Origin of the sequence: Chryseobacterium gallinarum (assembly GCF_001021975.1) — a bacterium.
Classification (GTDB): domain Bacteria; phylum Bacteroidota; class Bacteroidia; order Flavobacteriales; family Weeksellaceae; genus Chryseobacterium; species Chryseobacterium gallinarum.
On sequence record NZ_CP009928.1, the window covers coordinates 3,744,115 to 3,859,457 of the forward strand.

Here is a 115,343-nt window from a genome sequence, read left to right on the forward strand (position 1 = left end):
TTTGCAGCATCTTCATTTCTCTTAAAAATCATTTCAAAAAAGGCTCTCATCATTATTAACATTTTAAGGGTTATACATTAATTAAATTAATAGAATAATCAGCATCCTTCATCACGGTAAAAAGAATATTATATTCTCTTACTGGGCTAAGGTCGTGATAGCTGGGCTATTTATTCAAATATATATCATACCAGGTCAGAAAACCCGGGATATTTTAACAATCTTTTGAATCATTGCTCATGATTCGAGGGTGAAAGATACCAGTAGATACGGGGCATAAAACTGCAATGAAAAACCAACGTACAGTTGACCAATCACGTTCCCGTATCTTATACGGCATCGTAGAAAAAAAAGGATTCATATACTGGTATATGAACATGAATCAGTGGAAAACTGAAAATCCACAGAAAACCTCTTTTCTCATCCTTAGTGCTTTTTTATAATTTTTTCTCGAAAAATTATATGCCAATATCATGCCAAAGTGAAATTTTCACGATTAACACTTTGTTTTACGAGATTGATAAGTCTGGTATTGAAGGGCATTTCTCTTTATTATTTCCTTAAACAAGGAAATAATATTTATGAATCAATTAGGTTTGGCTAAAGCCGATATATGCCTAACCATTAAAAAGCGGACAAAGTCTGTTCCTAATGAATAATTAATATATTGGAGAAAGCATTTGTAGTATTAGAGTTTTAAAAAATACCAAATTGCACTAAAATAAAGGATGAATGTCACTAATATAAATTTGCATGGATCTCTGGATATGATAAGTCCATAAAAATCCGTGATTTATCAGGTTTTTATGGACTTGTTATGTAATCTGGCGTGTATGGTTTTACCAGTTTTTATCAATCATATAGATCATCTGTGTCATTGCAACGGCTCCCAGCAGCAGTTCTCTCCGGTTTACTTTTTCAAAGGTATCTTCTTCCGTGTGGTGGATGTCGAAGTAACGCTGGGAATCAGGCATTAGCTCTGCGGCAGGAATGCCCATATCATGAAGCGGATAGAGGTCTGTTCCTGAGAATTTTTCTTCAAAATTATAAACTCCGTAAGGAAGGAATAGTTTTGACCAGCCTTGAATCTGCTTTCTTTTGGTATCGTCCATGTCTAAAGCAATTCCTCTTGGTGCAAAGCCTCCGGCATCAGATTCTATGGCAAAAAGGTGCTTTTCATTTTTTTCTTTTACTGTTTTTCCGTACTGAACTCCGCCTTTTACGCCGTTTTCTTCATTAGCAAAACATACGACCCTGATGGTATGGTTGTTCTGGAGTCCTAATTTTTTAAAGGTTCTCAATACTTCAATACTTTGAGCAATTCCTGCCCCGTCATCATGGGCCCCTTCTCCTACATCCCAGGAATCAAGGTGGCCGCCTACCACAATTACGCTCTGGTCTTTTTTACCGGTAATTTCACCAATAACGGAATGGGAGAGTTTTTCTCCTTTCATCCCGCAATTTGAATTAAGTTTTGCAGTAATTTTCTGGTTTTTCAGAAGGACTTCCAACTCATCAGCTGTACTGCTTCCGATGGCTACGGCAGGTACTTTTACGACGTTGTCTTCATATCTCATTGCCCCGGTGTGTGGAACATCATCAAAAGCTGACGAAAGTGAACGGATAATAGCAAATTTTCCGCCTTTTTTGGCCGTTAATGAAGCTGCTGTTGTTCTGTATTTGGCAGCATCACTATATCCTTTAAAAGTTTCTATGAATGATTGTTTGAATGCATAATTAAAAAACAGGATTTTGTCCTTTACCTGTTCCGGAGAGAGTTTTTCATATTCTTCCATAGATTTTACCATGATGATTTCCCCTGATACGTCTTTGCCACCCGTTCCTTCGGAGTTTCCAAGAGAGAGCATTTTAAGGCTTTTCCAGCTTCCGTTGGAAGTTTTAATGTGTAAGGATTCTTTTCCTCTTACCCAAACCGGAATCATGACTTCCTGAAGCCATACTTTATCTGCTCCGGCATCACGGAGTTTTTGTTCTGCCCATTTTACAGATTTCTCATAGGCTTCAGATCCGCTTAAACGGTGGCCGATATTTTTAGTGAGTTCGCGCAGATCGTTGTAGCCTTTTCCGTTATTTAAGACTTCAAGGGAGATTTTGCTGAATTGTACTGAATCTTCTTTGGTCTGGCCAAAAGCTGCCATTCCAAAAAGCAATAATGAGGTTCCTAGTATCTTTTTCATTGTTACCAATTTTTATCGATCATATAAATAAGTTGTGTCATCACTGTTGCGCCAAGCAGCAGTTCTCTTCGGTTGACTTTTTCAAAGGTATCTTCTGCTGTATGGTGGATGTCAAAATAACGTTGTGGTTCCGGAACGAGTTCTGCAGTGGGTACACCCATATCATGAAGCGGAGCAATGTCTGATCCGGAATATTTACCCTCGAAGTTGTAGACTCCATAAGGTAAAAAGAGCTTTCCCCAGCTTTGGATCTGTTTTCTTTTAGAATCTTCCATTTCCAGTGATATTCCTCTGGGAGAAAAACCTCCGGCATCAGATTCTATAGCGAAAAGGTGTTTTTCATTTTTCTCTTTAACGGTTTTTCCATATTGCTTTCCTCCCTTTGTGCCGTTTTCTTCATTGGCAAAGCAAACTGCCCTGATGGTATGGTTATTTTGAAGTCCTAATTTTTTAAAGGTTCTCAGTACTTCAATACTCTGAACAATTCCTGCTCCGTCATCATGGGCCCCTTCTCCTACATCCCAGGAATCAAGGTGGCCACCTACCACAATTACGCTCTGGTCTTTTTTACCGGTAATTTCTCCGATGACGGAGTGGGAGAGCTTTTCACCTTTCATCCCGCAGTTGGAATTGAGCTTTGCAGTGACTTTCTGGTTTTTCAATAGAGCTTCCAGCTCATCTGCAGTCGTATTTCCAATAGTAACTGCAGGAATTTTGACCGTATTCTCCTCGTATCGCATATTTCCTGTATGCGGAACATCGTCAAACGCTGAAGAAAGCGATCTTATGATAGCAAATTTTCCGCCTTTTCCTGCTGTTAAAGCAGCAGCAGTCCTTCTGTACGGACCTGATTCCCTATAGGAAATAAAAGTCTGTACATGCCCCTGATTGAAAGGATAATTAAAAAATACAATTTTATCTTTTACCTGTTCCGGGGAAAGTTTATCATATTCTTCTATGGATTTTACCATAATGATTTCCCCTGATACGTCTTTACCACCTGTCCCTTCGGAGTTTCCAAGAGAGAGCATTTTAAGGCTTTTCCAGCCTCCGTTGGAAGTTTTGATGTGTAAGGACTCTTTTCCTCTTACCCAAACCGGAATCATGACTTCCTGAAGCCAGACTTTATCTGCTCCGGCATCGCGGAGTTTTTGTTCTGCCCATTTTACGGATCTTTCATAAGCTTCAGATCCGCTTAAACGGTGGCCGATATTTTTAGTGAGTTCGCGCAGATCGTTGTAGCCTTTTCCATAATTCAGAATTTCCGTAGAGATTCTGTTGAATTGTAAGGAATCTTCTTTGGACTGACCGGATAAGAAAGTCGCTCCTAAAATTAATAATGACAGGTTGGCTATTCTTTTCATATTACCAGTTTTTATCAACCATAAAAATTAATTGAGTCATCGCCACTGCGCCCAGCAAAAGCTCTCTTTTATTCACTTTATCGAAAGTATCCTGTTCGGAGTGATGGTAATCAAAGTATCTTTGGGTATCTACAACGAGTTCTGCCAGAGGAATATCCAGTTTTTTTAAAGGAGATATGTCCTGGATTGCATTGGTTTGGTCGAAATCATAAACGCCATAAGGACGAAAATATTCTTTCCAGGGCTCAATCAATCTTCTTCTCTGAGGGGGCATATCCAAAGAAAAACCTCGTGGAGAATAACCTCCTGCATCTGTACCTAAGGCAAATACATGTTTTTCTTCTTTCTTTTTCACATAAGCAGCGTACATCTCGCGGCCCTGTCCTCCGTTTTCACTGTTGGCATACAGGACCACCCGGATGGTGTGATTATTTTCATATCCAATTGCTTTCAAAGTTCTTAAAACTTCGATGCATTGCACCACTCCTGTTCCGTCATCAATAGCACCTTCACCAATATCCCATGAATCAAGCTGGGCTCCTAAAACAATCACTTTTGAATCTTTTTTGCCCTGGATTTCAGCAATAATATTGGGATTTGTGGTATCGTTTTTTGATTCCGCAGTCATGTTGATTTTAGCCGTAACTTTTTGTTTTTTTAGTAATTTTTCCAATTCATCTGCAGATCTTACTCCTATTGATAAAGCCGGAATTTTAACTTTATCATCTGGTTCGTAGTAGATCATTTTGGCATGAGGAACATCGTCATTTGCTGTTGTTAATGATCTTATGATTAATGCTTTTGCACCAGTTTTAGCAATAACAGAGGCAGAAATTAATTTTGATTTGGCAGCCAGCAGATAGGAATCACTCGTATTGATAATTTTCGGATCCATAGGAACATTTACGAAAACAATTTTGTCTTTTAACTGGCCTATTGACATGGCGTTAAGCTCGGTAGTGGAGTTAATTAAAACGATTTCACCTATCAGGTCTTTTCCGCCGGTTCCTTCAGAGTTCCCGAAAGAAAGCATCCTGATATTTTTCCAATCCCCATTTCCTGCTTTTATCTGTAGGGATTCTTTTCCTCTGATCCATACGGGTGCTTTGGCTTCTTGCCTCCAGATCATATCAATACCAATTTCCCTGAACTTTTTTTCAGACCATTCTACTGCTTTTGCATAACCGGGGGTTGCACTGAAACGGGCCCCGATACCTTTTGTAAGTTCTCCGAGGTTGTCATATGCTTTACCATTGGTCATAATCTCATCTGAGATTCTTTCAAATTCTTTGTGGTAGTTTAATTTTACAGGAATTGCTGCTTTTCCGGCAGGCTTTTTCTGAGGTTTTTTTTGAGAAAATAAAAATCCACTCAAAAAGAGTGGAAGTATAATGAATATTTTTTTCATTTTTTATTTACCTTTCTTTTTCCGGGGATAAAAGTAGGGAAAAAATAGGAATTTATTAAGGTTTCATGTCATACATTAACAAAGCTGTAACCAGTTTTGGTTCAATAAATGTACATTTTGGGGGCATGCTCAATTTTAAGTCTGAAATTTTAATCATATCATTAAAACTTACAGGGTAAATTCCGAAGCCGACCTTACCTTCGCCGCTGTCTACTTTTTCTTTTAAAATATTGATTCCGTTAATATTGGAAGTTCCTTTTACATAAGAAATTTGTTCAGAACTGTCAGGGTCTTCGATTTTCAAAATGTTTTTAAAAATATATTTATCTACCAGATGGTGATCCAGATTGTCCAGTGACATTTCTTTTGAGCGTAAATCATGTTTTACGTGAAGAGAGTAGAATTTGTTTCCCATATACATTGAAATATGGAATTTCTGCGAAGGAAAATAGGGAGTTTCTCCTTTCTCATGAATAAGAAAATACTGTTCAAGTTCTTTCAGGAATTGTTCGTTGGAAAGCCCGTTCAGATCATGCAGAAGCCTGTTGTAGTCATGAATTTTAATAGACTGGTTGGAAACAATGAAACTGTACACAAAATTGTAAAGCTCAGTCCCGTTATGTCTTTTGTTTTTTTCTTTCTGGCGCTTAGCGTTCAGTGCGGTAGAACCAATTCTGTGGTGTCCGTCGGCAATATAAAAAGAGTCGATCTGATCAATCACTTCTTTGAACTGCTGAAGTTTCAGACGATTGTCTATTCTCCAGATTTTATGTCTGATCCCGATAGAATCTACATGATTAAAAATTGGAACATTCTTTTCCTCATGGTTCATCAGCAGCTCAATTTTTGAGTTGGCAGGGTAGGTAAGTAATACAGGTTCGGCCTGCAGATTTACTTTTTCAAGGTAATGAGCAAGCTTTTCTTTTTTCTGAGGAATGGTACTTTCATGTCTTTTGATTTTTCCATTCCAGAAATCTTCAATGCTGGCTAAACCCAGTAGTCCTCTGAATACCTGTTTGTTGGGATAGATCTGCTCATATAGATAATAAGCTGAATTGTCCTGAACCAATTTTTTGTCTTCCAGAAGTTCTTCAAATGTAGAACGTATTTTTCTCAGATTCCGGTCAATATCTTTAGATTTACTTACAACATAGGGTTTTATCATATTGATGTAAGTATTTTCGACTTGAGCTTTCTCTGCGATCTCTTCCTGGGTGAAATTATCCAGAGGATGGGTAGGGAAAGTACTCTCGAAGTCTCTATGAGGTCTTATTCCACGGAAAGGTTTAAAAACAGGCATATTTATCTTATAGTTTCTTTTTGTAGCTTAATAATTTGTTCTGCAAGTTCGACACCGATTTTCTCTTGCGCATCTACCGTATTTCCTCCTATGTGAGGAGAAAGGGATAATGCAGGGTTCATTAATAATGGCAGCTCCGGATTGGGCTCATTCTCAAAAACATCCAATGCAGCCCCCGCCACTTTTCCTGACTCAATAAAATCAACCAGGGTCACTTCATTGATCACTCCGCCTCTTGCAGTATTTACAATATAGACTCCGTCTTTCATTTTTTCAAATTGTGGAGTATCTATAATATATTCGGTTGTTTTAGGAGTATTAATGCTGATGAAATCTGCTTCTTTAAGGAATGCATCCATATCATTGGTGGAAGTAATTTCAAAGCTGACCGACTGCCCGTCAAAGAAATTCAGGGTAAGAACTTCCGTTTTGGGGCTTCTTGTCAGAACAGTAACTTTCATCCCTAATGCAATTCCTATCTTCACTACTTCCTGGCCAATACTTCCAAAACCGATTACTCCTAATGTTTTACCTGAAAGTTCGTAAGCATTGCTGAATGACTTTTTCATTGCATTGAAGTGAGTTTCTCCCTCCAACGGCATCAATCTGTTCGATTCGTGAAGGAATCTGGCCAATGATAAAAAATGTCCGAATACAAGCTCTGCCACTGATTTTGAAGATGCAGTAGGAGTGTTGATTACTTTAATCCCTTTGTTTTTTGCATATTCAACATCAATATTATCCATGCCGATACCGCCTCTGCCGATAATTTTAAGGCCGGGACATGCATCGATCAGATTTTGTCTTACTTTAGTTGCACTTCTTACAAGAAGAACATCCACATTATTGTCATTTATAAAATTAATAACGTGATCCTGGGCGACTCTATTGTCCAGGATTTCGATTCCGGCTTCTTTTAAAGCCTGTTCTCCTGCTCTCGAAATTCCATCGTTTGCTAAAACTTTCATGTGTTATTTTATTACAGATGTTAGATTTAAGATGTCATAAATCAGACTTTGAGGGTCTGTTGTCTGTATCTGTTTCTGGTATCTTTTTATTTTTTCGATCGCCTAATATAAACTATTTTATCGACTTCATTACATCCACTAAAACCTGTACACTCTCGATAGGTAAAGCGTTGTACAGACTTGCACGGTATCCGCCTAAGCTTCTATGTCCGTTTAATCCGCTGATCCCTGCAGCTTTCCACGCATTATCGAACTCTTCTTTCCTGGTTTCGTCTGTGATTTTGAAAGAAACGTTCATCAGGGAACGGTCTTCTTTTACGCAGAATGTTTCAAATAGGGGATTACGGTCTATTTCATCATATAAAAGTTTTGCTTTTGCTTCATTTCTCTGTTCAGCAGCAGCTATTCCCCCGTTTTTTTCAAGATACTGAAGTGTCAGTAATGATGCGTATACCGGAAATACGGGTGGGGTGTTGTACATAGACTCCTTTGCAATATGCTGGGAATAATCCAGCATAGACAGCATATTTTCTCTACCTGTTTTTCCAAGGATTTCTTTTTTTATCACTACCAAAGTAACTCCCGCAGGTCCCATATTTTTTTGAGCACCGGCGTAGATCAGGTCGAATTTAGAAAAATCAAGTTGTCTGGAGAAAATATCGGAACTCATATCACATACCATCAAGGTGTCTACCTCAGGGAAAGTTTTCATTTGAGTTCCATAGATCGTATTGTTAGAGGTACAATGGAAATAATCATATTCTGATCCTACCGTATAATTTTTAGGAATGAAAGAGTAGTTTTCTTCTTTTGAAGACCCTACAACATCTACAGTTCCTAATTTTTTAGCTTCTTTAATGGCACCGGCTGCCCAGGTTCCTGTATCAAGGTAAGCCGCTTTACCGCCAACTTTCATAAGGTTGTAAGGAACCATTGCAAATTGCATACTGGCACCGCTTCCCAAATAAAGTACTTCGTAATCATCCCCAAGATTCATCAGCCTTTTCACAATGGCACGCGCTTCGTCCATTACCGCAACAAAATCCTTACTTCTATGAGAGATTTCCAGGAGTGATAATCCGATTCCGTTAAAATCTAAAATCGCCTGCGCTGATTTTTCAAACACCTCTTGTGGTAAAATACATGGTCCCGCGCTAAAGTTGTGCTTTTTGTTCATATCTTTATTTTTTGGTTGCTTCCGGAATTTTTCAATTCTTTTAGCTTTATTTGATTTTTTACTAGATTTATTAAGTTTTTGGGTAAAAAAAGCCGCCTCACACATCATGAGACGGAGATTTTTTATTCGCCGTGTAAGAAAGCTTTTTTATCAAGCAGAGCTTCTTCAGACTCTACATGGTCTTCATCAGGAATACAGCAGTCTACCGGACATACAGCAGCACATTGTGGCTCTTCGTGGAATCCTTTACATTCTGTACATTTATCTGTTACGATGAAATAAACGTCATCACTTACTGGCTCCTGTGGTGCGTCCGCATCTACAGTAAGTCCTGAAGGCAGTGTTACCGTACCTTTAAGGGCAGTCCCTTCTGAAGCTTTCCAATCTACTGCTCCTTCATATATTGCATTATTCGGACATTCCGGTTCACAAGCCCCACAATTAATGCATTCATCAGTTATTTTAATAGCCATCGCTAATTTTTTTTAAATTTGCACAAAATTACAAAATATTCCCCAATTTTAAAGTAATTATGAATATCGAAAATCAAGTTTTAGGACTTATTAAATTAAGCAGTTATATAAAAGCGTTTTTAGCTAAGAAACCGGAGAGTTATAATGAGGATGATGTTAATATTGAATTATTGTTAAAGAAGTCTGAAATAGAGAATCCGTGGTTTACGGTTGATAATCAGAAATTTGCTTTACAACAGTGGGCAGATCTTCTTACTGAAGAAAATATCAAAAATTGGCTTGAAAATTATACAATCTCTAAAATATCCAAGAGAATAGGATTGATTTTAGCTGGCAATATCCCTTTGGTGGGCTTTCATGATGTAATTTCAGTAGTTGTAAGCAATCATATTCCGGTGATTAAACTTTCTTCCAAAGATAAATACCTGATTCCTTTTTTATTAAATAAATGGAACGGGTTTTCAGAGAACCGGATAAAATTTGAATTTGTAGAAAAGCTAGAGAATTTTGATGCGGTAATTGCCACAGGAAGTAATAATACAGCCAGGTATCTTGAATATTATTTTAAAAATCATTTAAATATTATTCGTAAAAACAGAACTTCTATTGCTGTTTTGAAAGGTGATGAAACAGATGAGGAACTTCAGCTTCTTGCTCATGACATTTTCCAATATTTTGGATTAGGCTGCAGAAATGTCACCAGAATCTTTATTCCAAAAGACTTTTTGATTGACAGGTTGTTTGAAAATTTCCTCGGTTTCAAGGATATTATCAATCATCATAAGTATGCTAACAATTATGACTACAACAGGGCGATTTATCTTTTGAATCAGGAAAAGTTCTGGGATAATAATTTTGTAATGCTGAAAGAAGATGACAAACTCTTCAGTCCACTTTCTGTAATTAATTTCAGCAGATATGAATCTCTGGATGATGTCCGGAATTTTATTGAAGAAAATGAAGAAAATATCCAGTGTGTGGTAGCTAAGAGTGTGTTAGGACTGAACTCCATTTCATTCGGGGAAGCACAAAATCCGGGGCTTGATACGTATGCAGATAATGTGGATACGATGAAATTTTTGGAACTGGTTTGATTTTCGTATCTTCCATGACCTATTTCACCAAATAAAAAATAATTAAATGAAAAAAATATTTTTAGGTCTGGCGATTATTGGCGCACAGTTGATGTTTGCTCAGAAAGTTATGGGACTGAAGGTTGAGAACAGTCAAAAGAAAGAACAGCCGGCTACCATAAGTAAGGATAAAGTCAATGTTTGTAATGAAAATTTCCAGAGGTTTATCAAAGCTCTTCAATCTTCGGATTATAAAGCTGCACAAGAAGTTCTTTCTGATAAGGTAAAAGAAATTGTTACAGAAGATATCCTTAAAAAAGTGAAGGATGGCATTGATGTCAATAAAAAACTTGAAATTTTAAAAGTAGGGTATCACGTAACGATGGATGGTATCAGTCATCCCAATATTAAATATAAATATGAGGGAGATTCATCGTCAAAAGAAGTGATAAGTGCCGTATTTGAAGATGATGGTAAAATTTTAGGTGTATTGCCTACGAATAAAGATAAATAAATTTAATTTTGATTTTATAAAAAATAGTAACTATGATGACAGATGTTTTAGTCGCTCATTCTTCAGAAGCGGAGAAGGCGAATTTTTACAAGAAGACGTATTTGCATGTTGCCTTATCAATCCTGGCTTTTATTGGTGTTGAAACTATTTTGCTGAAAACAGTACCGGTAGAAGTTATAGCGATGATGTTTGGGCAAAGATATACGTGGCTATTGATTATTGGAGTGTTTTGGTTAGCTTCTGTTTTAGCTTCCAAATGGTCACTTTCACAAAGTAAATCTACCCAGTATTTAGGTTTAGGATTTTATATCCTGCTGGAGGCTGTTATCTTCATGCCTTTGCTTTTCATTGCAACCAATATGACGGGTGGAGCTAATGTAATTTTCCAGGCTGCAACTCTTACTATTGCGATGTTTGCTGGTATTTCTGCAGTTGCATTTTCTTCTAAAAGAGATTTTTCTTTTTTAAGAAATATCATTGTAATCGGAGGATTTATTTCCATCGGACTGATTGTAGCGGGCATGATCTTTGGTTTTAACCTTGGGTTATGGTTTTCGGTAGGAATGGTAATCCTGGCTTCAGCTACCATTTTATATCAAACAAGCAAATTAAAAGATGCTTTCGGAACCAACCAGTATGTAGGTGCCGCTTTACAGCTTTTTGCTTCTATTATGCTTTTATTCTGGTATATCCTGAGTATTCTGATGAGCAGAAGGAGTTAATGGGAAGATCTTATTAATTTTAAATAGAATCCTGGTGAGTTTTCATCAGGATTTTTTATTTCGGAATCTGATTTTTTGGGAAGTTTTTTTAGATAATAGAGTTAAACACACATGGCGGCAATAGATATTCCTCCTTCGTCGGAATGGCAGTATATTGCAATAAGTGCTTTAACCACAAATGGGATCTTGAATATAAAAATTCTGTTCATTATTGATTAGCGTCAAAATTATTGAGATCGTTTTCACGCAAAGTTTAAAAAAAATAATGTTCTATTTCAAGCAGGAAAAGAAGACAGCATAGCTGCTGACTAAGCGCATGCAAAGTGTTCGCTTCATCTGAATCGATTAAAAATCGATTCATTTCTTAGCTTACTTAAAATAAAGAGTAGTCAAAAGATCTTTGCATGAATTTTAAAAATTAAATAGATCTAAATATTATATGCCCCCCCCCCAACTTTTGCGCTTGATCCCACAAATGGCACTATTGGTACAGTTGATATTTGTACAAGAATATTAGTAGGGTTGGAGTTTAATGTAAGCTGTGAACCAAAAAATCCTGATGATATTTTCACCGGGATTTTAATTGGATTCTTTAAGGAGTTCATGCAACATCTGCTTCATATGACCTGTTCAGCCCTTTGAAGTAAGTTTACAATTGAATAAAATAATTCTTAAAGAATAGAAAAGTATAGTAATGAGGAAAACCTCAGGTATTGTGTTTTTACAATCTTTTAAGTAGAAATATAATAATGCTATTTATCAATAGAACCCAAAACCTTTTGGGCAAAAGAGTTTAAAGCATCTTTTTCGCTCATTCCGTTCTGTACATTGGCATGAACTTCCAAAGCCCCGCAAATGTTGGTAATAAGCTCTCCTGCAACATTAAGATCCTCTTCGCTTGTTCCTCTGAACTCACAGAAGCTTTCCAGGACTTCTAATGTTTTTTCAAGGTTTTCAGGAGTCTGATTCTGATAAAACTGTCTGATTACTGGTAACTTCATTATACTAATTCGTTAAAAAGGTTAATTAAACTTTCTGCCTGGTTAGATTGAACCTGATTTACCAATTCTCCGTTTTTAAAGATGGCGAAAGTAGGCAGGTTATCTACTTTTGCTAATTTTCTGCTTTCAGGAAGCTTTTCAGCATCTACATATAAAAATGGAATAGATTCATTTTCAGATGCTAATTTTTTGAACTTCGGCTTCATGATCCTGCAGTTTCCGCACCATGTTGCCCCATACTGAACAACTACTTTTTCGTTGTCGTTAACTATGTTTTGTAATGTATCTTCGGTTAATTCTGTGTACATAAGTTTATTTTTGGAAAAAATAAACAATGTAACAATCTAAAAAATTACCAATCTAGTAAAATTATTGTACTGTTAGATTGTTACATTGTTATATTACAATATTAATTTTTTGCTAAGTATTCTGCTGTAGAAGTTCTGTCTGCTTTCATTGCTTCTTTTCCTTCTTCCCAGTTTGCCGGACATACTTCACCGTGTTTTTGAACGTGTGTGTAAGCGTCAATTAATCTTAAGAATTCTTTTACATTTCTACCCAGTGGCATATCGTTTACCGCTTCGTGGAAAATTTTTCCGGTTTCGTCGATAAGGTAAGTCGCTCTGTAAGTTACGTTAGAACCTGTGAAAATTTCATTTCCATCTTCATCATATTCGAAATCCTGATCTACGATTCCTAATGTGTTAGCCAATTGTCTGTGTGTATCAGCTAAAAGCGGATAAGTAACTCCTTCAATACCTCCGTTATCTTTTGGAGTGTTTAACCATGCAAAGTGTACTTCGTTGGTATCACAAGATGCACCGATTACTTTAGTGTTTCTTTTTTCGAATTCACCTAAAGCTTCCTGGAAAGCGTGAAGCTCTGTAGGGCATACAAAAGTGAAATCTTTAGGATACCAGAATAAAAGAACTTTTTGCTGGTTGTTTACTGCTTCATCAAGGATGTTGATTCTAAGATCGTCACCCATTTCAGACATTGCGTCAATCGTTAAATTCGGGAATTTTTTTCCTACTAAAGACATAATTTTCTTGTTTTTATATTTAAATTTCTGTTGCAAATATATAAAAGACTTGTCTATCGAACAAACAAATGTCGATAAATAAAATCTATAATTGTTTTTAAGGTGTTTTAATTGAAAAAGCCCTGAATTCAGGACTTTTTTGTTTATTTTTTTAGTTAAATTTCTCTAACAACTCTTTGATCCGTCTCATGGCTTCTCTGAGATCTTCTTCTGAAGCAGCATAAGAAAACCGGATACATTCGGGACTTCCGAAAGAGAGCCCGCCCACGCATCCTACATGTGCATTTTCAAGAAGGAACATAGCAAAATCGTCCGAATCCTTAATTTCGGTTCCGTTCAGATTTTTACCGATATAGTGTGAAATATCCGGGAAGAAATAAAACGCTGCTTTTGGCAACAACACTTTGAATCCCGGGATTTCTTTGATCAGTTCATAAACCAGGTCTCTTCTTTTCTTGAAGGCATCAATCATGTACCTGTATTCTGAAGGGTCTGTTTTTAAAGCAACAATGGATGCCCTTTGGGCAACAGTATTGGCACCGCTTGTCATCTGTCCCTGTACTTTTTCACAGGCTTTAGCCAGCCATTCCGGGCATGCGGAGTATCCGATTCTCCAGCCGGTCATTGCAAATGCTTTAGACATTCCGTTAATAACGGCTGTTTGCTCGTATACTTCCGGAAACTGGGCAATAGAGGTTGTTTTTGTTTCATAATTGATGTACTCATAGATCTCATCAGAAATTATCGTAACATGAGGATATTTAGCAATAACCTGAGCAAGAGATTTTAGTTCATCATAGGTGTAATATCCGCCGGAAGGATTACATGGAGAACTGAAAAGGATAGCTTTGGTTTTCTCTGTAATGGCTTCTTCCAGTTGTTCTGCTGTCACTTTGAAATCCGTAACATAGGATGTCGGAAGCATTACAGAAGTTCCGCCCATCATTTTTACCATCTCATCATAGCTCACCCAGTAAGGAGCGGGAAGAAGAACTTCATCACCATCATTAATGATCGCTGCCAGAACATTTAAAATAGCTTGCTTGGCACCATTGGAAACACAGATTTGAGTAGGTTTGTACTCCAGTTTATTATCTCTTTTTAATTTATAGGCAATAGCTTCACGCAATTCCAGGAATCCGGGAACAGGAGAGTAGTGGCTGTAGTTTTGATTGATGGCATCGAACGCAGCCTGTTTGATATTATCCGGAACATCAAAATCCGGTTCACCAAGAGTTAAGCTGATTACATCTATTCCGTTCGCTTTCATTTCCCTGGCTTTGTTAGACATTACAAAAGTCTGTGAGTATCCTAGTCTTTTTACTCTATCTGAAAGTTTATCCATGTATTTTTTGAATTTTAACAAATATAAATAAAAAGGTTTTTTAAAAGGAATAAAAAAGATAGCCGGTTTAAAGATTTTTATCAGGTCTGGACACGATTTTTACATTCATAAAGTGGATACTTTTACAGCAAACTTTAATGGAGTTATTGTCCAGCAGCGTTTTATGTAAAAAAGATTAAAGGATCTCAATTAGTGAATCTGTGTTTGCAATTCATTCCTTTAAAATTTGAATAAAGCTAATAAAAACTTATTTTTGCGGATTATAATAATTCACATGTCTACATCGTTACTATTAAAATACTTTCCGGATCTAACAGAAACGCAGCTGGAACAGTTTGCACAATTGGAAAAACTGTACAATGAATGGAATGAAAAGATTAATGTGATTTCCAGAAAAGATATGGAGTCGCTGTATGAAAAACATATCCTGCACTCGCTGGGAATAGCCAAAGTAATGGAGTTTGCTCCGGGAACGAAAGTTCTTGATATCGGGACCGGCGGTGGTTTTCCGGGTATTCCTCTGGCAATTTTATTTCCCGGATCAGAATTCACTTTAATTGATTCCATCGGGAAGAAAATAAACGTAGTGAATGCTGTAGCAGAAGGTGTCGGATTAAAAAATGTAACGGCCATTCACGGAAGGGCTGAGAAATTAAAAGATAAATTTCATTTTGTAGTCAGCAGGGCAGTTACCCAGATGCCTGAGTTTTTAAGATGGCTGAAAGGAAAGTTTGAAAAAGAGCAGTTCAATCAGAAGCATAATGGTGTTTTATATCTAAAAGGAGGAGATCTCGCAGAGGAACTGGCAGGAATTAAATGCGAAATTTTCAATCTTAAAAATTATTTTGAAGAAGAATTCTTTGATACAAAAAAAGTGGTTTATTTGTCAAAAGGTAATTTTAGTTCCTGATTTGACAACAATAAGGAATGATTTTTGCTAACTATTTATTGATAATCGGGAAATTAAAAAGTTATGAAAAAACTTTTAAACATTGGGTTTTTGGTGATTTTATCGGGTCTGTTTCTGGTCTCGTGTAATGATGATGAAGACTACCAGACCATAGAATCCATTGGCAAGATTAAAATAGACAGTGTAAAAGTCATGAATGATACGATGGATGTGTTTACCATTCAGAGTATTAAAACCTATTCTACTTATCCGTCTCATTGTGAAGGTTTCTACGGATACGATTATATCTATAATGCCAACCTTGAAAGAACCGTTACTTCTTACAAATACATTACGAACGGCCCTTGTGCACAAGGCAGCTATGTGGGAGCCAGCCAAATCAACTTCAGTCCGCAGAAGAAGGGAACCTATATCTTTAAATTCTGGAACGGTGGAAATAACTGGATTACCAAAACAATTGTGGTGCAATAATGAAGTTAGGCTGGATGTTTTGTTTTTTGACTGTGAGTATCCTGTATGGTCAGAAAATAATCTGGAAAGAAGAGCAGAAACTTGTCTGGGATAATTTCAGGAGTCCTGTTAAAAGCAAAAGTAATCCGGATGTTGCAGCATATACAAACTGTGGCTGGGAATATTCTGTAGTGAAATCTACCAATCCAAAGTCTCCCGTAAGTATTGAAATAAAGGCTGTTTTTCATGAAGATAAATCCTGGAAGGATGTAAACAAAATCAATGATTATATTTTACTGCATGAGCAGAAGCATTTTGATATAGCGGAGATGTTTGTAAGGAAATTCAGAAAAACTATTGCAGAGAAAATTAAAACTTCCGGGGATTATGACAGGTTTTTTAAAACAGTGTATAATGAGATGTCAGCCAGCTATAAAAACTTTCAGGTCTCTTATGATAAAGAAACCCGCCATGGGATGAATAAAGAGAAACAGGAAGAATACAATACGATAATTTCTCAAGAATTAGAAAATTTAAAAAGCTATAAAGCCCCTTGAAATTCCTCAATAAAATCATTCATGAACTGTTGGCGCAAAACCCGGATCTTTCTGCGTTCAATATCATTCTGCCCGGGAAGCGTCCCATTGTGTTTATCCGTCAGATTCTGGAGGAAAATAATTACTCCGGTTTCCTGCCTAATTTTTTCACAATAGAGGAATTAATTAATACGATTGCAGATAAGCAGCCTATTCAGGGAATACCACTCTGGCTTTTTTCTTATGATGTATTCCGGAGTCTGAACTTTACACCTTACGAAGATTTTGCAGAATTTTTAAAATGGTTTCCGACCTTGCAGAAAGATTGGGATGATATTCTGAAATTTTCAGACAGTGATCAGGCAGTACTGCAATATATGTTTGATGAGGAAAGGATTAAGGAATGGGCCCAGGACCTAGGGGATGACGAAGGTGTTCCCAGAAAAAAGTTCCTTAATTTCTGGCGGAATATGAATGTCTTTCTTCCGGAGTTGAAAGAGAAATTAAAAGAAAGGAACTGGGCTACCTCAGGAATGATTCATGAAACGGCAAAAGCCGAAATTGAAAGTTTTGCGAAAAGTACTTCAGAACATTTTGTTTTTTGTGGGTTTAACGCCTTTACTCCGGTTGAAGAAAAACTCGTCAGGAGCCTGTTGAAACAAGATAAGGCCCAGTGTTTTTTTCAGGCAGACCGTTATTACTTTGATGATGAAAGACAGGAAGCCGGGAAATTTCTCAGAAATCATAAAATGTGGAAAGAATTTGATGAGCACCGGGCTTTTCAATGGATTGAAGATGATTTCAGCCAACCTAAAAAAATCAAGGTTTATGAGGTTTCAGGAAATGTAACCCAAACAAAAGTACTGCCGGAGATTTTTAAGGAAATCAATAATAAAACCTATTCCAATACAGCGGTAGTGTTGCTTGATGAAAATCTTTTGCCTGCGAGCCTGGATGTGATGCACGGGATTGAAAGCCTGAATATTACCATGGGATTTCCTTTGAAAAACTTGTCCTTTTCCAATGCAGTAAAACGTCTTTTTTACCTGCAAAAGCAATTGGAGAAGAATAAATCGTCTTACTATTACAGGGATATTTTCCCGATTCTGGAAGAATTACCCAAATCTGCCGAAGATGAACTCATCATTAATGATTTTAAAGCAAAGATTGAAGAAAGAAATATTGTCTATATTTCCGGAAAGCTTTTGCATGAACTTCTGGGCAGATTATCGTATTTCGGACTTCTTCAGAAAGCGGAGGGTACCCATTCTTATCTCGATAAGCTGATTGCATTTTGCCAACAGGTTAAATGGCTGGAAATAGATGACATTCAGTACGAAAATGTTTCTCATTTTGAAAATGCGTTCAGGATTATCAAGAACCAGCTGACTCCCTATAATATTGAGATCAAAATGGAAACACTGGAAATTCTGATTAATCAGCATATTAATTCCGAAAGTATAGATTTCCAGGGAGAACCATTACGGGGGCTACAGATTATGGGGCTGCTGGAGACACGTCTCCTGAATTTTGAGAACGTCATTATGCTTTCGGTGAATGAAGGGAAACTGCCCCTTGGGAACTCACAGAATACCTATATTCCTTTTGATATCCGTAAGGTTTTTGATCTTCATACATTTCTGGAAAACGACAGCATTTATGCATATCACTTTTACAGGCTTATTCAGGATGCCAGAAATGTTCATTTACTGTACAATGCTTTAAGTTCCGGTGTGAATACTGGAGAAAAAAGCAGGTTTATTACCCAGATTGAAATGGAAAGTGCTCATGAGATTGAGCATTTGATTATTGAAAATTCTTCAGATCCCATTACTACAAAACCTATTGAAATTGCTAAAACGGGAATTGTAATGGAACGCCTCCAGAAATGGAAAGAGAAAGTATCTGCTTCACACCTTACCAGTTATCTTTATAATCCCATCGATTTTTATCTTTCCAAGATTTTAAACACTTCGGAAACCGATGAGATTGAGGAAGAATTATCAGTGAAAAATTATGGAAATCTGGTTCATTACTCACTTCAAGAAGTATATGAAGTTTTAAAAGGTAAGTTATTAAAAGAAAGTGATCTGCGAAATTCAATTAAAGCTGTAGATCAATATATTAATATTGCCATTGAAAAACTGAAACATCAGCCTGAATTCTATGAAAAAGGGATGAATTATATTCATAAAGCCATTGCTAAGAAAGTAATTGAAAATATCCTTAATCATGATCTTGAATTAATAAAGCAGGGCAATAAATTAGAAATTGTTGATATTGAAAGAAAGTTTGAAAATGTAGAATTTTACCTGGAGGGAAATGATAAAATTTCTTTTTTTGGTTTTATCGACAGAATCGATAAGCTGAATGGGACTTTAAGAATTATCGATTATAAAACTGCCAAAATTAAAAATCTTAATGTGAAAATTGACGAAGACAATGTTTCTGATTATTTCCATAATAGTGACCGGAAGCAGGCTCTTCAGTTATGTATTTATCATTACGTGGTGCAACACCTTCCTGAATTCTGGGGTTTTCCTATAGAAACCGGAATCTGGAGCTTTGCAGAAGCCAAAAAAGGAATGGTTGCGTTACAATTCGATAAAGGGGATATCGATGAGGCGATGAAATCTGTTAAAAGCCTTATTCTGGAGATTCTCAATCCGGATATCAGTTTTGTAGAGAATATAAAGTCTTATTAAGGTGTCCGGTTTATATTTTTACTAAAATTCTGTACCTCGTTTAAAATTATTAATTAATTTTTTTAGTCCTTTCCTCAAAAAAATGGAAAATGTTTTTATTGAATCTCATAGAGTTTTTTAGGGGTATAATTGTATATTTACTGTAAACTTTTCATCTCAGGATAATTGAACAAACGCAGCACCGTATGAAAAAGCTTTTGACAGTATTGGCTATAATTTTCTCTTTTACTCTACAATCTCAACAAAAAACGGATACTTTAGATACAGCATTGCAAAATATAACCAGGGATACCAAATTCGGGCTCGCTCTAAGTGGAGGCGGGGCCAAAGGATTTGCTCACATCGGTATTTTGAAAATGATTGATTCGCTCGGTATTAAAATCGACTATATTACCGGAACCAGTATGGGAGGTATTCTTGGCGGGTTATATGCAATGGGGTATAATGCTGATCAGCTGAAGAAAACCGTTTATAAAGTAGACTGGAACAGGATTTTAAGTAATAAAATCCCTTACAATAAAGTGAATATCAGCGAAAAAGGAGAGTATGACAAATATATTCTTGAGTTTCCGGTGGTAAAAGGGTTTCCGACACTTCCCAGTTCTTATATTGAAGGGCAATATATGGGTGAAGTTCTTAATACCCTTACCTTCAATGCAAAACATATTAATGATTTCAGCAAGCTCAGGATCCCTGTAGAGCTTACCTCTTCTGATATAGAAAACGGAGGATTGGTTATGCAGAAAAAAGGCTCTTTGCCCTTGGCAATCCGTGCCACTTTAGCGATCCCGGCGGCTTTTGCCCCGGTTTATATTGATGGAAAATTATTGGTAGATGGTGGTTTGGACCGTAATTATCCTGCAAATGAAGTCAGACAGATGGGGGCTGATTTTGTAATAGGAGGATACACAGGGTTTAGGCTTTTTACCAAAAAGGAAATTGAAAATCCGATGAAAATGATCTATCAAACCCATGCAATCCGTTCTGTAGAAGATTTTAAACACCAGAAGGAACTATCCGATATACTGGTAGATTTTGTAGATCCTTTGGGAGATATTACCACCAAAGACTTTGCAAAGTTCAGAAGGATTATCAAAATTGGAGAAACGGAAGCAAGAAAACATCTTCCTGAATTTGTAGCATTGGCAGAAGCGCAGAAAAAGCTGGGTATTAAAAGTGAGCACCAGATGATTGAGGAAGTAAAAATGCCAACAGCAAAGTTTACATATAATGAAGAAGATGGAACCCCAATTACCGATACTGCTGAAATAAAGGTAATTAAAAATCAGATGGGATTGGTGGAAGGAAAGTATTATGATGCTAAAACGATCAACGAAGCCATTGACCGGGTTTTCGGGATGCGTCAGTATGAGAAAGTGTATTATACCTATATCACTGAAAATGACCATCTTGTAATGAATATTTTTGTGAAAAGAGCTAAAAAGGGTGCCTTTAAACTGGCTCTCCATTATGATACGGAACAATCTGTAGGAATTATTGTAAATTATACATACCGGAATATCCTGATGAACAGATCAAGATTTTTAGCAACTGTAGATATTTCAGAACGTTTTAAAGCCAGATTGGCGTATCAGCAGTTTCTGGGTACCGGAGATCGATGGTGGTTTGAAGCGGAAGCTAAAATGATACATCTTAAAAGTAATGACCTGACTTTTAGATTGGTAGATATTTATAGCGAAAGTGAGAATGCCAGATTCCCTAATCATATGTATAGAAATATAACCGGGAAAATTGCCTTAAATTATAATGTTACACCGAATGCATTTATTTCTTTAGGTACCGAATTCAGTACGGAAAGAATGTATAGTCTATTGGATAAAGTAGATCAGACAAGGTATGATAATTACAGTAAAAAACTATATAATCACAGCAATTTTAATACTTTTCTGAAATTTGAGCAGAACAACCTTAACAAGAAATATTTTTCTACCAAAGGAAATCATCTTCAGGCCAGCGCCAGGTTTTATTATGGAGATCAATATGAATTGTATGATTTAGAGCAGGTACAACCTCAGTTGTATTCTATTTTAAACCCTAAGGGAGATTATTACTATCAGCCTGAAAATCTGGTTTCATTTACTTTAAATGAAAATTTTGCTCATCCTGTTACAAGAAGACTGACCGTAAAAGGCAATCTATTCCTGGGAACAAGTTTCGGATCCCAGAAGGAGGGAAAATATCCTTATCTGTTTCTTAATGAGAAATATAATCTGGGAGGAAGTGAATACAATTATGATTTACTCAATCCCGAATTTAATGGATTACGCCAGAAAGAGCTGCCTGTAACTTCTGTTGCCAAAGCTGGAGTAGCGCTTCAATACAGAATCATGAGACGATTGTACCTGACACCCTCCCTTCATTATGGTAAAATCAGTCAGGAGCTGTCACCTTTTAAACAAAGTTATAATATTCTGGGTTACGGACTGAATCTCGGATATGAATCTCTCTTAGGTCCAATCAGTTTTAATATTTCAAGAAATGATTATCTTGAATTCTGGAGAATATATTTCAGTATAGGATTTAAATTTTAATCCATAAAAATACACCCCAAAGAAATGAGGTGTATAAAAAATTAACTTGAAATTAATAGAAGAGGATAGTTAGAGTTTTATTTTTTTATGGTTTACTTTACCATTAGAAAGACTGATTTGCACCACATATACTCCCGGCTCTAAATTGTCAGATTCAAAGCTGGATTTATTGACCTCTTGTTGAAGCACCAAAGTACCAGAGATGCTATATATACTAATGCTTTTGATAATATCACCCGATCTGGCTTTAATTTGACGATTTTGCGTATAGATCTCGGAAATGTCTTCTGTTAGTCCACGACCGATTGATTTTTTAAACTGAAGGTTATAAAACGGAGTTACCACTTCAAAAATATAATTTCTGCTTTCCAGATTCCGTATATCAATGCCGTTGTTTTCCTGGTATTGTTCATTGGAAATGGTTTTAACCAGGTTTTTATTTTCATCAAAAATATGTACTGAGGAAAGTTCCTGCGGATTAATTTTTAATTGTAAAACAGCATTATTTTCAGATTGAACCATTTCATTTTCTGCAATTTCCTTTGGGGTACTTTTGATATAAGGAATCAATTTATCTTCATTGTTTTCCGATACTTTTAAAAGATAGACTCCATCCTTTAAAGAAGATAAATTGCGGTTTGCTGCTGATCTGCTTATGGCTTTTTCCTGGTTGAAATCTGTAATTTGAATCAGTTGCATAGTTCCAAGATCTGGTTTTATCTGGGAAGAGGATAATGGATCAGCCTGTGAGAGAACTGGAGCGGACTGTTTGCCAAAAATGGAATCTGCAATAGCCCATTGATTTAAAAGGCCGCCGCTCCTCAATGTATTGAATTTTGCATTTGATGCCAGAACGAAAGGTACAATACCTCCTATATGACCCAAAGGTCCCCAGTAAAAGGAGTCAAGTTTATATTTATTCAGATCCCACCATGGATAATATCCACGCTGTACTTCAATGGTTTTGGAAGTATTTTCGGGTGGAATAGCCAGATCTACGGTAGAATGGCCCAAAGTCATAGGAGTTTTATTATACCAATCGTATACATCCTTAGGTTTCATACATTGTCTGAGTTTGTTACCTGGATTATTGGTCACATCATTGATAAAATTGGTGGTAAAAAGCTTTCTCCATATAACGGGACCCCAAAGCAGCCCTCCGTTATCCTGGACTACATGATAATTGTAACGGTCCAGGTATTCTGCAGAAATGACTTCCGAAATATCGCTGGTATAAGTTTTATATCCGGTATTATTGCAGCTATGCAGAACATTGGCTAAAAATGCAGTGAAAGGATAAAAATCTTTTTCCAAAACCCCTTTATTGAGAGTGATCCCTGAGAAGTCATAAGGGCCGTCTCCCATATAAGCATACTTAAATTTTAAATTAGTAGGATTAGACACACTTAACTTCTTGAGTGTAGACATTGCGGCATGGGCTCCCTGGGAATATCCCGCTAAGAAATATTCATCATACCGTTTTACTCCCAATTGAGACAAAACTTTATCAGCTGCCGTTACAAAATCTATGGTAGCCCCGGCTTCTGTGGCATAATCTACATACGGGTGAGTACCTTCTCCGGTTCCCATCCCTACGTAATCAGGGGCCATTAAAATATATCCGTTAAGTACATACGATAATTCAACAACAAACCCGGCTGTTAATGTTCCTTTAAAATTGGAGGGGACATTATGCCTGCTGTCGGTTGTACCATGATCTGAAACTACTGTTGAAAGCTTAAATCCCACATTGGGAAACATAAGAAGTCCGGTTGCCTTTACCAGGTTATTATTCTCATTTTTAGTGTAATAGGTAATTTTATAACCTTTTACTCCCACATTAAACCCGTTAAGATAATTTACAAAATCAGGAGCATTCTGTTCTCCAAGGTTATTTGCAATAAAATTGACAACACCTTGCGGGGTTAAGTCCAGTTTCTGTTCTACGCTTACCAGATCACCGGGTTGCTGGGCAAAGTAAAATGGTGCGGCTAACCCTAATAAAAAAACGGCGATTTTTCTCATATTGATATTTTTTTAGTGGTATCAATATAGTGTATTTAATAAATTTAATTAAAAATTACGACATTAATAATTATTCATTGAATATCAAATCTCCTGAAAGTGACTAAAATAAAAGAGTCTGGTCCATGGACCAGACTCTTTCGGTATATTTTGCTTTGATTTAAAAAGCGTTGATTCCTGTAATATCTAAACCGGTGATTAACAAATGAACATCATGAGTCCCTTCATAGGTGATAACCGATTCTAAATTCGCAGCGTGTCTCATCATTGGGAATTCTCCCATAATTCCCATACCTCCAAGTATTTGTCTTGATTCTCTTGCGATATCAATAGCCATTTTTACGTTGTTTCGTTTTGCCATTGAAATCTGTGCAGGAGTAGCCTTATGATCATTTTTAAGATTTCCCAGCTGAAGACATAACAATTGCGCTTTTGTAATTTCTGTCAGGAATTCAGCTAATTTCTTTTGCTGAAGCTGGTAGGAGCCGATTGGTTTACCGAATTGTTTTCTTTCTTTCGAATATTGAACTGCAGTGCAGTAACAGTCGATAGCAGCACCGATTACTCCCCATGAAATTCCATATCTGGCAGAGTTCAGACAAGAAAGTGGTCCTTTAAGTCCTGTAACTCCCGGAAGTAAATTCTCTTTAGGAACTTTCACATCATTGAATACCAGTTCTCCAGTTTTTGAAGCCCTTAAGCTCCATTTATTGTGTGTTTCCGGAGTGGTAAAGCCTTCCATTCCTCTTTCAACGATGAGACCCTGTACTTTTCCTTCTTCATTTTTTGCCCAAACCACAGCGATATCGCATAACGGTGAATTGGTGATCCACATTTTGGCACCATTTAAAAGATAATGATCTCCCATATCTTTAAAATAAGTCTCCATAGAACCCGGGTCAGAGCCGTGATTAGGCTCAGTCAGCCCAAAAGACCCGATCATTTCTCCTGCAGCAAGCTTAGGAAGGTATTTTCTTTTCTGCTCTTCAGAACCGAATTCGTTGATAGGAAACATTACCAGTGAGCTTTGCACAGATGCAGCAGAACGTACTGCAGAATCTCCTCTTTCCAACTCCTGCATGATTAAACCGTAAGAAATCTGGTCTAATCCTGAACCGCCATATTCCACCGGGATATATGGACCTAAAGCCCCAATTTTTCCTAATTCTCTCATCAGGCCGGGAAGATCTGTATGGTTTTGTGCTGCCTGATCAATCTGCGGCATTACAAAACTTTCTACCCAGTCTCTTACAGATTGGCGGATTAGTTTGTGTTCTTCAGTAAGTAAAGCATCTATACCGTAATAATCAGGGATGCTTGTAAGAGGATAATATGACATGATTTTTTGATTTTGTTAAAAATAACAATTTTCGTCTTGTCTGGGAAATTTTTTTCTCAACTTCTGTTATTGTTGATTTTCAATTGTATAGCGTTATTTATGGTATTTTAGTGCTCTGTTTTTCATTTTCAGACCTCCTCATCGTTGGATATAGGATACTGATTAGGGGCATTATGAACTTTGCTTTTGAATTTATACAGGTAAGGGGCTTTATTTGCTGAGCCATCATATAATTTTTCAAGTCTGTCAAGAATATTTAAACTTAAAATTTTCCGCTGAAAATTATTTCTCCTGAACTTCTGTCCTAATATTGTTTCATAAAGTGACTGAAGGTCTTTCATTGTAAACTTTTCCGGAAGAAGATTACTTGCTGCCACTTCCGTATTGATATTCATACGGAGGTACTCCAGACCCGTTTCTATGATCCTGTCGTGATCAAAAGCCATCTTAGGTAACTTGCTGACTTCAAACCATTCACAGCTTTCATTGAAAGCATCAGGAAAAGTATTGGCTATTGAAAAATCGATAAGGCTGCAGTAGCCAACCGTTATAAATCTTTGGAAGATCCAGTGATCTTTCGGAACCTCTATTCCTTTGTTTTGAAGAAGAATCTGGTGAACGTTATTTTCTGTACGGTCTATTCTTCCGAAAGTATGAAACTGCTTTAAAAACAAGTCTTTAAGGTGTGTTCTCTCAAATAATACCCTTGCGGCTGCTTCCCGGAGATCTTCATCATTAAATACAAAACCGCCCGGGAGTGACCATAAATCCAGATCATGATACTTTAAAAGCAATACCTTCAAAATGTTGTTATGAAAACCGAATATTGTACAGTCTACCGATACATGGGCTACAAAATCTTTAGTATCGATAAGCTCCTGAAGGGTTTCTTTATTTTTTGTGTCTTTAATTTTCATGGCCGTAAAAATAAATATTTTCTAGCTATTCTTTCGAGAGAATTTAAAATATACTAAACTAATCATAAAAAGAATAAGTACGGAGCCTAAAATATATAAAGGATAAAAATTTAACAGTTTTTTTTCAAACAATAGTGACATAATGATAGAGCTTACAGAGCTGCCCAGAGAGGAGAAAATAACAATCAGTGAAGTGAAAAGATTGATCTTAGCCTTACCGATAGTGGCAATCATTTTTGAATTAATAACAGGGTAAAGTGGTGCCAGAAACAAACCGATCACCGGAAACAGAAAAAGCAGCAGCCTGGAATTTTCATGATCAAAATATTGTATTCCCAGAATAATGACAAGAATGGTTATAATAAAAAAAATGCATGACACATAATATCCTGTTAGTGAAAAATTCCTGATAATATTAGCCGTGACGGTTCTTCCGGCATAAGAGAAAAGAGCCAGAAAAGAAGAGGCCTGTAAAGCAAAAAAAGAATTGACTTTCAGGTGATTTTTGTAAAAAGAAGGAAGCCACGAATTAAATCCCTGTTCTACAAAAACAATAAAGAAAATAACCCCCAGAAACAGTAATACAGGAAGTGTGGTAAAACCTGACAATTCAGAAATAAGGCTCTTGTTTTCTGTGGTGCCTGCTTCTGAAATTTCTATTCTCGAAAACAAAAATATCGTTACTGCAGAGAGAAGTGTGATCAGTAAAAATCCGGATTTCCAGAATTCGGAGTACTGGCTGGAAATCAGCCAGCCAAAGCCGGTATTGACTACAAAAATGCCTATCATAAAGGATGCTTCTACGCTGTTCATGGTTTTTGCCAACGCTTTTTCATCAGAAATATTATTCCTTATGATTCCGAAAACACAGATTTTGCCTATCGCAAAGCAGGCTCCAATGATTGCAAACCACACTTTATAAAACCAAAAGTCTGCTATAAAAGGAAGCAGCGATGAGCAAATTCCTACAATAATCAAAGCAAGGATTATGGCTTTTTTTGTTCCGGTCCTGTTAATGAAACTCACGGCAAAAAGGGAGATAAAAGCGATGGGAAGATCTTTAAAAGACTCCAGCATTCCCAGTTCTCCATAGGTGATTTTTGCCTCAGACAACTGCAGAATGATAAGTCCCATGCAATTTAAAACCATGGAAAAAATCAGGAAAGTTAATTTTAGAGGAAGTGAAATTTGAGAAAGCTTGGCTGCCATTTTGGGGAGTATCTGAATTGGATTTTTATAAATATTTATGAATTATGGGTAGAAAGATAAGGCTTTCAAGTCCCAAAAATAAACGAAAAATTAAAATAATTATTAATGAAATGTTAATTAATTGAAAAAAAATATATTTTTATTGTCTCAATTTGAGAATTAAAATAATAACTGTATATGAATGTAAAAATATCGAGAAGCGTAGGAATGGTGGCTGTCCTCTATTTTACAGCTAATTTCAGTGCCCAGACAACAGTGAAGGACACCGTTTCAAAGGAAAACAAAATAGATGAGATTGTAGTGATTGGTTATGGTACTCAAAAAAAGAGTAATGTAACCGGAGCTATAGCAAGTATTAAAGCCAGTGACATAGAAAATATCCCGGCAGGTAAACCGGAACAGGTACTGCAGGGAAGGGCTGCAGGAGTTTCGGTAGTAACCAATTCCGGACAGCCCGGGGCACCTGCCACAGTAAGGGTACGTGGAATTACCAGTTTTGGGGCAGGAAGTAATAGCCCCTTATGGGTTGTTGACGGAATTGTTGTAGATAACATCGGATGGCTCAATCAATCTGACATAGAGAGTATCGAAGTTTTGAAAGATGGAGCATCATCTGCTATTTACGGTGTCTCTGCGGCAAAAGGGGTAATTCTGGTTACTACCAAAAAAGGCAAAAAGGGAAGACTCAGTCTTTCTTATAACGGGTTTTACGGTTTTTCAAATGCCTCTAAAAAATTGGATCTTCTGGATGCCACCCAATATGCAAAAATCATCAATGAAGGATTGGTAAATGATGGGGGTGCACCAAGATTTCCCAATCCTGAAGCATTTGGAAAAGGAACCAACTGGCAGGATACGATTTTCGGAACGGGTGAAAAATCCTCTCACGAAGTAAGCATCACGGGTGGCAATGATAAATCAAGTTATTATACATCATTTGGATACTTTGATCAGACCGGCATTGTAATGAGTGATATCTCTTACTACAAAAGGATAAACGGAAGGTTCAACTCAACTCATAAGGTTACTGATTATTTAACTTTAGGGCAAACCTTTGCTTATACCCACACAAAATCTCAGGGAGTGAGCGCCAATGAAGAATATGGAGGTCCTCTGGCTTCGGCAGTGAACCTGGATCCTACAACTCCGGTGGTGGTGACAGACTGGTCGATGGTAGACCCCAACGGCTATACAAACCCTTACATCATTCGGGATCCTGAAGGCCGCCCTTATGGTATCTCGCGGTATGTAAACAATGAAATGACGAATCCAAGAGCTTTCCGTACCATTCAGCAAGGTAACCACAATTGGTCGGATGATTTTGTAGGTAATATTTTTGCTGAACTTAAATTCCTTGATCATTTTACATTCAAAACAAGTCTTAACGGTAAGAAATCCTATTGGGGAAGCCGCACCTTTACACCCAAATATTATTTAAGTCCTAATTATAGCAACACAGGTTTCAATAGTCTGAATAAGGTGGACGAAAATAAGTTTGAATGGAGTATGGAAAATACGTTGACCTATCAAAATAAATTCGGTAATCATAATCTAAGTGTATTGGTAGGACAGGGAGTATACCGGTACAATATATCCGGAGGTGCCAGCCTGACGTATAGTAATTTACCTATCGACAACTGGACAGAGGCTTCTTTTAATTTTGATATTCCTCAGGATGATATTGTAGCAAAAGGCTGGGACGGAATCCAGACCCGTAAGGCTTCTTATTTTGGTAGAGTTATTTATGATTATGCTGATAAGTATTTATTCACAGGGACCATCCGTAGGGACGGTTCTTCAAAATTTGCCACGAACCAGCATTGGGGAATTTTCCCTTCCATGTCTTTAGGCTGGAATGTGCACAAAGAAAACTTTTGGCCGGAAAACAAAGTGGTTAATAGTTTGAAATTGAGAGGAGGTTACGGAGTTTTAGGGAACGATGAAATGGAGAACTTCAGGTTTGCGAGTTTTATGGTTTCAGGAAGCAATTACACAAATGCCGGAAATAATATCATTATTGGATATGCACCAAGTACTCTGGAAAATCCCAACTTAAAATGGGAACAAACCAGCCAGTTTAATATTGCTGCAGACTTAAAACTGTTTAAGAATTTCACCCTTACTGCAGATTGGTATAGAAAGAAAACTACTGATATCTTAAGACAGATCAATATTCCGGGATATGTAGGGGTTCCTAATTTGCCCTGGTCGAATGTAGGGGATATGGAAAACTCAGGATTGGAACTTGAACTGGGTTATAAAAAGAACTGGGAAGATTTCAGTATATCCGTAAACGGAAATTTTGCTACGATAAAAAACAAGGTACTGCGACTGGAGGATGATATTAATTACTTCAATCTTGCTTCCTTTCAGACAATGGGAGCCGTATCAAGAGTAGCTGTCGGGCAGCCATACGGATCATTTTATGGCCAGACCTATAGTGGTGTTTTCCAGAATCAGGCACAAATTGATGCCTACGTAAATGCCAATGGGGACAAACTATTACCGAATGCCAGACCGGGGGATTTTATCTGGCAGGATAACAACGGGGATGGTAAAATTGATGAAGAAGATAAAGTCAACTTAGGAAGTTCTATTCCGAAATATACCTTTGGGCTTACTGTGAATTTAAATTATAAGAATTTTGATTTTATGGTATTTGCGCAAGGACAGGCGGGGAATAAAATTTTCCAGGGACTAAGAAGACTGGATATCCTTGATGCCAATTACCAGACAAGAATTTTGGACCGATGGACAGGAGAGGGATCTACAAATGACAACCCGAGGGTAACAAGGAATGATCCAAACCACAATTATTCCTGGATGTCAAACTATTACCTTCAGAAAGGAGATTACGTCCGTGTGAAAATTATCCAGTTAGGCTATACATTGCCTCAGGATGTTACAAGCCGTTTCGGGATGAATAAAGTAAGGCTGTATATCACCGGGGAAAATCTTTTTACCTTCACAAAATATACAGGCTATGATCCGGAAATTGCCGGAAGGAATAATTCTGAACAAGATATTATCGGGGTTGACAGGGCTTACTATCCACAAGCCAGAACATTCTTACTGGGAGCAAATATTCAATTTTAATACGTAAAAACATGAAAAACAGATTTTTATATAAAGGGATTGCCATTACATTTTTAACGGGTCTGAGTTTTAGCAATATTAGCTGTAGTGGGTCATACCTGGATGATGTGCAGAATTCAGGGTCTTTTAACACGGATTTATATTTTAAAAATGAGCAGCAGTCTTTCAGCGCATTGGTTTCTGTATATGATGTTCTAAGGAAATATTCCGGAGGCTTTGAAAATACGGTTACATTTTTTAATGCAGGTTCCGACGATTTTTATTCAGGAGGGGGAAACTCTAATGATGGGGCAGGAATACAGGGTTTTAATAATTATTCCCTGAACCCGAATACCATGCCTGCAAGTTACTGGAGAGATTATTATCAGGGGATTGCCCGTGCTAACCTTTTAATAGAAAGGGTACCGGGAGCTTCAATGAGTGAGGATCTGAAAAAAAGATTTATTGCTGAGGCTAAGGTTTTGCGATCCCTGTACTATTTTGAGCTTCTAAGAATGTTCGGAAATATTCCGCTGGTGCTTAAAAGTGTAAAATTTGATGATGATTACTGGCATATCCCACAGGCAAAACCAAGCGAGGTTTATACACAAATAGAAAGTGATATCAACGCTGCCATTCCGGATTTAATGATGACGGCAAGCGGAAATGACAGAGGAAGAATTACGCAGGGAACTGCCAGAGCAATATTGGGGAAAATCTATCTTTATGATAAAAAGATGCCGGAAGCTGCAGCACAATTTGCAGAAGTGAATGGTACACCGGGAGGAACCAGCCAATACGGATATAAACTTGTAGCCAATTATGCCGATCTGTTTAAGGTAGGCCCGGAAACGGCTGATCCTTATAAGTTTTCAACAGAATCTATTCTGGAAGTCATGCATACCAATAAAGGAAATTCCGATTGGGGATTCTGGGGACAGGGAAAAGATGAAGGAAATTCTATCAATGTTATGCTGGGACCACGTTCTTATAATTTAACAACGATACCCAATAATAATGCACCGGATTTATATGCAGGATGGGCATTTAACACCGTAACGGAAGATCTGTTTAATTTTATGCAGGGAGATCCGAGATTGGCAGTAACGATTTTCAATGCAAAGCAATTGGTGAATGAAGGGAAAATCACCTACAGCCCGGCGTTTGCAGATACCGGATATTTCTTGAATAAATATATGCCTACCAACGACCTGAAAAGTTCACTTCCCGGGCCACCAGAGTTGAATTTCAGACAGAATTATATTGCGATAAGGCTGGCAGATACCTATCTGATGGAAGCAGAAGCTTTAGGAGCTGCAGGAGGAAGAGCACAGGCTTTATTGGATGCGGTAAGAGCCAGAGTAGGTTTACCTTCCGTTCCTGTTTCTATGCAGGCAATTAAAGATGAAAGAAGGAGGGAGCTTGCCGGGGAAGGACACCGATGGTTTGACCTTGTACGATGGGGAGATGCACCTTCCAAACTTGCTTTTAAAGGATTCAAAGGAGGCAAAAATGAAATTTTACCTATTCCGTTTAATGAATTGCCCAATACTTCTTTGCATCAAAATCCCGGCTATTAACCCATGAAGTTTCACAACTTATATAGTTTCTTTATAGGTGCCACACTACTTGGTGGTGTGGTACTTTTTCCTTTGTCATGTACTGTCCGGGATAAAGGAAGTGAAGTAGAGTACTGGCTTACGAAAGGTGATGGAAGTGTTAAATTGCAACTTCAGAATCAGTCAAGATTTATAAGTCATTCCGACGACTTTCAGTCTATTGAAATTGATGCTGCCCAAAAGTTTCAATATGTTGATGGATTCGGATATACATTGACCGGAGGGAGTGTAGAGGTAATCAACCGTTTATCGCCTTCCAAAAGAAAGGCCCTGCTTAATGAGCTTTTCGGGCGCGGTAAAAACTCCATTTCAATCAGCTATCTGCGATTAAGCATAGGAGCTTCCGACCTTGATGGAGAAGTTTTTTCTTATAATGATGTACCGGAAGGAGAGACAGATCCTTCACTTTCAAAATTCAGCCTGATTAAGGACAAAGCATTGATCAGCATGCTGAAAGAAATTTTACAGATTAATCCGGCTATTAAAATTATCGCAGCGCCCTGGTCGGCACCGGTATGGATGAAAGACAACGGGAAATCAAAAGGAGGAAGCTTACGACCTGAGTTTTACGGTGTATATGCCAATTATTTTGTGAAATATATCCAGGCAATGAAGAGAGAAGGAATCACAATTGATGCCATTACTCCGCAGAATGAACCTTTGCATCCGGGAAATAACCCGAGTTTATATATGCCATCCGAACAGCAGAAACACTTTATCAGGCAATATTTAGGTCCGGCTTTCCGATCTCATAAAATTAATACTAAAATTGTGATCTATGATCATAACTGCAATAAGCCGGAATATGTTCTTGATATTCTGAAAGATCCGGATGCTTATCAGTATATTGACGGTTCTGCTTTCCATCTTTATGAAGGAGAAATATCAGCTTTAAGTACTGTTCATGCGGCTTTTCCGGAAAAAAATCTTTATTTTACGGAACAATGGACAGGATCAAAAGGAACTTTTAATGAAGACCTGAACTGGCATACTAAAAATGTGATCATCGGGTCTATGAGAAATTGGAGTACAATAGCACTGGAATGGAACCTGGCTAATGATCAGGAATACAGACCGCATACAGAAGGCGGATGTACAGAATGTAAGGGAGCGATTACCGTTTCTGACAAAGAGAATTTTACCAGAAATGTTTCTTATTACATTATTGCTCATGCATCCAAATTTATTCCCGCGGGATCACAGCGTATTGCCTCTACTCAGACAGGAAATCTTTCGACAGCAGCTTTTAAGACTCCTGCCGGAAAAACAGTCCTGATTGTCCAGAATGATAGCAAATCGGATGAAAATTTTAACATCATCTATAATGGGAAAAATAAAACAGCTGTAATAATCCCCGGAAATTCAGCAGCAACCTATATTTTTTAATGAATACCAGAGATCGGGAATGAAATTTACACTTCAAAATATCACACAACTTTGTATAGTAATCCTGGCTTTATCTGCAATGAGCTGTATTTCAAGGCAAGCAGATTCCGGCAGAAAGCTGATCTGGAGTGATGAATTTAATGGAAAAGGGCTCCCGGATTCTTCAAAATGGAACTACGATGTGGGAGGAAATGGTTTCGGCAATAATGAAGCCCAGTTTTATACCCTACGTAGACCCGAAAATGCCCGGATGGAAAATGGCAATCTGGTGATAGAAGCCAGAAAAGAAAAGTGGGAAAACAATGCCTATACTTCAGCAAGGCTTTTAACGAAAGAAAAATTTTCTTTTCAATACGGAACTGTAGAAGTGCGGGCCAGGCTTCCCAAAGGCCGCGGAACATGGCCGGCAATCTGGATGATGAGTGAAAATATGAAGAAATGGCCGGATGATGGCGAGCTTGATATTATGGAACATGTAGGTTTCAATCAAGGATACATACACGCCTCGGTACATACTCAAAAATACAACCATATCCGGGGGACACAGAAAACAGATACCCTATTTGTAAAGGATGTTAGTGAAACGTTTCATGTATATAAAGCGGTGTGGACACCGGAAAAAATTAATGTTTATGTTGACGACATGAAGTTTTTCACCTACGAAAATAAAGAGAAAGTCTATGAAGCATGGCCTTTTGATCAACCCTGCTTTATTATACTCAATCTGGCAATAGGTGGCTTCTGGGGCGGAAAAGAAGGAATTGATGACGCTGTTTTCCCACAGAAATATTATATAGACTATGTAAGGGTCTATCAAAATAATTAATGAAAAAGAGGACCAGGGTCCAAAAATAAAAAATCATGAGAAAACTAATTGTAAGCTGTTTTGTGGTAGGTGTTGTTTTCAATGCCAATGCTCAAAACTATTGGAAAAAAAATGAAGGAAAAACAGCTAAGGTAATTCTTACCCATTCAAAGGCTAATGAGAAAATGGTGGATAAGGGGACCGTGAAGTTCGAAAAATTTGGTCAGCCCAAAGAAACAGAAGCGTGTATTTTTGTAGCTCCTAATTTTAAATATCAGAAGCTGATAGGAATTGGTGGGGCAATCACCGATGCTGCTGCAGAAACCTTTTATAAAATGCCTGAGAATAAGCAGAAAGAAATTTTAAACGCTTATTATGGTAAAGACGGGCTGGGGTATACAGTAGTCCGAACCAATATGAACTCCTGCGACTTTTCAAGTGATTCATACACCTATGTGGCAGATCATGATACTTCTTTGAAATCTTTTACGGTAGCCCATGACGAAAAGTATAAGATTCCCATGATTCGTGAAGCACAGAAAGCGATAGGAAAAAATTTTATCTTTTATTTTTCACCATGGAGCCCGCCGGCATGGATGAAATCCAATAAAAGTTTATACAAAGGTGGAAGACTGGAAAATCAATATTACCAGACCTGGGCAGACTATTATATTAAATTCATAAGAGAATATGAAAAAAGAGGAATCAACGTTTGGGGCTTAACCGTTCAAAACGAACCTATGGCTACCCAAAGCTGGGAATCCTGTATTTACACAGCGGAAGAAGAAGGAGAGTTTCTGAAAAACAACCTGGGACCAACCCTTTGGAAAAACGGATATAAAGATAAAAAAGTGATGATCTGGGATCATAACAGGGATCTGATCTACCAAAGAGCCACCACCACCCTGGCTGATCCGGAAACTTCAAAATATGCCCACGGTATCGGATATCACTGGTACGAAACCTGGAATAACAAAACCCAGCTGTTTGACAACCTGGCAGAAACTCACAGGGCATTTCCGGATAAGTTTCTGGCCTTTACTGAGGGATGCAAGGAACAGTTTAATATGGACAAAATCTATGATGTAAGCCTGGGAGAGCTGTACGGGAAGAATATGCTGAATGATTTCAATAAAGGAAATGCTTTGTGGACAGACTGGAACGTTTTACTGGATGAAACAGGCGGCCCCAACCATAAAGGCAATTTTTGCTTTGCCCCTATTATTGCTGATACAAAAACAGGGGAGGTGTACTATACCTATGAGTATTATTATGTAGGGCATGTCTCAAAATTCATCAAACCCAATGCCCAAAGAATCGGAAGCTCTTCCAACAGAGCAGCCCTGACGTCAACAGCTTTTATGAATGAGAACGGACAGTTGGTGACGGTTATCATGAATGATTCCGATACTGATATTGATACCAATCTATGGATTGAAGGAATGGCTGCCCGGCTGACAGCTCCCGCGCATTCTATACAGACCGTAATTTTATAATTTCATATTAATTTTATTTTTAACAGAACCGGCGGCCTCGAAGAGGCCGCCGGTTTGTTTGGTCCCTGAAATAAGCTTTACTTAAACAGCTTATTTCATAACTATGTAAACCCTTATTTGCACTGGCTGGATCTTTAAAGATTTAGACACAGATGAAGAAAAAAACCGCAATACGTTTATCATATTGCGGTTTCAATAGTCCTCCTAAGAGGTTCCAGTTTTATCTAAAATTAGTTTTCAGTATCATATTTGCTGATCACTTTCTGGGTAACTCCGGAGCTGCTGAAACCTCCATCATGGAAAAGGTTCTGCATAGTTACTTTCTTCGTAAGATCAGAGAACAGCGTAACACAATAGTTAGCACAGTCAAGAGCTGTAGCATTTCCCAGCGGAGACATATCCTCAGCATATCCCAGGAATCCTCCAAAGCCTTTCACGCCGCTTCCTGCCGTAGTGGGAGTAGGTGATTGGGAAACTGTGTTGACACGTACTTTTCTCTCTCCCCAGTAATTACCGAACGTTCTTGCAATACTTTCCAGATAAGCTTTATTATCAGACATATCATTGTAGTCAGGGAAGGTTCTTTGAGCAGCAATGTAGGTAAGAGCAAGGATACTTCCCCATTCATTCATACAGTCTTTTTCCCAGGCTACACGCATTACTTTATGGAAAGATACGGCAGAAACATCCCATCCTTTTTCCAACCAGTCATAGTTCATTTCTGTATAGTGTTTTCCTTTTCTTACATTGACGGACATTCCGATAGAGTGAAGGATAAAATCTATTTTACCAAATTTTGCAACAGCGGCATCAAAAAGTTTTTCAAGGTCTTCTATAGAAGTAGCATCAGCGCCTATCACTTCAGAACCTGTCTTTTCAGCTAGAGAATTCAATTCTCCCATTCTCATTGCGATAGGAGCATTTGACAAGATAAACTCAGCACCTTCTTCATGACATCTTTCTGCGACTTTCCATGCGATAGATTGTTCATTAAGAGCCCCAAAAATAATTCCTTTTTTGCCTTTAAGTAAACCGTATGACATAATTTTTTAATGTTTATTGAAATACAAATGTAGCAATAATTTGTGGTTATGGCATAATAAAAAATGGAGCCTTATCAATTTAAGACTCCATTTTATTGAAAATATTTATTTGACTGAATTTTTAATTGGTTTTCTTGTTCCATTCCGCCTTCACATCTTCTGCAGCATCCTTAGTTTTTTCCCAGGCTTCATCCGCTTTATCCTTAATATCTTCCCAGGCATCTGTGACATTAGCTTTTACCCTGTCAAACCAATCTTCCTGGCTTGCTTCCTGGTCATTTTTCCTCTTTTCATTAATATAATCCTTGGCTTTATCTGCCAGCTCATTTACTTTCCATTTTGCCTTATCTGCTGCATTCTGTAAAGAATTTTCTGCATTGTTCACTGCATTTTCTGCCTTGTTATAATCCGAATTGTTCATAATACTTATAAATTTGGTTAATGTACCAGTAAACTTACAATAACCATTCCTAAATAATAATTGTACCTGTTAAACTTTTCATAATCTTTTGTTGTATTTTACTGAATGGATATTTAACTTTAACTATTAAAAATTAATAGCATGGAAAAAATACGTTGCGGATGGTGTGAAAAAGATGATCTTTACAGGAAATACCATGATGAAGAATGGGGAAGGCCCGTTTATGATGATGAAACTATTTTTGAATTCCTTATTCTTGAAAGTTTCCAGGCAGGCTTAAGCTGGTATACTATTCTGGCAAAAAGAGAAAATTTTAGAAAAGCTTTTGATCAGTTTGATTATAAAAAGATTGCAGCATATTCTCAAAGCAAGATAGAAGAACTTATGAATAATCCCGGAATCATCAGAAACAGACTCAAAATATCAGCCACTATTACCAATGCACAGAAATTTATAGAAATTCAGAATGAATTTGGAAGCTTTTCTCAATATATCTGGGGATTTGTTAACGGCACACCTATAGATAACAGGCCGAAAGCATTATCTGATGTTCCCGCCACAACAAGGATTTCAGATATTATTTCAAAAGATTTAAAAAAGAGAGGCTTTAAATTCATGGGATCTACAGTAGTGTATGCCCATATGCAGGCAACAGGAATGGTAAACGATCACCTTGAATCATGTTTTATCAGAAATTGATCAATTAATTTTCTTTATTTTTTGCTGTGTTTTTTTATTAATAATACAAATGGTGGTGAATTTAATTCCATGTCATTTCTTAATTAATGTTTTGATATAAGTTGTTGATATGTAATTGATTTTCATTAAACAGTGATTAAATACAGTATTACTCACATTAGCCTGATATATTTGCTGTATTTTCAATTATTTTATTGAATTGATATAAATATTGTATATTTGCATCTTCAAAAACATAGATGATGCAAATCAATTATAAACAACAATTTAGTTTTCTCTTTTTTGTCTTTACTATTTTAATATATGGACAGGTGGGGATTGGAATTTCCGAACCGGATAAGTCTGCCATGTTGCAGATCAGTTCAAAAAATAAAGGAGTGCTTTTACCTGGTGTTGATTTAGACTCGGTTACAGATCAGATGACTGTTCCTTATCCGGCGGAAGGACTTATGGTATGGAATAATGGAAATGGAGGGCTTTCTGAAACAGGATTTTATTATTGGTCTGCCTCCAAATGGAACAGGCTCTCCACTATTACCATTGATATGATTAACAAACTGGATAATGGGGCAGGTTGGAATGTTACCGGAACAAATATGGGAAATTATGGTGGAGCAAACACCCATTTATCATTGGGAACAAAAACACGCGATGATTTGATTTTTAAAGTAAACTCTTCCGTTGCAGGAAGGTTGGGTGTTGATAATTCTGTAAGTCTGGGACATGGTGCCAATGCCGGTCAGGATGGTATTGCGATTGGAAGTTCCAGTTCAGCATTTCAGGGAATATCAATCGGAAAGGCGGCAGCCGTTTCTGCGAATGATGCTTTGGCAATAGGTAATAAATCTAATGCAGGAGCGTTTCAATCAACGGCCATCGGATATAATGCCCAAACCAGTAAAAATGAATCCACCGCTATAGGAAACAATTCATCAGCAGACGGATTCCAGTCAATAGCATTGGGTTATCATGCAAAAACCAATGCTAATAATGAAACAGCTATAGGATATAATACGATCACAAATAGTCAGAATTCTACAGCTATAGGTTCCGGGGCAAATGCTCTCGGACAATACTCAACAGCAGTAGGATACGGAGCATCCACTTCACAGGCCAATGCCATTGTTCTGGGAAATAATAATGCAAATGTAGGAATTGGTACAGGTGCTCCGGATACCTCTGCAAAACTGGACGTGAACGGACAGTATAAATTGGGCGAAAAAGGTAATGTGCAGAAAAACCAGATCAGTTTTGAAGCTTGGCCGGGAGTATCCATTAATAATCTGCCTCCCGGAAAATCCATCACCCTGGAAATCGGGATTCCGCCAGTACTACAGCCAGGTTCTACAAGAGCAGCCGTAGTAGTTTCCCCGGCAGGGGACTTTGCAGGAAATTCTTCATTCTCAATTTCAAATCCGAGAATGACTTCTACTTCCAGCATTATGGTGAATCTCACCAACATTTCAGGAAGTGCAAACAGCCTGTATTCTGGTCATTTTTATGTAATGATCCATGAGTTCTAAATAGAATAATAAGTTTATTATAGTTGATATGGTGTTAGGGTTCTCATTATTGGGAGCCCTTTTTAAGGATCAGTCTCAAAAATTGGGACATAATAAATTGGGTCTGAATATAAAAAATTCTGTTCATTATTGATTAGCATCAAAATTATTGAGCTCGTTTTTCACGCAAAGTTTAAAAAAAATAATGTTCCATTTCAAGTAGGCAAAGAAGGCAGCATAGCTGCTGACTAAGCGCATGCAAAGTGTTCGCTTCATCAGAATCGATTAAAGATCAATTCATTTCTTAGCTTACTTAAAATAAAGAGTAATCAAAAAGGAATCTTTGCGTGAATTTTAAAAATTAAATAGATCTAAATATTATTATAAGATCACAACTTTTGCGCTTGATCCCTTTTAATAATTCTTTTAATAATATTTCAAACAAATATATTGTGCACAAAATAAAATAAGTACTTTTGCATCTCAAATTCTTTTATGATGCTTCTTTCAAATCATTTATGTTTTAAAGCCTATGCTGTTTCGCGGTTAATTACCGGTTTATATAAACCCTACCTGGAAAAACTATCCATAACCTATCCTCAATACCTGGTAATGCTTGTGCTTTGGGAAAATGGTAAAATAAGCATCGGGAGAATAGGAGAGTATCTTCATCTGGACAATGGAACACTTACCCCGCTGTTGAAGCGTATGGAGAAAAACGGACTTTTGAACAGAATCAGAAGTACTGATGATGAAAGGGTAGTATTGATCAGCCTGACGGAAAAAGGAGCTGCTCTCCAACATAAAGCCAGGTCTATTCCCGAAGCGGTTCAGGCTTGTATAGATCTTGACGAAGACCGGAAAAAACAGTTAATGGCCACCTTGGATGACTTATTACTAACAAACTCCGATTCTAAAATATGAAAAAAACAGGAATTATAGGCTATGGATGGCTGGGAGCCAGAATAGCCAATGCTTTATCCGGAAAATACACAATATATGCTACCACTACGTCGCAAGAAAAGGCTGCTGAGCTGAATGCTAAAGGAATAAATACTACCTGTGCGGGATTTCCTGATTATCAACTGACTGAAACATACCCGCAATGGAACGAAATAAAAAAACTGGATATCCTGATTATTACAATTCCTGTTTCAGAAAAAAGCTGTTGTGTAAGCTCTTTATATAACAGGATACAGCATTTATCATCATTTATAGGTGATTTTAAAGGACAAATGTTTCTGATGAGTTCTACCGGTGTATATCCGGATATCTCGAAAGAGTTTACGGAAGAAGATGTTCCTCTGGAAAAGGTTTCAGGAGAAAGAATGATTAAAAACAGATATCCGCAGGCCAATATTTTAAGATTAGGTGGCTTAATGGGAGACAACAGGCTTCTTAAGAATTATAATGTTTCTAATCCTGATTTTGCTGTGAATCATATTCATTACGCAGATATTGCAGGTATTCTTTTCAAGATGATCGAAGATGGAACAGAAAACTGCCTTTATAATGTGACAGCTCCAATGCATCCGGCAAAATTCCAGGTGCTTAATGCCCAAAACAATAGTGCAACGGAGGTAGAAGAGGAAACAGGAATAAAGGGAAAAATTGTCCTGTCTTCAAAACTGGTTTCCGAGCTGGAGTACATTTTTCAATATCCTGATCCACGGAAGTTTCATGAGGTTTCTCTGGAATGACAAAGAGATTGTTAAAACCGCATCATTATAAAATCCGGAAAAACCAAAAATTCAAAACGGCTTAACGTATCCAAAAAACCAAAATCCATTGGTTTTAGTAGAAGGTATAAAAAAAGCCTTTGGATTTTTCCAAAGGTTTGTTACTAAAAAATCAGAAATGGCATACACCGCTTATTTTTATAATCTGAAATATTCCCTTTCCGCAACACTGTAGGTATGGAATTTATCCATTCCAATCCAGTTGAAATTAAGTCCGAGTCTCCTGCGGTATTCGTCAATATTGGTGTAGTTTTTTTTAGAAAAACTTTCCTCATCAAATACAATGGAATCCTTCATAATTTTATCATCAAATACCCCAAGAAAATAAGCATCTATAGGCATACCCGCAAAATCGGAACTATGTTCAATAATAAAATTGTTAATCTGATAATCTTGAACAAGTTTTATGATATCCAAAATAGTATGTTTCTCATCTGAACCCCATAAGACCAAATCATCAGGCTGATATTGTTTGAAATCATCAAAAAGGTTCTGAACATTATCATATTTCTGAGCTTCTTCAATAAACCAGGAAATAGAAGGTCCTATAATATCAAAAGGAACAAACAAGACATCCCTGATCTTAAAATGAACAATCTTTTTATCTAACTCAAGAGATTGATTGGTAATAAAACAAGTGATGTCTTGTCCCATAAAAACTTATTTAATAATTCTGTCAAGAACCCAGGTAATAAGATTCTTTTCAGAAGCATGGTGATCTGCAGAAAACTCTCCGCGTCTTCTGTTGGCAATGACGTTATTCACAGTGATGGCTTTATGACCTAATAATTTTGAAAGGGCATAGATCGCAGAAGTTTCCATTTCAAAGTTGGTGATCCCAAGATCATTTAATGTTTCAAGGAATTGATCATCTACTGCTTTCAAACGCAGCTGCCTTCCCTGTGGAGCATAGAAACCAGGGAATGTTGCTGTATTTCCGTGGTATTTTGCATCTTTGTAGTATTCACCCATTTCTTCTGCCCAGTCTGAGAAATAAAGCATCGGTTTGATTCTTTCGTAAGGGAATCTTTCCATAAAGCTTTTAGAAAATTCGTTTTCGAAGTTGTACTCCTGGTAGAAGTGCATCAGTCCGTCCAGACCTACTACGTTCTGTGTTACCAGCATATTATCTACCTGAACATCCGGATTTACACTTCCGCAGGTTCCCATACGGAAAAGCTCAAGGGCCTTGTGTTCTGTCTTGAACTCTTTATTTTTAAGATCGATATTTACCAAAGCATCGAGCTCATTCATTACGATATCAATGTTTTCGGTTCCGATCCCGGTTGACATTACCGTAATTCTTTCGCCACGAAGAGTTCCTGTATGGGTATAAAATTCCCTTTTGTTTTTCTTGATTTCTACGGTATCGAAATATTTTGAAACCTTTGCCACCCGGTCAGGGTCGCCCACAAGGATGATTTTGTCAGCAATATCTTCAGGTAAAAGATTCAGGTGATATACACTTCCGTCTTCATTCAGAACAAGTTCTGAGGCAGCAAGTTTATTCAGCATAATTTATATTTTTTTTGTTAATTAATGAAATAGTTTCTTTATACAATCATTTCCTTTTCTGCATGTCAATAGCAAACAGTAATTTTTTTTTATAGGACTATTTTAGTTTTTGATATTGAATTGCATTTAAAAAGTCTCTCCCCAATAGCCTCTCCCCATTATTTTTCCGGTATTTTAGAATTACCGGTTTTACGAATAATGAATTTGATTCCGGGGTTTAAAATTAGTAAAAAATATGTTACCTTAATAACTATTCAGCTTTTCTATTGAGTACTATAGAAAATGATATTAGTAAATAATATGCTTGTTGAAGAATTGGAGATAGATAAGGGAACGAACAGCTTGAAAGAATTTTCCGGGGAATATTGAAAAAAGATCTTTTTAGATCTGTATTTTATACTGTATGTGGTCTTCAAAAGATAACCAACCGGATCTCCGCAACCTTGGAAATCAATTTTCTATGCCTGTAATTCAGTGGCAACAGAAAACAATCTTTGAAGTGTATCGTCCCAATAAAATGCTTTTGCAGATCTATCCGCCGACACGCTTGGTTTTATATCCCATCTCCTTAAGGATATTCATGATTTTATCACGGTTATCCCCCTGAATGATAATTGTTCCGTCCTTTTCAGAGCCCCCTATTCCTAAGGTGCTTTTTATTTTTTTTGATATCTTTTTCAGCTCTTCTTCACTGCCTTCCCATCCTTCAACAATGGTGACAGGTTTTCCGTTTCTGCCTTTTTTTTCAAACTTGCATACCAAAGGCTCTTTTTGCTTGAACTCTTCTTCAGGCATTTCAAAATCCTGCTCTTCATGATCAGGAAAAAGATTCTTTAATTGGTCTCGTAAATCCATACCGCAAAATTAAAAAGATTTATGAATTAATGATATAAAAATTTGCAGATTGAATTTTCAAAAACCAACCTGTATAAATAAAATTTAAATAACATGATGCCGGTCAGCTTAATTAACACCAGGAACTTTTCATATTTTTGACTAACGAAACATTAAAAACTATTTATGAAAACCAGCCATGTTATTGCAATCCTGATGATGACTTTCGGATTAGCTAAAGCCCAGACCGGTTTTTCCGGCGATCCGCTCAACGCGGTTTTTGAAACAAAAGATACAGACCGGTTCTGGAAAGCATTTGATAAAATGGAAACTTCCCAGCAAAATCCTTTTGCAGATTATATTAAAGAAGGCTCACCCGGGGTAAAAGGTTTTATGGAGTTCAGGATCATCAATGCCGACTCACTATATTCAAAAGTAAAAAAGAGAAAAGAAGATTATCTTAAAAGCAGGAATGTACTGGCAGGAATACATCAAAAAGAAAAAAAGACCCGAGCCATTTACAGTGCACTGAAATATTGGTATCCTGAAGCTAAATTCCCACCGGTCTATTTTGTTTATGGAAGATTTAATTCCGGGGGGACCTCTTCTGCGGACGGGATTATAATTGGTACAGAAATGCTCAAAAACCTGGACGGAGTCACAGGACTTATCGCCCACGAACTGATCCATTTTGAGCAAAACAACAAAGGAAAGAATACTTTGTTAAAACAATCTTTGGAAGAAGGAAGTGCAGACTTTATTGGTGAGCTCATCTCAGGAGAACATATTAACCCTGTTCCTTTTCAATATGGAGAGGCACATTCCGGGAAGCTTTATGCTGAATTTGTAACAAGACTGAAAGATGAATCTTACAAAGACTGGTTGTATGAGACAAGCAAAAAAGATGACCGCCCCAACGACCTGGGATATTGGATAGGCTATAAAATTACAGAAGCATACTTTAATAAACAGGCTGATAAACATAAAGCAATTCATAATATATTAAATATTCAGGATCCTTTTTTGTTTTTAAAAGAAAGTGGATTTTTAGATGGCTATATTAAAGAATATGTAAAGAAAAATAAGATGAAATTTGATGATTTCTTTAAGGAATAAATTATTGTGACCTGTAAATCCTGAGATCAATGGATGAATAGAATAAGTCTGCAGATTAATACTGCAGATTTTTTATTTGTCATATAAGAAATCAGGGAAAAATAAATTTCAGAACATGAGATTCTTCAATTCATCGGAAATTAGGTAAATTTGTATAACAAAAGTTTTACAAAATGTCAAAAAAAGCAATACTGGCAATCCTTGACGGATGGGGATTAGGAACAAATCCGGATGTTTCCGCAATAGATAAGGCAAATACACCATTCATAGACAGCTGTTACGTAAAATTTCCGCATACAACACTTGAAGCAAGTGGCCTGGCTGTGGGCCTTCCTGCAGGGCAAATGGGAAATTCCGAAGTAGGACATATGAACCTGGGAGCCGGAAGAGTGGTTTACCAGAATCTGGTAAAGCTTAATATGGCTGTGGAGAATGGAACCTTAGGACAGGAAAAAGTTATTCAGGATGCATTTGAATATGCTAAAAAAGAAAATAAAAAAGTACATTTCATAGGACTGGTTTCCAATGGAGGAGTACATTCACATATCAATCATTTAAAAGGATTACTGACTGCTGCCAAAGAATCCGGTTTGAACGAAAATGTTTTTGTTCATGCCTTTACAGATGGCAGGGACTGCGATCCGCATTCCGGGCTTGGATTCATTGAAGAGCTGCAGAAACATATGGAAGCTACTACAGGAAAACTGGCAACAGTAACAGGAAGGTATTATGCGATGGACAGGGATAAAAGATGGGAGCGTGTAAAGCTGGCTTATGATGCTCTTGTTGAAGGTGTAGGAGAACAAACCACTGACGCTTTAGCCGCTATTCAGGCTTCCTATGATAATAATGTAACTGATGAATTCCTGAAGCCTATCATTTTAGTAAATACTACTGCTATGGGAAATATAGTACCGGTAGCCAAAATTATTGATAATGATGTGGTGATCTGTTTTAATTTCCGTACAGACAGGGGAAGGGAGATTACAGAGGTCCTTTCCCAGAAGGATTTCCCGGAATATTCTATGAGAAAGCTGAACCTTTATTATATTACATTAACCAATTACGATAAGACATTCCAGAATGTACAGGTGGTTTTTGATGAAAATGTGCTGACGGAAACAATGGGTGAAGTTCTTGAAAAAAATGGTAAAACCCAGATCAGAATTGCTGAAACGGAAAAATATCCTCACGTTACCTTTTTCTTTTCAGGAGGAAGGGAAGAAGAATTTAACGGAGAAAAAAGACTATTATGCCCGAGCCCTAAGGATGTTCCTACCTATGATCTAAAACCGGAGATGTCAGCCTATGATATTACCAATGCTATTGTTCCGGAACTGGAAAACGGCACCGCAGACTTTGTATGCCTGAATTTTGCCAATACAGATATGGTAGGACATACAGGCGTTTTTGAAGCTGCCGTAAAAGCTGCTGAAACAGTAGACCAATGTATTGAGAAAGTAGCAACTGCTGCATATGAAAACGGATATGCAGTTTTTATCCTTGCCGATCACGGTAACTCAGATGTAATGATTAATGAGGATGGAACTCCTAATACCCAGCATTCTACAAACCTGGTTCCTTTTATTGTAATGGATAAAGACCATACATGGAATCTGAAGCCGGGAAAACTGGGTGATGTAGCCCCTACCATCCTTAAAGTAATGGGAGTAGAAATACCGGATGCAATGACAGGAGACATTTTAGTTAGCTAAAACTTAATAATAATCTTAAAAAAATGCCGTTATTATAATAGATTGGCATTTTTTATGATTTATGTCAGATAAGATATGACTTGCATACTTTATTATGCGTTAAATAATAAATAAATCATATCTTTGCTAATTAAAAACTGAATAGTAAAATGTATCAAAAGCTTGTTAGGAAAGAAGTAATGGGAATATTGGAAAAGGAAGTAGGTTCTTTTCTTGAGAAATTTTTAACGCCAATTGAAAAAATATGGCAGCCTTCAGACATGCTTCCGGATCCTTCAAGCGATGAGTTTAAACATGACCTGGAAGAAATTCAGACCTTTGCCCGTGAAATGCCTTATGATTTGTTTGTAACGCTTATCGGAGACTGTATTACTGAGGAGGCACTTCCTTCATACGAGTCCTGGCTGATGGGAGTGGATGGTATCAACCAGGAAGAAAAAGTAGGCTGGGCCAATTGGGTAAGAGCTTGGACAGCAGAAGAAAACAGACACGGAGATCTGCTGAACAAATATCTGTATCTGTGTGGAAGGGTTAATATGAGAGAAGTTGAAATAACCACCCAGTATCTGATCAATGACGGCTTCGATCTGGGAACCAGCATGGACCCATACAGAAACTTTATTTATACCAGTTTCCAGGAAACCGCAACCAACATCTCTCACCGTAGAGTAGGAACCTTAGCTAAGCAATCCGGAAACGGAAAACTGGCTAAAATGTGTGGCGTTATTGCAGCAGATGAAGCAAGACATGCTAAAGCTTATAAACATTTTGTAGCTAAAATCCTTGAAATAGATCCTTCAGAAATGATCCTTGCCTTTGAAGACATGATGCGTAAGAAAATCGTTATGCCGGCTCACCTGATGAGACAGTCCGGACAAAAGGCAGGAGAACTTTGGGGACATTTCTCAGATGCAGCACAGAGATGTATGGTGTATACAGGTCAGGATTATATCAATATTATGAAAGACTTGTTGGATGAATGGAAGATTGAACATATAAAAGGATTAACAGAAAAAGCAGAGAAAGCCCAGGAATATCTGATGAAGCTTCCCGCAAGGCTACAGAAGATTACGGACAGGGTTTCTACTCCTGATCTTCAGTTTCAGTTTAACTGGGTAAAAAGCTAGAACCCATATTATTATTTTAAATTATAAAAGTATTGAGTGCCTTTCTTTTTGGCACTCTTTTTATTTCTTATCTTTGCAAAGCTAAAAAAGGACAAAATGTTAAATAATAAAAAAATTGCTGTTGACTTTGACGGAACCATTGTAGATGACGCTTATCCGGCAATTGGAAAACCTAAAATTTTTGCTTTCGAAACATTGAAAAGACTTCAGGCGGAAGGCTTCAGATTGATTCTTTGGACATACAGACACGGAAAAACGTTAGATGAAGCTGTAGAATTCTGTAGAAAAAACGGAATAGAATTTTATGCTGTGAATTCAAGTTTTGAAGGAGAAGTTTTCGATCCTGCCAGCCAATCCAGAAAACTGGATGCAGACTGGTTCATTGATGACAGGAATTTAGGAGGATTTCCCGGCTGGGGAGAAATCTATAATATTATTCAGGAAAGAATTGAATTCCGTGTAGAAGGAAGAGAGGTTCTTCCTTATTCAAAACTTAAAAAAGAAAAGAAAAAAGGACTTTTCTGGTAAGATACATCAGAAGCGCGATATTAGAATTAGTTTTAATCCTATCAAAGCTTCTGCTTTTGGTCAGTAAAAGTCTATAGATTGTTATAATTTAGAAATACACATAACGGTGTAATCTAGCTTCTAACATCTAATATCTAACATCTATACAACAATGATTCAATTAAAAACGATAGACGAACTACGTCTGATGAAGGAGAGTGCCCGTTTGGTTTCAAAGACACTGGGAATGTTGGCTAAAGAAATCAAGCCGGGAATTACTACTTTATATCTGGATAAACTGGCACATGATTTTATCAAAGATCATGGTGCAGAACCCGCTTTCTTAGGATACGGAGGTTTTCCAAATTCCCTGTGTATTTCTCCAAATGAACAGGTTGTTCATGGTTTTCCCAATAAGGAAGTCGTAAAAGAAGGAGATGTTCTTTCCGTAGACTGTGGAGTAATTCTTAACGGTTTTGTAGGAGACCATGCCTACACTTTTGAGATTGGTGAGGTAAAACCTGAGGTAAAAAAACTGTTACAGGTGACTAAAGAATCTTTGTATAAAGGGATTGAACAATGTATCAGGGGGAAAAGAATAGGAGACATTTCTCATGCTATCCAGGCACATTGTGAAAAAGAAGGATACGGAGTAGTAAGAGAGCTTGTAGGGCACGGTTTGGGAAGACAGATGCATGAAGATCCTCAGGTTCCTAATTATGGAAGACAGGGAAGCGGAAAAGTAATCAAAGATGGTTTGGCAATTGCTATTGAGCCGATGATCAATCTTGGTACTGAAAAAGTGAAATTCCATAATGATGGCTGGACGGTAACGACTTTGGATAATATGCCATCTGCTCATTTTGAACATGATGTAGCCGTAATCAACGGTAAGCCGGTATTGCTTTCAACGTTCCAATACGTGTATGAAGCATTGGGAATTGTAAGCGATGAAGAGAAGCCATTCCAACTGGATTTTTAATGAAAAAACTAACCAAGCTTTTATTGAATAAAATTCCACGCCCGGTGCTTATTAAAATGAGTATTTGGGCGAGGCCTCTTATTTATCAGCTTTTTAAAGGAGATACTTTCTATGATCCTATTGATGGAAGATCATACAGGAAATTCCTGCCGTACGGATATGGAAAGCAGAGAGAAAATGCCCTTTCTCCGGGAACATTAAGTCTGGAGAGACACCGGCAGATGTGGCTGTATCTTCAAAATGAAACTGATTTTTTTATTAAAAGCTATAAAGTCCTGCATATTGCGCCGGAACAGGAATTTCTGAGGAAATTTAAAAGAATGAGCAATCTGAATTATATTTCTGCTGATTTATATTCTCCGATTGTAGATGTGAAAGCTGATATTCTGGATTTACCTTTTGAGGACAACAGTTTCGATATTGTTTTCTGTAATCATGTCCTGGAACATATCGAAGACGATGCTAAAGCGATGAGGGAATTATACAGGGTAATGAAGCCCGGAGGCTGGGGAATTCTTCAGGTTCCGATGAAAAACTCATTGGAAAAAACATACGAAGACTTTTCTATTAAGGACCCTAAAGAGCGTCAGAAACATTTCGGGCAATATGATCATGTCCGTTGGTACGGAATGGATTATTTTGACCGATTAAGAAATGTAGGTTTTGAAACGGAAGCCAATTTCTATTCTCAGAAGTTTTCAGAAGAAGAAATAAAAAAATACGGGTTAAGAAGTAATGAAATTCTGCCCGTAGTATATAAAAAATAATAAAACCGTCTTCCGGGAAGGCGGTTTTATTGTAGTATAGATAGAAAGTTTGTTTTGCTTTAATGTTATCTGAGGTTTAGTGGGATGAAGACACTGCTTTTAAACCTACTACAGAACCGATAAGGGTTACAATAAAGAACACTCTCCAGAAACTTACCGGATCTTTAAAGAAAATAATTCCCATTAAAGCCGTTCCTACAGCTCCGATACCTGTCCATACAGCATAAGCGGTACCGATTGGTAATGTCTGGGTTGCCTTGATCAGTAAAAGCATGCTTATTGTCATCGTAATCAGGAAACCTGCATACCAAAGATACATCTCAGTTCCTGATGTTTCTTTTGCTTTTCCCAGACATGAGGCGAAGGCTACTTCAAATAGCCCTGCAATAACTAATATTATCCAATTCATTTTTTAAATTTTTCTCTAGCAAATTTCAGTATTTGAAAGCAGAATCAATTTTACAATTGTTAAAAAATGAGTTTTGGTAGATTAAGTACGCTATTGCATCCAATAGAAGCGGGCTTTAGCCCGCTTTCAAAATAAATATCTATTCCATTGGCTTTAGCCCAAACTCAAATTGTTGAAATTAATTAATAAATGAGACAAACAATTTTAACCGCCAGAACTTCCATATTCAACTCCTATCCATAAAAGCTTACTTAATCTCCGCCCGGATCCTGCTTAAACTTACCTGCGTAATTCCAAGATAAGAAGCAATATATCCTAGCTGAACCCTTTTCAGCAGGTCAGGGTTGTTGTGCATCAGGTCCTTGTACCGTTCCAGTGATGTTTTGAATTGTCTCGAAATAATCAGCTCTTCAGATTTTATCATTTCCGCTTCTGCCAGTTTTCTGCCCCAATTGGCAATATGAATATCTTCGTTGAAAAGCTTTTTCAGGTTTTCAGTTTCTAATCTATATAAATCACAGTCTTCAAGAAGTTCAATACTTTCATAGCCGGGTTTGTCTTCTACATAGCTTTTCATGGAGAGGATACTCTGGCCTTCACTTCCGAACCAGAACGTGATATCAATTTCTGAAGTGGGAGAATAAGCCCTTGCAATCCCTTTCCGGATGAAATAGAGATAGGGAATTACTTTGTCAGCCTCCATAAGGCAAAAACCTTTAGGGTAGGAAACCTCTGTGATGTATGATTTCAGGCTGTTTTTAGAAGCCTGTGGAAGGGGATATATCTGATCAAGAATCTGGTCTATATTCATAAAAATGAATTCTAATAGTCAAAAATATTAGTTTTAAGTAATGCAATACAATATAATCACATCATTTTTATGCTCATTTTAAAAACTATTATAGAACCAGGGTTAACTTCAGAAAGATATACTGTTAAAAAATAACCTCTATTGATAGGAAAATTTGAAATAGTTGTAAAAAAAATCCCGGATGATTATATCCGGGACCTGATGTATATGAAAATTGTTTTAATACAATTTTCTGTTCTTTAAAAAATAAATGACTAAGTATATAAATAATACAGAACCTATAGCTAATAATAAGTCTCCGGGAACATTTACATGGTTCAGTTTTAAAACTGAACCTAAACATGATGTCAGTACCGATAGTATTAATAAAAATATATTCTTCTTCATTTGGATTATCATTTATAAAGTTTTTACTCCGCAGTACACCACAGATGTCAGAGCAGGCAGCGGACTTGTATACCATGCCAGGCAGCCAATGAAACCATCGCAAATATCGTCATACGCCTGATCAAAACATTTTCTGAAAGGCTTTTTAGCAGTATTGGCAATACTTGCGTTTTCCAAAAGAGGTTCTTTTACTCCTGTTTCTTCTTTTATATCAACCTGAACGCCCTTTGAAAATACTTTTATCACCCTTACTTCTTCAGATGTGATAATGATTTCCCCATCCCCGTTGCCATCTACATTATTTTCCATGATAGCCTGGAAATCTTTAAAGTTCGAAACAAATTGTTTTGTGGGAATTCCTTTAAATGGGATAGCATACATATCATTAGTGCCATCTGAAAATTTATAGCCTGAAGTTCCTATGTTGGCTAATAAAGTACTGTTGAGTAAGCTGAGGAAGTTTTTATCGATGCTGATGTCACTGGCAATAGATATCTTGTATTTGTTTTCGAGCATCTTGATAAGATCCGAATCACTGATTTTACTGGCGGTATTCGTTTGATCATTTAACTGTTCCGTTTGATTAATGGGATTTAAAGCTGAATCATCATTGCTGCATGAGCTGAAACATGAAAGCACTACCATAGAGCTTAAAAAAAGAATTTTTTTCATTGTTATTAAAATTTTATGTTAAGTCACAAACATAGGAATTTATTTTATAATCAACAAATATTCATTAATAATATTAATATGTTTAATTATTTACATTAAATGTAAATCTATTTTGGTAATAGTTGAAATTTGCTATATGTGATTATATAAATATAGCTTCCGAACGGCCTTAAATATCAGTCTAAAAAGAAGACAGGAGAGCACTTTTCTTTTTAAATATTGAGATTAGCAGTAAAGACCAATTTTGTTTTACTAACTTTGCAGTTCATAATATTTTTTTTTATGCACAAAGCAGGATTTGTAAATATAGTTGGAAAGCCTAATGCAGGAAAATCTACGCTGCTCAACCAATTAATGGGAGAAAAGCTGGCGATTGTAACGCAGAAAGCGCAAACGACCCGTCACAGAATTTTTGGTATTTATAATGAAGATGATCTGCAGATCGTATTTTCCGATACACCGGGGGTTTTAGATCCCAAATATGGACTTCAGGAGAAAATGATGGATTTTGTAAAAGATTCGTTGCAGGATGCTGATGTTTTCCTGTTTATTGTAGATGTTACCGATAAAGCAGAACCATCTGAGTTTCTTATTGATAAACTGAATAAAATTCCTGTTCCTGTTCTTCTATTGCTCAATAAAGTAGATCAGACCAATCAGGAGGGACTTGAAAAGCTGGTGGAAGACTGGCACAATAAGATTCCGAAGGCGGAAATTCTGCCTATTTCTGCCCTTAATGCCTTCAATACAGAGGTTATTCTACCTAAAATAAAATCTTTACTGCCGGAAAATCCTCCTTATTATGACAAGGATCAGTTTACGGATAAACCTGAAAGATTTTTTGTCAACGAAGCGATCCGGGAGAAAATTCTTTTAAACTATGAAAAAGAAATTCCTTATTCGGTGGAAGTTGTCACGGAACAGTTCAAGGAAAAAGAAGGAATTATTTTTATAGATTCCATCATTTATGTGGAAAGAGATACCCAGAAGGGAATCATTATCGGGCATAAAGGGGAGGCTATCAAAAAGGTAGGTACTGAAGCCAGATTAGACCTTGAAAAATTCTTTTCTAAAAAAATTCACTTAAATTTATTTGTTAAAGTGAAAAAAGATTGGAGGAAGAACGACAGGGATTTAAAAAATTTCGGTTACCGATAAACTAAAACCGTTGTGATCCCGTTGTATTAAAAGATTTTTATTACCTTAGTCTAAATTTTTTAGTAAATGAACTATAACAACTCAAATTCAAGCTCGGTACCCAAAGATATCATTGTATTCGTGGTGAGAGTATTTGTTGGTTTTGCAATGCTTTCCCATGGATTTCCAAAGCTTCAGATGTTATTGGCAGGCGGGAAAATTGAATTTTTTGATTTTATGGGATTAGGACCTCAGATTTCCCTGATTCTTACTGTTTTTGCAGAATTTGTATGTTCTATTTTACTTATATTAGGGCTTTTTACAAGGGTCTCTTTAGGGTTCCTGATCTTCACAATGGCAATGGCTGCCTTTTTTGTGCATGGAGCGGATCCTTTTGAAAAAAGAGAAATGAGCCTTATCTATCTTTCCGTTTATCTTTTATTGATGGCAACCGGACCAGGCAAGTTTTCAGTAGATTATATGATAGAAAAAAGAAAAAGAGCTTCAGATTGGTAGATCAGATTCCTCATTTGAAACAATATATCATAAAGGCTATTTCGCATACTGTGGAATAGCCTTTATGATGAATTTAAATGATTTTAGGATAATTTAAATTCTATTTTTTATATTTGAAACTTGAAATATAAATATGAAAAACTTCCCTCTCCGTTCTGTAACCAGACAGAATATTCCATTTTGTTCCCACGGTACTCAAATATACATGAGTGAAAACTATTCTTTGTACAATCATCACAGCATTTGAAATAGGGGAGTTCATTGTGTTCAAAATTATTGTATAAGGTAGTTTAAAGAGATTATGCTATTTAATTCACTAGCTTTTTTAATTTTTCTTCCTATAGTTTTTATTTTATACTGGTTTGTATGCAATAAGAATTATAAGTATCAGAATATACTTCTGCTTGTAGCCAGCTTCTATTTCTATAGTTGTTGGGATTTTCGGTTTTTGTTTCTCCTGATGTTTTCCATTGCTTTGGATTTCTTTTCCGGAATACAGATTGAAAACAGTAAGACAAAAAGAGCGGCTACCATATGGCTGACCATAAGTATAGCCATTAATCTCGGGTTTTTGGGCTTTTTTAAATACTATAATTTTTTCATTGATAATTTTGCAGAATTATTAAAAGGGTTGGGATTCACGGTGAATATGTGGACTTTAAAAGTCATTCTGCCTGTAGGTATTTCTTTTTATACTTTCCATGGATTATCATATGTCATAGATGTGTACAAAAAAAGGATTCCTGCGGAGAAAAACTATGTGGACTATGCTGTATTTGTCAGTTATTTTCCCCTACTGGTTGCCGGACCTATTGAAAGGGCCACCCATTTACTTCCCCAGATACAGCGAAAAAGATCTTTTAGTTATGAAAAAGCAAAAGATGGAATGGCCCAGATTCTTTGGGGCTTTTTCAAAAAAATGGTAATTGCAGATAATTGTGCTCCCATTGTTAATGAGATATTCAATAATGCACCAACAGAAAGTGCCAGCAACCTGGTTTTAGGAGCAATCCTTTTTGCATTCCAGATTTATGGTGACTTTTCAGGATATTCTGATATTGCATTGGGAACATCCAGGCTATTCGGGATAGAATTATTAAAAAACTTCTCCTATCCTTACTTTTCAAGGGATATCGCCGAATTCTGGAGACGATGGCATATCTCCCTCTCATCATGGTTCAGAGATTATCTTTACATTCCGCTGGGAGGAAGTAAAGGAGGATTGTGGATGAAGATCAGAAATACCTTTATCATCTTTCTGGTGAGTGGTTTCTGGCACGGAGCTAACTGGACTTTTATTATTTGGGGTGGATTAAATGCTTTATTTTTTCTTCCATTGCTATTGGCTAAAAAAAATAGAGAGAATCTGGAAGTAGTGGCTGCAGGAAGATTAATCCCTTCATTAAGGGAAGCTTTCAGTATTTTACTCACTTTTATACTCACCTGTTTTGCATGGATTTTCTTCAGGGCAGAAAGTGTTTCTTCTGCAATTCAATATATAAAAGGTATTTTCAGTGATAGTTTGTTTGCTTTCCCAACAGAATTCAGGCCGGAATTATTAGGGCTGATCATGGTCATGCTTGGGATGGAATGGCTTAACAGAACACAGGATTTTGGGTTGAGAATCCATAAGCAAAAGCCAATGTTACAAGCAATAGTTTATATTGCAGTAGCTTATCTGATCCTGAATTTTGCCAATTTTGGCAGTAATGAATTTATTTATTTCCAGTTTTAAATGAAAAGATTTATATCACTAGTCTCCATATTCATTTTTATCATGTTCGTTATCGGCTTGATCAAGATTGCCTTGAAACCTAATCAAAATTATTCATACCCTTTTCTTAACGCAAAACTGGAATATCTTAAAGAACATCCTGAATATAATATGTATTTTGTTGGAAGTTCAAGAATCAATAATCAGATTGACTGTAAATTGATTGATCGCAAAATAAGCGGAATAAAATCATATAACCTGGGAGCCAGTGCCAGCTTTGACCTGGAAAGCTTCCAAACGATGGATTATATTTTGGAAAATCCTTCATTTAAACCTAAATATATTGTACTTGAACTTCAGGACAGGGTTAAAATTACAAGTATAAATCTGAAAACAGAAAGAAGTTTTGGAGTTTTCAATTTTGACAATACACTTTTTGCCGTAAAATCCCAGCAAGAAGAACATAACTACAAACAGATTGCTCTATCATTCGTTTCGTTTGTTTTTAATGTTTTCCACTTTAACAAAATGCCGGATGAAAGAGCGGTTAAACAAGCTCATAATTATTCTATAGATCAGAACCAGGGCTTTTCACCTTTAGACTCCAGTGGTATTCCCAGAACAAAAGAAGCCGAGCTGAAGAAGGTTATTAAAAGAAGATTGGTTAATTATTACGCAGATCATGAAAATTATAAGCCGAACAGTGTTGTTGTTAAAAAAATTAATGAACTTGCAGAAAAGTGCAAAAAGAAAAATATTCAACTCATCTTGTTTATTCCGGGGCCAGCAGAACCTAACGGTAAAAAGTTTTACTCTTATGTAAACGCATTAAATGTTCCGGTTATTAATTTTATGAACCCTGCTGAATACCCGGAATTGTACTGGTATCAAAACCGATGGGACTACGGGCATCTGAATGAAAAAGGGGCTAAAATTCTCTCCACGAAAATGGTTCCTTTTTTAGAAACAATCGTAAAATAGTTGTACTTTCGTGAAAAATGAATTACATGAAGATAAAACTGACTATTTGCCTTCTGGCATTTCTCAATTTCTATGATGCACAGGAAAATATTACATATCAGAAACCATCGGCTGAAATCCTGAAACTGGCAGATTATGAAAGGCCGCCCGGCGTTTTGATGAATACTAAAAAAGATTGGGTTGTATTCACGTACCGCCCGACTTACAAAACGTTACAGGATCTTAGTCAGCAAGAGATGAAGCTGGGAGGATTAAGAATTAACCCGGTTACCAATATTGCAAGTACTGTTACTTATTTCAATAATCTGAAGATCAGAAAGATTAATGATAAAAATGAATCCCAGATAAAAAATTTACCTGCTGAAGCAAAAATCACCTATATTTCGTTCTCACCGGATGAAAAGAAACTTGCTTTCACAAATACAACCAATAAGGGGGTAGAACTCTGGGTAGTGGATATGGAAACGGCTTCAGCTAAAAAGCTGACACAGGATAACCTGAATGCAAATTTAGGGAGTCCTTATATTTGGAGCAATAATTCTCAAAGTTTATTGATCAGGACACTGCCACAAAACAGGCCTGCGTTGATAGATTCAGGTAAAGATCTTCCTACAGGGCCTATTGTTTCTACAGCAGATGGAAAAGTATCACAGAACAGAACCTATCAGGACCTTTTGAAAAACCCTCAGGATGAGAAAAATTTTGAAGTGCTTACTGCTTCAGAAATTTATAATGTAGACCTGAATGGAAATCTTAAAAAAGTAAAAGACCAGGATATGTATGCAGGGCTAAGTTTCTCTCCGGACGGAAACTACCTGATGGCTACCGTTATTAAAAAGCCTTTCTCTTATATTGTCCCTTTGAGCAGGTTTCCTTCAACTACCACAGTGTATGATAAAGAAGGGAATGTGGTAAAAGTCGTAAATGAAGTTCCCTTAAATGAAATCATGCCAAAAGGCTTTTCATCAGTAAGAAAAGGAAAAAGAAATATGATCTGGAGAAGTGACGCCCCGTCAACATTGGTTTTTGCAGAAGCGCTTGACGAAGGTGACCAGTATAAACCGGCTGAATACCGGGATGAAATCTTTACATGGGAAGCTCCGTTTACAGCTGCTCCGAAATCTTTCTTTAAAACCAAACAGAGATACGATGGAATAGACTGGACGAATGATCATTATGCTATTGTTTCCGAAGGATGGTATGATACAAGAAATACAAAATCCTTCCTTGTGGACCTTAACAATGGAGAATCAAAGGTAATAGATGACAGGAATTCTCAGGATGTTTACAGTGATCCAGGACGCTTTAATACCGTAAAAAACCAATATGGAAGAAGTGTTGTTGACATGAAAGGAGGTAAGGCTTATCTGATAGGAGAAGGATTTACAAAAGATGGACAGCATCCGTTTATTGATGAAATGGACGTTAAATCATTGAAAAAGAAAAGACTGTACAGTTCAAATCTTAAAAATGCCAAAGAAGGAATTGTAGATATTCTTAACCCTGCAAAAGGCGAGATTTTAACCACTCAGCAGTCTTCCAGTCAATACCCAAACTACTTTAAAAAGAATATTAAATCCAATAAAGCAGAACCGGTAACCAACTTTGCCAATCCTTTTGAAAGTATTAAAGACGTATACAAGGAAGTGATTACTTATAAAAGAAACGATGGCGTTACGCTGACCGGAACCCTTTACCTTCCTGCCAATTACGACAGAAAGGCAAAAAAAGAAAAGCTGCCTTTACTGATCTGGGCTTATCCTACAGAGTATAAAGATAAAAATACAGCAGGGCAGAACACCCAGAACCCGAATGATTTTACATTCCCTTCTTACGGTTCTTTCATATACTGGACAACAAAAGGATATGCCGTTCTGGATGATGCTGCTTTCCCAATTATTGGTGAAGGAAAAACAGAACCTAATGATACCTTTATCCCTCAATTGGTAGCAAATGCCGAAGCAGCAATCAATGCGGTAGATCAGTTAGGATATATAGATAAAAAGAAAGTAGCGGTAGGAGGACATTCTTATGGAGCATTTATGACGGCTAATCTTTTGACGCATTCCAATCTTTTTGCATGTGGAATTGCAAGAAGTGGTGCCTACAACAGAACCCTGACTCCGTTTGGATTCCAGAGTGAGCAAAGAAACTATTGGGATGTTCCGGAGATTTATAATACCATGTCTCCATTTATGCATGCGGACAAAATGAAAACACCACTTCTTCTGATTCATGGTGATGCGGATAACAATCCGGGAACTTTCACATTGCAGACGGAAAGGTACTTCCAGGCGTTGAAGAACTTAGGAGCACCGGTGAAAATGGTTCTTCTCCCTAAAGAAGCCCATGGTTACCAGGCAAAAGAAAATATCTTCCATGTTTTATGGGAGCAGGATCAGTTCCTTGAAAAATGCCTTAAAAAATAAATTGAAAGCCTCGTTTCTTACAACGGGGCTTTTTTATTTAGTATCGATGACCGTCACAAATATTTTACAATTTCATCAATGCTTTTTAATTCCATAAAATGCTCATGATTCAGATGTATATCATGTTGTTCATGGCTCCAGGTAACATGGTAAGGAATATGAGCTGCATTACCACCGATTTCCAATACGGGTAAAATGTCGGATTTGATAGAATTCCCGAGCATCAGGAAGTTTTCAGGTGAGCAATCCAGATGTTTCAGCAACTTGTTATAGTCGTGTTCTTTTTTGTTACTCATGATTTCAATGTGATGAAAAAAGTCTTGTAATCCTGAATTTTTCAGTTTACGTTCCTGATCCAGGAGGTCTCCCTTCGTGGCAACCACCAGTCTGTACTTTCCTTTTAAACTTTCGAGGGTTTCAGTTACCCCGTCCAGTAGCACAACCGGTTTCCGAAGCAGGTCCTGCCCCAATTGAATCACTTTGTTAACTAATTCCATTGGGGCTGTATTATCCGAAACCTTGCCAATCGTCTCTACCATACAAAGCATGAATCCTTTTACACCATAGCCATACAGGTGGAGGTTTTGCATTTCGGTTTTAAGCAGCTCCTGCGATACAGAGTGCTGAGGGAGATAATCTTCAAGAAGTGTACAGAATTCTTTTTCTGCTTCCTGAAAGTATGGTTCATTGCTCCAAAGGGTATCATCTGCATCAAAGGCAATCGTTGTGATGTGGTTTTTCATTTTACTTTTTGTACTTTTCTGCTGGCAAAATTCACAATAAAAAATAAATTATAAAAGGACATTTGTCCCGGATCTCTATGCTACGAACAAATCAGTCATTTTTAAGTCATCTTGAAAAGCTTTATCATAAACAATCGGTAAAAAATATTATTTTGGAAACTTTTTCCAAAGGACAGGAATTATTAATTCAGGATCATTCAGTTTCCAAAGTCATGCTGATTAAAGATGGAATTACAAAATGTTACTTTGAAGAAGAAAACGGGAAAGAATATATTGTAGAATTCCTGGGAAGCGGTGAAATCCTCGGCGAAGTAGAACTGATTAAAAATATTCCTTGCCTGTGCAGTATTGAAGCTTTAACGGAAGTTACAGTCTATACTATAAGTCTGTCTTATTTTAATGAATTAATTAGAAAAGATCTTACCTTGAATAATTTATTGTTGAATTCTTTTGCAGAACGAATTATCAACACTTCAAGCAGGGCTTCGTATCAACAGCTTTATACGGTAGAGCATACCCTCACACAATTGCTTAAAATGCAATCTAAACAGAATATCAAAATTTCCAAAGAAGATATGGCTGCCTATCTGGGGATTACAGTAAGAAGTTTAAACAGAATTTTGAAGTATTTAAATTTAAAATAGAAGTAGTTGGGAAAACATATTTGTATTATTTCTTATTGAGGATTGGTTTTTAATAAGGGGTAATTTGTTTTTTTTATATTTAAATCATATAATTACCTAAAATAAGTGGGGTAGTTTGGGAATTTACCTATTTTTGTACCTGAAAGTTGAAGTAATATTCATGGGAAATATAAAATTCAGAAATGCCGGATTAGCTGACCTACATAAAATTGTAGAAATTTACAATTCAACCATCGCTTCAAGAATGGTGACTGCAGATGTAGAAGAAGTCGAAGTAGAAGGCAAGGTATCATGGTTCAATGAGCATAATCCTGAAACCAGGCCACTTTGGATTGTTGAAGATGGTCAAGGGCAGATTGTAGGTTGGGTAAGTTTCAGTTCTTTTCATGAAAGACCGGCATACAATGGAACGGTGGAAGTAAGTATTTACCTGGATGAAAATTTCAGGGGAAAAGGATACGGAAAAATGATTCTTCAGTATTGTATAGATAATGCGGAAAAGTTTGGTGTTAAAAATCTGGTTGCTCTTATCTTCCTTCATAACGAGCCTAGCCTGAAGCTGTTCAGGTATTTTGGATTTGAAGATTGGGGAACCCTTCCGGATGTTGCAGTTTTAGATGGTATTGAACGAAGCCTGAAGATTTTAGGGAAAAAAATTAAATAAATATAAAGGTTCAGTAAGAATGGGCTTTAGCCAAATGATATGTAAGTTTTATCCTGCATATAAGAGCGGAATGTGCAGTGCTGTCACATCTGAAAGCAAATAAAAAGAGGCTGTTTAAACAACCTCTTTTAGCATTATATATTCTGCTTGATCCTTTTCGCAGACATATTCAAAAACCGCTTAACCAGGAATATAGCAGAGACTGTAAGTCCTAATCCCAGGGCAATCCACATTCCGAAGGCTCCCATTCCCAAGGTCACACAGAAGAAATATCCCAAGGGGATAGTAATTATCCAGTAAGCGATAAAAGTATAGATAGATGGTATTTTAACGTCCTGCAAGCCTCTCAGCATTCCCAGTGCCGTTACCTGGATTCCGTCTGAAAGCTGGAATAAAGCAGCAATAATCATAAGCTTTGAAGCTAACGCTATAACTTCTACCTCTTCTTTTTTTGTAAAGAAGGTAGGAAGGATATGTCTACCCAGAATAAAAACCAGTCCACAAATACACATGAAGATAAAGGCAATCTTCAGGTTGTTGATTCCGACTTTTCTTAATTCAACAAAATTCTGCTCACCCAGCTTTCTGCCGATCATTACTGTAGAAGCCACACTAAAGCCTACACATAAATTGAAGGTGAAAGAAGCCATGCTTAATGCAATCTGATGCGAAGCAATATCATGGGCAGAGATCAGTCCGCAAATAAATGCTGCACCGGCAAAAGCAGTTACCTCGAAGAACATTTGTAATGCAGTAGGAAGCCCCAGTTTTACCATTTTGTCAAACATTTTTTTTGAAAATACTTTGAGCTTTAACGAGAAATCTTTGATATAACGTCTGGTCCTTTTTTCTTTAAGCAATACAAAATAAAGGAAAACCACCATGAAAATCCTGGAAATTAAAGTAGCCAGTGCTGATCCTTTCACTCCCATTGGAGGAATACCCCAAAGTCCTTTAATAAATACATAGTTTAAAGCGATATTAATGATATTCGCAATGATGGTCGCTTTGGTAACTCCTATGGTATAAGAAAGACCTTCGGAAACTTCACGAAGCGTCTGGAATGCCATGAAAGGAATCATGCTTATAACCATGATGCTTAGGAAACCAACCGTATCGGGGATGATCTTGGCAGGCTGTCCCGAATGATAGAGAAGAGGCATCCCCAGCAATAAGATGACCATAAGAATAATCCCAACAGACATATTGATAATAAATCCGTGACTAAATACGGAATTAATGGTATCATGGTCCTGTTTTGAATGTGCTTCTGAAACCAAAGGCGGTATAGCAAAAGAAAATCCCAATGCCAATACAAATATGGAGAAGAATACGGCGTTTCCCAATGAAACGGATGCTAATGCATCAGCACCTAAAAGTTTTCCGACAATAATATTGTCGAATAAATTTACTGAAACCTGCCCTACCTGGGTGAGCATTACAGGCAGAGCCAGAGTCAGGCATTCTTTTGTGTAGTTTTTGTTTAAAAAATTCATAATATTTTAAGATTCATATAGTTTATCATTGAAATGAAAAAAATAAGGGCAAAAAAAAATTTGCAGTGGTGTCACTGCAAATTTTTATGCTATGGTGAATAATCGTTAGATTATTTCCTTACAAAACTTGCAACGTCACTTTCAGAAACCGTGTTTCCACCAAGAATGATCAATCTTTCCACCACATTCCTTAATTCTCTGATATTTCCGGTCCATGAAAGAGCTTTTAGAGCTTCAATAGCTTTATCATCAAACTTTTTCGTTGCAGTACCGTGTTCATCGGCAATCATTCCGGAAAAATGTTCCACTAATAATTTAATATCCTCTTTTCTTTCATCCAATGGCGGAACATAGATTTCAATTACAGAAAGCCTGTGGTAAAGGTCTTCTCTGAATTTACCCTCTTCAATTTCTTTCTGCATATTCTTATTGGTTGCCGCAATTACCCTTACGTCAACTTTAATTTCTTTATCACTTCCAACAGGGGAAACCTTGCTTTCCTGAAGAGCTCTTAACACCTTTGCCTGGGCAATTAGACTCATATCCCCAATCTCATCCAGGAAGATGGTACCTCCGTTGGCCTGCTCAAATTTTCCTTGTTTATCTTTAATCGCACCGGTAAAAGATCCTTTTACATGTCCGAAAAGTTCAGATTCAATAAGTTCAGACGGGATCGCCGCACAGTTGACTTCTACCATCGGGCCTTTTGCTCTCTCACTTTGGTTGTGAATAGCATGGGCAACCAGCTCTTTCCCTGCACCGTTAGGTCCTGTAATCAGAACCCTGGCATCAGAAACTGCTACTTTTTCAATCATTTCCTGGATCTTTTGCAGGGCAGGAGAGTTCCCGATCATCTGATATTTCTTGCTGACCTTTTTCTTTAATGTTTTGTTTTCGGTCTGAAGATTTTTATTTTCCTTTTTCAGTGTTTCCTTAACCAGGGCATTCTTCACACTTGTGATCAGCCTGTTGATATCAATTGGTTTGGAAATAAAGTCGTATGCTCCTTCTTTCAGACAAGAAACAGCAGAATCGATGTCTGCGTGACCTGAGATCATGATAAAAGTAGTTTCGGGCTTCAGTGCCATACTTTGTTTTAAAAGCTCGGTTCCTGAAAGTTTAGGCATTTTGATATCAGAAATCACCAAGGCGAAATCTTCTTTTTCTATCTGTTTATAACCTTCAAGGCCGTCTTCGGCGATAACAAATTCATAATCTGTGAGTTCATCAGAAAGAATACTGTGAAGTACTCCCGATATTGCTTTTTCGTCTTCTACTATAAGGATTTTTTGCATAGTTGCAAATTTAAATTTTTTGTTTCAATTATTAGCAAAAATCGTACCTAAAAATTCTACTGTGAATAGTCTCTGCGTCCGAAAATTGCTGATCCAACTCTCACAGAATTAGCACCACAAGCAATGGCAACCGGGAAATCATCACTCATTCCCATTGATAAGGTTTTTAATGTTTTTAATTGATTTAATTCATCAAAAACGCCTTTTAAGGTTAAAAATTCTTTTTTTACCTGTTGCTCATCTTCTGTGAAAGTAGCCATTCCCATTAATCCGGTAATTTCAACATGAGGAAATTTTCCTTCCAGATATTGCAGGAACAATGCCTTGGCCTCAGAAATCTCAAGACCAAATTTGCTTTCTTCCGCAGCAATTTTTACCTGAAGTAAAACTTTAATAACCCTGTTGTTCTTCCCTGATTCTTTATTAATTTCATTCAATAGCCTTTCAGAATCCACACTTTGTATGGTATCTATAAACGGTGCAATGTATTTTACTTTATTGGTTTGTAAATGGCCAATTAAATGCCATTGGATATCCTGGGGAAGAAGCGGGTATTTCTCCATCAATTCCTGAACCTTGTTTTCTCCAAACACTCTTTGTCCCAACTCATAAACCTCCTGGATAGCAGAAACCGGATGGGTCTTTGAAACAGCTACCAGCTGTACTTCTGAAGGAAGCTGATTTTTTATAATCTGATAGTTTTCTTTAATACTCATACATGCAAATTTCCGAAAATTAGTTGACAGTTACCAGTCATCAATACATTATCTTCTGCTTTTACAACAAAATTAATTCAATACCTCATTGATCTTAGGATATTGAGATATTTTCCTGAAAACAAACTTATTGCTTTTTTGCAGTTTTTCGATGAAAAGATCCAGCTCATTGATAGAATCCGTATCCCTGAGGTACTGATCATGAGTGAGAAAGACAAGGTGCCTTGAAGTTTTTTCAAGATCGTTAAGGAAAATGCTGTCCACTTTTTTAATCATCGCCTCATGGCTTCCTTTTAACGTCATCTTTTGAGTAGGACGCCATTCCAGATCCCAACCGATGACCTTATAGCCTGCTTTCTTCAATCCGTTAGCTGCAGCCGTAGAACTTTTAATATCCGTCACATTAATATTGTTCAATCTCCAGATATTTCTTCCCGGTGTTCTCGCTATTTTATCATGGAGCTTCAGGCTGTCTTTGGCAATGTCGAAATCGCGAACCACAAAATCCGCATTTTTGTAAAAATCTGTGTATTTGTTGTGGGCATGGGTAAAACTGTGATTAGCTAGTTCAATCAGGGGACTTTGCTTTAGAAGTTCAAAATCTTTTTTTTGCTTTTTGCTTCCATAAGCATGTTTTCCCACTAAAAAAGCGGTTGCACAAACATTTCTTTTATTAAGTATTTTTAGAAGATTTTCTGTACCCTGATTAGGGCCGTCATCAAAAGTAAGGTAGATCACTCTTTTGTCAGGATCTACGCTTTCATCGTCCTCTTTGGGGACTATTTCTGCGGCAGGATGTTCCTGTGAATTGAGTTTTTCATTCACATCATTCTTGAAATTACAGCTGTTTAATAAAACTGAAGTTGCACTCACCAATGCAAACATCCCGAGAAAAGTCTTATTTTTTGACTTTTCCGCAAAAATTTTTCTCATAAAGGTAATGGAAATTTAAATTGTTAAAAATCGTTAAAAATAACAGTTGAATGTTAACAAATTATATGCCATATTTCCCTGTGTTTTCCTTTTTAAGGTTATTTTAATATCTTTATTTAAAAGACAATTTTTCAGTAATAGTTGAATTGACAACTTTGTTTTAGATCTTTGTAATTTTTAACATTTATAAATGTGAAAACGATAGCCATTCTCTATTTTGGTTAGTGTTAATGTATTTCTCATGTAGCAGAGAATTATTTATTATGGACCATTAAGTAAGAGGTTATCACAGCGAAACCGGCTTTACAAAATTTAAGCCAGCACTTTTTTTAAATACATAGCATTTCTGATAGCTGAAGTTCCCCACGTATTATTAAAGAATATAAAAATGGTTTGTGTTTTATTGCTGATCCCGTCAGCAAGATGATCCAAAAAGTCTTCGCTGTATTCCGATTTGTAAAGGACCGGTTTTCCGTGAAGCCTGTAATACAGTATTTCAGGATGATTCACAATAACATCTTCCGGAAGGTTGCCGGGAAAGCTTACCCCTGAAAAAACAATGTGATGATCTCTTAATATATCAAAAATTTCTTTTTGCCACCAGGACTCATGGCGGAATTCAATGACGTTTAAAAAACTGAAATCAAGATTATTGATAATTTGTTTCAGGTTCTCCGGAGTGTTTTTAAAAGAAGGAGGCAATTGGTATAAGAAGCCCGATAATTTGTGGCTGAGATGGCCTTGAATGTGCTGGCAGAATTTCGTAATCTCTTCTTTTGAACTTATAAGACGTTTTTGGTGGGTAATATCCTTTGGGATCTTGATGAAGAACCTGAAGGTGTCAGGAGTCCCGTCATACCATTTTAAAAGGGTTTTTGCAGTAGGAATTCTGTAAAATGTCGAATTGATTTCCACTGCATTAAAAGTCTGGGAGTATAAAGAAAGAAAATCTTTACTTTGGGCATTTTCAGGGTATAAAGACCCTTTCCAGTCGTTATTGTAAAATCCCGAACACCCGATGTAAAGATTTTCTTTTTTCATAATTTTATTTTATATCCAGATTTACAGAGTTTAATCTCAATGAATTCAGAATCACGGATAACGAACTGACGCTCATTGCAGCTGCAGCAATCATAGGTGACAACAGAATCCCGAAAAATGGATACAATAATCCTGCCGCAACAGGAATTCCCAGTACATTATAAATAAAAGCAAAGAACAGGTTTTCTTTGATATTTCTGAGAAGCTTTTCACTTAACAGCTTTGCTTTTGCTACTCCTAAGATATCACCTTTCAGCAAAGTGATTTCAGCACTTTCAATGGCAACATCAGTGCCGGTTCCCATGGCAATTCCTATATCTGATTGGGCAAGGGCAGGGGAGTCATTGATTCCGTCACCGGTCATGGCTACAATTTTGCCCTGTTGCTGTAGTTTTTTTACCTCATTCAGCTTATCTTCCGGAAGACAGTTTGCTTTAAAGTGTTTGATGCCTAATGCACTGGCTACAGCTTTTGCAGTATGTTCGTTATCCCCGGTCATCATTATAATATCAATTCCTTCACTCATTAATCTTTCAACTGCTTTTTTAGAGCTTTCTTTAATTTTGTCTGTAAAGCTGATAAATCCAAGTACACTTTTATCCCAGGCAATATAGGAGATCGTATGGGCTTTGGACTGCACTTCTACAGCTTTTTGTCTTAAAACATCAGGAATCCGGATTTGATGGGAGGTCAATAAACTTTCATTGCCCAGATAGGCGGTTTTCCCGTTAATATTTCCTTTTACCCCTTTTCCGGAGATATTTTCAAACCGGTCTACCTTTTCAGCAGAAATATTCTCATCCTTTGCTCTTTTGATCACTGCATTTGATAAAGGATGTTCTGAATTCTGATTTAATGAATAGGCCAGTTTCAGAATCTGATTCCTATCTTCGCTGTTTATGGTTTCTATATGTTCTAAAGACGGCTTCCCTTCCGTTAAAGTGCCTGTTTTATCGGTAATTAAAACATTTACTTTATTCATTTGTTCAAGAGCTTCTGCATTTTTGATCAGGATACCGTTTTTAGCACCTTTACCGATACCCACCATTAAAGACATCGGAGTTGCAAGCCCGAGGGCACATGGACATGCTACAATTAAAACGGCAACAGCATTCACGAAAGCAAATAAGCTTCTTTTTCCTTCCGGACCAAAGAATTGCCATGATACAAAAGTAAGTACTGCAATGAGGATTACTACAGGTACAAATACTTTTGATACCTTGTCGGTTAATTTTTGAATAGGAGCCTTACTCCGGCTGGCTTCGTTGACCATTCTGATGATTTGTGAAAGAAGCGTCTCGTCACCCACCTTTTCAGCCTTCATAATAAATACCTGATTACCGTTGATGGTTCCGGAAGAAACTTTATCATCGATCGTTTTTTCAACCGGCACAGGCTCTCCCGTAATCATACTTTCGTCTACTACTGAGCTTCCCTCTACTATTTTTCCGTCCACCGGAATTTTTTCACCCGGCTTCACCTTAAGAAGATCTCCGATTTTGACCTGGGAGAGTAAAACCCTTTTTTCTTCGCCGTTAACCACAAGATTTGCTTCATCCGGTGAAAGATTCATCAGTTCTTTAATAGCATTTCCGGTTTTTTTATGAGCAGCAGCTTCCATTAATTGTCCTAAAATGACAAGCGTCAGAATCACACAGACTGCCTCAAAATATAAAGGGATCTCATGGTTGTGCCCGCGTATTTCATGCGGAATGATACCCGGGAAAATCAAAGCTACAATGCTGAATATAAATGCAGCCGCAACCCCCAGCGCAATAAGGCTGAACATATTAAGGTTCCATGTTTTAAAAGAAGTCCAGCCTCTTTTCAACAGAAACCAGCCGGAATAAAACATCACAGGAAGGGTCAATGCCAGCTCAATAAACCCCTGAATCTGATGGGAAAAAGGAAAATTAATAAACATTCCACCCATCGAAAGAATAAAAACAGGAATGGTAAAGGCTAATGAGATCATAAATTTCCTTTTCAGGATATTGTATGTTTCATCGTCTTCGTCTTCACCGCTATCCGGCATTCTTACCAGGTCCATGCCACAGATAGGGCAGCTTCCCGGTTCGTCACGAATGATTTCCGGATGCATAGGACAAGTATATTTTGCTGTTTTCTTTTCAGGGTATTTCACCAGATCCATACCACAAACAGGACAACCGACATTGGAATCATAGGTTTTGTCGCCTTCACAATACATCGGACAGTAATACTTGCCTGCCATTTCATCCGTTACTTTCGGTGCCTCGTGATTATGATGAGTATGCGAATGTGAATGTGAATGTGAATGTGAATGGTTGTGATGATGTGGGGGATTGTTTTTTATCAGATCTTCAGTAATTTCTTCTAAATGCATATGGCAAACGGGACAATCACCTTTTTCATCATAGATTTTATCTCCTTCACAAAACATTGGACAGTAATATTTTCCAATACTGTTTTTGAAGTTTTCAGGAAGATGGGCAGATGAATAAGCGGGTTTATGACCAGGATCTTTTGCCAGCTTTTCTTCGACAGGAACCAGATACATATTACAAACGGGGCATCTTTCCCCTTGTTTGAAGTATACTTTATCCCCTTCACACTCCATCGGGCAATAATAAACAGAAGATGGCGATACGCGGTCCTGTGGTTTTACAAAAGTCGTTTCCGGGCTTTTGGGATCTTCAAGCCTGTATTTTCCTATTTCTGATAATGCATTATTCAATGTTGAAAGCTCTACTGCATGATCAGAAGTGATCGTTGCAGTGTTAGTTTCCAGATTGACATCGGCTTTAACCCCGTGAACACTGTTGAGTTTTTGTGAAATTTTTTTCTGGCACCCTGAACAGGTCATTCCAAGTATATTATACTGTCGTTCCATGATTCTTAAATTTATAATACAAATTTCTGAAATGAAATTCTAAGCCTGTTATAAATTTAAGGATAATAGTTATAGAATTTGGGTTGGAAGAGTATTAGAGTAGCAATACAATAGCTGATGAACTACTTGCTGTGGTTCAATGTATTCTATTTGCAACTCTTGATTTCCATGGTAAAACAATATCTGGTTCAATTAAAGATTATCAAGGGGTTTCCTGTGATGGTCTTTTAATTTTTTAAACTCAGTAGGGGTAAAGCCTGTCACATTGCGGAATTGTGAAGATAAATGCTGGACACTTTTGTATCCTAATTTTCCGGCGATTTCAGTAAGATTGAACTCATTATACAAAAGAAGTTCTTTTACCTTTTCTATTTTTTGAAGAATAAAAAATTGTTCCAGAGTAATATTTTCATTCTGGGAAAAAGTTTTTGAAAGAGTACTGTAATCTTTGTGAAGTTTTGAGCTTAGAAATTCTGAAAGAAGGAAATCTTCATCAATATCCAGCTCACTGATTTTTAAGATAATCAGGTTTTTAATTTTTTCAATAAGCTGGCGGGCAGAATCCATAATTCTTTCGAAGCCGGTATCTGATAAGTTTTTTTCTACAAGCTTCATTTTTTCCTCGGAAACTTCGGATTCAGTGTCAACTTCACCTAATATAACGGATTTTGTTTTAATTCCGGCATTATTAAAAATATTTTCAACTGCAGCAATACATCTGTTACAGACCATATTCTTTATGAAGATCTTCATATTCCACTGTTTAACCTGTCTTTTACGAATTCTATCTTTGTTTTACCATGAGGAGCCGGATTTCCATCGCTGTCAAGGTTGACCATAACAATTTTATCCACCGTAATGATTGTTTGATGGGTCATTTTATTTCGGACATCACACCTTAACGTAATAGAAGTAGAACCAAAATGAGTGGCCTCAATCCCGATTTCAATGATATCTCCCTGTTTGGCTGAACTTACAAAATTGATTTCAGAAATGAATTTCGTTACTACTTTTGTGTTCTCCAGCTGTATAATGGCGTATAAAGCTGCTTCTTCATCGATCCATTGTAAAAGTCTTCCTCCAAAAAGAGAATGATTGGGGTTTAGGTCTTCCGGTTTTACCCATTTTCTGGTATGGTAGTTCATATGTCTTAATAATTGTAGTACAAATTTAGTGTTAAAAGCTGATGTGGTCAAAAAGAATACTATTTAATGATCTGAAGACAGCTATTCATTTTCTCAATCATTTTCTTTTGGAACGCATTGCTTTTGTTTTTTTAACGGAATTGTCGTTCAGAAACTGCTGGTACTCTTTACTTTCTACAGGAAATAAAGCCACCTTTCCTTCTGAATTATGATGAAACCCGAATCCGTACCTTTTTGCTAAAGGAGAGGAGCGGAGACACGCCTGGCCTTTTGAAAAGAATTTTTCTCTTTCTTTCTGTTTTTCATTTTCTGAGATATCATTTTTTATAGCGTAACATCCGAATATAATATCATCAGAGGAATATACATAAGGATTCCTGCTGATTTTTTCATATTGAAGATTGGCCAGCGTTTTTTCTTTCTTTTCCGGAGGAACTTGTGCCTGTGAAACAGGACAGTCTTCCGCAACTTCGATGAATGTATTGACGTAATTGGTGGTATGTAGTTTCATAAGATTGAATTGTGTATTATTCTTTATATTCTAAGAGGTCTCCCGGCTGACAATCCAAAGCTTTACAGATTGCCTCAAGAGTGCTGAAGCGAATAGCTTTTGCCTTGCCTGTCTTTAAAATGGAAAGATTGGAAAGAGTAAGGTCTACTTTTTCTGAAAGCTCATTCAGTGACATTTTTCTTTTGGCCATAATGACGTCCAGATTTACGATAATCGGCATGGTTTATATTGTTAATTCGTTTTCAGATTGTATTTCTATCCCTCTCTTAAATACCTTGGCAATGATAAAAATGATCACTCCAAAGAATAAGTAATCTGCTCCGGACCCTATAAAATCATAAATAGTATTGGGCTGGATTTCACTGGGAAAATTTTCAGCATAGGATTCAGCTATTAATGACAGGAAGCCAATGGCAAATACGGAATAACTGATTTTAGTAAGCAGGCGCACCAACCCTTCATTAAAAGGTGCTTCCAGGTTTAATTTCTTAAAAATAGCCATCACCAGGAATACCAGATAGGCTTTATATCCTGCCAAAAATATAATAAAAGCCATCATCCCTTTGTACGAATTGATATTATATTGATACAGTTTGTATAAATTCAAGCCTTCATATATATTTTTTGCCCCTTCCGGATTGACGATGGTCATCATAAAGGAAAAGGTGAGTGCCCCTGCTTTGATACATGATCCGATAAAAATGATCCAGCTCATGATATTTAATACGGATAAGATTTTTTGTGTTTTCATATTAATTGTATTTTAATTTGAAAACAAATATCAATAAAAATTTATTGAAAAACAATCAATTTTTACTTTTTAACAGTCAATGCAATAATTTGGATTCAACATAATGTGAGAAATAACTAAAAAATGCTTTGATTTGAAAATTTTAATTGTATCTTGCATACGTTTATATTTGGAATCAATATTTGTTCATTAATTTATGTTGTTTTTCTTTTATATACCAAATTTTTATTAATTTTTTAATTTTTTTAAAATGAACATTTTTGTTTCAAACATCAATTACGCAACTAAAGAGTATGAGTTGCACGATCTATTCGCAGAATTTGGAGATGTATCATCTGCTAAAATCGTAACAGACAGAGAGACTGGTCGTTCTAGAGGTTTCGGTTTCATAGAAATGGGTGATGAAGAAGGAAAACAAGCTATTGAATCTCTTAACCAAAAAGAATTCAACGGAAAAACTCTAAACGTATCTGAAGCTAAGCCAAGAGAAGAAAAACCAAGAAGAAGCTTCGATAACAACAGAAGTGGAGGTTATGGAAACAACAATAGAGGTGGTGGTTACGGTAACAACCGTGGCGGCGGCGGAAATCGTTGGTAAAATATTAAAGCGGCTTTTAAGCCGCTTTTTTTATAAGTAAATAAGACATTCTTTTTAAAGGTAAACTAGTCTTTTTTCTTCTTTTTCTTTTTTTCTTTGTCCTTATCTTTTCCTTTCTTTTTTTCTTTTTTAGGATTCAGAATTTCTTCAGCATATTCAAACGTTGGCGCTTCATTTTTTACCGGTTTTATTTCAATTTTAAGATCAAAATAACCTTTAAGATCATCCTGGGTGATTAGCTTTTCGCTTAATAAAAGCTCAAGAACTTCTTTTCCCGAATCATTAAAAAAGTGATGTGAAAGTTCTTTAAGCAAAAATCTTTTGTATTCTTCAATAGGAACCAATACACTGTACTTAAAAATTCTTCCTTCCTTTGTGGTGGAAAGATATCCTTTCTCCACCAATATTTTAAGGTAGGTGGATACCGTATTCTGATGGGGTTTAGGCTCAGGGTGTTGCTCCATGATATCCTTTAAATAAAAGGAATTCAGCTTCCAAAACAGCTTCATAAAGTTTTCCTCAGCGGCAGTAAGATGATTTATTTTCATAGAATTTCTTAATGTTGAAATTGAATATTGCAATAAAGATAAATAAAAGATACCAGAAATGCTATTCCGGCCCCCATAAATACTTCTTTTATCGTATGCCTTTTTAAGATAATCCGGGTAATGCCCACTAAAACCGCTATTCCCAGCCACAGGAGACCTATTCTCCAGTCTAAAGTAAAAAATAAGGCTGCTACAAATATATTGAAAGCCGTATGCATTGAACTTTTAATAAACAGGTTGCTGATCTGAAGGACAAAAAGAAGCAGTAAAATAAACAGCATTACCAGATCAAGGTAGCCATTTCTGATATAATTAAAAATAAGGTAAGTAATGACACAGGCTGCAATGAATATATATAAGGTCTTTCTCTGTACCCGGTTGGAAACATCCATATTGGTATATCTTCCCGTTTTTACATTCCATACCAGCCAGATAATAACCGGGACAATAACCATCAGTAATATAGGAAGAAAATAAAGTAAGGAATCTTTAAAGCTATATTCTTTGATGCTCATATATATAAAGAAGATAAACAGGGAAATCAAAGGATTGAAAAAATCTGAGATGATTTTTGAAACGCTGTGCAGTAATGAAGACTGATTTTCTTCCATGGTAAAATTTAAAAACCAAATATAAGATTATAACCCCAGAAAACAAATGAAAGCGGGTTGACCAGCTCATAAATAAAAAGCTTTTTTATGTAGTCAATCTATTGTCATGACAGTAATTTTGTTAATGAAGCTGAAAATTATAAGGCGGGATTTACAGGTTTTACTCCTGAAAAAAAGGTATCTGAATTACCAAAAGTATGTTAACAATAATTAAAGAATGAAATAAGTAAGGATATAAAATTTAATAGTTTTTAGACAGGTCTTGCTGACTTGTGATTTCAGGAAAGCTACCTATACAGGCGGATTCTTTATATATAGCAGGAAGAAAATAACAGGAAGAATATTGCTTTATAAGGTCTTCAGGGGGTCGAAAATTAAGAATAATCCATTCGGCCTGCAAGTAGATTTCACAGAAAAAATGAAAAGTTACTTATGCATACAATAAAAACAAAGTTTTTTTCATAATTTTGCTCAACTATTTTCATCATAAAAAAGCAAGAGCTAACACATGAAAGAATTTTCTAAAGAGGTATACCTGAAGTGGTATGAAGATATGACAATGTGGAGAAGGTTTGAAGACAAATGCCGTTCTCTTTATCTAAAACAAAAGATCAGAGGATTTTTACATTTGTATAATGGCCAGGAAGCAATTCCTGCCGGATTCACACATGCAATGGATTTAACAAAAGACAGTATGATTACTGCCTACAGATGCCACATCCATCCAATGGCGATGGGGGTAGATCCTAAGAGAATTATGGCAGAACTTTGTGGTAAGGCTACAGGAACGTCCGGAGGTATGGGTGGTTCTATGCACATTTTCAGCAAAGAGCACCGTTTCTATGGAGGACACGGAATCGTAGGAGGACAGATTCCTTTGGGAGCCGGTATAGCCTTCGCTGATAAGTATTTTGACAGAAAAGCTGTAAACATCTGTTTCTTCGGAGATGGTGCCGCAAGACAAGGTTCATTACATGAAACATTCAACATGGCGATGAACTGGAAACTACCTGTGGTATTTGTGGTTGAGAACAACCAATATGCAATGGGAACTTCTGTAAAAAGAACGGCCAACCATGAAGATATCTATAAATTAGGATTAGGATATGAAATGCCTTGCCTTGCTGTAGATGCAATGGATCCTGAAAAAGTAGCGGAAGCTGCCTATGAAGCTATTGAAAGAGCAAGAAGAGGAGACGGACCTACATTCATTGAGGCGAGAACATACCGTTATAGAGGACACTCTATGTCTGATGCAGAGCCTTACAGATCTAAAGAAGAAGTCGCTGTTCATAAAAATGATGACCCGATAGAACTGGTAAAACACAGAATCTTGGAAAACGGATGGGCAACAGAACAGGAACTGGAAGCTATAGATAATAAATCAAGAGACTTTGTGGATGAATGCGTTGAGTTTATGGAAAACTCTCCATACCCTGAAGCAGAAAAAATCTATGAGTATGTGTATGCTCAGGAAGATTATCCATTCTTAGATAAACTAGAAAATTAATAAATTAAAATTAATTTGAAATTTGAAATTTGAAAATTCCGAAAATCTCAAATCTCGAATCTCGAATCTCAAATCAATATAGATTATGGCAGAAGTAATTACGATGCCCCGCCTTTCAGATACTATGACGGAAGGTAAAGTGGCAAAATGGCATAAAAAAGTAGGTGATAAAGTAAAAGAAGGAGATATTTTAGCAGAAATTGAAACTGATAAGGCAGTTCAGGATTTTGAATCTGAAGTAGAAGGAACCCTTTTATACGTAGGTGTAGAAGAAGGTGGTGCTGCTGCTGTAGATTCTGTATTGGCAATTATCGGTAATGAAGGAGAAGATATCTCAGGATTAACAGGTGGGGCAGCTGCTCCGGCTGCAGCTTCTGAAGAAAAAAAATCTGAAGAACAACCTAAAACAGAAGCTCCGGCTACGGAATCTGCTACAGCAGAAGTACCGGCAGGAGTAGAAGTTATTACCATGCCAAGACTTTCTGATACAATGACAGAAGGTAAAGTAGCAAAATGGCACAAAAATGTAGGCGATACCGTAAAAGAAGGTGATCTTCTTGCTGAAATCGAAACAGATAAAGCTGTTCAGGATTTTGAATCCGAATTCAACGGGGTATTATTGAAGCAAGGTGTAGAAGAAGGAGGTGCTGCTCCGGTAGATGCTGTATTGGCGATTATCGGCCCTGAAGGAACAGATGTATCCGCTGTAGGAGCTCCAAAAGCTGCTTCCCAGGCTTCAGAAAAACCGGCAGAACAAAAAGCAGAAGCCAAAACAGAAGAAAAAGCTGCTCCGGCTGCCAACACTTCATCTTCTGACAGAATAGCCATCTCTCCGCTGGCAAAAAAAATGGCTCAGGACAAAGGTGTTGATATCAACAGTGTTCAGGGATCAGGAGAAAACGGAAGAATCGTTAAAAAAGATATTGAAAATTACCAGCCTTCTCAAGCGAAACCAGCTGCATCGGCTCCGGCTGCAAGTGCTGCTGCCCAGGTTGCGGTAAACTTTGTTCAGGGGGAAGATACAGAAACTCCAAACTCACAGGTAAGAAACATCATCGCAAAACGTCTTGCAGAAAGTAAGTTCTCTGCGCCTCACTATTATCTGATGGTGGAAATCAATATGGATAAAGCCATTGAAGCCAGAAAAGAAATCAATGCTTTACCGGATACTAAAATTTCTTTCAACGATATGATTATTAAAGCTACTGCAATTGCTTTAAGAAAACACCCGCAGGTAAATTCAAGCTGGGCAGGTGACAAAATCATTCACAGAGGAAATATCAATATTGGTGTAGCTGTAGCAATTCCTGACGGATTAGTAGTTCCTGTATTGAAAAATACAGATCAGATGAGCTATACTCAGATTTCTGCTGCAGTGAAAGATATGGCTTCAAGAGCTAAAAATAAAGGCCTTAAAGCAAATGAAATGGAAGGCTCTACATTCTCTATTTCCAACCTGGGAATGTTTGGAATAGAAACTTTCACAAGTATCATTAACCAGCCTAACTCTGCGATCCTTTCGGTAGGAGCAATCATCGAAAAACCAATCGTTAAAAACGGGCAGATTGTAGTAGGGAACACAATGAAACTTTCATTAGCATGTGACCATAGAGTAGTAGATGGTGCTACCGGTGCTGAATTCTTACAAACATTAAGAACCTATTTAGAAAATCCATTAACTTTATTACTGTAATTTTCTAAAATCAAATAAAAAAACCTTCCATTCCGGGAGGTTTTTCTATTTTTATCCTAATCCTGCTGATTTTATAACAATTTGTTGTAAAATCAACATTATGTTACTATTTTTGAATCATGATTAAAGCAAGAAATATCCATAAGTCTTATGGGAATTTAGAAGTACTGAAAGGAGTAGACATCCATATTAAAATCGGAGAGGTTGTTTCTATTGTAGGAGAATCGGGGGCAGGAAAATCTACGTTGTTGCAGATTTTAGGAACGCTGGATCATCCTACCAACTCCTCTAAATACAATACTGAAATTGCCATAGCAGGAGAATCTTTCATTAATATGAATGATAAGCAGCTTTCTAAGTTCAGGAATCACAATATTGGGTTTGTATTTCAGTTCCACCAGCTTCTTCCCGAATTTACGGCGTTGGAAAACGTATTGCTTCCTACGAGAATAGGAGGAGCTAATGAAAAAGAAGCTCTGGAAAAAGCCTATGCTTTATTTGAAGACCTGAAGATAGAGCAGCGGTTGCATCATAAACCCAATCAGCTTTCTGGAGGAGAAGCCCAAAGGGTAGCTGTTGCCAGGGCTTTGATCAATTCCCCGAAAATAATTTTTGCTGATGAACCTACGGGAAACCTGGATTCAAAAAATGCGGATGATCTTCACAAGCTGTTTTTTGATTTAAGAGATAAATACAATCAGACTTTTGTGATTGTAACCCATAATCCCAATCTTGCAGAAATTACAGACCGTAAGCTGGTGATGAAAGACGGGATGATCATAGAATAGAGAATACACACCGGATGATAAAGAATTTTATTTTTCTTTTTTTGCTTATACTTTCCTGTTCAAAAGCTGAATCCCAGCAGTTGGATGCATTGGAAATACCCCAATCAAAAATATCGGAAATTAAAAGTTTTCTTCAGGGAAAAGAATACAACCAGGAACTGGTGGTTTTCATTAATTTCAGACTTCATTCCGGGAAATACCGATACTTTATTTATGATCTGAAAAACAATAGAATTCTCCAAAAGGCAGTAGTTTCCCATGGCTCAGGATCTGTTATTCCACATTCGGATATTTTACAATTCGGCAATGTGGAGGGCTCCTACCGGTCTTCTTTAGGGAAATATGAGATTCGCGAGAGCTATATGGGGAAATTTGGAAAAGCCTATCGTTTACAAGGATTAGACAGCACAAATAGCAATGCAATGGAAAGAGCGATTGTTCTTCACTCTTACGGATGTGTTCCCGATGAAGAATCCAATCGTCCTTCATGTTTAAGTTTAGGTTGTCCGATGCTTTCTAAAAAGGCATTTGATAAGACAGCACAATATATAGACCAATCAAAACGGCCGATGATTTTATACGCATTTTATTAATTCATTATCTTATTATTCACTATTAATCCATTCCCATGCCTATAAAAATTCTTGCCAAAGATGACAGACCCAGAGAAAAGTTTTTGCAGAAAGGCAAAAATTCGCTTTCTGATTCTGAATTACTGGCTATTATTATGGGAAGCGGAAATAAGGAGGAAACAGCAGTAGAGCTGGCAAGAAAGATTTTAAACTCTGTAGGTAATAACTGGAACCAGCTGAGCCTGCTTTCAACCAAGGATTTGATGAAGTTTAAAGGCATTGGAGAAGCAAAAGCAATTTCAATCACTGCAGCGCTGGAAATTGGAAAAAGAAGGGCAAGACAGGAAATTCCTGTAAAAGCGAATATAAGCAATAGTCAGGACGCGTATGTACTTCTTAAAAATCAATTGTCAGATTTAAGAACTGAAGAGTTTTGGGCTATTTTCCTGAATAATAACAATAAGGTCATCCATATTTCGCAGCTTACCCAGGGCGGAATAAGCCAATCCGTAGTTGATGTGAGAGTTCTGTTCAAGACCGCACTGGATCATCTTTCAACAGGGATCATCATTGCCCATAACCATCCCTCCGGAAGTTTAAAACCGAGCAGGGAAGATCTCAGTATCACACAAAAAATAAAAGAAGCAGGAAAAATATTAAGTATCCAGCTTCTGGATCATATTATTGTTACGCAGAACTCATATTTTAGTTTCTCAGACGAAGGATTGTTATGATTAGAAGACTGAAATACCATGAAATTGATTTTTTGAAATATTCTCAATGCTTGGAAAATGCTGAGCAGAAAAAATATTCTGCCACAAAGGATTTCCTGGACATTACAGCGAAAAAGCAGTGGGAAATTTTGGTGTATAAAGATTATGAAGCAGTAATGCCTGTGCCTTTTGTCAGAAAATTTGGGATTAAAATTGTTCATAACCCTAAACTTTGCCAGCAATTGGGGGTTTTTTCCGCTCAGGATGATATGGAGCTTAATGAAGCTTTTTTACATTATCTTGAAACCCATTATCTGATAAGAGCCTATCCCTTTAATGATGTGAATAAGCTCCGGACAAAAATGAGATTAAAGAAGAACTTTCTGATCTATCCTGAGGTTTATGAAAAAGTTTATGCAAAATATTCTCCAAAAAGAAAAAGAAAACTCAGGCTTGATGATGAAGTGGTAAAAAACGCTGAAATAAAGCAACTTACTTACGATGAAGCAAAGAACTTTATAGAGTCCAATATGATTGGTTTGAGTAAAGAAAGCGATCTGCCTGGATTTATGGACATTTTTAAAGCTTGTTATCAGCTGAATTACCTGAAATTTACAGCTTTTTTTTATCATCATCAGATTATTAATATGATTGCTACCTATTCGGATTGTGGGATGGTAGCTCTTTTGGGTACCTTTAATGATAAAGACTATGTAAAATTATCAGGAGCATCAGTTTTGATTGATCATATTATAAAAGAGATAATTGAAACTCATATTTTTGATTTTGAAGGAGGTGATATTCCGAACATCGAAGAGTTTTTCAGGGGATTCAGGCCGGAATTGAGACCTTATGGAATCATTGAAAATTCTAAAAAAAATCTATTTAAAAAATTAGGGATTCTTCTTTTGAAAGGAAGGTTCCTTTAATATGATAAAAAACAATTTGGTTCTAATTAAGTATTATTCCATACCTTTATAACATCCATATTCAATCATCATGTTTCAGCAAATCCGTAATTATAAAATATCATATATGTTATATAACTTCTTCAAAAAAAGCAAGTTAAAACATAATATACCATTATATAAAAAATATGGAATCAATAAAAGTTATTTTTCAAGTATTTCAAGTAAAGATTTTGCTCATCTGCCTGCCTCTGAAAGAAAGATAGATAATGACAGGCTCACTGAAACCTCTTTTTTTAAAAAACTACCGGAGGAAAGTAAGGCAAGTGCCCTTCAATATGATAAAAACGGGTTTATGGTGATCAGAAATTTTTTAAGCCCGGAAACCGCAGACAGTATCAATATTGAAATTGATAAACTAATGCAAGACGGTACCTTACAATTTCGTTACGGAGGGAAGCTGATGTTTGCCATTCATCATTCCGAAATCATCAGGAATATTGGAAATGATAAAGAATTTTTAGAATTTCTGTCTGTTTTACTGGATGGTAAAGCCAAACTTTTCCAAAGTATAAACTTTATTAATGGAAGCCAGCAAAAAACGCATTCTGATAGTATTCATATGACCACCTATCCATTGGGGGGCCTGTTGGGAGCCTGGATTGCACTCGAAGATGTAGATGAGACCAATGGTGCATTACATTATATTCCGGGCAGCCACAAATTGCCTTATTTCCTGAACTCTGACTATGATAACGAAGGTACAGCCTTCAAAATCGGCAAAAAGAGCTATAAAGCCTATGAAGAGTTCCTTGAAAATAAAGTGAAAGAACTTGGGTTGAAAAAAGAGATTTTCAGGGCCCAAAAAGGAGACTTGCTGATCTGGCATGCTAATATTCTGCACGGCGGGGAGCCTCATACGGATAAAAATAAAACCCGTAAAAGTCTGGTGTACCACTTCTTTGATGAGAACAGTGTATGCTATCATGAAGTAACGCAAAGACCTGCGTTATTTGAACTTTAACCACCCTTATCAGATTAATATCACATTATTTCCAAAAGCTTTTATAGAAGAAATACTATCAAAAGAATAGTTTTTTTACATTTGCAGTCTTATCAAAAGGTTTATGAATAAAAGGGAAACTATTCTTATTTTTATTTTTTCGATCTATGTATGCTGTATGTCATACTTCCTGTACACCCATCAATATTATAATGTTGATATGGAGGCTTACATGGGGTTGATTTATAAAGCAGAATACCCTGACATGAAAATCGAAGAGATTCATCAGAAGGTTTATAAGGAACTGGAAGGTAAAAACCCAAATATCTTCGGAGATATTCCGTTTGTTCCTGAAGAAGAAGAGGTAGCAAAAGGTGAAAACAGCTATTACAGGACCTTGTCACAAAACCCTAAAGCCTATGAAGAAGAATTACAGCTTTTTGTGGTAAAACCTTTTTATAATTTTATCAACTGGGCATTCTTTAAAATAGGGTTTAAAGCATCCACTTCTACCTTTTTAATTTCCATTGTTTCATATGCTTTGATACTCATACTGATTGTATGTTTTTTAATTAAAATTTTAAAAAATTATACGCTTGCCATTATCATTACTTTCTTATTCTCCTTGTTCAAACCTCTTTTAGAGGCGAGCAGGCATGCCTCTGCAGATTCTTTATCATGCCTTTTATTACTTCTTAGCCTTTATGCATTTACGGTTAAAAAGAATCTGTTCTCGGCCACGATCTGGGGAATGCTATGCGTCCTGACCAGACCGGAATATTTTATTTTTTACTCATTTTTGTATGCTCTTATTTTCATATACAGAAAATGCCTTCAGGTTAAAACAACAACCTGGCTGATATCCTATAGCTATATATTACTTTCCTTCTTTTTAATACAGTATTTCAATCAGGTTTCCTGGTCTACGTTATTTATGAACCAGTTTACAAAAGTTCAACTTTATCCGGTATCCCAACCTGATCCATTCGACTTTTCAGCTTACATACATTTTATCAAAAGCAAAATTTTATTTGAATTCAACTCTTCCTATTTTCCTCTTTTATTGCTGTTTATCATCATTGTTTTGGCCAATGATTTTTCCATCCGTAATAAAAAGAACCAGGTACAGGCTTTATTCTTTGCTGCGATTTATGGGGCTGTTTTTTTACGCTTTTTAATTTTTCCACTGTTGGTGAACAGAATGATGATAGGCTTTTACCTTTTAATCATACTGTCTGTAATCTATATTCAAAACTCTAAAGTGGATATCTTTAAAAAGTCTTTACAACACGGAAAATAATTAGTAATTTTGCAACCTAAATTTATGGCCAGTTTTTCAGAATATCTACCGTATGCTTTTGCATTGATTATTGCAATTCCTTTTTTGGTGTTGCTCAGACAATTTGTACATTCCTACATCAGTCTTAAAAATCAGGAAATCAAACTGCTTACCGTAAAATCTAATTCCGGAAACAAGGTTCACTCTTATGAAAGGATGACTCTTTTTCTTGAAAGAATAAAACCTTCCAACCTTATTCAGAAATTTGATAAAGAATTGGCTGTTCATGAATTTATTTTCCTTACTGAGAAAACGATTAATGAAGAATTTGAATACAATTCATCCCAGCAGCTTTATCTCACCAAAAATGCCTGGAAGAATATAGTGGATTCCAAAAATGCCGTGATAGAACTACTTCATACTACCTATGCAGGACTGAAGGGAAATTCAGATCTGAATGAGTTTAAAACCATTTTTATCATGAATTATATGGAAGGTAACGATTATATTGCCGAAACAATAGAAGATTTAAGAAAAGAAATTTTAATAATAACTTAAAAAATAACAGATAAATAATGATTCCAAATTTTAAAGCACATCCATGGCACGGAATTTCTGCAGGAGAAGATGCGCCAAATGTTGTAAATGTATTTGTGGAAATTGTTCCTTCAGATACGATTAAATATGAAGTAGATAAAGAAACAGGATATTTAAAAGTAGACAGACCTCAGAAATTCTCAAATATCATCCCGGCTTTATATGGTTTTGTTCCAAGAACATATTGTCATAATGAAGTGATGAAACTTGCTGTAGAAGCAGGGGCTGATGATGTAACGATGGGAGATCATGATCCGCTTGATATCTGTGTTTTAAGTTCTCACAATATTCACGCCGGAGGATTATTAATGGAAGCTATTCCAATCGGAGGGTTTAAGATGATTGATGGAGGTGAAGCGGATGATAAGATAGTTGCGGTAATGATCAATGACCATGCATTCGGGCATTTCAGAGATATTTCCGAATTGCCGGAAGCAGAAGTAAGAAGGTTAATGCATTACTTCCTGACCTATAAAAATTTACCGGATGAGCCTGCAAAATGTAGAATTCATGAAGTATATGGAGCGGAACATGCAAGAAAAGTAATTAAGGCTTCTCAAAAAGATTATGCTGAAAAATTCGGAGGATAGTGAATATACTCTGATATTAAAATACAAAGGGATAAGCAGTTTTGTTTATCCCTTTTTTTGAAAATAATTAAAAACCCCGGATGATTCCCGAATATTTTAGGCCGTACATTCTTCCTGTATTCTTTGGCAGCTACACGTTTTCATTTCCGGTATTTATAAAATCAGGCTATAAATCATCATATTTTTTAATGCTTTGGTGGTAATTATTTATTATATTTAATTTTCTATTACCAAAAAAATATTAAACTATGGATCTATTTGTGTTAGTGCCAATTTTTGGTGTCGTAGCTTTGCTCTATACATTTTTTCAGAGTAACTGGGTCAATAAGCAGAATGCAGGAAATGAAAAAATGAAAACAATCAGCGGTCATATCGCGGATGGTGCAATGGCTTTTCTAAAAGCCGAATACAAAATTTTAACCTACTTTGTGATTGTGGTAGCCATTTTACTGGCTGTCATGGGATCAAGCAACGCTCATTCTCATTGGAGCATAGGGATAGCCTTTGTTGTAGGAGCTATATTTTCTGCTTTGGCAGGTTTTATAGGAATGAAGATTGCTACCAAAGCCAATGTAAGAACAGCGGAAGCGGCAAGAACTTCACTTTCCAAAGCCCTTAAAGTATCTTTTACAGGAGGTTCTGTGATGGGAATGGGTGTAGCCGGGCTGGCAGTTTTAGGATTAGGCGCATTGTTTCTGATCATTAAGCAGATCTTTGCTCCCGAAGCGGCTGTAGACTCCTTTGAAATGGAAAGGACAATTGAAATTCTTACCGGATTTTCTTTAGGAGCCGAATCTATTGCGCTTTTTGCAAGAGTTGGAGGAGGGATTTATACAAAAGCAGCAGATGTAGGAGCCGACCTGGTAGGAAAGGTAGAGGCCGGAATTCCGGAAGACGATCCACGGAATCCTGCTACCATTGCAGATAACGTAGGAGACAATGTAGGAGATGTTGCAGGAATGGGAGCCGACCTTTTCGGGTCCTATGTGGCAACGGTACTCGCAACCATGGTTTTGGGGAGAGAAACTGTTTCCGATGATGCATTTGGCGGTTTTGCCCCGATTCTTTTACCCATGCTTATTGCCGGTACAGGAATTATTTTTTCAATTATAGGAACTTTATTTGTAAGAATCAATGATAATGAGGGCTCTTCCACTTCCAGCGTACAAAATGCCCTGAACCTTGGGAATTGGGGAAGTATTGTCATTACTGCAATAGCTTCTTACTTCCTGGTAACTTACATTCTCCCTGAGCAGATGACCCTTAGAGGACATGAGTTTACTAAAATGGGAGTTTTTGGAGCGATCATGGTTGGCTTGGTTGTCGGAACCTTAATGAGTATTATTACAGAATATTATACAGCTATGGGTAAACGGCCTGTTTCTAGCATTGTGAGACAGTCGTCAACAGGCCATGCTACCAATATTATCGGGGGCCTTTCTGTAGGGATGGAATCTACATTACTTCCCATTATTGTGCTGGCAGGCGGAATTTACGGATCCTACCTTTGTGCCGGTTTATACGGTGTAGCCATTGCTGCGGCCGGTATGATGGCGACTACAGCAATGCAATTGGCCATTGATGCCTTTGGGCCCATCGCAGATAATGCAGGAGGAATTGCTGAAATGAGCGAGCTTCCTAAAGAAGTACGTGAGAAAACCGATATTCTGGATGCCGTAGGAAATACCACTGCGGCTACAGGCAAAGGATTTGCTATTGCTTCAGCTGCTTTAACGGCGTTGGCACTATTTGCTGCGTTTGTAGGCATAGCAGGAATAGATGGAATTGATATCTACAGGGCAGATGTTTTGGCCGGGCTTTTTGTAGGCGGTATGATTCCGTTTATCTTTTCTTCCCTGGCAATTACAGCGGTAGGACAGGCAGCAATGGCTATGGTGGAAGAAGTAAGAAGACAATTCCGGGAAATCCCTGGAATACTGGAAGGAAAAGCCCAGCCTGAATATGAAAAATGTGTGGCCATTTCTACCGATGCCTCCATCAGAAAAATGATGTTACCCGGAGCAATTGCCATTATATCACCATTACTGATCGGATTTATTTTTGGTCCTGAAGTATTGGGAGGTTTTCTGGCAGGGGCTACAGTGAGTGGTGTCCTGATGGGAATGTTTCAGAATAATGCCGGAGGTGCCTGGGATAATGCCAAAAAATCTTTTGAGAAAGGGGTTGATATCAACGGGCAGACCTATTACAAAGGCTCTGAACCTCATAAAGCATCTGTAACAGGAGATACGGTAGGGGATCCGTTTAAAGATACTTCAGGACCTTCCATGAATATCCTGATCAAATTAATGTCTATTGTATCATTGGTTATTGCCCCTACATTAGCCGTTTTACATAAAGACAAAATCGAAGCTAACAGAAAAGCAAAACTGGAAAGTTTAGCACAGGCTTCAGATATGAATCTTTCTGCAGTAAGTGGCGGTCCTCAAACCGTTTCTTCAGGTCCAAAAGAAATTAAAGGCCACCTGAATGAAAGCGGGGATTTTGTATATGAAACAGGAAATATTCAGAAGGTAAAATTAAATGATGGAAAAACCATTGCAATAGGAGAGGAAAGCCAGATGTATCAGTTGTATACTGCAGTAAAGAAAAAGGATAAAACAGCTTTGGATCCCAATACATGGTATACCATTGAAAATCTTTATTTTGAAACAGGATCCAGTGACCTGAAGCCGGGATATGAGTTGACACTGAATAACCTGGCTGAGATTATTAATGCTTATCCTGATCTTAAAATAAAGCTGGGAGGGTATACGGATAATTCAGGAAATGAAGAGAGTAACCAGCAATTATCCAATTTAAGAGCACAGACTGCCAAACTGAAGTTATTGGAACTAGGAGTGCCGGCTGACAGGATTGAAGCTGAAGGATACGGTTCACAGCACCCGGTTTGCGAGGCCAATGATACCGATGAATGCAAGGCCAAAAATAGAAGAATTGATGTAAGGATATTAGCTCTTTAAATCAATTAAATAATGAAAAAACACTGCCGAGGCAGTGTTTTTTTTTATTGTCAGCGTACTATAAACTTATTAAAGATTTTTTTTCAAATGCTCCAGGGCCTGTATGATAAGTTCATCCTTTTTGGCAAAGCTGAACCTCACATAATCAGAATCCTGTTTTGAATTATAGAAAGCAGAAAGGGGCAGGCAGGAAACTTTTTTCTCAATAGTAAGCCATTTGGAAAACTCTACATCGGTCATTGTTTTGGAGATATTTCTGAAATTGACAATCTGAAAAACACTACCTTCCGCCTGTTTCACAACCTGAAAAGGGGTCTCCAGGAGTAATTCATTAAAAAGATCCCTTTTCTTTTGCATCAGATTTTTATTGGTATAAGGGTCAAAAATTTCCAGGTAACTCGCCAGAGCACGCTGGGCAGGAGCATTGGCCCCATAAGAAATATATTGCTGGCGACATTGAAATAATGAGGTCAGCTCTTTGGGAGCAATCATATAGCTGACTTTCCATCCTGAAGTGTGGAACATTTTCCCAAAAGAAAAAATACAAAATGTTCTGTTTTTAAGCTCCGGATGAAGAAAAGAACTGTAGTGTTCCGCTTCATCATAGCAATAGGTATCGTAAATCTCTTCGGAAATTAAATAGATTTCCTGGTTTTTAATTAATTCATACAATTGATTCCAATCCTCTTTCTTCCAGATTTTTCCTGTCGGGTTCTGTGGAGAATTAACGATAATGGCTTTTGTTTTTGCAGAAAAGCACTCTTTCAGGACTTCCCAGTTTATTTTAAAATCATCATCAAGGTCGTAGTAAACAGGGATACCGCCATTCATCGCTACTGAAGGGGCATAGGTGTAATAGGACGGTTGTATGATGATGACTTCATCTCCCTGATTTAAAACTGAGGTAAGGGCAGTATGCAAAGCAAAAGTAGCGCAGGGAACAATGGTGATTTCATGAGCCGTAAGAGAAAGACTGTTTTTCCTTTGCCCATTAAAATATATAATTTTTTCAATCAGTTCCGGGTTGCCTGCAAGAGGTTCATAATGATGGCTATCAAGGTCTGCTGCCTGCTGTAGGAATATTCTTAACCTTTTGTCAATATCAAAATCAGGAATACCTAAAGAAAGATCAAAGCTTCCATGCTGTACAGCAAGAGCAGACATTTCCGTAAAGAAAGAATAATGAGTAAATCCATCAATTGTATTCATTTATTTTGCATTGATATCAAATATAAGGAAAATAACATTTGATCTGTGATTAAATAAAATTTGTTATTTTTAAGAAATTTATTCTTTATGAAAAAAATACTTATTCCGTTATTGGCACTTGTTGTAATGACCGGCTGCGGAACTGCAAATGTTTCTAATACTGTTTCTTCACAGTCTGTTTCTTCAAAACATGATAAAGGATATGCCATTGGGTATAAAATGATTAACGCAGAAGATTTAAAGAAAAACTTATATGTTATTGCCTCTGATGAAATGGAAGGAAGAGATACCGGAAGTCCCGGACAGAAAAAAGCGGGAGAGTATATGGTAAATTATTATAAAAACCTGGGTGTTTCCTATCCAAAGGCATTAGGGTCTTATTACCAGAAAGTTCCGTCTGAATTTATGAAAAAAAGAGGAGGCGGTAATCTTCCTGACTCTGAAAATATCATGGCTTTTATAGAAGGAAGTGAAAAACCGGATGAAATTGTTGTTATTTCCGGTCATTATGACCATGTAGGAACCAAAAACGGGGTGGTATACAACGGAGCTGACGATGATGGCAGCGGAACGGTAGCAGTGATGGAAATGGCAAAAGCTTTCCAGGCTGCGAAAAAGGCTGGAAAAGGGCCTAAAAGATCTGTTCTGTTCCTTCACGTGACAGGAGAAGAGCATGGGCTATTCGGATCTGAATATTATACTGATAACCCTGTTTTTCCTTTAGCCAATACCGTGGTGGACCTAAATATTGATATGATCGGACGTGACGATCCTGCTAACAGAGGAAAGCAGTATATTTATGTAATTGGTTCCGATATGCTCAGTTCCCAGCTTAAAGTAATCAATGAAGAGGCCAACAAGAAAACCCATAACCTGGAACTTAATTATAAATACGATGATTTAAATGATCCTGAACAACTTTACTATCGTTCAGATCATTATAATTTTGCTAAAAATAATGTTCCCGTAGCATTTTTCTTTGACGGAATCCATGAAGATTATCATAAGCCAACAGATGATCCTGACAAAATTGATTACAAACTCCTGGAAAAAAGGACCCAGCTTATTTTTACCACAGCATGGGATATTGCAAACAGGACGGAGAGAATTGTTGTAGACAAAAAATAAAATATTAAATTTTCCACAGATCATTCCATAGATAAGCTGAAGCTATATTGGGGTTCTGTGGGAAATTTATACTATCATAAAATCATAGAAACAGCCTTTAAAATCAATATGATCTTTCATCGGATCCCAAAATTTTGAATTGAGCAGGAATTTTTAAAGGGATCTCGGTTTTAAAGGAAATTGTTCCTAAACCTAAACTTTCGTTATTTTAAACGGGAGGAAACCGGTTTTCTATCTTCTGGATTATCATTCTAAAGACTGGGTACATAATACCATAGTTTTTATGGAAGCTGGTAACACAGATGAATTTTGGAAAGAACTTCTGTCTTTAGGACTTGAGGCCTTCAAAGCAATTATAGTGTTTTGAAGCTATGAAGCCGTTTTTATTCCTTTCAGATTATGATGGGATTGAAGATATCATGTTAAAAAATCCATACCTGTTATTTCCCTATTTTAATAAACTGATAAAAATCACCTCTGTATTATTTTTATTAATTCTAAATAAATATAAATTTGTTCTATCAAAATAAGAGCTCAGTAAAAGAACTGCCTTTTCTGTCATTACTTTTGTTCACTAGCAGAGACGAAATATTGTACCATTAAACACATATCTAATCATATCCATATCAATTTTTGTTTTTTTAACCGGCAGGATAATCTGCCGGTTTTTAAACTTTAAAAATCGATCAGTCTCAAATTGGGACATAATAAATGAGTCTTAATATAAAAAATTCTGTCCATTATTGATTAACCTCAAAATTATTGAGCTCGCTTTTCACGCAAAGTTTAAAAAAAAATAATCTTCTATTTCAAGTAAGGCAGCATAGCTGCTGACTAAGCGCATGCAAAGTGTTCGCTTCATCAGAATCGATTAAAGATCGGTTCATTTCTTAGCTTACTTAAATAAAGAGTAGTCAAAAAGAAATCTTTGCGTGAATTTTAAAAATTAAATAGATCTAAAATATTATATGCCCCCAACTTTTGCGCTTGATCCTAAAAATCTCCATTAGCTTACTTCTAAGGCTCAGGGTTCAGTATTTCTAAAAGATCCTGTCTGGAAAATCCCTGAAGCTTCTTCCCATCTGTACGGAGAAGATTCTGAGCAAGGTCCTTTTTCTTTTTCTGAAGAGTCAGAATCTTTTCTTCTACCGTATTGGTGCAGATCATACGAACTGCAATGACATTCTTAGTCTGTCCTATACGATAGCTACGGTCAATAGCCTGGTTTTCTATGGCGGGGTTCCACCACGGGTCCACCAGGTAGATATAATCAGCTTCCGTTAAATTGATGCCCACGCCACCAGCCTTTAAGCTAACTAAAAATACCCTTATCTTATCGTTTTCCTGAAAATTATTAACTTTTTTTCCCCTGTCTTTGGTTTGTCCGGTAAGGTATTCGAATAGAATCCCGTGATGTTCCAACTCTGTTTTCAAAAGATCAAGCATTCCTACAAACTGTGAGAAAATAAGGATTTTATGGTCTTTTGTCTTATTCAGAATCTGTTCCATCAGAATCTCAATCTTTACGGCGTGTTCACCGGAATAACCTTCTTTGAGCAAAACAGGAGAATTGCAGATTTGTCTGAGCCTGGTAAGTCCGGCAAGGACATGGATGCTGTTTTTATGAAGATCATCATCATCATTAGAGGCAATAAACTCGCGAAGCTCCTTTTCATAAGCATCATAGATTTTGCGTTGTTCGGCATTCATTTCGCAGTAAATTACCGTTTCAGTTTTTTCAGGAAGTTCTTTGGCAACCTGTTTCTTTGTCCTTCTGAGAATAAACGGGCTTATTTTCTTCTGAAGTTCTGCAGCCCGTTTACTGTATTCAAATTTATCAATAGGAATTGCATAAATGTCTTTGAAGTATTGTTTGCTTCCCAATAGCCCCGGACAGGCAAAAGAAAGCTGGCTGTAAAGATCAAAAGTATTGTTTTCAACGGGAGTTCCTGTCAGTACAATCCTGTTTCTGGACTGAAGCAGACGGGCAGCTTTATATCTTTCTGAATTTGGATTTTTAATCATCTGTGATTCATCAAGAAAGACGTAATCAAAAGAAAATGTTTTCAGAAAACGGATGTCTGAAAGAAGCATTCCGTAACTGGTAAGCACCACTTCAAATTCAGACAGATGCTGTATGTTTTTTTGTCTGTCCGGGCCATAATGTAACAGTACCTGTACGGATGGTGCAAATTTTTTGATCTCTTCCTGCCAGTTAAACAACAGTGATGTGGGAACCACAATAAGATTTGTTGTATGTCCCCGTTTTTCTCTCTGGGATAAAATAAATGCAATAATCTGCAACGTTTTCCCGAGTCCCATATCATCAGCAAGACATCCTCCGAAGTTTAGATGATCCAGGAAATTCAGCCAGTTCAGTCCATGGTGCTGATAATCTCTTAACCGGGCATTCAGTCCGGCAGGAATACTGATTTCTGGAATATTTTTAATTGATGAAAGCTCAGAAGCATAGGAGGCTATTTCATCCTGTACTTCCTGGCTTAGCACTTCTTTTTCAAACAGGGTTGAAACTTCTGTGAAATTAATCTTAGGGATCTTTAACAGGTCTTCATCAATCTCTCCGATCTGGAAATAGGAAGAAATTTTGCTGATCCATTCCTCCGGAAGAATCCCTGAAGTGCCGTCATCCAGCTGCACAAATTTACTTTTATTGCGAATAGCCCTGTGAAGTTGCTTTAAGGAAACGTCTTTATCTCCAAACTTTACTTTCAACCTGGCATTAAACCAATCCATGCCACTGGTAATCTGGATGTTGATTTTTGCACGATGAGGATTGAGTTTATTGTCTTTCAGATCATTAAATCCCAGGATAGTAACGTCTTCATTTCGCCATCTTTCAAAAGCTTCCAGGAACCAGTTGTTATCCAGAAATTTGTCCTTATGCAAGTAGAAATACCGGTATCCATTCATTTGTTCTTCAAAATCCGGATGCTGCTGCATAATAAGTGAAGTAAAGCGGGCCTCAAGGGCTTCATTCCTGTCTATTTTGAAAATATTACCGTTTTGATCAGTATCAAGAAGCTGCTTCCGTGAGTATACCGGAACCTCAAGTTCTCCGTATCTCAGAACGGGCGTAATTCCGATATATTGATCTTGCTGACGGAGGTAAATAATCCTTTCTGTTTGATAATTTTTATCTTCAAGCTGAACTTTCGTTGCTTTTTGTATGTATTTGTAATTGATATGAATATGCTCTTCAAGGGATGATAAAATATTTTGCATAAACTTCTCATATTTAGAAGCATGAATCAATAGTATTTCATGATGAGCCTTGAAAAACCGGATTACCCGAAGCATATCCGGGTGATCTATAAAGCTGAAAGTGTTATTGTTATATACAAAATAATCATTTTTGAGAGCTATATTCTTAAAAGGTACAGATACATTGTTAAATAGCAATTCTCCTGTGATCTCATAGAAGGGATCTTTCTTAAATACAGTTAGTTGAACCTTCGCATCTAAAGTATTTAATTCAACCGGGAGAAGAGACTTCGATGAAATATTTTCTGCAATTTCCCGGTCATGATAATATACTTCCAGTCCCAATGGATTACGGATGATAAGTTGTAAGGCTTGCAGTTCAGCAGGATTATAATCTTCATTATAATTATTTTGAAAGGCAGCGATAGCAGTATAAAACTTAATTTCCAAAGGTTTTTCTGCATTCCAGATCAGCTGCATGGCATCTACAGGAGAAACCGGGTTCTTGATTTTTCCTGTCTGAGTTATTTCAGCCTCCATCAATGAAAAAATAAGGTGATTGTAATAACGGTGCTGGCTAATAACCAATATTTGTTTTTTACCAGTTTCAGGTTTTACAAGCTGTTCCCCTTGAGAATCGTGATACGGAAGCAATTCCCTTTTTAAGACCTGCTCATCTATAGGAAGCATTTCTTTGATCTTGGGTAAAATATTAACCTTTCCATCCACATATTCTACCTGAAAATAGGAGTCTGTCTCAGGCTCATTCTCCAGGCCGTATTCCCGTGCTTTGGGAATAATCATTTTCCGGCGGAGGGCATCATCAAAAAAAATACGATAGTTTTTTTGTTCCAGAATACAGTGGATAATCTCTGCCTGGTGCAGGCACAGCTTCTTTTCTGTATGGTCACATGTGCAGGAGCAAAGCAATGAGTTTCCTATTTTACTAATGGTGACCGTAGGAAACGGATGCAACGATGATTTGGTAAATATTCCCAGGTTATTCTCAATAGCGAGAGGGTATACCGTATCAAAATCTTTATTTTCTATAAAGGAGCTTCCTGCTGTATGTTTCAGCAGATCGTATACGGAAAGGGTATTGAAACTGATATTTTCAAGGATATATTCTGGCATAAATTGATAGAGGCAAACTTACAAAAAACATCTGAATGAAGGGAATGAAGAATATCTGTTTTGAAACCTGGTTCAGAAATGCCCTGTATTTTTATTAAAGGAAAATACTGATTTAATCTCTAATAAACAATACCTGATTTCAGGTAGATAAAAATACTTTTTTTCTAGGATTGTAAGCCTTTAAAACTAAAAATAAATTTGATAAAAATAACTCCATTTCAATTAAATAAAGCAATATGAAAAAACTAAACTCTATTTTGTGTATCGTTATCGGTATAATAGGCTATGCACAGCCTTCGATAACAAGATCTGCTTTGGATCAGATCAATGTTACAAGAACTTTTAAGGCCGGAGATGTACCGCTTACCGCTACACAAGGATCCGCAGGGGCAAATGTATCATGGGATTTTTCGGCTTATATTGTTCCTAATGTAAATTCCACTGTTACTAATGAATGTCCCGGGCAAAGCAACTGTTTCAGGTTTCCGGGAGCCAACAGAATTACCAAGCCAACACTTTCCGATGTCTATGATTTTACTTCCATGAGTGATGCGGAAGCGATCATGCTTGGATCTTATGCCGGACCAAGTTTTGGTGATGTTACCATCACCTACACTGATCCGTTGATTGATTTTAAATTTCCAGTTACCTATTTACAGCAATTTACAGATAACTACCAGTTTAACACTGTTTCAGGAGGTATTGGAAGCTCATCTGAATCGGGACAGGTGGTGAATAATGTGGATGCCTACGGAACGATTACAACTCCGGCAGGAACATTTTCAAATGTGATCAGGGTGAAAAAAATGAGAACAGGGATACAAACGGTTCCTGGATTACCTCCTTTCACCTATACTAACGAAGCTTATATCTGGATTAGCCAAAGTGCAGGCATTGTATTCAGCTTTGCTATCAATTCTTTTGTTCTTAACGGAACCACCAATGTGACGAAAAGTGTATCTTATCCTGAATCAGGAGCTTTATCTGCCATTGATCTGGATAGCAAAAAAGCTGAATTTTCAGTATACCCGAATCCAGCTTCTGATTTTATAAAAATAAGATCAAAAGATGAAATTAAAAAGATATCCGTTACTTCTTTGGATGGTAAAGCGGTGGCATCAGGAATGTCTGATTATATAGATCTTTCAAAATTGCCGAAAGGAGTTTACATCCTTCAGGGAGAGCTAAGGAACGGACAATCCGTATCCAGGAAAATTATCAAAAAATAGAAGAAATCAAATTTTGAATTTAATTTCATAGAGAAACTTTCAGTTTATCGTAACTATTCCTCACTGATTTGTGGTTTTTGAAGTTTTCAAAAAGAGGAATAGCATACTTTAAAGGAGCTGGCGAAATGTTTTGCTATTCAATGAATGTTTATTATTTTAAAAAAACTGCCAGCGTTTTTATTTCCGGCTTCAATATCATTTGAAGCCGTTTTTATTTAGTTTGTAATTACTTCATTTTATTTGACCGCCTTCTATTTGTAGTGGTCTTATTCCTTGGTACTGTTATGGTCTATCATGAAAATCCAGAAATACGGATGTAGATAAAGTAATTATATAGTATATGAATAACTTATCGATGATTATTAGTGATTCTTCAGCACAATGATTCCCCAGAAAAAATCTTCGGGAGGGAATGAGTCCCAATGATTATAAGCGTGCCCTGAATCCGATTTATAGTGAAGGGAATATGAGCCAGGCAGAAGAGTAATTTCATGACTGACCTTTTGATTTTTTATAGCCCCTCCTGCATGTAGTGAAGATTGATTTTGCATTTGCCAGATTACATTTCCAGCTTGGTCCTCAATCCACCCATAATCACACCATGAACTGCCGTTCCATGAGCAATTTTCTCCTACACCATAGATTTTAACTGAAGTAGGTTGAGCAATAACAAAAGATTGTGTAAGGTGTTTATCAATTCCTACATTCTGAATACCAGCGATTATCTTTTCACGTGGGAACCATAACTTTTTAAGCTTATTATATCTTTTGTATTCATTGTAAAATTGTTGCGCTCTAATGGTATCTCCCTGGATATTAGCCATTGTTGACTTTATGATCGGCTCTTTGTTGCTCATTTCCTGATCCTTTATACCGGTTTTATCTATAAAGTGATGATAAAATAAACTGGCTACAGGGGACATGAATAAATCACCATCAGCCAATGGAAATGGCTGACTGAGCTTATCGGTATTACACAGAACAACTAATGTAAGCTGTAAAGAGGGGACTTTTACAAATAAAGCTGATTCGCCTTGGGTCTGTCCATAATGCCAATAATAATGTACCCTTTATAATACTGCACAAACCACCCCAATCCATATGGAGTAACAGAGCCATTACTGATGTGATGAGGAGTAAAAATTTGTTTCTGTGCTTTTTCCGGAATTAACAAATGATTATCTATAGCTTCTGAATATTTGAGTAAATCTTGTACACTCGTTGCTAGCCCTCCAAATGCTCCAAACTCATTAAGGTATTCGATACGTTTGATTTTTCCGTCAGAGGTTAGTTCGTAAGGTTTCGCAAGCTGCGTAAAAGTGTTATCAAAAAAAGGACGGACAGAAGGTTTTATGTTTCTGTATTCATAAAATTGATCCAATGCAATGGAAGGAGCCGAAGAATTCATTTGTAAAGGGATAAGAATTTCCTCCATAAGCAGCTGGTAAAATGGTTTTCCGGATACTTTTTCAAGGATGGGACCCAGAAGTCCGTAACGATACCCGTTATAATGAAAGTAAGTCCCGGGAATACCTTCAGAAGTGTGAGTAAGCAGCTGCCTTACAGTTATGGAAATATTATCAGGGAAAATACCATATTGATGTACCGGATTGTCAAGATTCAGTTTGCCTTGTTCTATCAATCTCATGACAAGAGTAGAGGTGAACGTTTTTGTTACTGAAGCTACTCTGAAAGTAGTTTTCGGGGTCACGGGAATTCTTTTTTCTACATCCGAAAATCCTAATCCCCGTTCTAATATAATTGCATTTCCCTGTTTTACAGCTACTGCCATACCGGGTATTTTCAATTGAGCCCGTATAGAATCTAATCCGGCACTGAAACGATTAATCTCTGACTGTTGCGAATGCAGTTCTTCAGTGATGATTATCAGAAATAAAAGCCAAATATTTTTCATGGTTAAGATTTTTTACATGCCTGTTATTGTTAAAGGTGCTTCAATTCTTTGGGCCATTGTTGTTCTACTTCATTAAAGACATCTATGACCAGTATCTTTCGACCAATAAATATAAATCATATGTTCCAGAATACAAGTGTAATAAAAATCTTCTTTTGAAGCTTTATTGCACTTCATAAGGTTATTTTGCATCCCAGATAGGCCGGGAAGAGGAGGGGAATCAGGTGTATCTCAGGCTTATTAAGTCCGGGGAATATTTCATCCAATGCCGATATTCGTATATTCCAGGTTTTGCTTCAGTGACAGGCGTATTCATGAGATTGCCGATGAATTCTGATTTGCCGACGAAAGCTATATCAATCAATTTTTTAAAGGCATAAAAGGAAAAGCCTTAAGGCTTACAGACTTGAAGGAACTGTTGTTAAAAATAAAGGAATATTATAAAACCTGAAGCTCATTGAATAGCTCGATAATAGCCTCAATAAGCCCTTTTTCTACAGGTGGATTAGCTGAGGCATCCGATACGATAGCCCGTAGATTTCCTTCATCATCCCTTTCAAAAACCACTTCGTTGCCATAGATGTCGACATAGAGCTTATATCCATAAGAGAATGTGGCAAGCCGCCCGTTAAAAATAAGTTCTTCACCTTTATAAGTAACAGGTAGTTCAAGTGGTTGTTCCATACTTCTTTCTGTTTTCCAGGGTAAAGATACAACCTTGTGTCCGATCTTTACAAATAAAGAGCTGTTTTTATGGATAAAAGCGGGTGAATGATGCTGCCAGATATTGGTTTTTATTATATATTTGATTTATAAGAGTATTACACTTTTTAATATAAAAAATTATCTCATACCTTAATTTTATTGGATAACTTTAACAAGTAAATGCATAATAATGAAGCAGATCATTTTAGGGATTATACTTTTCCTGTTGAACCAGAATACAGCCGCACAGCAAAGACATATTTCCAATGACAGTATTCGTGTTTTTTTCAACGAAATTAAAAAGGCAACCAGGGAGAAGAGCAATCTTTGGAATAAAGATTTATATAATGCACTACTTTTTGTAGAACCCCAAACCAGAAAGGTTTTTGCCAATGAACCAGATTCTATAGGAAGTTTACAGCCTGACCAGAACATGTATACAGGAATTTTGCCGGATAAGGTTAATATAGCCAATACATCTATCAACTGGAATGGGAAAAGGTGGGCCATGGTTATGCTTCCGCTTCCAGCCCATAAGAAGGACCGGATTAATCTCCTGGCCCATGAGCTGTTTCACAGTGCCCAACCCTCACTCGGATTCGCTCTGAATAATCCTGATAATAATCATCTTGATCAAATGGATGGGAGAACGTATCTCCGCCTGGAGCTGGAAGCATTAAAAAAAGCAGTTTTATCTTCTTCTGAAAAAGAAATAAGACAACATCTTATCAATGCCCTGGTCTTCAGAAAATACAGGTATATTCTTTATAAAGGTTCTGATACCAGCGAAAATGACCTGGAACTTAATGAGGGAATGGCAGAATTTACGGGAGTAATGATCAGCAACAGAAATAAAAAACAAACTGCCGCTTACCTGGCAGACGGAATCAACCGTTTTTTTACCAACCCGACATTTGTCCGTTCATTTGCTTACCATACCATCCCTGTATATGGCTACCTGTTGTATAACCGGGATAAAAACTGGAATAAAAAGATAACCAATACAACCAATTTGACCCGTTATTTCATCAATGCATTTCAGATCAGCATTCCTGTTGACATAGAAAAAGCCGTTAAAGATAATATGAATCAATATAATGGAATGATAATCTCTCAGGAAGAAACGCAAAGGCATGAAAAGATTAAAAAGATTATTGCTGATTATAAATTTAAATTCATCGAACAGCCCCATTTTGAAATAAAGTTTGAAAAGATGAACGTCTCCTTTGATCCCAGAAATATCATTCCGATAGAAAATAAAGGAACGGTATATCCGAATATGAAACTTACGGATTCATGGGGAATACTGAATGTGGAAAAGGGAGCCCTGATGAGCCCTGATTGGGATAAGGTTTCAATAACGAACCCTGTACGCACAGAAGGAAAGAAAATAACCGGAGATGGCTGGACTCTTGATCTTGCAAACGGTTATACTTTAGAAAAAGATAAAGCCAATAATTACAGACTTATAAAAAAGTAATACTATGGAATTTTCACCATTCAATAAAGTAGTTAAACTTTGTATTCAGGGGATGAGTGCAGAGGAACAGGGAAAACCTGAAGAAGCAGTCCGTTTTTTTATGCAAGGTTGGAAGGAAGCAGATAATGATCATGAAAAGTTCCTTGCCGCTTATTATATGGCCCGTCATCAGAGGACAACTGCTGATACTTTAAAATGGCTGGAAACAGCATTAAGCCATGCTATAAAACTCAATGATGATACAGTTAAAAGCGCTTTTCCCGCTCTCTATAGCCGAATTGCCGAATGCTATGAAAAATTGTCAGATCCTGTAAAATCCAGGGAGAATCTTGAATTGGCCCGGTTGTATAAGGACAATCCCTCAGATAAGGGTCCTTTTTACCACGGTACAAAAGCCGATTTACAGATAGGTGATGTGCTGACTGCAGGTGGCCTGTCCAATTATAAATCTGAATTCAAAATGAATCATATTTATTTTACCGCCTTAGTAAATGGAGCGGGTCTGGCTGCAGCCCTGGCAAAAGGAGAAGGCCGGGAGCGTGTATATATCGTAGAACCCACAGGAAACTTTGAAAATGACCCTAATCTGACAGACAAAAAGTTCCCTGGAAACCCGACCCGTTCGTACCGGTCCGAAAACCCTCTGAAGATTATAGGAGAAGTAACAGATTGGGTAAAACCGGATCCCGAAGAACTTCAGAGATTTCGTGATAAACTGGAAAACAGTAAAGGAGATATTATTAACTGATCAGAAAGATAGCAGGCAGTAATAGAGTAGCCTTCTTTTTAAAGAGCAATATCATACAATATTCAGAATTATAAAATAGAATAAAACCCTCAAATCGGGGCTTATTTTAAAATGTGTGAGTTTCGGGTTTGTCCAATATTGCGATAAAGCTGTTTTTGAGTAAATCGGAGGGATAAATAAACTGCTCTCCCTTTTCACCTTTAACAACGATTGCGGCTTGTTCATTATTTAAACACCTGTCAAGCTGTTCCTGAATCTCTTTAAGCTGGCCATCTTTGATATCCAAAGTGTATTTTCCCGTTGTATGGGTAATACTTACGATTTTTTTGTTCATGGTCGGAATTTTAAATCATTTGCCGGTAAAGATAATTTTTTTCCGTCAAGTTTATTAATGGAATTTATTTAAAGTAACAAATTTTGTCACTTACTTAATATATACAGCTGAAATTAGAATAAAATACTATGAATATTTTGATTAGCTGAATAATATTTATTATTTTTGGAAAAATGTTAAAGTTTAAGTATATTTTTTCATGCTGTACAAAATATAATTATACTTGCAAGCACACCTAGAAGAATCTAATGTGTATAAACTTATGATTCATTAAGTTAAATTAAAAACTAATAATTAACATGAAAAAAATTCTATTCAGTATTTGTGTAGTTTCACTTACGATGAATTCATGCACAAATACTAATGGTGAAGAAGATTTAGTGCAAAAAGTAAATGTAGAGAACCATCTAAATTCTTCAAACAAGCTTTATAATCAGGAAGTCGAAAATCTTGCTAAAGAAATTGTTCTGGCTTCTTCAAAAATTATGCTTGATGATTATATAATTGAAACCAATGAGCAGAGATTTAAGGATGACCTTGAAAAAGGTGGTGTATTTACATCTGAATATGTAACATTTGCAGAAATGGGTGAAGTATTCCAAAATTATTTTGGTATTGATAAAGATGCGACAGTAGAACTATTTACTGTTATTTACAATAACCGGAGTTTGATTTCAAAAATTGACAGAGAAGAACTTCAGGCAGCAATCGCGAATGAGGCAGAACTTTATAATTCAACGGTATCACCGGGAACCAGATTAATATTTGGGGCTTTGGTTTCAGTAATTAATCCAAAAGGTTGTGGATGGGGTGTTGCAGCAGGAGTTGTAGATACAGCTCTTTCAGCAGCTGCAACAGCAATAATTTCACCAACAGGTGTTGGAGCAGCAATTGGTGCTGTAAGTACTGCTGGTTACTATGCAGCAACTGTAGCTCAAGCGGTTAGATGTAAAAAGTAATAAATGGAATCAAGTATAATTTACATTCAAACACTTTTAGCGTTAATTACCTTTTTTATATTATATCAACAGAAGAAAAGAAATAAAGGGAATGATAACGGTATAAATTTACCTTTAAAGATTATTCTTGTAAGTGTTGTAATATTATCTTTATTATTGCTTATTTTTTTGATTTATAATTATAATATTACCGTTTTTGAATATATAAATTACTTGCATTATTTGCTATTTTGTATTTGGATAATCTTGCTTGTTTATATTTTAGTAAAACATAAAAAAACAGGATAATAAGAAAGTGGGGCTATAGATCATAGTCCCACTTTCAATTATTTGTTGATCGTATAAATACTCTTACAATAAGCGTATATTTATTTCTTTGCAGGCAGTAACTGCTTTACTAATGCTTTGAGTTCTTTGATCTCTTCAGACTGGGATCTTAAAGCTTCATTTTCTTTCTTAAGTTGTTGAATATCTTTATTCTGCTGGATTGAGTAAAGGGTTAATTCTTCAATTTTTTCCAAAAGTTTAGCATCCATTTCTCCCAGATTTATTCCGTCTTTCTCCACTTCCTTTGCAGAAGGGATATTGGGTAGGTGTCCTTTTTCGGCAATGTGTTTTTCTACCTCCTCCAAGGAACGAAGTTGATAATCTTTTTTGAAGACATAATCTGCCCAGCCATTGGCTGCTGCTACGTCAACTTTTACTTTTTCTGTTCTGATTCCATCTTTTACAAACATCCGGAACTCTGCACAATCTCCACAGACTACCTCAGGATTAGTTCCCAAAAAAAGTTTTCCATTGGCTCTTAATGACATGATCCACCCATAAGCGGCAGGGGTTGGCCAGCCTGCTACGTCAAGAATTCCGGGATTGTTTTGCTGGTACTGGGTAAATCTCAGAAAAACAAGAGAGTTCCCACTTGGATGATTGACACCCTCATTTCCTACATAGAAGGTATCAGATAAAATATCTGTCGAAACTTGTGTTCTTCCTGACACTCTTAAAGCTATTCCGTCTTTAGGAGCTCCTGCAATACCTATATTTCCGGCCGCATTTAAACGAATCCTCTCTATATTATTGGTTTTTAACACCAAATCTTTGGCGTCTGAGGTTCCCAGAAAATTTGAAGAGGCATCTGTTCCTACATTTCCGGTTAGATTCCAGGATTGCGCAAATGAAAAAAACGAAGTTAAAATGGCTAATGGTATTAGTTTTATTTTCATGGTTAAATAAGTTTTATACAAAAATAGGTATTTGTATTTCATCTCAAAAAATTTATTTAATAGAGTGTATAATTTTATCACTTTTCGGTGTATTAAAATTACTATTGTCTGAAAATATTTTAGAAAGAGCGGTTGTTTTACCATAAATTGTATTAAAATTTATCAAAAGATTATTCTGTGTACCTTTATGTCAATAGTAATTTGTGAAAAATGAAGAAACAGGTATTATTCATTCACGGAGGTGGTGACAATGGTTACGAAACCGACCAGAAACTGCAGCTTTCTTTGCAAAAAAACCTGGGAGGAGAGTATGAAGTGTTGTATCCCGTAATGCGAGCTATAGAAGAAGAAAAACTGGCTGGGGAATGGCTTGCACAAATAGACAGTGAAATCTCAAAAATTCATGGAGAAATAATATTGGTGGGACATTCTCTGGGTGGCTCTATGATATTAAAATACTTATCGGAATGGCGGGTTCCTGTAAATATTACCGGAATTTTTCTCATTGCTCCACCATTTTGGAGTGGAGACCGGGACTGGGTTCAGCCGTTAAAGCTCAAAAAGAATTTTGCATCACAGCTTTCTCAGGATATTCCTATTTTTTTCTATCAGTGTAAAGATGACGATGTAGTTCCTTATGAGCATTTTGCCCGTTATAAAAAAGAAGTTCCCTGGGCCAGCTTCCGGGAAATACTGATGGGGGGGGCACCAGTTCAATAATGATGTATCCATTGTAGCTATGGATATTGTTGCAAACTCCGGGAAGAATCGCTAAAGCAATCATATACCGGACAATATTGCCGGTCGGCAGGCATTGTTACTGCATATAGAAACGTAAGAACCTGATGATTTTTAGTATGGAAAAATTTGATATTTGGAGATTATATGATGTAGGTTAATTGAATATTTTTCACTGAACGGCTCAATTTTTGCAATTTTTTTAATCACCAAAATATTAATCCTTAAAAACACCAGATCATGGCAGACAATAAATCTAAAAAAGGTAAGTCCGACAGAAATAAGGTAAGCGGATCGGAAAATTACGAAATTCAGTATTTTAAGGAAAAAATGAACCTATCATCCCAGGCAGTAACGGGAGCAATCCGTGCTACAGGCTCCAATGATAGAAAGGTCCTGGAAAAATACCTGAAAAACCGTCACGGAAAATAACAATACTGGCATTCAACAATTCGTTCAACTTTAAAGAATATTGCTATGGGCTTATCTAAATACCGGCAGAAACGCTCGATGAAGAATACACCCGAACCTTTTGGTGGAAAATCAGACGGTGGTGAACTCAGGTTTGTTATACAAAAACATGATGCTTCGCATCTGCATTATGATTTCCGCCTTGAAATGGACGGTGTTTTGAAAAGCTGGGCTGTTCCAAAAGGACCATCGCTGGATCCTGAAGTAAAACGCCTTGCAATGATGGTAGAAGACCATCCCTATGACTACCGTAATTTTGAAGGAATCATTCCCAAAGGGCAATATGGCGGTGGAACTGTGATTGTGTGGGATGAAGGAACCTATGAACCTGCAGATTCCGAAAAAACTGATCGTAAAAAGCAGGAAAAAGAACTTTTGCACCAGCTGTATTCCGGGAAGCTCAGGTTTACACTTCACGGTAAAAAACTGAAAGGGGAGTTCGCATTGGTAAAAGCTCATGGCCGGGGCGATAACGGCTGGCTCCTGATGAAGCTTAACGATGAGTACGCAAGCAGGAAAGATATTACTGAAAAAGATCAGTCCGTTATTTCAGGTAAGACCATTGCCCAAATGGAAGAGGAGCCGGACAAAGTGTACGGTAAAGAAAGCATCAAAAAAAATTCTGCAGATAAAGGCAAACAAAATTCCAAAAAAGAAGCATCCGAAATTATTAATGACCAGCTTGAAGCGGTTCCCACACAGCAGAAAGAAGAAGCGGCACACATTGAGCCATTGTTAAAGAAAGCTCCCGGGCAGAAATTCTATACCCATGTAGAACCTATGCTTGCCACTTTAGTTGATAAACCCTTTGATGATGAGGAATGGGTATATGAGGTGAAATGGGACGGATACCGCGCTGTTGCGTTAATGAACAAAGGAAAGGTCGAAATAAAATCGCGCAATGACAAAAGCTTCAATGATAAATTTTATCCGGTTTACGATGAACTCAAGAAGTTCGGTCTGGATGCAATTCTAGATGGTGAAATAGTAGTGCTGGGTGAAGCGGGAACTGCGAACTTCGGCTCTCTGCAGAACTGGAGATCGGAAGCTGATGGCGACCTTGTTTACTATGTATTTGATATTCTCTGGTATAAAGGTAAAGATCTGAAAGATCTTTCTTTGCTGGAACGCAAAGCAATTCTCCGGGCAGTACTTCCCGAAAGCACAAAAATTCTTCCCAGCGAACATTTTGAAACTTCCGGTATCACTTTTTTGGAAGAAGCAAAAAAACTTGGGTTGGAAGGGATTATGGCCAAGAAAAAAGACAGCGTTTATCATACACACAGTCGTTCCCGTGACTGGCTAAAGATCAAAGCTAATAAAAGGCAGGAAGTCGTCATTGGAGGTTATACCTTAAATGATGATTCCAGTAAACTTTTCAGCAGTATCCTCGTAGGGGTGTATGAAGGAAAGAAATTTATTTATACGGGAAAAGTAGGTACGGGATTTAATAAAAAGACCCAGCACGAAATGATGGAACTGTTTAAGCCACTCATTACTAAGAAAACCCCTTTTGCAGAAGAACCGGATGTGAACAAGCCTTCCCGTTTCCGCCCGGATCCACCTCATGCAACAGTCACATGGTTACGGCCGGAGCTTGTGTGTGAGGTGAGTTTTACGGAACTGACAAATGATGGAGTTATGCGACATCCATCTTTTGACGGTATGAGGGATGATAAAAGTGCAAAGAAAGTTGTGATGGAAGAAGAAACAGCCACTGAAGAAGCGGTTAAGGAGAATGATGGGCAATCTATTATTTTGCCACGTGAAAAAACAGGCCGGAAAACACTTCTTAATCCCAAGGATAAAAGCCAGGTCCGGAAGATAAACCGTCATGAGCTGAAATTCACAAATCTTGATAAGGTTTTCTGGCCTAAAGAAGGGATCACTAAAAGAGATCTGATCAATTATTATTACCAGGCAGCCCCTTTTATTTTGCCCTATCTGAAAGAACGGCCCCAAAGCATGAACCGGTTTCCTAATGGGATTGAAGGGGAAGGCTTTTATTTTAAAAATGTTACCGACACAGCTCCCGACTGGGCTTCTACCTATCTGTATCATAGTGATACCGACAATAAAGACCGGCATTACCTTGTAGGAAAGGATGAAGCAACTTTGCTGTATATGGCTAATCTGGGCTGTATAGAAATGAATCCATGGAATAGTACTATTAAGAAACCAGATTATCCGACATTCTGTATTATAGACCTGGACCCCGATAAAAATTCATTTGATCAGGTTATTGAAGCTGCTCAGGTGACCAAGAATATCCTTGATGATATGGGCGTGCCGAGCTATTGTAAAACAAGCGGTTCTACAGGCCTGCATATCTATATTCCCCTGGCTAATAAATATACTTATGAACAATCCAAGGAGTTTGCAAGAGTAATTGTAACACTTGTACATAATGAGCTCCCCAAATATACCAGCATCGAACGGACCATTAAGGACCGGAAGGGAAAAATGTATCTGGATTTTTTACAGAACCGGCCTCATGCGACTATTGCAGCAGCCTATTCCGTACGTCCAAAGCCTGGGGCCACCGTATCAATGCCATTGCATTGGGATGAGGTAAAATCTGGATTAAAAATCAGTGATTTTCATATCCTGAATGCTATGGAGCGGATGAATAGTGAAGGAGATATTTTTAAACCCGTTCTCGGTAAAGGAATAGATCTCAAAAAAGTAATTCAAAAATTTGCTCAGGAGCCTGGGGAGTAAGAAATTAAAATAGTTATTAAAAGAACCTTAAATACTTTTGTTATGAATGTGAAACGAATATTTGGTACAGTTTTGACCATTTTGGGAATCGGTGGTCTGTTATATGTTGGCAATGGCCTGATTAATAAAGGAGTCGCTAATACAACTCTTATTGTAGTGGGGGTTATTGGTTTGCTTTTCTTTTTCGCAGGAATAAGTTTAGTCAAGAATACCAGGGACGAGAGCTGAAATCTGCTTTAAGTTCATCAGATGGAGATTATGCAGGATACAAGAATATATCTTGGGTCCCAATCATAAATTGTATTCTTTTAAACTTTTATGATTCAATCATAAATCAAAACAGAATCTGCATAAACAGCCATCAAATACAGTATTCTGGCTACACAAAATAAGCACCTCTGAAAAGAGATGCTTACTTATTAAAATTATAGGCTGAAAGAATTATTCTTTTTTATATTCTTCAATTTTTTTGAATTGACGATAAGAATCTTTCAGGTTTCGTAATTGTTCACCAACAATTTTTGTGCTCTTTTCGCAAAGTTCTCCGGTATCCAGGGCATTTTGATAAGCTTCTATAGCAGCTTTTTCACCAAATACCACATTTTCTAATGTTGAGTTTTCCAGGTTACCTACAGTAAATGAATTTTTAATGTCAATCCATGTTCTGTGGATTGCTCCTGCAATGGAAGGGGAATCCTGAGGAACGCCATTTTTTTCTGTAATAAGGTTGATCAGTTCGTTTTTCATGACTTTCGATTGGGAAATCATGCGGTCATATTCATCTTTTATATCAGGATACATTTCCCATACTTTTCCTTCAACTTTTTCAAATCCTTTTATCCTGTCATTGGTGATCTGAAGCAAATCATTCAGTACTGATATTGTTTGTTCATTATTCATAATATAATTTTTTTGTGATGGTTTAGTGTTTCTTACCAGTGTATATTACGTCTGTATTACAAAATTAGTGTTTACTGGTTAGTATTTTTATTATTTGAATCATATTGCAGCCAGATACTTTATTGAAGATAGAAAGAAGATTGAATATGTTCAGTTCAATTTATTGAAAGAAAAACAGTTAAAAACCAACAAGAAAGCTCTATTTTACATAATAAAAAAATACAAATTGCACTTTCATATAATGGTGATAAAAAAATATTTATATAACTTGTAACGATAATAATCACAATTAGTTAATAGTTAAAATTTACCAATATATTCTTATAATAAACTTGCGTTTAGGACCGGTATTTCTCAAGGTTGGCGAGCAAGTCATATCTGATATTGTTTTACGTGGTATTAGAACAACTATTTCCAGTACGCATTACACAATTTCGAAAGTTCATAATGTTAATCAATAATAATTAGTAAAATAACAAATGAAACCTTGTATTAAAAACAAATTAATAACATATAGTATTTATATTTTTGTTAGATTTAAACAATGTTTTAAATCACTACATTATGAAAATAAATTTATTTGAACGTTCCTTACTGATAAAGATAAAAATACTGAGTGTATTCTTATTTTTAACAAACTCGATGTTTTTTGCACAAACTAGAATTTATGCAAGCGCCCAAAATTTCCAAATCAATGGAGTATGTGCGGCTTGTAACGTCTTGAATCCCGAAAATGCTGTTGGCTCTAATGAAGCTGATTTTTCCTCTCTTCAGGTTCCGTTAGGATTATTTGCTAGAATAGAGCAATCTGTAATATTTCCAAATTCAAAAGCTGATTATTCCAAGGTCGCCATTGGTATTGGCACTGGAGGAGTAGCACTATCAGCCAATGTATTGGGCTCAATTTCTATAGAAACTTTTAATGGAAATACCACTAACGATGATTACAGAATGTTAAACAATAGCTTGATTAAATTAGGGGCAAACCCAACAGAAGGAACGATTGAGCTAACAAACTCTAAGCCATATGATCGTATTAAAATAACTCTTCATGGAGGGCTTCTTGCATTAAATGATCAGCTAAGAATATACTATGCATATCAAGTGCAGGATTCCAAAGCATATGCGAATTTTCAGACCTCAACTAAATTTGATCCTGTTACAGGCAATGGAGTAGTTAATCCCAATTTTGCAGTAGGAAACGACGAAGTCAACTGTTCCGTATTGAGAATTGGGAGAGGGCAACTGGGAACTGTCGAACAAACATTAAGTTTCTTATTTCCTGTTAATAATTTTTTAACAAAAGTTGTTATTGGCATTGGCACAGATCAGCCCGTTCTTACCCCTGAACTCTTAAAAAAAATAAGCATCGAAACAATGAAAGGCGAAGTTTCCAATGTGGACAAAAAATACGTTTCGCAGAATATGCTTTCCATAGGTTTGAATCCTAATGAAGGAATAATAGAATTCACACCTACCAAATCATTTGACAAAGTCAAAATCAGTATGGAATCACTGAATGATATCGATCAGGAACTTAAAGTTTTCTATATCTATCATACCTCCCCAAGTTTATTTAGTTGTGATCCTCCGCCGTTTAATCCAATCCATCATTATCCATTTAATAATAATATTGAAGACGCAATAGGAGGACTACACCTTATCCCTACTGACAATTCATTTATTATACTTGAGCCTGATGCTATATGCGATAAGGCCCTCCGTACAGTTTTGCATAATCGGGGCACTTATAATACAGCATCGAATGAAAATTTTATAAATCATTCCAAAACAATTTCATTTTGGGCACGACTTCCCATTCTACCTCTTTCAATAGAAGCCTATGGAATTTTAATAGCTAATGAAGAGGGTACTTTTTCAGTATTTGCAGCTGATGGTAGAATTACTGAAGAATTCCAAACTGGTCAAAATAATCATTTTACAATAACTTACTCAGAAGATCGCCCTAATAACGAAGCAAAACTATGCTTGTATAAAAATGGTTACGCTAAACTTAATGAAGCATCATGTATAACAACAGACATTTTAGAAATTCATAACCCTAATTACAATATAACTGGAAATTTATCAATTACACTACCTCCTGCAAGCCCAGACTTTAGTATGGATGAACTTCTTATATATGACCGTGCTCTTTCGGCGACGGAAGCAGAGCAATTATTTCTATCCTATAATAAACCACAGATTCCTAGAAAATATTACCCGATCTCAGGCGTTAATAATAATAACACAGATTTAGTAGAAGAAAAATTAAAACTTTCCCCGAACCCAACTTCAGGACTCATCACACTTGCCGGAAATATTGAATTTAATGATTCGGAAATTTCTGTTATTGATACTTTTGGGAAAGAAGTATACCATTCAAAATTCCGATACAAAACATTTGAATTACCCGCTACATTATCAGGGGGAGTTTATATCCTTAATGTGAAAACAAAGGGAAGAAAAAACTATTCTCAAAAAATCATTCTTCGAAGATAAAATAATATCAATTAATACTACAAACAAAATCTGTCTCATAGCTGAGATAGATTTTTTGTAATATATCAATACTATATTAATTTTTTCAACTCCTTCTTTATTTAACTCATTATCTCGACCAGAGTCACAGCATGAGTAAAGGAGAGTAGCGGTAAAAGCTGTTAAAAAACTAATTTTGTCTTCATTGATCAGATTTTTAAAATTCCTTCCAAAAAAGAAGAAAGAGCTTTAATAGCTCCTTTTGTTATTGTTGTAATTTTCGGGGGTATTCCTTCAAAATCCGCTTAAATAAAGGCGATATGTAGCCCCACCAGGAATCGAACCTGGATCTAAAGTTTAGGAAACTTTTGTTCTATCCATTGAACTATGAGGCCTTTGGAGGCATCAAAAATACAAATTCTTTTAAAATAATCAGCATTTTTTTCAGTCAATAGGAGTTATCAGACCTTTAAAAGATAAAGTAAAGTAGTGGATCATGCACAAAAGTTGTGGTCTTATAATATTTAGATCTATTTAATTTTTAAAATTCACGTATTTCTTTTTGATTACTCTTATTTAAGTAAGCTAAGAAATGAATCGATTTTTAATCGCTTCTGATGAAGCGAAGACTTTGCATGCGCTTAGTCAGCAGCTAGGCTGCCTTATTTGCCTACTTGAAATAGAACATTATTTTTTTTAAACTTTGCGTGAAAAACGATCTCAATAATTTTGACGCTAATCAATAATGAACAGAATTTTTTATATTCAGACCCAATTTATTATGCCTCCAACTTTTGCACTGATCCAAAAAGAATCCGCTCTTTAGGAGCGGATCCAGTAGATAAACATCTCATTTTTTTTAATTAGACAACAATAAAAAGCACAGCCGACAATGCTGTGCTTAAATTTTTATTTCAAATTTAATTGCAGTTTTACGATTGAAAAAAGCAAAAAATGTTTCCACTTCAATTGTATTACATAGTAAATGTACTAATATTTTTAATATGAAGTATGAATTAAATGTTAAAATTCACAAGTTATCCACATTTTATTGTGGATAAGTCTGAAACTGCTGTTTATCACGGCATTCAAAATGCCGGATGTTGGTTAAAACAAAGAGTTTATTATCCAAGGATAGTTACTCCCTTTTCGATCATTTCATAGATGGCATCTCTGCCATTGTCCGGTTTTACATTCACCGCGCGGGTTCCGTTAAAATGAAGGCAAGTTACATAACCGTTTGCTACGGCATCCAGGCAGGTAAATTTAACACAATAATCCATTGCCAATCCTACAATTTCCAACAATTGGATATCATGATATTTCAAGAAATCATCCAATCCTGTTTTCATAAAGTGGTTGTTATCCTGAAAGCCGCTATAGCTGTCGATTTCGATATTCTTACCTTTTTGTATAATATGGGTCACTTTATCACGGTTAAGGTCTTTGTGGAATTCTGCACCAAAAGTTCCCTGAATACAATGATCCGGCCACATAAACTGCGGAATACCATTGAGGATGATACTTTCCCCCACATTCCTGCCATTACTGCTTGCAAAGCTCTTATGTCCCGCGGGGTGCCAGTCCTGAGTCAGAACGATCTGGTCATATTCATTTTCTTCCATCAGGAGATTAATGTAAGGGATGATTTCATTGGCTCCCGGTACGGCAAGTGCCCCTCCTTCACAAAAATCGTTCTGTACATCGACTATTATTAACGCTTTTTTCATATTTAGATTTCTCGAATTTTTGATAAATTTACAAAACAAATACACAAAAATTTGTCCAAATCTTAATTTTCGGACAAATCGGCCATATTAAAAAAAATTAAAACCTGAACAATGAGTAATTTAGAGAAAAAAAAATTTCCTATAGGTCCGTTTGAAGTACCGGAAAATATTTGCGATACCACTTTGGATGCCTATATTAAAGTGATAAAAGACTTTCCGGGTAAACTAAAGAATCTCATTGAAAACCTTACAGATGACCAGCTGGATACGCCTTACAGAGAAGGGGGATGGACTGTAAGACAAGTTATCAATCATATTGCAGACAGCCATATGAATAGTTTTATCCGCTTTAAATTAGCCCTTACGGAAGACAATCCGACCATTAAGCCTTATGATGAAGCCAAATGGGCAGAGCTGCAGGACAGCATTCATATGCCAATAAAGCCCGCCATGAGAATGATAAAAGGGACTCATCAAAGGTGGACAGTACTTCTTAAAAGTCTTACCAATAAGCAGTTTGAGCGTACTTTTCATCATCCCGAGCATAACAGGAATTATAATTTGAGGGATAATCTTGCCTTGTATGTATGGCATTGTAACCATCATTTTGCACATATTGAAAATCTGAAGAAAGACAAAGGTTGGTAAGGAAGAGATTAAGCAACGTTATCTACTTTGAGGAAATTAAAGACAGAATTTCCAGGTTGTCTCAGGATTCCAAAGCGAAATGGGGGCAAATGAATGTCTGCCAAATGCTGAAACATTGTGATCTGGTCCTTCAGATCGCATTGCAAAAAGTTGAATTACCCCGGATTAATCTTCTTTTTAGGATAATAGGGGCAACCACTAAGATAGAAATGTATGTTTTTAATAACGGAATTCCCAGAAACATGCCTACTTTTCAAAAACTAATTGTTAATTTTGAGTGTGATTTTGATGAATCAAAAACCAATCTGCTGAATACCCTGGAAGAATTCCGGAAAGCGTGTGAAGCTTCAAAACTGCCGGACCGTCACAGATTATTCGGAAGTATGACTGAAAAAGACTGGGATTTTTTAGAATATAAACATCTTGATCATCATTTAAAACAATTTAGTGTATGAGTTTTTTTGATAAAATATTCGGTGGAAAAAATGAATCCCCTGATCAAAAATCTTTCTGGAAAAAGATAGAATCTGAAGAAGATCTGGAAAAAGTCATTGAGCGTTCCTACCATCATAAAATAGCAATATTTAAACATTCCACCAGCTGTTTTATCAGCAGGACAGTACTGAAAAATTTTGAACGGGAAGTAGAAAGCTCAAATCAGAAAGTAGAATTGTATTATTTGGATTTATTGGCTTACAGGTCTATTTCCAATAAAATTTCTGCAGATCTGGACATCAGACATGAAAGTCCGCAATTGATCGTTATTGAAAACGGAAAGCCCGTGAACAGCGCCTCGCACCAGGATATTTCTTTAAGCCAGATTGTATAATGAAGAATATTAATAATTATTTAGCCAAAGTTTTAAACGTTCCTATTCAAAATGTAAATACATGCAGCCTCCATTACGAAGCGAAGAAAATTCCTAAAAACCAGTTTCTTCTCCAGTATGGAGAAATCTGCAGGCATATATTTTTTGTAGAGAAAGGGCTTTTAAAAATGTATTCCATTGACAAGAACGGAAAGGAACATATCATTCAGTTTGCACCGGAAAGCTGGCTGATTTCTGACCGCAGCAGTCTTTATTTTAATGAGAAATCCATCTATTATATAGAAGCTGTTGAAGATTCTGAAATATTATTCTTACATCCCGATTTCTTCAATAAACTGGTAGAACAGTTCCCTAACAGTATTGAAAGAAGTGATTTCCTGCTTCAGAAACACATCAGGAGTTTACAAAACAGGATCAATTCTTTACTGGGAGAAACGGCAGAAGAAAGATATATGAAATTCATCAAAATGTATCCGGATTTGTTGTTAAGAGTTCCTCAATGGATGATTGCCTCTTATCTGGGCATCACTCCTGAAAGTTTAAGCAGGGTAAGAAAAGAGCTGGCAAGAAAAAATTTCGTTCCGGATAAAAAGTAAAATCAATCAGACTCAGCAGAAACAAACTGGATTTCCTGCCGGCAGCTTATAGCAGTTACTCCCGTAAATGACATTTCCGGAAAATAAATACAAGTATTTTCTGCAGTTTTGTAATTGCCGGCCTCCGGCTTTTTTTCCTTCTGCAGAAAAGAAATTTAAATACTTATTTTTTTAGCAAGCGTTCCTACTTGTCTGAGTTTAGCCTGAGTATCTTCCGACCAGGGAAGGCCGATACAAAGCCTCATGCAATTTTCAAACTGTTCCTGAAAGGTAAACATCCTTCCCGGGGCGATACTGATGTTTTGCTTAATGGCCAGATCATAAAGCTCAGTCGTCCGGATTTTCCTATCGAATTCCACCCAAAGGGAAAGCCCTCCCTGTGGGCGACTTGTCCTGGTTCCTTCAGGAAATGATTCTGCAATGGTCTGTACATAATTCTGATAATTGCTTTGGAGTGTTCTGCGAAGCTTTTGAAGGTGCTTTTCATATTTTCCGGATTTCTTAAAATTAGCCACAGCTTCATTCACGATGGAGATTGAAGATGTGGAATGCAGCAGTTTAAGTTTTAAGATTTTATCTTTATATTTTCCGGGAGCAATCCATCCAACCCGATAGCCAGGAGCCAGTGTTTTTGAAATAGAGCTGCAATATAAAACATTTCCGTCTGTGTCAAAAGATTTACAACATCTGGGACGGGAAGCTCCAAAATAAAGATCACCATAGACATCATCTTCAATTAACGGGATGTTATTTTCAGAAAGAATTTTCACCACTTCCTTTTTATTTTCGTCAGGCATACAACTGCCTAAAGGAGAATTAAAGTTGGGAATCAGCAGGCATAGATTGATCTTAGGAATTACTTTTTTTAAAGCTTCAATTTCAATTCCGGTAGTAGGATGGGTAGGAAGCTCAAGTACTTTGAGTCCCAATCCGTTGGCTAATTGCAGGATTCCGGGATAACAAGGGCTTTCTATAGCGATGGTATCACCTGGTTGGCCTAAAGCCATCAGACAGAAAGACAGTGCATTCATCCCACCATTGGTTGTAACGAGATCGTTTTCATGGAGGTTACCTCCCCATTGTAAAGAACGTATGGCAATCATTCTCCTTAATTTGAGATTTCCCTGGAGTTCTTCGTACTCTGTGCCCCCTTCTTTCAGTTCCCGGATAGCCTGAACTATTTCTTTTTTCAGCTTAGCCTGCGGAAGAAGGTCACCGGACGGAATACCGATCGAAAAAAAGGTAAAGTCTTTCCGCCCCATATTCTCGTAAACCTTACTGATAAGTTCATCTGGTTCATCATTATTGGCGATCAGAGATGGCCGGCTTATTTCAGGTAAGGGAAGGTTAACGGACAGAAATTGGCTTACAAAGTACCCTGATTGGGGTTTAGACTCAATCAGGGATTGGGATTCAAGCTCCAGAAAAACCCGTTTTGCAGTATTCATGCTTACCCGGTGTTCCTGACATAGCATTCTTACGGATGGAAGTTTGTCTCCCGCTTTCAATATCCCATTTTTAATTTGCCCGGCAATGCCGTCTGCAATTTCTGTATATAAAAATTCTTTGCTCATATTGTTAACTGTGTCCATGCAAATATACAAAACTGATACTGTGCTTATTTGATTTTCCTTTCTAATTTTGAATAATTAATGACAACTTTATTAAAATGACGACCGATACAATATCAAAAGAACAGGCAATAAACGGATGGATTAACGGATTCATAGGAGTATTGCTTTTCAGTGGATCAATGCCTGCTACAAAACTGGCCGTGATGGAAATGAACCCTGTATTTGTGACCATCGCCCGCGCTGTAATTGCGGGAATCCTGGCCCTTTCCGTTCTTTTATTATATAAGGAAAAACGGCCTGAGAAAACTCAGATTTTTTCTTTGATACTGGTCGCTATAGGCTGTGTCATAGGTTTTCCGTTGCTTTCTTCATTAGCCCTGCAGCATCTTTCCTCAGCGCATTCTATTGTATTTCTTGGGATGCTTCCTTTGTCAACAGCAGTTTTCGGAGTCCTCCGTGGAGGAGAAAGACCTCATCCTGTATTCTGGTTTTTTTCCGTTGTGGGTAGTTTATTGGTTATGGGATATGCTTTTTCGCAGGGGATTTCAGCTTCGCCTGTAGGAGATCTACTGATGCTTCTTGCTGTAATTTTGTGTGGACTGGGATATGCTGAAGGAGCAAAACTTTCAAAAAGCCTTGGAGGATGGCAGGTTATTTCCTGGGCATTGGTATTGTCTTTACCTGTAATGCTTCCGCTGTTTTTTATTTATTTTCCAAACAATCCAGGAACCATCAGCTTTAAGGGATGGTTCGGATTAGGGTATATTTCTTTATTTAGCATGTTTATTGGTTTTATATTCTGGTATAAGGGCTTGGCACAAGGAGGAATCTCCTCTGTGGGGCAGCTTCAGTTGTTACAGCCTTTCTTCGGACTTGCTTTGGCGGCATATTTTCTTCATGAGCAGGTAAGTGCAGGAATGGTGGGAGTGACTGTTGGAGTTATTGTATGTGTTGCAGGAACTAAAAAATTTGCAAAATAATTAAAAATAATGCATTATGATTTAAGTCATAAGAAAAAGCCTAGATCATAAACTACTTTTGTTATTCCACATCACAAAATATATTTATTATGAAATGTACCGCACCATTGCTAATCTTGGGGCTCGTTGTTACGAGCTGTAAAAAAGAGTCCCGAACAGAAAGATCAATTCCTACAGACAGTATCATAAATGATACCGTAACTGTAGATACTATATCAAGCAATTATACGCCAGCTCCGGCTTTAGCAGATACTATACATTATGACAGTATTTCCGGAAATAAAAATAAGGATACTGTAAAAGCCCATAAAAATAAAGCTATGGGAAAATAAGCATGAAATTCCCTCCATTATAAGAGCGAATATAACTTATGTTTCTTTTATTGTAAGATTACAAAAATTTTCATTTTGTTTTTGATAGGAATAATTAAATACAATTTATTTTTTTCTATCAAATGATTATTTATATTGTTGATATTTTATAAAAATTAACAATGAATTAAATTTATTTAACTTTTAAACACTTAGTTAGGTTTAATATTTGCACTCTATA

The 115,343-nt window shown here is 36.8% G+C and carries 105 protein-coding genes and 1 tRNA gene (1 of these 106 running past the window's edge); 57 read left to right on the forward strand and 49 right to left on the reverse strand.

Annotated elements, in window-relative coordinates; genetic code table 11:
• The 8 genes from OK18_RS16570 to OK18_RS16605 all read right to left on the reverse strand — a co-directional run.
• On the reverse strand, positions 1 to 53 hold the start of the coding sequence (locus OK18_RS16570) for a hypothetical protein (protein ID WP_050021158.1). Its footprint begins 193 nt before the window's first position; 53 of the gene's 246 nt are visible here — the first part of the coding sequence; it begins with the start codon at positions 51 to 53; its stop codon lies off the left edge, out of view.
• 786 nt (positions 54 to 839) lie between these two features.
• The gene (locus OK18_RS16575; RefSeq protein ID WP_053328738.1) at positions 840 to 2,198 is read right to left on the reverse strand and encodes a M20/M25/M40 family metallo-hydrolase; all 1,359 of its coding nucleotides are present in this window, start codon (positions 2,196 to 2,198) and stop codon (positions 840 to 842) included.
• A 2-nt stretch (positions 2,199 to 2,200) separates the two neighbouring features.
• On the reverse strand, positions 2,201 to 3,562 hold the full coding sequence (locus tag OK18_RS16580; RefSeq protein ID WP_082129217.1) for a M20/M25/M40 family metallo-hydrolase: 1,362 nt from the start codon (positions 3,560 to 3,562) through the stop codon (positions 2,201 to 2,203).
• 1 nt (position 3,563) lies between these two features.
• On the reverse strand, positions 3,564 to 4,970 hold the full coding sequence (locus OK18_RS16585) for a M28 family peptidase (RefSeq protein WP_053328739.1): 1,407 nt from the start codon (positions 4,968 to 4,970) through the stop codon (positions 3,564 to 3,566).
• A 55-nt stretch (positions 4,971 to 5,025) separates the two neighbouring features.
• Complete coding sequence (locus tag OK18_RS16590; protein ID WP_050021156.1) at positions 5,026 to 6,270, reverse strand: DUF1015 domain-containing protein; 1,245 nt, start codon at positions 6,268 to 6,270, stop codon at positions 5,026 to 5,028.
• A 2-nt stretch (positions 6,271 to 6,272) separates the two neighbouring features.
• The gene (locus OK18_RS16595; RefSeq protein ID WP_053328740.1) at positions 6,273 to 7,238 is read right to left on the reverse strand and encodes a D-2-hydroxyacid dehydrogenase; all 966 of its coding nucleotides are present in this window, start codon (positions 7,236 to 7,238) and stop codon (positions 6,273 to 6,275) included.
• Between the two features lie 112 nt (positions 7,239 to 7,350).
• Positions 7,351 to 8,415 carry a 3-phosphoserine/phosphohydroxythreonine transaminase gene (serC, locus tag OK18_RS16600; RefSeq protein ID WP_050021422.1) on the reverse strand — a complete coding sequence of 355 codons (1,065 nt, stop codon included), beginning with the start codon at positions 8,413 to 8,415 and terminating at the stop codon, positions 7,351 to 7,353.
• 122 nt (positions 8,416 to 8,537) lie between these two features.
• The gene (locus OK18_RS16605; protein ID WP_053328741.1) at positions 8,538 to 8,888 is read right to left on the reverse strand and encodes a 4Fe-4S dicluster domain-containing protein; all 351 of its coding nucleotides are present in this window, start codon (positions 8,886 to 8,888) and stop codon (positions 8,538 to 8,540) included.
• 59 nt (positions 8,889 to 8,947) lie between these two features.
• Between OK18_RS16605 and OK18_RS16610 the strand changes: the two genes are divergently transcribed.
• From OK18_RS16610 to OK18_RS16620, 3 genes are read left to right on the forward strand one after another with little or no spacing between them, the layout of a single operon-like run.
• On the forward strand, positions 8,948 to 9,982 hold the full coding sequence (locus OK18_RS16610) for an acyl-CoA reductase (protein WP_053328742.1): 1,035 nt from the start codon (positions 8,948 to 8,950) through the stop codon (positions 9,980 to 9,982).
• Positions 9,983 to 10,028: 46 nt separating this feature from the next.
• Positions 10,029 to 10,475, forward strand: coding sequence for a hypothetical protein (locus OK18_RS16615; RefSeq protein WP_053328743.1), 447 nt, complete (start codon positions 10,029 to 10,031; stop codon positions 10,473 to 10,475).
• A gap of 32 nt (positions 10,476 to 10,507) precedes the next feature.
• A complete protein-coding gene (locus OK18_RS16620) occupies positions 10,508 to 11,197 on the forward strand; it encodes a Bax inhibitor-1/YccA family protein (protein WP_050021153.1) in 690 nt (229 codons plus the stop codon).
• A 752-nt stretch (positions 11,198 to 11,949) separates the two neighbouring features.
• Here OK18_RS16620 and OK18_RS16625 read toward each other — a convergent pair.
• The 4 genes from OK18_RS16625 to OK18_RS16640 all read right to left on the reverse strand — a co-directional run bounded on the left by OK18_RS16625 (position 11,950) and on the right by OK18_RS16640 (position 14,585).
• On the reverse strand, positions 11,950 to 12,198 hold the full coding sequence (locus OK18_RS16625) for a DUF6952 family protein (RefSeq protein WP_002980002.1): 249 nt from the start codon (positions 12,196 to 12,198) through the stop codon (positions 11,950 to 11,952).
• Positions 12,198 to 12,506, reverse strand: a complete 309-nt coding sequence (locus OK18_RS16630) for a thioredoxin family protein (RefSeq protein ID WP_050021420.1) — start codon at positions 12,504 to 12,506, stop codon at positions 12,198 to 12,200. Before OK18_RS16630 ends, OK18_RS16625 begins: the two co-directional genes overlap by 1 nt.
• Before the next feature lie 101 nt (positions 12,507 to 12,607).
• A complete protein-coding gene (locus OK18_RS16635; RefSeq protein WP_050021419.1) occupies positions 12,608 to 13,240 on the reverse strand; it encodes a peroxiredoxin in 633 nt (210 codons plus the stop codon).
• 151 nt (positions 13,241 to 13,391) lie between these two features.
• Positions 13,392 to 14,585 carry a pyridoxal phosphate-dependent aminotransferase gene (locus OK18_RS16640; RefSeq protein ID WP_050021150.1) on the reverse strand — a complete coding sequence of 398 codons (1,194 nt, stop codon included), beginning with the start codon at positions 14,583 to 14,585 and terminating at the stop codon, positions 13,392 to 13,394.
• A gap of 274 nt (positions 14,586 to 14,859) precedes the next feature.
• Here OK18_RS16640 and rsmG point away from each other — a divergent pair, with 274 nt between their 5' ends.
• The 5 genes from rsmG (at position 14,860) to OK18_RS16665 (ending at position 21,738) form a co-directional block, all read left to right on the forward strand.
• Positions 14,860 to 15,495, forward strand: coding sequence for a 16S rRNA (guanine(527)-N(7))-methyltransferase RsmG (gene rsmG, locus OK18_RS16645; RefSeq protein ID WP_053328744.1), 636 nt, complete (start codon positions 14,860 to 14,862; stop codon positions 15,493 to 15,495).
• Between the two features lie 63 nt (positions 15,496 to 15,558).
• Positions 15,559 to 15,966, forward strand: a complete 408-nt coding sequence (locus OK18_RS16650; protein ID WP_050021148.1) for a hypothetical protein — start codon at positions 15,559 to 15,561, stop codon at positions 15,964 to 15,966.
• A gap of 14 nt (positions 15,967 to 15,980) precedes the next feature.
• Positions 15,981 to 16,502: a DUF922 domain-containing protein gene (locus OK18_RS16655; protein ID WP_228377638.1), complete on the forward strand. Its 522-nt coding sequence runs from the start codon at positions 15,981 to 15,983 to the stop codon at positions 16,500 to 16,502.
• Entirely contained in the window at positions 16,499 to 19,186 is a 2,688-nt protein-coding gene (locus tag OK18_RS16660) for a PD-(D/E)XK nuclease family protein (RefSeq protein ID WP_053328745.1), read from the forward strand. The genes OK18_RS16655 and OK18_RS16660 overlap by 4 nt, the downstream gene beginning before the upstream one ends.
• Before the next feature lie 185 nt (positions 19,187 to 19,371).
• Positions 19,372 to 21,738, forward strand: a complete 2,367-nt coding sequence (locus OK18_RS16665; RefSeq protein WP_053328746.1) for a patatin-like phospholipase family protein — start codon at positions 19,372 to 19,374, stop codon at positions 21,736 to 21,738.
• Positions 21,739 to 21,807: 69 nt separating this feature from the next.
• On the opposite strand, the gene OK18_RS16670 is transcribed toward OK18_RS16665, so the two are convergent.
• From OK18_RS16670 to OK18_RS16685, 4 genes are all read right to left on the reverse strand, one after another.
• Positions 21,808 to 23,763: a T9SS type A sorting domain-containing protein gene (locus OK18_RS16670; protein ID WP_053328747.1), complete on the reverse strand. Its 1,956-nt coding sequence runs from the start codon at positions 23,761 to 23,763 to the stop codon at positions 21,808 to 21,810.
• Positions 23,764 to 23,923: 160 nt separating this feature from the next.
• Positions 23,924 to 25,102, reverse strand: coding sequence for an acyl-CoA dehydrogenase family protein (locus tag OK18_RS16675; RefSeq protein WP_053328748.1), 1,179 nt, complete (start codon positions 25,100 to 25,102; stop codon positions 23,924 to 23,926).
• A gap of 128 nt (positions 25,103 to 25,230) precedes the next feature.
• The gene (locus OK18_RS16680) at positions 25,231 to 26,019 is read right to left on the reverse strand and encodes an NUDIX hydrolase (RefSeq protein WP_050021143.1); all 789 of its coding nucleotides are present in this window, start codon (positions 26,017 to 26,019) and stop codon (positions 25,231 to 25,233) included.
• Between the two features lie 21 nt (positions 26,020 to 26,040).
• The gene (locus tag OK18_RS16685) at positions 26,041 to 27,228 is read right to left on the reverse strand and encodes an MFS transporter (RefSeq protein WP_082129218.1); all 1,188 of its coding nucleotides are present in this window, start codon (positions 27,226 to 27,228) and stop codon (positions 26,041 to 26,043) included.
• Positions 27,229 to 27,405: 177 nt separating this feature from the next.
• Here OK18_RS16685 and OK18_RS16690 point away from each other — a divergent pair, with 177 nt between their 5' ends.
• Genes OK18_RS16690 through OK18_RS16710 form a run of 5 tightly spaced genes read left to right on the forward strand, consistent with a single transcriptional unit; the run spans position 27,406 to position 35,609 of the window.
• Positions 27,406 to 30,324 (forward strand): SusC/RagA family TonB-linked outer membrane protein, encoded by a 2,919-nt coding sequence (locus OK18_RS16690; RefSeq protein ID WP_053328749.1) that lies wholly within the window; start codon positions 27,406 to 27,408, stop codon positions 30,322 to 30,324.
• An 11-nt stretch (positions 30,325 to 30,335) separates the two neighbouring features.
• A complete protein-coding gene (locus OK18_RS16695; protein ID WP_050021141.1) occupies positions 30,336 to 31,883 on the forward strand; it encodes a RagB/SusD family nutrient uptake outer membrane protein in 1,548 nt (515 codons plus the stop codon).
• Between the two features lie 3 nt (positions 31,884 to 31,886).
• Positions 31,887 to 33,308: a glycoside hydrolase family 30 protein gene (locus OK18_RS16700; protein ID WP_053328750.1), complete on the forward strand. Its 1,422-nt coding sequence runs from the start codon at positions 31,887 to 31,889 to the stop codon at positions 33,306 to 33,308.
• A gap of 19 nt (positions 33,309 to 33,327) precedes the next feature.
• Positions 33,328 to 34,134 (forward strand): glycoside hydrolase family 16 protein, encoded by an 807-nt coding sequence (locus OK18_RS16705; protein ID WP_053328751.1) that lies wholly within the window; start codon positions 33,328 to 33,330, stop codon positions 34,132 to 34,134.
• 35 nt (positions 34,135 to 34,169) lie between these two features.
• Complete coding sequence (locus OK18_RS16710; protein ID WP_050021138.1) at positions 34,170 to 35,609, forward strand: glycoside hydrolase family 30 protein; 1,440 nt, start codon at positions 34,170 to 34,172, stop codon at positions 35,607 to 35,609.
• Between the two features lie 230 nt (positions 35,610 to 35,839).
• Here OK18_RS16710 and OK18_RS16715 read toward each other — a convergent pair whose 3' ends face one another.
• Positions 35,840 to 36,652, reverse strand: a complete 813-nt coding sequence (locus OK18_RS16715; RefSeq protein WP_050021137.1) for an enoyl-ACP reductase FabI — start codon at positions 36,650 to 36,652, stop codon at positions 35,840 to 35,842.
• Between the two features lie 121 nt (positions 36,653 to 36,773).
• Entirely contained in the window at positions 36,774 to 37,073 is a 300-nt protein-coding gene (locus OK18_RS16720) for a hypothetical protein (RefSeq protein ID WP_082129219.1), read from the reverse strand.
• Between the two features lie 141 nt (positions 37,074 to 37,214).
• Here OK18_RS16720 and OK18_RS16725 point away from each other — a divergent pair, with 141 nt between their 5' ends.
• The 4 genes from OK18_RS16725 (at position 37,215) to OK18_RS16740 (ending at position 40,974) form a co-directional block, all read left to right on the forward strand.
• Positions 37,215 to 37,772, forward strand: a complete 558-nt coding sequence (locus OK18_RS16725) for a DNA-3-methyladenine glycosylase I (RefSeq protein ID WP_053328752.1) — start codon at positions 37,215 to 37,217, stop codon at positions 37,770 to 37,772.
• A 239-nt stretch (positions 37,773 to 38,011) separates the two neighbouring features.
• Complete coding sequence (locus tag OK18_RS16730) at positions 38,012 to 39,295, forward strand: hypothetical protein (RefSeq protein WP_082129220.1); 1,284 nt, start codon at positions 38,012 to 38,014, stop codon at positions 39,293 to 39,295.
• A gap of 474 nt (positions 39,296 to 39,769) precedes the next feature.
• Positions 39,770 to 40,198 carry a MarR family winged helix-turn-helix transcriptional regulator gene (locus OK18_RS16735; RefSeq protein WP_156173316.1) on the forward strand — a complete coding sequence of 143 codons (429 nt, stop codon included), beginning with the start codon at positions 39,770 to 39,772 and terminating at the stop codon, positions 40,196 to 40,198.
• Positions 40,195 to 40,974: a Rossmann-fold NAD(P)-binding domain-containing protein gene (locus OK18_RS16740; protein ID WP_053328755.1), complete on the forward strand. Its 780-nt coding sequence runs from the start codon at positions 40,195 to 40,197 to the stop codon at positions 40,972 to 40,974. The genes OK18_RS16735 and OK18_RS16740 overlap by 4 nt, the downstream gene beginning before the upstream one ends.
• A 177-nt stretch (positions 40,975 to 41,151) precedes the next feature.
• On the opposite strand, the gene OK18_RS16745 is transcribed toward OK18_RS16740, so the two are convergent.
• The 3 genes from OK18_RS16745 to OK18_RS16755 form a co-directional block, all read right to left on the reverse strand.
• On the reverse strand, positions 41,152 to 41,667 hold the full coding sequence (locus OK18_RS16745; RefSeq protein ID WP_053328756.1) for a hypothetical protein: 516 nt from the start codon (positions 41,665 to 41,667) through the stop codon (positions 41,152 to 41,154).
• A 6-nt stretch (positions 41,668 to 41,673) separates the two neighbouring features.
• The gene (locus OK18_RS16750; protein ID WP_053328757.1) at positions 41,674 to 42,528 is read right to left on the reverse strand and encodes a nucleoside phosphorylase; all 855 of its coding nucleotides are present in this window, start codon (positions 42,526 to 42,528) and stop codon (positions 41,674 to 41,676) included.
• 531 nt (positions 42,529 to 43,059) lie between these two features.
• Positions 43,060 to 43,383, reverse strand: coding sequence for a translation initiation factor (locus OK18_RS16755; RefSeq protein WP_050021129.1), 324 nt, complete (start codon positions 43,381 to 43,383; stop codon positions 43,060 to 43,062).
• A gap of 165 nt (positions 43,384 to 43,548) precedes the next feature.
• Between OK18_RS16755 and OK18_RS16760 the strand changes: the two genes are divergently transcribed.
• The 6 genes from OK18_RS16760 (at position 43,549) to OK18_RS16785 (ending at position 49,576) form a co-directional block, all read left to right on the forward strand.
• Positions 43,549 to 44,478 carry a DUF2268 domain-containing putative Zn-dependent protease gene (locus tag OK18_RS16760; protein ID WP_053328758.1) on the forward strand — a complete coding sequence of 310 codons (930 nt, stop codon included), beginning with the start codon at positions 43,549 to 43,551 and terminating at the stop codon, positions 44,476 to 44,478.
• A 173-nt stretch (positions 44,479 to 44,651) separates the two neighbouring features.
• Positions 44,652 to 46,193, forward strand: coding sequence for a 2,3-bisphosphoglycerate-independent phosphoglycerate mutase (gene gpmI / locus OK18_RS16765; protein ID WP_050021127.1), 1,542 nt, complete (start codon positions 44,652 to 44,654; stop codon positions 46,191 to 46,193).
• 149 nt (positions 46,194 to 46,342) lie between these two features.
• The gene (locus OK18_RS16770; RefSeq protein ID WP_050021126.1) at positions 46,343 to 47,320 is read left to right on the forward strand and encodes an acyl-ACP desaturase; all 978 of its coding nucleotides are present in this window, start codon (positions 46,343 to 46,345) and stop codon (positions 47,318 to 47,320) included.
• Positions 47,321 to 47,416: 96 nt separating this feature from the next.
• A complete protein-coding gene (locus tag OK18_RS16775; RefSeq protein ID WP_053328759.1) occupies positions 47,417 to 47,848 on the forward strand; it encodes a BT0820 family HAD-type phosphatase in 432 nt (143 codons plus the stop codon).
• Positions 47,849 to 47,999: 151 nt separating this feature from the next.
• On the forward strand, positions 48,000 to 48,809 hold the full coding sequence (gene map, locus OK18_RS16780) for a type I methionyl aminopeptidase (protein WP_053328760.1): 810 nt from the start codon (positions 48,000 to 48,002) through the stop codon (positions 48,807 to 48,809).
• A complete protein-coding gene (locus OK18_RS16785) occupies positions 48,809 to 49,576 on the forward strand; it encodes a class I SAM-dependent methyltransferase (RefSeq protein WP_050021123.1) in 768 nt (255 codons plus the stop codon). Before map ends, OK18_RS16785 begins: the two co-directional genes overlap by 1 nt.
• 76 nt (positions 49,577 to 49,652) lie before the next feature.
• Here the strand turns inward: OK18_RS16785 and OK18_RS16790 are convergent, their stop codons facing one another.
• The 3 genes from OK18_RS16790 to OK18_RS16800 form a co-directional block, all read right to left on the reverse strand.
• Entirely contained in the window at positions 49,653 to 49,985 is a 333-nt protein-coding gene (locus OK18_RS16790; protein WP_050021122.1) for a DMT family transporter, read from the reverse strand.
• A 247-nt stretch (positions 49,986 to 50,232) separates the two neighbouring features.
• Positions 50,233 to 50,796, reverse strand: coding sequence for a Crp/Fnr family transcriptional regulator (locus OK18_RS16795; protein ID WP_050021121.1), 564 nt, complete (start codon positions 50,794 to 50,796; stop codon positions 50,233 to 50,235).
• Between the two features lie 399 nt (positions 50,797 to 51,195).
• Positions 51,196 to 51,855 (reverse strand): hypothetical protein, encoded by a 660-nt coding sequence (locus tag OK18_RS16800; protein ID WP_053328761.1) that lies wholly within the window; start codon positions 51,853 to 51,855, stop codon positions 51,196 to 51,198.
• Positions 51,856 to 52,137: 282 nt separating this feature from the next.
• Here OK18_RS16800 and era point away from each other — a divergent pair, with 282 nt between their 5' ends.
• The 5 genes from era to OK18_RS16825 all read left to right on the forward strand — a co-directional run bounded on the left by era (position 52,138) and on the right by OK18_RS16825 (position 58,632).
• Positions 52,138 to 53,013 (forward strand): GTPase Era, encoded by an 876-nt coding sequence (gene era / locus OK18_RS16805; RefSeq protein ID WP_050021119.1) that lies wholly within the window; start codon positions 52,138 to 52,140, stop codon positions 53,011 to 53,013.
• A 66-nt stretch (positions 53,014 to 53,079) separates the two neighbouring features.
• Positions 53,080 to 53,508, forward strand: a complete 429-nt coding sequence (locus OK18_RS16810) for a DoxX family protein (protein ID WP_053328762.1) — start codon at positions 53,080 to 53,082, stop codon at positions 53,506 to 53,508.
• A 301-nt stretch (positions 53,509 to 53,809) separates the two neighbouring features.
• On the forward strand, positions 53,810 to 55,243 hold the full coding sequence (locus tag OK18_RS16815; protein ID WP_053328763.1) for an MBOAT family O-acyltransferase: 1,434 nt from the start codon (positions 53,810 to 53,812) through the stop codon (positions 55,241 to 55,243).
• On the forward strand, positions 55,244 to 56,203 hold the full coding sequence (locus OK18_RS16820) for a hypothetical protein (protein ID WP_156173317.1): 960 nt from the start codon (positions 55,244 to 55,246) through the stop codon (positions 56,201 to 56,203). It abuts the gene before it with no gap.
• 26 nt (positions 56,204 to 56,229) lie between these two features.
• The gene (locus tag OK18_RS16825; RefSeq protein ID WP_082129273.1) at positions 56,230 to 58,632 is read left to right on the forward strand and encodes an alpha/beta hydrolase family protein; all 2,403 of its coding nucleotides are present in this window, start codon (positions 56,230 to 56,232) and stop codon (positions 58,630 to 58,632) included.
• A gap of 53 nt (positions 58,633 to 58,685) precedes the next feature.
• Here OK18_RS16825 and OK18_RS16830 read toward each other — a convergent pair whose 3' ends face one another.
• On the reverse strand, positions 58,686 to 59,375 hold the full coding sequence (locus OK18_RS16830; protein ID WP_053328765.1) for an HAD family hydrolase: 690 nt from the start codon (positions 59,373 to 59,375) through the stop codon (positions 58,686 to 58,688).
• 77 nt (positions 59,376 to 59,452) lie between these two features.
• On the opposite strand from OK18_RS16830, the gene OK18_RS16835 reads away from it, so the two are divergent.
• Positions 59,453 to 60,019: a Crp/Fnr family transcriptional regulator gene (locus OK18_RS16835; RefSeq protein ID WP_050021116.1), complete on the forward strand. Its 567-nt coding sequence runs from the start codon at positions 59,453 to 59,455 to the stop codon at positions 60,017 to 60,019.
• A gap of 160 nt (positions 60,020 to 60,179) precedes the next feature.
• Positions 60,180 to 60,683: a GNAT family N-acetyltransferase gene (locus OK18_RS16840; protein WP_174441964.1), complete on the forward strand. Its 504-nt coding sequence runs from the start codon at positions 60,180 to 60,182 to the stop codon at positions 60,681 to 60,683.
• 134 nt (positions 60,684 to 60,817) lie between these two features.
• Here the strand turns inward: OK18_RS16840 and OK18_RS16845 are convergent, their stop codons facing one another.
• The 11 genes from OK18_RS16845 to OK18_RS16895 form a co-directional block, all read right to left on the reverse strand.
• Positions 60,818 to 62,179 carry an MATE family efflux transporter gene (locus OK18_RS16845; protein ID WP_050021115.1) on the reverse strand — a complete coding sequence of 454 codons (1,362 nt, stop codon included), beginning with the start codon at positions 62,177 to 62,179 and terminating at the stop codon, positions 60,818 to 60,820.
• A 110-nt stretch (positions 62,180 to 62,289) separates the two neighbouring features.
• Positions 62,290 to 63,474 carry a sigma-54-dependent transcriptional regulator gene (locus OK18_RS16850; protein WP_050021114.1) on the reverse strand — a complete coding sequence of 395 codons (1,185 nt, stop codon included), beginning with the start codon at positions 63,472 to 63,474 and terminating at the stop codon, positions 62,290 to 62,292.
• A 56-nt stretch (positions 63,475 to 63,530) separates the two neighbouring features.
• Positions 63,531 to 64,190 (reverse strand): YggS family pyridoxal phosphate-dependent enzyme, encoded by a 660-nt coding sequence (locus OK18_RS16855; protein ID WP_053328766.1) that lies wholly within the window; start codon positions 64,188 to 64,190, stop codon positions 63,531 to 63,533.
• A 72-nt stretch (positions 64,191 to 64,262) separates the two neighbouring features.
• Complete coding sequence (locus OK18_RS16860; RefSeq protein WP_050021113.1) at positions 64,263 to 65,123, reverse strand: polysaccharide deacetylase family protein; 861 nt, start codon at positions 65,121 to 65,123, stop codon at positions 64,263 to 64,265.
• A gap of 312 nt (positions 65,124 to 65,435) precedes the next feature.
• A complete protein-coding gene (locus OK18_RS16865; RefSeq protein WP_053328767.1) occupies positions 65,436 to 66,164 on the reverse strand; it encodes a DUF72 domain-containing protein in 729 nt (242 codons plus the stop codon).
• 4 nt (positions 66,165 to 66,168) lie between these two features.
• Entirely contained in the window at positions 66,169 to 69,036 is a 2,868-nt protein-coding gene (locus OK18_RS16870) for a heavy metal translocating P-type ATPase (RefSeq protein WP_053328768.1), read from the reverse strand.
• A 192-nt stretch (positions 69,037 to 69,228) separates the two neighbouring features.
• Positions 69,229 to 69,789, reverse strand: coding sequence for a helix-turn-helix domain-containing protein (locus OK18_RS16875; protein ID WP_053328769.1), 561 nt, complete (start codon positions 69,787 to 69,789; stop codon positions 69,229 to 69,231).
• Entirely contained in the window at positions 69,786 to 70,181 is a 396-nt protein-coding gene (locus tag OK18_RS16880) for an acyl-CoA thioesterase (RefSeq protein WP_050021109.1), read from the reverse strand. Before OK18_RS16880 ends, OK18_RS16875 begins: the two co-directional genes overlap by 4 nt.
• A gap of 97 nt (positions 70,182 to 70,278) precedes the next feature.
• Positions 70,279 to 70,692, reverse strand: a complete 414-nt coding sequence (locus OK18_RS16885; protein WP_053328770.1) for a DUF6157 family protein — start codon at positions 70,690 to 70,692, stop codon at positions 70,279 to 70,281.
• 16 nt (positions 70,693 to 70,708) lie between these two features.
• Entirely contained in the window at positions 70,709 to 70,912 is a 204-nt protein-coding gene (locus OK18_RS16890) for a helix-turn-helix domain-containing protein (RefSeq protein ID WP_050021107.1), read from the reverse strand.
• 3 nt (positions 70,913 to 70,915) lie between these two features.
• Positions 70,916 to 71,443 carry a DUF2975 domain-containing protein gene (locus OK18_RS16895; RefSeq protein ID WP_053328771.1) on the reverse strand — a complete coding sequence of 176 codons (528 nt, stop codon included), beginning with the start codon at positions 71,441 to 71,443 and terminating at the stop codon, positions 70,916 to 70,918.
• A 250-nt stretch (positions 71,444 to 71,693) separates the two neighbouring features.
• Between OK18_RS16895 and OK18_RS16900 the strand changes: the two genes are divergently transcribed.
• Positions 71,694 to 72,041 carry an RNA recognition motif domain-containing protein gene (locus tag OK18_RS16900; protein ID WP_050021105.1) on the forward strand — a complete coding sequence of 116 codons (348 nt, stop codon included), beginning with the start codon at positions 71,694 to 71,696 and terminating at the stop codon, positions 72,039 to 72,041.
• Between the two features lie 65 nt (positions 72,042 to 72,106).
• Here the strand turns inward: OK18_RS16900 and OK18_RS16905 are convergent, their stop codons facing one another.
• Together OK18_RS16905 and OK18_RS16910 are read right to left on the reverse strand one after the other, a co-directional pair.
• Positions 72,107 to 72,589 carry a BlaI/MecI/CopY family transcriptional regulator gene (locus OK18_RS16905; protein WP_050021104.1) on the reverse strand — a complete coding sequence of 161 codons (483 nt, stop codon included), beginning with the start codon at positions 72,587 to 72,589 and terminating at the stop codon, positions 72,107 to 72,109.
• An 8-nt stretch (positions 72,590 to 72,597) separates the two neighbouring features.
• Positions 72,598 to 73,200, reverse strand: coding sequence for a phosphatase PAP2 family protein (locus tag OK18_RS16910; protein ID WP_050021103.1), 603 nt, complete (start codon positions 73,198 to 73,200; stop codon positions 72,598 to 72,600).
• Between the two features lie 508 nt (positions 73,201 to 73,708).
• Between OK18_RS16910 and pdhA the strand changes: the two genes are divergently transcribed.
• From pdhA to OK18_RS16965, 11 genes are all read left to right on the forward strand, one after another.
• Positions 73,709 to 74,710 (forward strand): pyruvate dehydrogenase (acetyl-transferring) E1 component subunit alpha, encoded by a 1,002-nt coding sequence (gene pdhA, locus OK18_RS16915; protein ID WP_050021102.1) that lies wholly within the window; start codon positions 73,709 to 73,711, stop codon positions 74,708 to 74,710.
• A gap of 85 nt (positions 74,711 to 74,795) precedes the next feature.
• Positions 74,796 to 76,403 carry a pyruvate dehydrogenase complex dihydrolipoamide acetyltransferase gene (locus OK18_RS16920; protein ID WP_053328772.1) on the forward strand — a complete coding sequence of 536 codons (1,608 nt, stop codon included), beginning with the start codon at positions 74,796 to 74,798 and terminating at the stop codon, positions 76,401 to 76,403.
• Between the two features lie 119 nt (positions 76,404 to 76,522).
• Positions 76,523 to 77,191: an ABC transporter ATP-binding protein gene (locus OK18_RS16925; RefSeq protein ID WP_050021101.1), complete on the forward strand. Its 669-nt coding sequence runs from the start codon at positions 76,523 to 76,525 to the stop codon at positions 77,189 to 77,191.
• A gap of 14 nt (positions 77,192 to 77,205) precedes the next feature.
• Positions 77,206 to 77,784 (forward strand): murein L,D-transpeptidase catalytic domain-containing protein, encoded by a 579-nt coding sequence (locus OK18_RS16930; RefSeq protein WP_053328773.1) that lies wholly within the window; start codon positions 77,206 to 77,208, stop codon positions 77,782 to 77,784.
• 35 nt (positions 77,785 to 77,819) lie between these two features.
• Complete coding sequence (radC, locus tag OK18_RS16935; protein ID WP_050021099.1) at positions 77,820 to 78,497, forward strand: RadC family protein; 678 nt, start codon at positions 77,820 to 77,822, stop codon at positions 78,495 to 78,497.
• Positions 78,494 to 79,405, forward strand: coding sequence for a hypothetical protein (locus tag OK18_RS16940; protein WP_053328774.1), 912 nt, complete (start codon positions 78,494 to 78,496; stop codon positions 79,403 to 79,405). The genes radC and OK18_RS16940 overlap by 4 nt, the downstream gene beginning before the upstream one ends.
• A 106-nt stretch (positions 79,406 to 79,511) precedes the next feature.
• Positions 79,512 to 80,408 carry a phytanoyl-CoA dioxygenase family protein gene (locus OK18_RS16945; protein WP_228377639.1) on the forward strand — a complete coding sequence of 299 codons (897 nt, stop codon included), beginning with the start codon at positions 79,512 to 79,514 and terminating at the stop codon, positions 80,406 to 80,408.
• 103 nt (positions 80,409 to 80,511) lie between these two features.
• A complete protein-coding gene (locus OK18_RS16950) occupies positions 80,512 to 81,687 on the forward strand; it encodes a hypothetical protein (protein WP_050021096.1) in 1,176 nt (391 codons plus the stop codon).
• 24 nt (positions 81,688 to 81,711) lie between these two features.
• Entirely contained in the window at positions 81,712 to 82,224 is a 513-nt protein-coding gene (locus OK18_RS16955) for a DUF7935 family protein (RefSeq protein ID WP_050021095.1), read from the forward strand.
• A gap of 17 nt (positions 82,225 to 82,241) precedes the next feature.
• Positions 82,242 to 82,853, forward strand: coding sequence for an inorganic pyrophosphatase (locus OK18_RS16960; protein ID WP_053328775.1), 612 nt, complete (start codon positions 82,242 to 82,244; stop codon positions 82,851 to 82,853).
• 248 nt (positions 82,854 to 83,101) lie between these two features.
• Positions 83,102 to 85,837 (forward strand): sodium-translocating pyrophosphatase, encoded by a 2,736-nt coding sequence (locus tag OK18_RS16965; RefSeq protein WP_053328776.1) that lies wholly within the window; start codon positions 83,102 to 83,104, stop codon positions 85,835 to 85,837.
• A 69-nt stretch (positions 85,838 to 85,906) separates the two neighbouring features.
• Here the strand turns inward: OK18_RS16965 and OK18_RS16970 are convergent, their stop codons facing one another.
• Positions 85,907 to 87,046 carry an aminotransferase class I/II-fold pyridoxal phosphate-dependent enzyme gene (locus OK18_RS16970; RefSeq protein WP_053328777.1) on the reverse strand — a complete coding sequence of 380 codons (1,140 nt, stop codon included), beginning with the start codon at positions 87,044 to 87,046 and terminating at the stop codon, positions 85,907 to 85,909.
• A gap of 87 nt (positions 87,047 to 87,133) precedes the next feature.
• On the opposite strand from OK18_RS16970, the gene OK18_RS16975 reads away from it, so the two are divergent.
• Positions 87,134 to 88,174 carry a M28 family metallopeptidase gene (locus OK18_RS16975; RefSeq protein ID WP_050021093.1) on the forward strand — a complete coding sequence of 347 codons (1,041 nt, stop codon included), beginning with the start codon at positions 87,134 to 87,136 and terminating at the stop codon, positions 88,172 to 88,174.
• Between the two features lie 1,017 nt (positions 88,175 to 89,191).
• Here OK18_RS16975 and OK18_RS16980 read toward each other — a convergent pair.
• A complete protein-coding gene (locus OK18_RS16980) occupies positions 89,192 to 92,530 on the reverse strand; it encodes a DEAD/DEAH box helicase (RefSeq protein ID WP_053328778.1) in 3,339 nt (1,112 codons plus the stop codon).
• A gap of 236 nt (positions 92,531 to 92,766) precedes the next feature.
• On the opposite strand from OK18_RS16980, the gene OK18_RS16985 reads away from it, so the two are divergent.
• Positions 92,767 to 93,759, forward strand: a complete 993-nt coding sequence (locus OK18_RS16985) for a T9SS type A sorting domain-containing protein (RefSeq protein WP_053328779.1) — start codon at positions 92,767 to 92,769, stop codon at positions 93,757 to 93,759.
• A 362-nt stretch (positions 93,760 to 94,121) separates the two neighbouring features.
• On the opposite strand, the gene OK18_RS16990 is transcribed toward OK18_RS16985, so the two are convergent.
• The 3 genes from OK18_RS16990 to OK18_RS17000 form a co-directional block, all read right to left on the reverse strand.
• Positions 94,122 to 94,616 (reverse strand): hypothetical protein, encoded by a 495-nt coding sequence (locus OK18_RS16990; RefSeq protein ID WP_156173318.1) that lies wholly within the window; start codon positions 94,614 to 94,616, stop codon positions 94,122 to 94,124.
• A gap of 155 nt (positions 94,617 to 94,771) precedes the next feature.
• Complete coding sequence (locus OK18_RS16995) at positions 94,772 to 95,674, reverse strand: serine hydrolase domain-containing protein (RefSeq protein ID WP_053328781.1); 903 nt, start codon at positions 95,672 to 95,674, stop codon at positions 94,772 to 94,774.
• Positions 95,675 to 96,112: 438 nt separating this feature from the next.
• A complete protein-coding gene (locus OK18_RS17000) occupies positions 96,113 to 96,358 on the reverse strand; it encodes a hypothetical protein (RefSeq protein WP_053328782.1) in 246 nt (81 codons plus the stop codon).
• Between the two features lie 211 nt (positions 96,359 to 96,569).
• On the opposite strand from OK18_RS17000, the gene OK18_RS17005 reads away from it, so the two are divergent.
• Entirely contained in the window at positions 96,570 to 97,859 is a 1,290-nt protein-coding gene (locus OK18_RS17005) for a hypothetical protein (RefSeq protein WP_053328783.1), read from the forward strand.
• Positions 97,860 to 98,202: 343 nt separating this feature from the next.
• Positions 98,203 to 98,607, forward strand: a complete 405-nt coding sequence (gene arr, locus OK18_RS21905; protein WP_394331974.1) for an NAD(+)--rifampin ADP-ribosyltransferase — start codon at positions 98,203 to 98,205, stop codon at positions 98,605 to 98,607.
• 106 nt (positions 98,608 to 98,713) lie between these two features.
• Here arr and OK18_RS17015 read toward each other — a convergent pair whose 3' ends face one another.
• Positions 98,714 to 98,941 (reverse strand): hypothetical protein, encoded by a 228-nt coding sequence (locus tag OK18_RS17015; protein WP_053328785.1) that lies wholly within the window; start codon positions 98,939 to 98,941, stop codon positions 98,714 to 98,716.
• A 299-nt stretch (positions 98,942 to 99,240) separates the two neighbouring features.
• Between OK18_RS17015 and OK18_RS17020 the strand changes: the two genes are divergently transcribed.
• Positions 99,241 to 99,900 (forward strand): hypothetical protein, encoded by a 660-nt coding sequence (locus OK18_RS17020; RefSeq protein ID WP_156173319.1) that lies wholly within the window; start codon positions 99,241 to 99,243, stop codon positions 99,898 to 99,900.
• A 368-nt stretch (positions 99,901 to 100,268) separates the two neighbouring features.
• Here OK18_RS17020 and OK18_RS17025 read toward each other — a convergent pair whose 3' ends face one another.
• The gene (locus OK18_RS17025; RefSeq protein WP_053328787.1) at positions 100,269 to 101,123 is read right to left on the reverse strand and encodes a hypothetical protein; all 855 of its coding nucleotides are present in this window, start codon (positions 101,121 to 101,123) and stop codon (positions 100,269 to 100,271) included.
• 210 nt (positions 101,124 to 101,333) lie between these two features.
• Here OK18_RS17025 and OK18_RS17030 point away from each other — a divergent pair, with 210 nt between their 5' ends.
• From OK18_RS17030 to ligD, 3 genes are all read left to right on the forward strand, one after another.
• Positions 101,334 to 101,843: an alpha/beta fold hydrolase gene (locus tag OK18_RS17030; protein WP_228377640.1), complete on the forward strand. Its 510-nt coding sequence runs from the start codon at positions 101,334 to 101,336 to the stop codon at positions 101,841 to 101,843.
• A gap of 258 nt (positions 101,844 to 102,101) precedes the next feature.
• Positions 102,102 to 102,293 carry a DUF3606 domain-containing protein gene (locus OK18_RS17035; RefSeq protein WP_053328788.1) on the forward strand — a complete coding sequence of 64 codons (192 nt, stop codon included), beginning with the start codon at positions 102,102 to 102,104 and terminating at the stop codon, positions 102,291 to 102,293.
• A 45-nt stretch (positions 102,294 to 102,338) separates the two neighbouring features.
• On the forward strand, positions 102,339 to 105,053 hold the full coding sequence (gene ligD / locus OK18_RS17040) for a DNA ligase D (protein WP_053328789.1): 2,715 nt from the start codon (positions 102,339 to 102,341) through the stop codon (positions 105,051 to 105,053).
• Positions 105,054 to 105,494: 441 nt separating this feature from the next.
• Here ligD and OK18_RS17050 read toward each other — a convergent pair whose 3' ends face one another.
• The gene (locus OK18_RS17050; RefSeq protein WP_053328790.1) at positions 105,495 to 105,953 is read right to left on the reverse strand and encodes a PA2169 family four-helix-bundle protein; all 459 of its coding nucleotides are present in this window, start codon (positions 105,951 to 105,953) and stop codon (positions 105,495 to 105,497) included.
• A 564-nt stretch (positions 105,954 to 106,517) separates the two neighbouring features.
• Between OK18_RS17050 and OK18_RS17055 the strand changes: the two genes are divergently transcribed.
• Positions 106,518 to 108,455 carry a T9SS type A sorting domain-containing protein gene (locus OK18_RS17055; RefSeq protein ID WP_053328791.1) on the forward strand — a complete coding sequence of 646 codons (1,938 nt, stop codon included), beginning with the start codon at positions 106,518 to 106,520 and terminating at the stop codon, positions 108,453 to 108,455.
• 302 nt (positions 108,456 to 108,757) lie between these two features.
• Here the strand turns inward: OK18_RS17055 and OK18_RS17060 are convergent.
• Both OK18_RS17060 and pncA read right to left on the reverse strand, forming a co-directional pair.
• Positions 108,758 to 108,829: transfer RNA gene (locus tag OK18_RS17060), tRNA-Arg, on the reverse strand.
• 729 nt (positions 108,830 to 109,558) lie between these two features.
• Complete coding sequence (pncA, locus tag OK18_RS17065) at positions 109,559 to 110,164, reverse strand: bifunctional nicotinamidase/pyrazinamidase (RefSeq protein WP_050021080.1); 606 nt, start codon at positions 110,162 to 110,164, stop codon at positions 109,559 to 109,561.
• Positions 110,165 to 110,275: 111 nt separating this feature from the next.
• Here pncA and OK18_RS17070 point away from each other — a divergent pair, with 111 nt between their 5' ends.
• Genes OK18_RS17070 through OK18_RS17085 form a run of 4 tightly spaced genes read left to right on the forward strand, consistent with a single transcriptional unit; the run spans position 110,276 to position 112,237 of the window.
• On the forward strand, positions 110,276 to 110,812 hold the full coding sequence (locus OK18_RS17070; RefSeq protein ID WP_053328792.1) for a YfiT family bacillithiol transferase: 537 nt from the start codon (positions 110,276 to 110,278) through the stop codon (positions 110,810 to 110,812).
• On the forward strand, positions 110,806 to 111,267 hold the full coding sequence (locus tag OK18_RS17075; RefSeq protein ID WP_228377641.1) for a DUF1569 domain-containing protein: 462 nt from the start codon (positions 110,806 to 110,808) through the stop codon (positions 111,265 to 111,267). Before OK18_RS17070 ends, OK18_RS17075 begins: the two co-directional genes overlap by 7 nt.
• Positions 111,264 to 111,641, forward strand: coding sequence for a bacillithiol system redox-active protein YtxJ (gene ytxJ, locus OK18_RS17080; RefSeq protein WP_053328793.1), 378 nt, complete (start codon positions 111,264 to 111,266; stop codon positions 111,639 to 111,641). The genes OK18_RS17075 and ytxJ overlap by 4 nt, the downstream gene beginning before the upstream one ends.
• Positions 111,641 to 112,237, forward strand: a complete 597-nt coding sequence (locus OK18_RS17085; protein ID WP_050021077.1) for a Crp/Fnr family transcriptional regulator — start codon at positions 111,641 to 111,643, stop codon at positions 112,235 to 112,237. Before ytxJ ends, OK18_RS17085 begins: the two co-directional genes overlap by 1 nt.
• A 155-nt stretch (positions 112,238 to 112,392) precedes the next feature.
• On the opposite strand, the gene OK18_RS17090 is transcribed toward OK18_RS17085, so the two are convergent.
• Complete coding sequence (locus tag OK18_RS17090; protein WP_053328794.1) at positions 112,393 to 113,811, reverse strand: aminotransferase-like domain-containing protein; 1,419 nt, start codon at positions 113,809 to 113,811, stop codon at positions 112,393 to 112,395.
• A 95-nt stretch (positions 113,812 to 113,906) separates the two neighbouring features.
• Between OK18_RS17090 and OK18_RS17095 the strand changes: the two genes are divergently transcribed.
• Positions 113,907 to 114,791 carry a DMT family transporter gene (locus OK18_RS17095; protein ID WP_128572361.1) on the forward strand — a complete coding sequence of 295 codons (885 nt, stop codon included), beginning with the start codon at positions 113,907 to 113,909 and terminating at the stop codon, positions 114,789 to 114,791.
• A gap of 89 nt (positions 114,792 to 114,880) precedes the next feature.
• On the forward strand, positions 114,881 to 115,123 hold the full coding sequence (locus OK18_RS17100) for a hypothetical protein (RefSeq protein ID WP_053328795.1): 243 nt from the start codon (positions 114,881 to 114,883) through the stop codon (positions 115,121 to 115,123).
• Positions 115,124 to 115,343: the final 220 nt, after the last annotated feature.

Excerpts from the sequence above, each read along its gene's own strand:
- OK18_RS16575 (WP_053328738.1), bottom strand. The coding sequence starts at position 2,198 with ATGAAAAAGATACTAGGAACCTCATTATTGCTTTTTGGAATGGCAGCT.
- OK18_RS16580 (WP_082129217.1), bottom strand. The coding sequence starts at position 3,562 with ATGAAAAGAATAGCCAACCTGTCATTATTAATTTTAGGAGCGACTTTC.
- OK18_RS16585 (WP_053328739.1), bottom strand. The coding sequence starts at position 4,970 with ATGAAAAAAATATTCATTATACTTCCACTCTTTTTGAGTGGATTTTTA.
- OK18_RS16590 (WP_050021156.1), bottom strand. The coding sequence starts at position 6,270 with ATGCCTGTTTTTAAACCTTTCCGTGGAATAAGACCTCATAGAGACTTC.
- OK18_RS16595 (WP_053328740.1), bottom strand. The coding sequence starts at position 7,238 with ATGAAAGTTTTAGCAAACGATGGAATTTCGAGAGCAGGAGAACAGGCT.
- serC (WP_050021422.1), bottom strand. The coding sequence starts at position 8,415 with ATGAACAAAAAGCACAACTTTAGCGCGGGACCATGTATTTTACCACAA.
- OK18_RS16605 (WP_053328741.1), bottom strand. The coding sequence starts at position 8,888 with ATGGCTATTAAAATAACTGATGAATGCATTAATTGTGGGGCTTGTGAA.
- OK18_RS16610 (WP_053328742.1), top strand. The coding sequence starts at position 8,948 with ATGAATATCGAAAATCAAGTTTTAGGACTTATTAAATTAAGCAGTTAT.
- OK18_RS16615 (WP_053328743.1), top strand. The coding sequence starts at position 10,029 with ATGAAAAAAATATTTTTAGGTCTGGCGATTATTGGCGCACAGTTGATG.
- OK18_RS16620 (WP_050021153.1), top strand. The coding sequence starts at position 10,508 with ATGATGACAGATGTTTTAGTCGCTCATTCTTCAGAAGCGGAGAAGGCG.
- OK18_RS16625 (WP_002980002.1), bottom strand. The coding sequence starts at position 12,198 with ATGAAGTTACCAGTAATCAGACAGTTTTATCAGAATCAGACTCCTGAA.
- OK18_RS16630 (WP_050021420.1), bottom strand. The coding sequence starts at position 12,506 with ATGTACACAGAATTAACCGAAGATACATTACAAAACATAGTTAACGAC.
- OK18_RS16635 (WP_050021419.1), bottom strand. The coding sequence starts at position 13,240 with ATGTCTTTAGTAGGAAAAAAATTCCCGAATTTAACGATTGACGCAATG.
- OK18_RS16640 (WP_050021150.1), bottom strand. The coding sequence starts at position 14,585 with ATGGATAAACTTTCAGATAGAGTAAAAAGACTAGGATACTCACAGACT.
- rsmG (WP_053328744.1), top strand. The coding sequence starts at position 14,860 with ATGTCTACATCGTTACTATTAAAATACTTTCCGGATCTAACAGAAACG.
- OK18_RS16650 (WP_050021148.1), top strand. The coding sequence starts at position 15,559 with ATGAAAAAACTTTTAAACATTGGGTTTTTGGTGATTTTATCGGGTCTG.
- OK18_RS16655 (WP_228377638.1), top strand. The coding sequence starts at position 15,981 with ATGTTTTGTTTTTTGACTGTGAGTATCCTGTATGGTCAGAAAATAATC.
- OK18_RS16665 (WP_053328746.1), top strand. The coding sequence starts at position 19,372 with ATGAAAAAGCTTTTGACAGTATTGGCTATAATTTTCTCTTTTACTCTA.
- OK18_RS16670 (WP_053328747.1), bottom strand. The coding sequence starts at position 23,763 with ATGAGAAAAATCGCCGTTTTTTTATTAGGGTTAGCCGCACCATTTTAC.
- OK18_RS16675 (WP_053328748.1), bottom strand. The coding sequence starts at position 25,102 with ATGTCATATTATCCTCTTACAAGCATCCCTGATTATTACGGTATAGAT.
- OK18_RS16680 (WP_050021143.1), bottom strand. The coding sequence starts at position 26,019 with ATGAAAATTAAAGACACAAAAAATAAAGAAACCCTTCAGGAGCTTATC.
- OK18_RS16685 (WP_082129218.1), bottom strand. The coding sequence starts at position 27,228 with ATGGCAGCCAAGCTTTCTCAAATTTCACTTCCTCTAAAATTAACTTTC.
- OK18_RS16690 (WP_053328749.1), top strand. The coding sequence starts at position 27,406 with ATGAATGTAAAAATATCGAGAAGCGTAGGAATGGTGGCTGTCCTCTAT.
- OK18_RS16695 (WP_050021141.1), top strand. The coding sequence starts at position 30,336 with ATGAAAAACAGATTTTTATATAAAGGGATTGCCATTACATTTTTAACG.
- OK18_RS16700 (WP_053328750.1), top strand. The coding sequence starts at position 31,887 with ATGAAGTTTCACAACTTATATAGTTTCTTTATAGGTGCCACACTACTT.
- OK18_RS16705 (WP_053328751.1), top strand. The coding sequence starts at position 33,328 with ATGAAATTTACACTTCAAAATATCACACAACTTTGTATAGTAATCCTG.
- OK18_RS16710 (WP_050021138.1), top strand. The coding sequence starts at position 34,170 with ATGAGAAAACTAATTGTAAGCTGTTTTGTGGTAGGTGTTGTTTTCAAT.
- OK18_RS16715 (WP_050021137.1), bottom strand. The coding sequence starts at position 36,652 with ATGTCATACGGTTTACTTAAAGGCAAAAAAGGAATTATTTTTGGGGCT.
- OK18_RS16720 (WP_082129219.1), bottom strand. The coding sequence starts at position 37,073 with ATGAACAATTCGGATTATAACAAGGCAGAAAATGCAGTGAACAATGCA.
- OK18_RS16725 (WP_053328752.1), top strand. The coding sequence starts at position 37,215 with ATGGAAAAAATACGTTGCGGATGGTGTGAAAAAGATGATCTTTACAGG.
- OK18_RS16730 (WP_082129220.1), top strand. The coding sequence starts at position 38,012 with ATGATGCAAATCAATTATAAACAACAATTTAGTTTTCTCTTTTTTGTC.
- OK18_RS16735 (WP_156173316.1), top strand. The coding sequence starts at position 39,770 with ATGATGCTTCTTTCAAATCATTTATGTTTTAAAGCCTATGCTGTTTCG.
- OK18_RS16740 (WP_053328755.1), top strand. The coding sequence starts at position 40,195 with ATGAAAAAAACAGGAATTATAGGCTATGGATGGCTGGGAGCCAGAATA.
- OK18_RS16745 (WP_053328756.1), bottom strand. The coding sequence starts at position 41,667 with ATGGGACAAGACATCACTTGTTTTATTACCAATCAATCTCTTGAGTTA.
- OK18_RS16750 (WP_053328757.1), bottom strand. The coding sequence starts at position 42,528 with ATGCTGAATAAACTTGCTGCCTCAGAACTTGTTCTGAATGAAGACGGA.
- OK18_RS16755 (WP_050021129.1), bottom strand. The coding sequence starts at position 43,383 with ATGGATTTACGAGACCAATTAAAGAATCTTTTTCCTGATCATGAAGAG.
- OK18_RS16760 (WP_053328758.1), top strand. The coding sequence starts at position 43,549 with ATGAAAACCAGCCATGTTATTGCAATCCTGATGATGACTTTCGGATTA.
- gpmI (WP_050021127.1), top strand. The coding sequence starts at position 44,652 with ATGTCAAAAAAAGCAATACTGGCAATCCTTGACGGATGGGGATTAGGA.
- OK18_RS16770 (WP_050021126.1), top strand. The coding sequence starts at position 46,343 with ATGTATCAAAAGCTTGTTAGGAAAGAAGTAATGGGAATATTGGAAAAG.
- OK18_RS16775 (WP_053328759.1), top strand. The coding sequence starts at position 47,417 with ATGTTAAATAATAAAAAAATTGCTGTTGACTTTGACGGAACCATTGTA.
- map (WP_053328760.1), top strand. The coding sequence starts at position 48,000 with ATGATTCAATTAAAAACGATAGACGAACTACGTCTGATGAAGGAGAGT.
- OK18_RS16785 (WP_050021123.1), top strand. The coding sequence starts at position 48,809 with ATGAAAAAACTAACCAAGCTTTTATTGAATAAAATTCCACGCCCGGTG.
- OK18_RS16790 (WP_050021122.1), bottom strand. The coding sequence starts at position 49,985 with ATGAATTGGATAATATTAGTTATTGCAGGGCTATTTGAAGTAGCCTTC.
- OK18_RS16795 (WP_050021121.1), bottom strand. The coding sequence starts at position 50,796 with ATGAATATAGACCAGATTCTTGATCAGATATATCCCCTTCCACAGGCT.
- OK18_RS16800 (WP_053328761.1), bottom strand. The coding sequence starts at position 51,855 with ATGAAAAAAATTCTTTTTTTAAGCTCTATGGTAGTGCTTTCATGTTTC.
- era (WP_050021119.1), top strand. The coding sequence starts at position 52,138 with ATGCACAAAGCAGGATTTGTAAATATAGTTGGAAAGCCTAATGCAGGA.
- OK18_RS16810 (WP_053328762.1), top strand. The coding sequence starts at position 53,080 with ATGAACTATAACAACTCAAATTCAAGCTCGGTACCCAAAGATATCATT.
- OK18_RS16815 (WP_053328763.1), top strand. The coding sequence starts at position 53,810 with ATGCTATTTAATTCACTAGCTTTTTTAATTTTTCTTCCTATAGTTTTT.
- OK18_RS16820 (WP_156173317.1), top strand. The coding sequence starts at position 55,244 with ATGAAAAGATTTATATCACTAGTCTCCATATTCATTTTTATCATGTTC.
- OK18_RS16825 (WP_082129273.1), top strand. The coding sequence starts at position 56,230 with ATGAAGATAAAACTGACTATTTGCCTTCTGGCATTTCTCAATTTCTAT.
- OK18_RS16830 (WP_053328765.1), bottom strand. The coding sequence starts at position 59,375 with ATGAAAAACCACATCACAACGATTGCCTTTGATGCAGATGATACCCTT.
- OK18_RS16835 (WP_050021116.1), top strand. The coding sequence starts at position 59,453 with ATGCTACGAACAAATCAGTCATTTTTAAGTCATCTTGAAAAGCTTTAT.
- OK18_RS16840 (WP_174441964.1), top strand. The coding sequence starts at position 60,180 with ATGGGAAATATAAAATTCAGAAATGCCGGATTAGCTGACCTACATAAA.
- OK18_RS16845 (WP_050021115.1), bottom strand. The coding sequence starts at position 62,179 with ATGAATTTTTTAAACAAAAACTACACAAAAGAATGCCTGACTCTGGCT.
- OK18_RS16850 (WP_050021114.1), bottom strand. The coding sequence starts at position 63,474 with ATGCAAAAAATCCTTATAGTAGAAGACGAAAAAGCAATATCGGGAGTA.
- OK18_RS16855 (WP_053328766.1), bottom strand. The coding sequence starts at position 64,190 with ATGAGTATTAAAGAAAACTATCAGATTATAAAAAATCAGCTTCCTTCA.
- OK18_RS16860 (WP_050021113.1), bottom strand. The coding sequence starts at position 65,123 with ATGAGAAAAATTTTTGCGGAAAAGTCAAAAAATAAGACTTTTCTCGGG.
- OK18_RS16865 (WP_053328767.1), bottom strand. The coding sequence starts at position 66,164 with ATGAAAAAAGAAAATCTTTACATCGGGTGTTCGGGATTTTACAATAAC.
- OK18_RS16870 (WP_053328768.1), bottom strand. The coding sequence starts at position 69,036 with ATGGAACGACAGTATAATATACTTGGAATGACCTGTTCAGGGTGCCAG.
- OK18_RS16875 (WP_053328769.1), bottom strand. The coding sequence starts at position 69,789 with ATGAAGATCTTCATAAAGAATATGGTCTGTAACAGATGTATTGCTGCA.
- OK18_RS16880 (WP_050021109.1), bottom strand. The coding sequence starts at position 70,181 with ATGAACTACCATACCAGAAAATGGGTAAAACCGGAAGACCTAAACCCC.
- OK18_RS16885 (WP_053328770.1), bottom strand. The coding sequence starts at position 70,692 with ATGAAACTACATACCACCAATTACGTCAATACATTCATCGAAGTTGCG.
- OK18_RS16890 (WP_050021107.1), bottom strand. The coding sequence starts at position 70,912 with ATGCCGATTATCGTAAATCTGGACGTCATTATGGCCAAAAGAAAAATG.
- OK18_RS16895 (WP_053328771.1), bottom strand. The coding sequence starts at position 71,443 with ATGAAAACACAAAAAATCTTATCCGTATTAAATATCATGAGCTGGATC.
- OK18_RS16900 (WP_050021105.1), top strand. The coding sequence starts at position 71,694 with ATGAACATTTTTGTTTCAAACATCAATTACGCAACTAAAGAGTATGAG.
- OK18_RS16905 (WP_050021104.1), bottom strand. The coding sequence starts at position 72,589 with ATGAAAATAAATCATCTTACTGCCGCTGAGGAAAACTTTATGAAGCTG.
- OK18_RS16910 (WP_050021103.1), bottom strand. The coding sequence starts at position 73,200 with ATGGAAGAAAATCAGTCTTCATTACTGCACAGCGTTTCAAAAATCATC.
- pdhA (WP_050021102.1), top strand. The coding sequence starts at position 73,709 with ATGAAAGAATTTTCTAAAGAGGTATACCTGAAGTGGTATGAAGATATG.
- OK18_RS16920 (WP_053328772.1), top strand. The coding sequence starts at position 74,796 with ATGGCAGAAGTAATTACGATGCCCCGCCTTTCAGATACTATGACGGAA.
- OK18_RS16925 (WP_050021101.1), top strand. The coding sequence starts at position 76,523 with ATGATTAAAGCAAGAAATATCCATAAGTCTTATGGGAATTTAGAAGTA.
- OK18_RS16930 (WP_053328773.1), top strand. The coding sequence starts at position 77,206 with ATGATAAAGAATTTTATTTTTCTTTTTTTGCTTATACTTTCCTGTTCA.
- radC (WP_050021099.1), top strand. The coding sequence starts at position 77,820 with ATGCCTATAAAAATTCTTGCCAAAGATGACAGACCCAGAGAAAAGTTT.
- OK18_RS16940 (WP_053328774.1), top strand. The coding sequence starts at position 78,494 with ATGATTAGAAGACTGAAATACCATGAAATTGATTTTTTGAAATATTCT.
- OK18_RS16945 (WP_228377639.1), top strand. The coding sequence starts at position 79,512 with ATGTTATATAACTTCTTCAAAAAAAGCAAGTTAAAACATAATATACCA.
- OK18_RS16950 (WP_050021096.1), top strand. The coding sequence starts at position 80,512 with ATGAATAAAAGGGAAACTATTCTTATTTTTATTTTTTCGATCTATGTA.
- OK18_RS16955 (WP_050021095.1), top strand. The coding sequence starts at position 81,712 with ATGGCCAGTTTTTCAGAATATCTACCGTATGCTTTTGCATTGATTATT.
- OK18_RS16960 (WP_053328775.1), top strand. The coding sequence starts at position 82,242 with ATGATTCCAAATTTTAAAGCACATCCATGGCACGGAATTTCTGCAGGA.
- OK18_RS16965 (WP_053328776.1), top strand. The coding sequence starts at position 83,102 with ATGGATCTATTTGTGTTAGTGCCAATTTTTGGTGTCGTAGCTTTGCTC.
- OK18_RS16970 (WP_053328777.1), bottom strand. The coding sequence starts at position 87,046 with ATGAATACAATTGATGGATTTACTCATTATTCTTTCTTTACGGAAATG.
- OK18_RS16975 (WP_050021093.1), top strand. The coding sequence starts at position 87,134 with ATGAAAAAAATACTTATTCCGTTATTGGCACTTGTTGTAATGACCGGC.
- OK18_RS16980 (WP_053328778.1), bottom strand. The coding sequence starts at position 92,530 with ATGCCAGAATATATCCTTGAAAATATCAGTTTCAATACCCTTTCCGTA.
- OK18_RS16985 (WP_053328779.1), top strand. The coding sequence starts at position 92,767 with ATGAAAAAACTAAACTCTATTTTGTGTATCGTTATCGGTATAATAGGC.
- OK18_RS16990 (WP_156173318.1), bottom strand. The coding sequence starts at position 94,616 with ATGAGCAACAAAGAGCCGATCATAAAGTCAACAATGGCTAATATCCAG.
- OK18_RS16995 (WP_053328781.1), bottom strand. The coding sequence starts at position 95,674 with ATGAAAAATATTTGGCTTTTATTTCTGATAATCATCACTGAAGAACTG.
- OK18_RS17000 (WP_053328782.1), bottom strand. The coding sequence starts at position 96,358 with ATGGAACAACCACTTGAACTACCTGTTACTTATAAAGGTGAAGAACTT.
- OK18_RS17005 (WP_053328783.1), top strand. The coding sequence starts at position 96,570 with ATGAAGCAGATCATTTTAGGGATTATACTTTTCCTGTTGAACCAGAAT.
- OK18_RS17015 (WP_053328785.1), bottom strand. The coding sequence starts at position 98,941 with ATGAACAAAAAAATCGTAAGTATTACCCATACAACGGGAAAATACACT.
- OK18_RS17020 (WP_156173319.1), top strand. The coding sequence starts at position 99,241 with ATGAAAAAAATTCTATTCAGTATTTGTGTAGTTTCACTTACGATGAAT.
- OK18_RS17025 (WP_053328787.1), bottom strand. The coding sequence starts at position 101,123 with ATGAAAATAAAACTAATACCATTAGCCATTTTAACTTCGTTTTTTTCA.
- OK18_RS17030 (WP_228377640.1), top strand. The coding sequence starts at position 101,334 with ATGAAGAAACAGGTATTATTCATTCACGGAGGTGGTGACAATGGTTAC.
- OK18_RS17035 (WP_053328788.1), top strand. The coding sequence starts at position 102,102 with ATGGCAGACAATAAATCTAAAAAAGGTAAGTCCGACAGAAATAAGGTA.
- ligD (WP_053328789.1), top strand. The coding sequence starts at position 102,339 with ATGGGCTTATCTAAATACCGGCAGAAACGCTCGATGAAGAATACACCC.
- OK18_RS17050 (WP_053328790.1), bottom strand. The coding sequence starts at position 105,953 with ATGAATAATGAACAAACAATATCAGTACTGAATGATTTGCTTCAGATC.
- OK18_RS17055 (WP_053328791.1), top strand. The coding sequence starts at position 106,518 with ATGAAAATAAATTTATTTGAACGTTCCTTACTGATAAAGATAAAAATA.
- pncA (WP_050021080.1), bottom strand. The coding sequence starts at position 110,164 with ATGAAAAAAGCGTTAATAATAGTCGATGTACAGAACGATTTTTGTGAA.
- OK18_RS17070 (WP_053328792.1), top strand. The coding sequence starts at position 110,276 with ATGAGTAATTTAGAGAAAAAAAAATTTCCTATAGGTCCGTTTGAAGTA.
- ytxJ (WP_053328793.1), top strand. The coding sequence starts at position 111,264 with ATGAGTTTTTTTGATAAAATATTCGGTGGAAAAAATGAATCCCCTGAT.
- OK18_RS17085 (WP_050021077.1), top strand. The coding sequence starts at position 111,641 with ATGAAGAATATTAATAATTATTTAGCCAAAGTTTTAAACGTTCCTATT.
- OK18_RS17090 (WP_053328794.1), bottom strand. The coding sequence starts at position 113,811 with ATGAGCAAAGAATTTTTATATACAGAAATTGCAGACGGCATTGCCGGG.
- OK18_RS17095 (WP_128572361.1), top strand. The coding sequence starts at position 113,907 with ATGACGACCGATACAATATCAAAAGAACAGGCAATAAACGGATGGATT.
- OK18_RS17100 (WP_053328795.1), top strand. The coding sequence starts at position 114,881 with ATGAAATGTACCGCACCATTGCTAATCTTGGGGCTCGTTGTTACGAGC.